Source organism: Pseudomonas sp. 5Vm1k, from assembly GCF_056161485.1.
Genome location: NZ_JBSPCZ010000002.1, coordinates 56,724 through 172,066, shown reverse-complemented (window position 1 = coordinate 172,066; position 115,343 = coordinate 56,724). Strand labels below are relative to the sequence as shown.

The 115,343-nt window shown below is 57.3% G+C and carries 93 protein-coding genes and 1 pseudogene (2 of these 94 cut by a window edge); 39 read left to right on the top strand and 55 right to left on the bottom strand.

The genetic code is table 11. The features are described from left to right. On the top strand, positions 1 to 6 hold the final stretch of the coding sequence (locus ACWIKB_RS04580) for a purine nucleoside phosphorylase YfiH/LACC1 family protein (protein WP_475265528.1). Its footprint begins 726 nt before the window's first position; only the last 6 of its 732 coding nucleotides appear in the window; its start codon lies off the left edge, out of view; it ends in the stop codon at positions 4 to 6. Between the two features lie 69 nt (positions 7 to 75). On the opposite strand, the gene ACWIKB_RS04575 is transcribed toward ACWIKB_RS04580, so the two are convergent. Genes ACWIKB_RS04575 through ACWIKB_RS04565 form a run of 3 tightly spaced genes read right to left on the bottom strand, consistent with a single transcriptional unit; the run spans position 76 to position 3,334 of the window. Then, positions 76 to 1,068, bottom strand: a complete 993-nt coding sequence (locus ACWIKB_RS04575) for an alpha/beta hydrolase (protein ID WP_475265527.1) — start codon at positions 1,066 to 1,068, stop codon at positions 76 to 78. A 21-nt stretch (positions 1,069 to 1,089) separates the two neighbouring features. Continuing rightward, positions 1,090 to 2,553, bottom strand: coding sequence for an MDR family MFS transporter (locus tag ACWIKB_RS04570; protein ID WP_475265526.1), 1,464 nt, complete (start codon positions 2,551 to 2,553; stop codon positions 1,090 to 1,092). A gap of 25 nt (positions 2,554 to 2,578) precedes the next feature. After that, positions 2,579 to 3,334: an SDR family NAD(P)-dependent oxidoreductase gene (locus tag ACWIKB_RS04565; protein ID WP_475265525.1), complete on the bottom strand. Its 756-nt coding sequence runs from the start codon at positions 3,332 to 3,334 to the stop codon at positions 2,579 to 2,581. Between the two features lie 65 nt (positions 3,335 to 3,399). Between ACWIKB_RS04565 and ACWIKB_RS04560 the strand changes: the two genes are divergently transcribed. Continuing rightward, on the top strand, positions 3,400 to 4,044 hold the full coding sequence (locus ACWIKB_RS04560; protein ID WP_475265524.1) for a TetR/AcrR family transcriptional regulator: 645 nt from the start codon (positions 3,400 to 3,402) through the stop codon (positions 4,042 to 4,044). A 433-nt stretch (positions 4,045 to 4,477) separates the two neighbouring features. Here ACWIKB_RS04560 and ACWIKB_RS04555 read toward each other — a convergent pair whose 3' ends face one another. Then, the gene (locus tag ACWIKB_RS04555) at positions 4,478 to 5,173 is read right to left on the bottom strand and encodes a glutathione S-transferase N-terminal domain-containing protein (protein ID WP_475265523.1); all 696 of its coding nucleotides are present in this window, start codon (positions 5,171 to 5,173) and stop codon (positions 4,478 to 4,480) included. A gap of 99 nt (positions 5,174 to 5,272) precedes the next feature. On the opposite strand from ACWIKB_RS04555, the gene ACWIKB_RS04550 reads away from it, so the two are divergent. The 6 genes from ACWIKB_RS04550 (at position 5,273) to ACWIKB_RS04525 (ending at position 12,724) form a co-directional block, all read left to right on the top strand. Continuing rightward, positions 5,273 to 6,133, top strand: coding sequence for a LysR family transcriptional regulator (locus tag ACWIKB_RS04550; protein ID WP_475265522.1), 861 nt, complete (start codon positions 5,273 to 5,275; stop codon positions 6,131 to 6,133). Between the two features lie 156 nt (positions 6,134 to 6,289). Further along, positions 6,290 to 6,532: a hypothetical protein gene (locus ACWIKB_RS04545; RefSeq protein WP_475265521.1), complete on the top strand. Its 243-nt coding sequence runs from the start codon at positions 6,290 to 6,292 to the stop codon at positions 6,530 to 6,532. 554 nt (positions 6,533 to 7,086) lie between these two features. Then, positions 7,087 to 9,333: a type VI secretion system Vgr family protein gene (locus ACWIKB_RS04540; RefSeq protein ID WP_475265520.1), complete on the top strand. Its 2,247-nt coding sequence runs from the start codon at positions 7,087 to 7,089 to the stop codon at positions 9,331 to 9,333. Positions 9,334 to 9,439: 106 nt separating this feature from the next. Beyond that, positions 9,440 to 10,627 (top strand): VRR-NUC domain-containing protein, encoded by a 1,188-nt coding sequence (locus ACWIKB_RS04535; RefSeq protein WP_475265519.1) that lies wholly within the window; start codon positions 9,440 to 9,442, stop codon positions 10,625 to 10,627. Positions 10,628 to 10,639: 12 nt separating this feature from the next. Further along, positions 10,640 to 11,764, top strand: coding sequence for a DUF3396 domain-containing protein (locus tag ACWIKB_RS04530; protein ID WP_475265518.1), 1,125 nt, complete (start codon positions 10,640 to 10,642; stop codon positions 11,762 to 11,764). A gap of 267 nt (positions 11,765 to 12,031) precedes the next feature. Further along, positions 12,032 to 12,724, top strand: a complete 693-nt coding sequence (locus tag ACWIKB_RS04525; protein WP_475265517.1) for a M24 family metallopeptidase — start codon at positions 12,032 to 12,034, stop codon at positions 12,722 to 12,724. Between the two features lie 275 nt (positions 12,725 to 12,999). On the opposite strand, the gene ACWIKB_RS04520 is transcribed toward ACWIKB_RS04525, so the two are convergent. From ACWIKB_RS04520 to ACWIKB_RS04480, 9 genes and pseudogenes are all read right to left on the bottom strand, one after another. Beyond that, positions 13,000 to 13,515 (bottom strand): signal peptidase II, encoded by a 516-nt coding sequence (locus ACWIKB_RS04520; protein ID WP_475265516.1) that lies wholly within the window; start codon positions 13,513 to 13,515, stop codon positions 13,000 to 13,002. A gap of 972 nt (positions 13,516 to 14,487) precedes the next feature. Continuing rightward, positions 14,488 to 16,614: a TonB-dependent siderophore receptor gene (locus ACWIKB_RS04515; RefSeq protein WP_475265515.1), complete on the bottom strand. Its 2,127-nt coding sequence runs from the start codon at positions 16,612 to 16,614 to the stop codon at positions 14,488 to 14,490. 200 nt (positions 16,615 to 16,814) lie between these two features. Further along, a pseudogene (locus tag ACWIKB_RS04510) lies at positions 16,815 to 17,369 on the bottom strand (LysR substrate-binding domain-containing protein). A gap of 125 nt (positions 17,370 to 17,494) precedes the next feature. Continuing rightward, on the bottom strand, positions 17,495 to 19,918 hold the full coding sequence (locus ACWIKB_RS04505) for an efflux RND transporter permease subunit (protein WP_475265514.1): 2,424 nt from the start codon (positions 19,916 to 19,918) through the stop codon (positions 17,495 to 17,497). A gap of 52 nt (positions 19,919 to 19,970) precedes the next feature. Beyond that, positions 19,971 to 21,074, bottom strand: coding sequence for a WD40/YVTN/BNR-like repeat-containing protein (locus ACWIKB_RS04500; RefSeq protein WP_475265513.1), 1,104 nt, complete (start codon positions 21,072 to 21,074; stop codon positions 19,971 to 19,973). A 69-nt stretch (positions 21,075 to 21,143) separates the two neighbouring features. After that, positions 21,144 to 22,505: a DUF1329 domain-containing protein gene (locus ACWIKB_RS04495; protein WP_475265512.1), complete on the bottom strand. Its 1,362-nt coding sequence runs from the start codon at positions 22,503 to 22,505 to the stop codon at positions 21,144 to 21,146. 15 nt (positions 22,506 to 22,520) lie between these two features. After that, positions 22,521 to 24,170 carry a DUF1302 domain-containing protein gene (locus tag ACWIKB_RS04490; protein WP_475265511.1) on the bottom strand — a complete coding sequence of 550 codons (1,650 nt, stop codon included), beginning with the start codon at positions 24,168 to 24,170 and terminating at the stop codon, positions 22,521 to 22,523. A 101-nt stretch (positions 24,171 to 24,271) separates the two neighbouring features. Then, positions 24,272 to 25,039, bottom strand: coding sequence for a coniferyl-alcohol dehydrogenase (locus tag ACWIKB_RS04485; protein ID WP_475265510.1), 768 nt, complete (start codon positions 25,037 to 25,039; stop codon positions 24,272 to 24,274). A gap of 68 nt (positions 25,040 to 25,107) precedes the next feature. Continuing rightward, entirely contained in the window at positions 25,108 to 26,583 is a 1,476-nt protein-coding gene (locus tag ACWIKB_RS04480) for a benzaldehyde dehydrogenase (protein WP_475265509.1), read from the bottom strand. A 293-nt stretch (positions 26,584 to 26,876) separates the two neighbouring features. On the opposite strand from ACWIKB_RS04480, the gene ACWIKB_RS04475 reads away from it, so the two are divergent. The 3 genes from ACWIKB_RS04475 to ACWIKB_RS04465 all read left to right on the top strand — a co-directional run bounded on the left by ACWIKB_RS04475 (position 26,877) and on the right by ACWIKB_RS04465 (position 31,005). Then, positions 26,877 to 28,661, top strand: coding sequence for a sigma 54-interacting transcriptional regulator (locus ACWIKB_RS04475; protein WP_475265508.1), 1,785 nt, complete (start codon positions 26,877 to 26,879; stop codon positions 28,659 to 28,661). 235 nt (positions 28,662 to 28,896) lie between these two features. Continuing rightward, complete coding sequence (locus ACWIKB_RS04470) at positions 28,897 to 29,955, top strand: Rieske 2Fe-2S domain-containing protein (protein ID WP_475265507.1); 1,059 nt, start codon at positions 28,897 to 28,899, stop codon at positions 29,953 to 29,955. Positions 29,956 to 30,054: 99 nt separating this feature from the next. Then, positions 30,055 to 31,005 carry a PDR/VanB family oxidoreductase gene (locus ACWIKB_RS04465; protein WP_475265506.1) on the top strand — a complete coding sequence of 317 codons (951 nt, stop codon included), beginning with the start codon at positions 30,055 to 30,057 and terminating at the stop codon, positions 31,003 to 31,005. A 13-nt stretch (positions 31,006 to 31,018) separates the two neighbouring features. On the opposite strand, the gene ACWIKB_RS04460 is transcribed toward ACWIKB_RS04465, so the two are convergent. The 5 genes from ACWIKB_RS04460 to ACWIKB_RS04440 all read right to left on the bottom strand — a co-directional run bounded on the left by ACWIKB_RS04460 (position 31,019) and on the right by ACWIKB_RS04440 (position 37,555). After that, a complete protein-coding gene (locus ACWIKB_RS04460; protein WP_475265505.1) occupies positions 31,019 to 31,732 on the bottom strand; it encodes a GntR family transcriptional regulator in 714 nt (237 codons plus the stop codon). A 138-nt stretch (positions 31,733 to 31,870) separates the two neighbouring features. Next, positions 31,871 to 33,112 carry a thiolase family protein gene (locus ACWIKB_RS04455; protein WP_475265504.1) on the bottom strand — a complete coding sequence of 414 codons (1,242 nt, stop codon included), beginning with the start codon at positions 33,110 to 33,112 and terminating at the stop codon, positions 31,871 to 31,873. Beyond that, entirely contained in the window at positions 33,109 to 34,992 is a 1,884-nt protein-coding gene (locus ACWIKB_RS04450; RefSeq protein WP_475265503.1) for a feruloyl-CoA synthase, read from the bottom strand. The genes ACWIKB_RS04455 and ACWIKB_RS04450 overlap by 4 nt, the downstream gene beginning before the upstream one ends. A gap of 154 nt (positions 34,993 to 35,146) precedes the next feature. Beyond that, positions 35,147 to 36,595, bottom strand: a complete 1,449-nt coding sequence (locus tag ACWIKB_RS04445) for an aldehyde dehydrogenase (protein ID WP_475265502.1) — start codon at positions 36,593 to 36,595, stop codon at positions 35,147 to 35,149. A gap of 129 nt (positions 36,596 to 36,724) precedes the next feature. Further along, positions 36,725 to 37,555, bottom strand: coding sequence for a p-hydroxycinnamoyl CoA hydratase/lyase (locus tag ACWIKB_RS04440; protein WP_280161165.1), 831 nt, complete (start codon positions 37,553 to 37,555; stop codon positions 36,725 to 36,727). A gap of 212 nt (positions 37,556 to 37,767) precedes the next feature. Here ACWIKB_RS04440 and ACWIKB_RS04435 point away from each other — a divergent pair, with 212 nt between their 5' ends. Further along, complete coding sequence (locus tag ACWIKB_RS04435) at positions 37,768 to 38,256, top strand: MarR family winged helix-turn-helix transcriptional regulator (protein WP_475265501.1); 489 nt, start codon at positions 37,768 to 37,770, stop codon at positions 38,254 to 38,256. A 57-nt stretch (positions 38,257 to 38,313) separates the two neighbouring features. Here ACWIKB_RS04435 and ACWIKB_RS04430 read toward each other — a convergent pair whose 3' ends face one another. Next, positions 38,314 to 39,624: an OprD family porin gene (locus ACWIKB_RS04430; RefSeq protein WP_475265500.1), complete on the bottom strand. Its 1,311-nt coding sequence runs from the start codon at positions 39,622 to 39,624 to the stop codon at positions 38,314 to 38,316. Between the two features lie 334 nt (positions 39,625 to 39,958). Between ACWIKB_RS04430 and mhpT the strand changes: the two genes are divergently transcribed. Further along, the gene (gene mhpT, locus ACWIKB_RS04425; protein WP_475265499.1) at positions 39,959 to 41,194 is read left to right on the top strand and encodes a 3-(3-hydroxy-phenyl)propionate transporter MhpT; all 1,236 of its coding nucleotides are present in this window, start codon (positions 39,959 to 39,961) and stop codon (positions 41,192 to 41,194) included. 65 nt (positions 41,195 to 41,259) lie between these two features. Here the strand turns inward: mhpT and ACWIKB_RS04420 are convergent, their stop codons facing one another. The 5 genes from ACWIKB_RS04420 to ACWIKB_RS04400 form a co-directional block, all read right to left on the bottom strand. Further along, positions 41,260 to 42,870, bottom strand: a complete 1,611-nt coding sequence (locus tag ACWIKB_RS04420; RefSeq protein ID WP_475265498.1) for a gamma-glutamyltransferase family protein — start codon at positions 42,868 to 42,870, stop codon at positions 41,260 to 41,262. Between the two features lie 83 nt (positions 42,871 to 42,953). Then, positions 42,954 to 43,733 (bottom strand): amino acid ABC transporter ATP-binding protein, encoded by a 780-nt coding sequence (locus ACWIKB_RS04415; RefSeq protein WP_475265497.1) that lies wholly within the window; start codon positions 43,731 to 43,733, stop codon positions 42,954 to 42,956. 2 nt (positions 43,734 to 43,735) lie between these two features. Beyond that, the gene (locus ACWIKB_RS04410) at positions 43,736 to 44,509 is read right to left on the bottom strand and encodes an amino acid ABC transporter permease (RefSeq protein WP_475265496.1); all 774 of its coding nucleotides are present in this window, start codon (positions 44,507 to 44,509) and stop codon (positions 43,736 to 43,738) included. 12 nt (positions 44,510 to 44,521) lie between these two features. Next, positions 44,522 to 45,328, bottom strand: coding sequence for an ABC transporter substrate-binding protein (locus tag ACWIKB_RS04405; protein ID WP_475265495.1), 807 nt, complete (start codon positions 45,326 to 45,328; stop codon positions 44,522 to 44,524). 72 nt (positions 45,329 to 45,400) lie between these two features. Further along, on the bottom strand, positions 45,401 to 46,069 hold the full coding sequence (locus ACWIKB_RS04400) for a GntR family transcriptional regulator (RefSeq protein WP_475265494.1): 669 nt from the start codon (positions 46,067 to 46,069) through the stop codon (positions 45,401 to 45,403). Between the two features lie 353 nt (positions 46,070 to 46,422). Between ACWIKB_RS04400 and ACWIKB_RS04395 the strand changes: the two genes are divergently transcribed. Continuing rightward, complete coding sequence (locus ACWIKB_RS04395; protein WP_475265493.1) at positions 46,423 to 47,034, top strand: TetR/AcrR family transcriptional regulator; 612 nt, start codon at positions 46,423 to 46,425, stop codon at positions 47,032 to 47,034. 89 nt (positions 47,035 to 47,123) lie between these two features. Beyond that, on the top strand, positions 47,124 to 48,077 hold the full coding sequence (locus tag ACWIKB_RS04390; protein ID WP_475265492.1) for an aldo/keto reductase: 954 nt from the start codon (positions 47,124 to 47,126) through the stop codon (positions 48,075 to 48,077). Positions 48,078 to 48,139: 62 nt separating this feature from the next. On the opposite strand, the gene ACWIKB_RS04385 is transcribed toward ACWIKB_RS04390, so the two are convergent. The 10 genes from ACWIKB_RS04385 to ACWIKB_RS04340 all read right to left on the bottom strand — a co-directional run bounded on the left by ACWIKB_RS04385 (position 48,140) and on the right by ACWIKB_RS04340 (position 58,489). After that, positions 48,140 to 48,727, bottom strand: a complete 588-nt coding sequence (locus ACWIKB_RS04385; protein ID WP_475265860.1) for a methyl-accepting chemotaxis protein — start codon at positions 48,725 to 48,727, stop codon at positions 48,140 to 48,142. A 17-nt stretch (positions 48,728 to 48,744) separates the two neighbouring features. Further along, on the bottom strand, positions 48,745 to 49,308 hold the full coding sequence (locus ACWIKB_RS04380; RefSeq protein ID WP_475265491.1) for a HAMP domain-containing protein: 564 nt from the start codon (positions 49,306 to 49,308) through the stop codon (positions 48,745 to 48,747). A gap of 135 nt (positions 49,309 to 49,443) precedes the next feature. Beyond that, the gene (locus tag ACWIKB_RS04375; RefSeq protein WP_475265490.1) at positions 49,444 to 49,932 is read right to left on the bottom strand and encodes a DUF3237 domain-containing protein; all 489 of its coding nucleotides are present in this window, start codon (positions 49,930 to 49,932) and stop codon (positions 49,444 to 49,446) included. Between the two features lie 48 nt (positions 49,933 to 49,980). After that, on the bottom strand, positions 49,981 to 51,084 hold the full coding sequence (locus ACWIKB_RS04370; protein WP_201180444.1) for a polyamine ABC transporter substrate-binding protein: 1,104 nt from the start codon (positions 51,082 to 51,084) through the stop codon (positions 49,981 to 49,983). A gap of 38 nt (positions 51,085 to 51,122) precedes the next feature. Next, on the bottom strand, positions 51,123 to 52,460 hold the full coding sequence (locus ACWIKB_RS04365; RefSeq protein ID WP_475265489.1) for an alginate export family protein: 1,338 nt from the start codon (positions 52,458 to 52,460) through the stop codon (positions 51,123 to 51,125). 118 nt (positions 52,461 to 52,578) lie between these two features. Next, on the bottom strand, positions 52,579 to 53,841 hold the full coding sequence (locus ACWIKB_RS04360; protein ID WP_475265488.1) for a serine hydrolase domain-containing protein: 1,263 nt from the start codon (positions 53,839 to 53,841) through the stop codon (positions 52,579 to 52,581). 277 nt (positions 53,842 to 54,118) lie between these two features. Continuing rightward, positions 54,119 to 54,361, bottom strand: a complete 243-nt coding sequence (locus tag ACWIKB_RS04355; RefSeq protein ID WP_475265859.1) for an amidase family protein — start codon at positions 54,359 to 54,361, stop codon at positions 54,119 to 54,121. A 227-nt stretch (positions 54,362 to 54,588) separates the two neighbouring features. Then, complete coding sequence (locus tag ACWIKB_RS04350) at positions 54,589 to 55,956, bottom strand: glutamine synthetase family protein (RefSeq protein WP_475265487.1); 1,368 nt, start codon at positions 55,954 to 55,956, stop codon at positions 54,589 to 54,591. Positions 55,957 to 56,027: 71 nt separating this feature from the next. After that, positions 56,028 to 57,428, bottom strand: a complete 1,401-nt coding sequence (locus ACWIKB_RS04345) for an aspartate aminotransferase family protein (RefSeq protein ID WP_475265486.1) — start codon at positions 57,426 to 57,428, stop codon at positions 56,028 to 56,030. A 275-nt stretch (positions 57,429 to 57,703) separates the two neighbouring features. After that, on the bottom strand, positions 57,704 to 58,489 hold the full coding sequence (locus tag ACWIKB_RS04340) for an SDR family NAD(P)-dependent oxidoreductase (protein ID WP_475265485.1): 786 nt from the start codon (positions 58,487 to 58,489) through the stop codon (positions 57,704 to 57,706). Between the two features lie 97 nt (positions 58,490 to 58,586). Here ACWIKB_RS04340 and ACWIKB_RS04335 point away from each other — a divergent pair, with 97 nt between their 5' ends. Next, positions 58,587 to 59,492, top strand: a complete 906-nt coding sequence (locus ACWIKB_RS04335) for a LysR family transcriptional regulator (protein ID WP_475265484.1) — start codon at positions 58,587 to 58,589, stop codon at positions 59,490 to 59,492. 11 nt (positions 59,493 to 59,503) lie between these two features. On the opposite strand, the gene ACWIKB_RS04330 is transcribed toward ACWIKB_RS04335, so the two are convergent. From ACWIKB_RS04330 to ACWIKB_RS04290, 9 genes are all read right to left on the bottom strand, one after another. After that, entirely contained in the window at positions 59,504 to 60,382 is an 879-nt protein-coding gene (locus tag ACWIKB_RS04330; RefSeq protein WP_475265483.1) for a phospholipase D-like domain-containing protein, read from the bottom strand. Then, positions 60,379 to 61,689, bottom strand: coding sequence for a hypothetical protein (locus ACWIKB_RS04325; protein WP_475265858.1), 1,311 nt, complete (start codon positions 61,687 to 61,689; stop codon positions 60,379 to 60,381). Before ACWIKB_RS04325 ends, ACWIKB_RS04330 begins: the two co-directional genes overlap by 4 nt. Before the next feature lie 186 nt (positions 61,690 to 61,875). Continuing rightward, positions 61,876 to 64,017, bottom strand: coding sequence for an Hsp70 family protein (locus tag ACWIKB_RS04320; protein ID WP_475265482.1), 2,142 nt, complete (start codon positions 64,015 to 64,017; stop codon positions 61,876 to 61,878). A gap of 304 nt (positions 64,018 to 64,321) precedes the next feature. Further along, a complete protein-coding gene (locus tag ACWIKB_RS04315) occupies positions 64,322 to 64,606 on the bottom strand; it encodes a hypothetical protein (protein WP_191948569.1) in 285 nt (94 codons plus the stop codon). Positions 64,607 to 64,682: 76 nt separating this feature from the next. Then, entirely contained in the window at positions 64,683 to 65,711 is a 1,029-nt protein-coding gene (locus tag ACWIKB_RS04310; protein WP_475265481.1) for a hypothetical protein, read from the bottom strand. A 95-nt stretch (positions 65,712 to 65,806) separates the two neighbouring features. Next, on the bottom strand, positions 65,807 to 66,367 hold the full coding sequence (locus ACWIKB_RS04305) for a 3'-5' exonuclease (protein WP_475265480.1): 561 nt from the start codon (positions 66,365 to 66,367) through the stop codon (positions 65,807 to 65,809). A gap of 62 nt (positions 66,368 to 66,429) precedes the next feature. Then, a complete protein-coding gene (locus tag ACWIKB_RS04300; protein WP_475265479.1) occupies positions 66,430 to 67,326 on the bottom strand; it encodes an ATP-binding protein in 897 nt (298 codons plus the stop codon). Then, on the bottom strand, positions 67,326 to 67,814 hold the full coding sequence (locus tag ACWIKB_RS04295) for an HORMA-1 domain-containing protein (protein ID WP_081360873.1): 489 nt from the start codon (positions 67,812 to 67,814) through the stop codon (positions 67,326 to 67,328). Before ACWIKB_RS04295 ends, ACWIKB_RS04300 begins: the two co-directional genes overlap by 1 nt. Further along, a complete protein-coding gene (locus ACWIKB_RS04290; protein WP_475265478.1) occupies positions 67,811 to 68,755 on the bottom strand; it encodes a CBASS oligonucleotide cyclase in 945 nt (314 codons plus the stop codon). The genes ACWIKB_RS04295 and ACWIKB_RS04290 overlap by 4 nt, the downstream gene beginning before the upstream one ends. 344 nt (positions 68,756 to 69,099) lie before the next feature. On the opposite strand from ACWIKB_RS04290, the gene ACWIKB_RS04285 reads away from it, so the two are divergent. The 3 genes from ACWIKB_RS04285 (at position 69,100) to ACWIKB_RS04275 (ending at position 72,680) form a co-directional block, all read left to right on the top strand. Further along, positions 69,100 to 69,918: a helix-turn-helix transcriptional regulator gene (locus ACWIKB_RS04285; RefSeq protein WP_475265477.1), complete on the top strand. Its 819-nt coding sequence runs from the start codon at positions 69,100 to 69,102 to the stop codon at positions 69,916 to 69,918. A 50-nt stretch (positions 69,919 to 69,968) separates the two neighbouring features. Next, positions 69,969 to 71,495 carry a phosphorylase family protein gene (locus ACWIKB_RS04280; protein WP_475265476.1) on the top strand — a complete coding sequence of 509 codons (1,527 nt, stop codon included), beginning with the start codon at positions 69,969 to 69,971 and terminating at the stop codon, positions 71,493 to 71,495. A 105-nt stretch (positions 71,496 to 71,600) separates the two neighbouring features. Then, a complete protein-coding gene (locus ACWIKB_RS04275; protein ID WP_475265475.1) occupies positions 71,601 to 72,680 on the top strand; it encodes a hypothetical protein in 1,080 nt (359 codons plus the stop codon). Between the two features lie 213 nt (positions 72,681 to 72,893). On the opposite strand, the gene ACWIKB_RS04270 is transcribed toward ACWIKB_RS04275, so the two are convergent. The 3 genes from ACWIKB_RS04270 to ACWIKB_RS04260 form a co-directional block, all read right to left on the bottom strand. Further along, on the bottom strand, positions 72,894 to 73,172 hold the full coding sequence (locus tag ACWIKB_RS04270; protein ID WP_475265474.1) for a hypothetical protein: 279 nt from the start codon (positions 73,170 to 73,172) through the stop codon (positions 72,894 to 72,896). A gap of 122 nt (positions 73,173 to 73,294) precedes the next feature. Further along, a complete protein-coding gene (locus ACWIKB_RS04265) occupies positions 73,295 to 74,251 on the bottom strand; it encodes a DUF2971 domain-containing protein (protein WP_475265473.1) in 957 nt (318 codons plus the stop codon). Between the two features lie 541 nt (positions 74,252 to 74,792). Next, positions 74,793 to 75,380, bottom strand: a complete 588-nt coding sequence (locus ACWIKB_RS04260; protein ID WP_475265857.1) for a TetR/AcrR family transcriptional regulator — start codon at positions 75,378 to 75,380, stop codon at positions 74,793 to 74,795. Between the two features lie 148 nt (positions 75,381 to 75,528). Here ACWIKB_RS04260 and ACWIKB_RS04255 point away from each other — a divergent pair, with 148 nt between their 5' ends. From ACWIKB_RS04255 to ACWIKB_RS04230, 6 genes are all read left to right on the top strand, one after another. After that, positions 75,529 to 76,635 (top strand): alkene reductase, encoded by a 1,107-nt coding sequence (locus ACWIKB_RS04255; RefSeq protein ID WP_475265472.1) that lies wholly within the window; start codon positions 75,529 to 75,531, stop codon positions 76,633 to 76,635. A gap of 65 nt (positions 76,636 to 76,700) precedes the next feature. Beyond that, on the top strand, positions 76,701 to 77,489 hold the full coding sequence (locus tag ACWIKB_RS04250) for an SDR family NAD(P)-dependent oxidoreductase (protein WP_475265471.1): 789 nt from the start codon (positions 76,701 to 76,703) through the stop codon (positions 77,487 to 77,489). Between the two features lie 82 nt (positions 77,490 to 77,571). Beyond that, positions 77,572 to 78,441 (top strand): alpha/beta fold hydrolase, encoded by an 870-nt coding sequence (locus ACWIKB_RS04245; protein ID WP_475265856.1) that lies wholly within the window; start codon positions 77,572 to 77,574, stop codon positions 78,439 to 78,441. Between the two features lie 76 nt (positions 78,442 to 78,517). Then, positions 78,518 to 79,516: an NADP-dependent oxidoreductase gene (locus tag ACWIKB_RS04240; protein ID WP_475265470.1), complete on the top strand. Its 999-nt coding sequence runs from the start codon at positions 78,518 to 78,520 to the stop codon at positions 79,514 to 79,516. 56 nt (positions 79,517 to 79,572) lie between these two features. Further along, positions 79,573 to 79,779 carry a hypothetical protein gene (locus tag ACWIKB_RS04235; RefSeq protein WP_475265469.1) on the top strand — a complete coding sequence of 69 codons (207 nt, stop codon included), beginning with the start codon at positions 79,573 to 79,575 and terminating at the stop codon, positions 79,777 to 79,779. A 20-nt stretch (positions 79,780 to 79,799) separates the two neighbouring features. Next, positions 79,800 to 80,699, top strand: a complete 900-nt coding sequence (locus ACWIKB_RS04230; protein ID WP_475265468.1) for an SDR family NAD(P)-dependent oxidoreductase — start codon at positions 79,800 to 79,802, stop codon at positions 80,697 to 80,699. A 248-nt stretch (positions 80,700 to 80,947) separates the two neighbouring features. Here ACWIKB_RS04230 and ACWIKB_RS04225 read toward each other — a convergent pair whose 3' ends face one another. After that, positions 80,948 to 81,811 (bottom strand): aldo/keto reductase family oxidoreductase, encoded by an 864-nt coding sequence (locus ACWIKB_RS04225; RefSeq protein WP_475265467.1) that lies wholly within the window; start codon positions 81,809 to 81,811, stop codon positions 80,948 to 80,950. Positions 81,812 to 81,910: 99 nt separating this feature from the next. Here ACWIKB_RS04225 and ACWIKB_RS04220 point away from each other — a divergent pair, with 99 nt between their 5' ends. From ACWIKB_RS04220 to ACWIKB_RS04205, 4 genes are all read left to right on the top strand, one after another. Continuing rightward, on the top strand, positions 81,911 to 82,819 hold the full coding sequence (locus ACWIKB_RS04220) for a LysR family transcriptional regulator (RefSeq protein ID WP_475265466.1): 909 nt from the start codon (positions 81,911 to 81,913) through the stop codon (positions 82,817 to 82,819). 303 nt (positions 82,820 to 83,122) lie between these two features. Next, positions 83,123 to 84,376 carry a multidrug efflux RND transporter periplasmic adaptor subunit MexE gene (mexE, locus tag ACWIKB_RS04215; protein ID WP_475265465.1) on the top strand — a complete coding sequence of 418 codons (1,254 nt, stop codon included), beginning with the start codon at positions 83,123 to 83,125 and terminating at the stop codon, positions 84,374 to 84,376. 15 nt (positions 84,377 to 84,391) lie between these two features. Next, positions 84,392 to 87,571 carry an efflux RND transporter permease subunit gene (locus tag ACWIKB_RS04210; protein WP_475265464.1) on the top strand — a complete coding sequence of 1,060 codons (3,180 nt, stop codon included), beginning with the start codon at positions 84,392 to 84,394 and terminating at the stop codon, positions 87,569 to 87,571. Then, positions 87,568 to 88,989, top strand: a complete 1,422-nt coding sequence (locus tag ACWIKB_RS04205) for an efflux transporter outer membrane subunit (protein ID WP_475265463.1) — start codon at positions 87,568 to 87,570, stop codon at positions 88,987 to 88,989. The genes ACWIKB_RS04210 and ACWIKB_RS04205 overlap by 4 nt, the downstream gene beginning before the upstream one ends. 281 nt (positions 88,990 to 89,270) lie before the next feature. Here the strand turns inward: ACWIKB_RS04205 and ACWIKB_RS04200 are convergent, their stop codons facing one another. The 3 genes from ACWIKB_RS04200 to ACWIKB_RS04190 are packed head-to-tail and all read right to left on the bottom strand — an operon-like array spanning position 89,271 to position 92,578. Then, positions 89,271 to 90,236: an efflux RND transporter periplasmic adaptor subunit gene (locus ACWIKB_RS04200; RefSeq protein WP_475265462.1), complete on the bottom strand. Its 966-nt coding sequence runs from the start codon at positions 90,234 to 90,236 to the stop codon at positions 89,271 to 89,273. 4 nt (positions 90,237 to 90,240) lie between these two features. Then, positions 90,241 to 90,441, bottom strand: coding sequence for a DUF1656 domain-containing protein (locus tag ACWIKB_RS04195; protein WP_054046186.1), 201 nt, complete (start codon positions 90,439 to 90,441; stop codon positions 90,241 to 90,243). Continuing rightward, positions 90,431 to 92,578, bottom strand: a complete 2,148-nt coding sequence (locus ACWIKB_RS04190; RefSeq protein ID WP_475265461.1) for an FUSC family protein — start codon at positions 92,576 to 92,578, stop codon at positions 90,431 to 90,433. Before ACWIKB_RS04190 ends, ACWIKB_RS04195 begins: the two co-directional genes overlap by 11 nt. A gap of 205 nt (positions 92,579 to 92,783) precedes the next feature. On the opposite strand from ACWIKB_RS04190, the gene ACWIKB_RS04185 reads away from it, so the two are divergent. The 4 genes from ACWIKB_RS04185 (at position 92,784) to ACWIKB_RS04170 (ending at position 98,222) form a co-directional block, all read left to right on the top strand. Next, positions 92,784 to 93,683: a bestrophin family protein gene (locus ACWIKB_RS04185; protein WP_475265460.1), complete on the top strand. Its 900-nt coding sequence runs from the start codon at positions 92,784 to 92,786 to the stop codon at positions 93,681 to 93,683. A 76-nt stretch (positions 93,684 to 93,759) separates the two neighbouring features. Next, complete coding sequence (locus ACWIKB_RS04180) at positions 93,760 to 94,815, top strand: tetratricopeptide repeat protein (RefSeq protein WP_475265459.1); 1,056 nt, start codon at positions 93,760 to 93,762, stop codon at positions 94,813 to 94,815. A gap of 237 nt (positions 94,816 to 95,052) precedes the next feature. After that, positions 95,053 to 96,555 (top strand): ATPase domain-containing protein, encoded by a 1,503-nt coding sequence (locus tag ACWIKB_RS04175; RefSeq protein ID WP_475265458.1) that lies wholly within the window; start codon positions 95,053 to 95,055, stop codon positions 96,553 to 96,555. Continuing rightward, positions 96,552 to 98,222: an ATP-binding protein gene (locus tag ACWIKB_RS04170; protein WP_475265457.1), complete on the top strand. Its 1,671-nt coding sequence runs from the start codon at positions 96,552 to 96,554 to the stop codon at positions 98,220 to 98,222. Before ACWIKB_RS04175 ends, ACWIKB_RS04170 begins: the two co-directional genes overlap by 4 nt. A 104-nt stretch (positions 98,223 to 98,326) precedes the next feature. Here ACWIKB_RS04170 and ACWIKB_RS04165 read toward each other — a convergent pair whose 3' ends face one another. From ACWIKB_RS04165 to ACWIKB_RS04145, 5 genes are all read right to left on the bottom strand, one after another. Further along, positions 98,327 to 98,704 carry a response regulator gene (locus tag ACWIKB_RS04165; RefSeq protein ID WP_054046198.1) on the bottom strand — a complete coding sequence of 126 codons (378 nt, stop codon included), beginning with the start codon at positions 98,702 to 98,704 and terminating at the stop codon, positions 98,327 to 98,329. Between the two features lie 77 nt (positions 98,705 to 98,781). Then, positions 98,782 to 99,963: a hybrid sensor histidine kinase/response regulator gene (locus tag ACWIKB_RS04160; RefSeq protein ID WP_475265456.1), complete on the bottom strand. Its 1,182-nt coding sequence runs from the start codon at positions 99,961 to 99,963 to the stop codon at positions 98,782 to 98,784. After that, positions 99,957 to 100,550 (bottom strand): chemotaxis protein CheB, encoded by a 594-nt coding sequence (locus ACWIKB_RS04155; RefSeq protein WP_475265455.1) that lies wholly within the window; start codon positions 100,548 to 100,550, stop codon positions 99,957 to 99,959. Before ACWIKB_RS04155 ends, ACWIKB_RS04160 begins: the two co-directional genes overlap by 7 nt. Beyond that, the gene (locus tag ACWIKB_RS04150) at positions 100,547 to 101,362 is read right to left on the bottom strand and encodes a CheR family methyltransferase (RefSeq protein WP_475265454.1); all 816 of its coding nucleotides are present in this window, start codon (positions 101,360 to 101,362) and stop codon (positions 100,547 to 100,549) included. Before ACWIKB_RS04150 ends, ACWIKB_RS04155 begins: the two co-directional genes overlap by 4 nt. Positions 101,363 to 101,375: 13 nt before the next feature. Beyond that, entirely contained in the window at positions 101,376 to 104,867 is a 3,492-nt protein-coding gene (locus tag ACWIKB_RS04145) for a response regulator (RefSeq protein ID WP_475265453.1), read from the bottom strand. Between the two features lie 264 nt (positions 104,868 to 105,131). On the opposite strand from ACWIKB_RS04145, the gene ACWIKB_RS04140 reads away from it, so the two are divergent. The 6 genes from ACWIKB_RS04140 to ACWIKB_RS04115 all read left to right on the top strand — a co-directional run. After that, positions 105,132 to 105,491, top strand: coding sequence for a response regulator (locus ACWIKB_RS04140; protein WP_054046207.1), 360 nt, complete (start codon positions 105,132 to 105,134; stop codon positions 105,489 to 105,491). 289 nt (positions 105,492 to 105,780) lie between these two features. Further along, positions 105,781 to 108,741 (top strand): hypothetical protein, encoded by a 2,961-nt coding sequence (locus ACWIKB_RS04135; RefSeq protein WP_475265452.1) that lies wholly within the window; start codon positions 105,781 to 105,783, stop codon positions 108,739 to 108,741. A gap of 191 nt (positions 108,742 to 108,932) precedes the next feature. Next, the gene (locus tag ACWIKB_RS04130; protein WP_475265451.1) at positions 108,933 to 112,805 is read left to right on the top strand and encodes a hypothetical protein; all 3,873 of its coding nucleotides are present in this window, start codon (positions 108,933 to 108,935) and stop codon (positions 112,803 to 112,805) included. Between the two features lie 114 nt (positions 112,806 to 112,919). Further along, positions 112,920 to 114,236, top strand: coding sequence for a glycosyltransferase (locus ACWIKB_RS04125; RefSeq protein ID WP_475265450.1), 1,317 nt, complete (start codon positions 112,920 to 112,922; stop codon positions 114,234 to 114,236). 161 nt (positions 114,237 to 114,397) lie between these two features. Beyond that, the gene (locus ACWIKB_RS04120; protein ID WP_475265449.1) at positions 114,398 to 115,264 is read left to right on the top strand and encodes a phosphatidylinositol-specific phospholipase C domain-containing protein; all 867 of its coding nucleotides are present in this window, start codon (positions 114,398 to 114,400) and stop codon (positions 115,262 to 115,264) included. A gap of 69 nt (positions 115,265 to 115,333) precedes the next feature. Next, positions 115,334 to 115,343: the start of an AraC family transcriptional regulator gene (locus ACWIKB_RS04115; RefSeq protein ID WP_475265448.1), read on the top strand. 896 nt of this gene lie beyond the right edge of the window; the window shows 10 of its 906 coding nt (coding positions 1–10); it begins with the start codon at positions 115,334 to 115,336; its stop codon lies beyond the right edge, outside the window.

Sequence of the window (115,343 nt, the reverse complement as noted above, 5' to 3'; positions counted from 1 at the left end):
TGCTGAATGGCGATTTCAGCCGATCGCGACAGGCAGAAATCGGCCAAAAGCTGCCATTGTACGACTGCATATTCGTTACGCAATACGGATCGCATCGGTCATGATATCGAGTGCTTCAACGGCCGATTGCCTGGGTCCGGAATGCGTAAATCCATGATCGCAATTGGCGAAATCCAAATGACGCACGTCTACCCCGGCGGCCGCAAGACGCATTGCATAATATTGCCCGCCCGACCTAACCAAGTCGTTCTGAGCTGTCAGAATAAGCGTTGGCGAAAGACCATTAAAGCTATCGGCTAATACCGGGGATGCCAGCGGTAGCACGCGGTCCGCCAGCTTTGGCAAGTACAGGCTTTGAAAAAAGTTCATCATTGAAGGCGTTAGCACTGATGCATTCCCGACCGGTACCAGGGGCTCATTGGTGTCCCACGAAAAATCCAGTCCTGGATAAATCAACACTTGTAGGCGAGGTGCAAGATCCTTGCGATCTTTCAACTGTTGAGTCACGGCCGCGACAATGGTACCTCCAGCGCTAAACCCACTGAGTGTGGGGGTGTCTGCAAGAAGCCTATACTCGTGCGATGAAGTCATCATTCGCTCAATGACATCGCAGGCTTGCATGATTGCAATTGGAAAAGGCGCCTCAGGTGCTAACGCATAGTGCACATTAATCACCGCGCGGCAGGCTTTGACAGCAATATGTCGACAGATCAAATCGTCCTGCCGAGCAAAGCCGACCACGAAACCACCACCATGGAAATTGAAATGCGCCGGCAGTGCGTCCTCCACTCCCTGCGGTCGATACTCAGTAATAGTCACCGTGCCGTGGTGGGTTTCTATCCGCTTCCTTACCACATGAGCGGATAGTTTCCTGATGCCTAGTGTGCCGCCTACGCCTACGAAAAAAGGAGCAGCGCAACGCAGTAATAGCACCCTCGCCCATCCGATCACCGTGATGTGTTCGACACCCTCACGTGCAACAACGGTATTACCCTTTATTAGTAACAATACCGTTCCTGACAATGTGATGGTCGCTGCACACATCCATGCCAAAAGCTCAGAGGTCACTGCCCGCGCTCCGTTGTGAGTTCAATATTCAGGAACATCGACGCGCCCCTCTGCTACGGCGACCATTTCTGGTGATAGTGGTTTTTCTCTGAGCAGCAAAGCCAATACCAACGCAAGCACCATTAAAATCATCGCGCCTTGGAATACGCTGTGAAAAGCCGCCAACATCGCTTCGGCAGTTACCGCGTGGGCCATGCGGGGGGCGAGCACGGCACCAAATATGGCCGCGCCAGTGGCTCCACCAAGGGTTTTGAAGAAGTTCAGAGCGCCAGTTGCGACACCCAGATCGTCGTAGGCAACCGCGTTCTGCCCTGCCACAACCACAACTTGTATAAAGAACCCAAGGCCGATGCCCAGTACCGCGAGGAAAAGCACGATGAGCCATAGCGCCGTGCCCACATGCAATCGCTCCAGCAGGTAAAGCCCAAGCCCCGCAAGCAGTGCGCCCAGGATGGGGAAAATTTTGTAACGACCGGTTCGAGAAATGATCGTACCGGTCAACATGGTTGCACCGATCAGACCTGATAAAAGGGCAATGATGCTGCTGCCGGCGCCCAGAGCCGACAGTCCGAACACGTTTTGCAGCATGAGCGGGACGAAGAGCAATCCAACAAAAAGTGTTGCCGTAGACAGGAAGAACAAAGCCGATGAAACCGAAAAAATGTCATTGGCAAACAGTCTAAGCGGCGTGATTGGCTCCGCAGCGAAGCGCTGTACCTGCACGTACGCCGATAGGGCGATCACACTTATAGCCGTCAGCCCCAGTGCTTGCCATGAGCCCCATCCAAACGCGTGTCCTCCTTGCACCATCAGCAGTAGAAATGAACCCGTGAAGAGGGTCGCGAGGAGTGCACCACCTACATCCAACTGGTGTGCTATTGAACGAGCAGGCAAGTGCAAGCGAACGGCGATCAAATAGAAGGCTAGCCCTCCGATCGGGACGTTGATCAGAAAAATCCAGGGCCAGCTCCATTGATCCACCATGAACCCACCCAACAGCGGGCCGACGATAATCGCCAATGCAGGGACTATCCCGAGAATGGCCTGATAGCGCCCTCGGTCCCGTGCCGAAACCAGGTCGCCGACGATCGCCATGACCAGGGAGCTGAGCCCTCCTGCGCCGATGCCTTGGAAAGCACGAAAAACGATCAACCAAAGCATTGTTGGGGCAAGCGCGCACAGCACCGAACCCAAAACAAATAATGCGATAGCCACCTGGAGCACTTTTTTACGGCCCTTCATGTCACCCAGCTTGCCTAAAATCAGCGTGCTTATTGCGCTCGTGAGCAAGAAAGCTGTGGCGACCCATGATGCGTGGATACTGTCGTGCAGATCCTCACCCATGCGGGCGAGCGCGGTGGCAATAATGGTTTGGTCGAGTGTCGAAATAAACAAGACCAGCATCAGCGGCCATAGCATCGCTGAAAGCGCTACTGCCTTCTCAGGCTGTGCAGCGTCGGAAAATGGGAAGTTGTTATTTAGCATTGGCGTATTCTCTGATGTAGGTCATTCAGACTTGTGCCATGCCGCCATCGATGGCCAGAACACTTCCCGTCATGTAGGACGAATCGGAGCAAGCGAGGAACAACGCTGCGCGGGCAATTTCCTCTGCCGCCCCCCAGCGTTTCAACGGCACGGCGGCGCAGACATAGGCGTCCACGTCAGGCTGCTCATAGGCCAATTGCGTCAGCGGGGTCTTGACTGCACCCGGGCTCAGCACGTTAAACCGCACTTGCCGGAGAGCCATTGCCTCATCGTTGGCGAATGTACGAGCCAGGCTTCGCACAGCAGCTTTGGACGCCGCATACAAAGGGTCACCCCAGCGCCCTAGGTCTGCAGCCGCTGAACCTGTCAGGATCACCGACGCCTCTACCGCCAGTAACGGCAATGCACGCTGGACGGTGAAAAAAGCACCTTTGAAATTGAGGCCTATCATGGTGTCGAATGCTGATTCGTCTACTTCCCTCAACGGTGGACTGTGTGAAGTCCCAGCATTGACCAACAGAACGTCGATGCGGCCGTAACGCGCGGATACAACGCTCATCACGCGGTCAATATCCTCCAGTTTGCTGATATCGGCCGCCACCGCCGATGCTTGTAACCCTATGAGCTTGACGGCCTCGCTCAGCTTTTTGGCGTCGCGCCCAACGATAACCACTTGAGCACCGTGCTCATGCATCAGCTGCGCCGAAGCCAAGCCAATTCCGCTGGAGCCACCCGTTATCAGAGCGACCTTGCCCGATAATTTAAGAACTATTTCAGCCATAAAATCATCCCACGCAGTATTTTGTCATCAAGTGATGACTTAGATACTCCGCGATGGATTTGTGTATGTCAACAGTTGATGACAAGATGTCGCCACGACAGCAGTTAACGGTCCTCGCCTCAATCATGCTTACTCCAAAAGCCGCTTCTCCCTCACGTAATGCGTTGCAAACCCGACAACGCATTTTCGACGCCGCACGGCGATGCTTTTCATCCAAGAGCTACGAAAACGTTGGCATACGCGAGATTGCGAGAGAGTCTGGGGTAGACGCTGCGCTGGTGAGTCGCTATTTCGGCAGCAAGGAACAATTGTTCGAACACGTCATTCAAAATGCATTCAATGTCGACGAGCACCTGCCTGCAAACCTGGAGGACATTGGTGCTTTCCTCGTAGGGCAGGTGTTAAATGACAAATCTGAGGCTGACAATAATGGCTTCAACCCGCTGCGCATGCTGTTACTGGCGGCAGCTAGCCCAGAGACTTCGTCGGTCGTATCAAGCCGCTTTAAACAAGAGTTCGTGCAGCCGCTAGCGCTCCGAATAGGCGGTAGAAATGCTAGTGCTCGCGCTGCGTTGATAGCGTCCTACGTAATCGGAATCGCCACTATGCGGCATTTACTTGATTCACCCGATCTCAATCTGTCTTTACAGGACGAGCCTGTAAGCTTGGTCGTCGCTGCGATCCAGTCTTGTGTTACCCAACCAGGCTGAAAATTCGGTGGCAACCTCTTTGCAAGACAGATCTACCGAGTGCATAAGCCTAAAACTCTTCAAACGAGCCAAAGACGAACGGCGGCTAAAGGGCGGAAACCACCACTTGCGATTGGCCGCTTTTGGCCGATTGCCTATCGCCGCCATCAGCAGCAATGTGTAGTTCTCCGACGAATATCGTTACGAAGCATGATCGTCAAATCCAATGCAATCGGTGGTCAGATGCAACGTAAATGAATGGTCAGATCGAATGCAAACGAGTGGACAAGTCTGCGCAACACCCCTACACCGGTCAGCAGTTAGCCGACCGAAAGGGCAGCCGCCTGCGCGACCTATCTTCGCGACCTGTGGCGATGATCCGCATTGATGCGATTTGGCTCGCCACCGACCCCATGGATATGCGCGCAGACACCGAAACCGCGCTGGCGCGGGTCTACCCACGCAATGTGTGTTGGCGGCCGGAGGCTATGTGGAACTCATCTCCAGCAGGTCGCAACGAATGGGGCGGCCCCTCTATTCTTATCGTTTTTTGCACCGAATCCATCGATGTCACCCTCGTCGCGAATACTTCGAGGTTTGGCCATGGTGCAAGATCAAGTCCGATGCGACGCGCCCAACTCAGCATTACGAATAGATAAGCGTCCGGCGCTGTAAAAGTCTCACCCATCAGGAAGCAACGGCCTTCTAGGCAGCGGTCAACATAGGCGAGGCGCGGTGATACGTGAACTTGGGTCACAGCTTGCCCCTCGACCGTCTTCGACAGAAAGTTGGCGGCTACGCCGCCGTGACGCTCAGGCGTGATGAAATTCTTGTGCAGCTCGGTTGCGATAAAACTGAGCCATTCCATTTCATGGTAACGCCGGACATCGTCTGGTGGCGCAAGCAATGTTTTTGCGGGGGCAAGGTCAGCAATATAGGTGAGAATGACTAGGCATTCCGTCAGCATGTCACCGTCCTCTAGGCGCAGGGCTGGGACGTAAGATTTCGGATTGATCAGGTTGTAATCGCCGTCAGTCCACGTTTTGGCTGCCAGATCGACCCGTTCGGCTCGAAACGGCACGCCAGCCTCATGAAGCAGGATATGCGGCGCCATGGAACTCGCGCCAGCAGCATAGAATAAGGTCAACATCGTAGATCGCTCCTCAGTAATGACGATGTCATCTTCTCAAGCATCAAGAGCCGATAAAATGCGTGAAATCACAGGCGAAGCGTGCGGAAACACACCTATATGCTGAATTGGCAGGATCTCCAGTATTTTTTGGCTGTGGCGCGTCACGGCTCTCTGTCCGGTGCGGCGAATGAGTTGCGGGTTGACCATACGACAGTAAGCCGTCGCGTCTCGCATCTTGAAACTGCTACAGGACTCAAGCTTATTGATAGATTGCCTCGGACAACGCGATTGACCGAACAAGGTCGGTCGCTTGCTGACGTTGCGGCCTCAATGGAGGGTACTGCTCAGGATGTTCAACGCCATGTGCGTGGGCAAAGCTCGGACGTTTCGGGAACGGTTGTCATCAGTGCCTTGCCGGTTCTTACTTCATTCGTCATCGCGCCTAGCCTGGCAAGCCTACGTTCGAATTACCCAGAACTGCATGTCGTCCTGAGTGCGACATCAGCAGTTATGTCACTCGAACGTGGTGAGGCGGATATATCGTTAGGCTTTGTGCGACCAGATACGCAAAGTCGTATCGTCCGAAAAGTGGGGATGCTGCCGCTGGCCCTTTATGCCCATGCTGCAACTGAAAATACGTTGCCCGACACTTGGTCTTTCATCTGTTTTGAAACCAGCCTCGACCACATCCCCCAGCAGCGCTGGCTTCAGGACTTCGCTGGCGTGCGTCCTTTTGTGCTGCGGACGAACGACGTGCTGACGCAATATCAGGCTGCGAGATCGGGCCTCGGCCTTAGCCTGCTACCTTGCCTGCTCGGCGACGCGGATGCGGAACTGGTCAAAGTATCCGTGGATGTCCCCCCTTCACCACGTCCCCTATGGATGTCGGTGCACGCCGACATTCGCAAGTCTCCAGCGGTGCGGGTGGTGATGGATCACCTGGTTGCTACGTTTGCCAAGTTGCTGTCTGCCAGATAAGTGGACACCCGCGCAATTATGCAAGGTGCGACGGACGCTTCCTCCAGGTCGCACGCTACAACGCGTTCGGGGTAAGCAATGGTTACGGCGCAAGCCTGCACCTGCAACCCTAACCGGGCTTCTATGCTTCACCCCCCACCCTTGAGATAGTAGGTCATGGATGAAGGTCTTCAAGCACGCTACAAAGGCATGACCTCAAGAGAGCTGGGTAGCGACGTCAGCGCCGCCGATGAGGTCATGCAGCAAGCCATCGATACCTTGCGCCGATACCACGAAGCGCTTTCCTGCGCATCGTTAGGAGAACTCGAACGGCTGAAGGCAGATGCTGAGGCAAAATTCGCCAGTGTCAGCTTGTACCAACAGCGCATTCTGTCCGGGCTCACCAAGCGGCTGCATTGAGTCAATGACCCTTTCTGGTTTAACGATAACTATGACTGCTTCGAAGGCGAAGGCGCCGGCTTCGCTTTTCGCCTCAATCCGTCCTTGACGGCAGCGAACCCATCGGCAACGACTAATGGCTTGATCGCGGGATGTCATCCAAAGTAATTAAGTCGTGGCGGGAAATATGCCGTCGAGTTTGCCTTGCGAGCCACGCTGAACAAGGTGCTGTTTCGGGAACCTAATTTTCACCGGCTGCTTCTGGCCGAACTCTGCCGTATCTGACCGGCAGCTATGGGTCGACTTCAGTCAGTTGTGACAGGCTGAAATCGGCCATGAGCGACGTGGAGCGAGGCGCTCGCCAGTTGGATATCATCCAGATTCACGACCTATGTAACGTGCTTGGATGTGATCTTGTTGAGCTGATTCAAGATTTCGTAAACCGGACGTCGAACGACAACAACACTGGTCCTGTAGGAAAAGTCTGATTTTTCGATTCTTCACTATGCAAGCATTGAAGCCAGCTATGCATTCCTGCACCATCAGAAGCCGATATTCATGGATTGGATCAAGGCATGCTGGACGCGAATGCAACGCACATTTCCCTGACCCTTGAAGGTGGATCCACTGACCTTCAAGTTCTGAGTTTCGTCGGTCGCGAAGCCCTCAATCAGCCGTACAGTTTTGACATTGAATTGGTCAGCCCCCGACCCGACCTCAAGCTCGAAGAACTACTGCACAAAACGGCGTACCTGACCTTTGGGGCCACAGGAAAGGGCATGGTCCACGGGGTGGTATACCGTGTAGCCCAAGGTGACTCAGGCAAGCGTCTGACGCGCTACAGCATCACTTTGACGCCGCAACTGAGTTACCTGCTTCACACCTGCGACCAACGAATTTTCCAACACCTTAGCGTACCGAAAATCATCGCCCAGGTATTAGAAGCACGCGGAATTCTTTCCGATGCCTACAGCTTTCAACTCGGCGCAATCTATCCCGAACGTATCTACTGCACCCAGTACAACGAATCTGATCTGCATTTCATCCAGCGTCTGTGTGAAGAAGAAGGCATCCACTTCCACTTCCAGCACAGCTCCCAAGGGCACAAGCTGGTGTTTGGTGATGACCAGACGGTGTTTCGCAAACTGGCGCCCGTGGCCTACCTGCAAGACTCTGGGATGGCCGCAGAGAAGCCGGTAATTAACCGCTTCAACCTGCGACTGGAAACCCGTACCACTCGGGTCAGTCGCCGCGACTATGACTTTGAAAAGCCACGTCTGCTACCCGAAGGCACCGCCAAAAGCGACTTCCTGCCAGACCTGGAAGACTATGACTACCCTGGTCGCTTCACCCATCGCGAACGTGGTAAGCAATTGGCGACCCGTGCACTTGAACGGCACCGCAGCGATTACCAACTGGCCGAAGGTAAAGGTGATGAGTCTTCGCTGATCACCGGACACTTTTTACCACTCAGTGATCACCCCCGCGATGAATGGAACGACCTCTGGCTACTGCTGGAAGTGATCCATGAAGGCAAGCAGCCACAGGTACTCGGCGAGTCGATCACCAGCGATGTTACTGACAACAAGGACGACTTCCACCAGGGCTACCGCAACCGCTTTCTGGCGACGCCGTGGACTGCCAATTATCGACCGCCGCTTGACCATCCAAAACCCAAGGTCCTGGGCAGTCAGACCGCCGTGGTCACCGGCCCCAAGGGTGAAGATATCCACTGTGATCAATACGGTCGAATCAAGGTGCAATTTCGCTGGGACCGTTTAGGTCAAGCTGATGACAACACCAGCTGTTGGCTACGAGTGGCCAGCGGCTGGGCGGGTGCCTCGTTTGGCGGCATTGCGATCCCTCGCATCGGTATGGAAGTACTGGTGACATTCCTTGAAGGAGACCCCGACCAGCCACTCGTCACAGGCTGCCTGTTTCACAAAGAGAACATCATCCCCTACGATCTGGCGGCCAACAAAACCCGCACCGTGTTCAAAACACTCAGCTCACCGGGCGGCAAGGGTTTCAATGAACTACGCATAGAAGACAAAAAAGGTCAGGAGCAAATATTCCTGCATGCCCAGCGGGATTGGGATGAAAACATTGAGCACGATCAGAAGATTCGAGTAGGCAACGAACGTCACGATACGGTTGAAGCCAACACTCTTAGCGAATTCAAGTCTGAAGAACATCGCATCACCCACGCCGACCGAAAATCCGAAGCTCGTGCTGACGATCATCTGACCGTCGGCCAGACACAACATGTCAAAGTCGGCGCGGGGCTATTCATCGAAGCAGGTCAAGAAATTCACTACCACGCTGGCGAAAATGTCGTAGTGGAAGGCGGCATGGAATTGACCGCCAAAGCAGGGGGCAGCTTTGTAAAGGTTGATGCAGGTGGAGTGACGATCAGCGGACCAAACGTTAAGGTCAATTCGGGAGGCGGACCAGGTTCTGGCACAGGAATCAAGATATTGGGTCCGTTGCTACCGGGGGCTGCCGACAAGGATAAGCCCGGTCAACTGCTACAAGGAGCTCCCCGTAGTCACAAGGCTCGCTATGTCTTGCTGGATGACAAAACTGGCGAGCCCTTGATAGGCATGCCCTACACCCTCAAGCGTGCCGATGGGACCAGCCTGAGAGGCTATACGAACGACGAAGGCAAGACTTTCTTGGTGCATAGCAGCGATCCAGCTGAAGTCGACCTTATGATACCTGTCCGTAAGCCTGAGCCATTGGAACCATTGATCAGGGCTGGTGAGAGTGCGCCCAGAGAAATGAGTCTGGACTATCGAAACGCCAACTCGGAGGGCGAATAACATGGCTACTGTCCAACCACAGGCACCACAGGGGTGCACCACGACGAGTATTGAGGGCACGGAGACAAGAGCTAAATTACCGAGTCCCACCAACAAACCTTACTTGATGGAAAAAGCTAATTACGCTGCTCGTTTTCCACGGCTGTCGATCAAGCTACTCCCCAATGGGGAAATTACGGAAGTAAAGTTGAAACAGCTGGTCATGAGCGGTTTGATCCGCGCTGACGAGTATCGTTGGGATTTTCGCTGGGATTACAAAGCCGAGGTCAGTTTCGACATGACCCCGATACCACCGAACCCACCGAACCCACCGAAACCGTTTCTCAGTACCTCGCTCTCGCTCCCTGGGCAAGTACCTGATCCGGATCGACGTCATACGTTAACCTCCTTTCCGGTGGGCAATACCAAGGGACTATTGCGTCGACCAGACGTCATGATTGTGAAAAGTCGTGCGCTTCGCTGGCCTGGACGGGCTGGTCCTGACCACGAAGGAGTCATGCATCCAGATAATTTGGAACGGTTGGTCGAGGTCAAATTCCCCAACGACGAGCTTTCGCAGGAACAGGAACGAGCCTACCTGCGTATAGCTGGTGGTAGTGACCGGTTCTCTGTACTGGAGATTAGCGACTGCCGGGACAAAGATGATCGCGAGCGCGACAAGGAGTACAACAAAGAGCACAAACCGACCGGCTACTTCAATCCATTGCAATGGCCCTCATTGGTACCGCCAAGACCTGCTCCAGTGCCCGTTCCTGTATACGGCCCAGAACCAACGCCAGCGCCAGCGCTTGTTGAAAACTGGACCCAGCAAGTGCAATCAGCGGTAGACAGCCTTTTAGAAGAAGGTGCTAAAGGCATCCGGCAACTATCGCAAGAATTTCAGCAGCATTTGCAAGACGCCCAAACGTGGTTAAGCACTAAAGGTGAATGGGTACGTCGAGAATCACAAAAAGCTTGGGAGTGGGTCAGCGAAACCGGTGGGAAAATATTACGCTGGACCGATGATCAACTCCGCGCCATTTGGCAGGAGGTTCAGCGTTACACTGATTTGACGCTAGAGGCTCTGCGTGAAGTTAATTGGGTGCAACTACTAATGAATATTGGCAAAATAGTTGCTACGGCGGTAGTGATCATTGTCATTGGTGAGTTGATAGTCGCCGCTGCGATACCAGCAGCTCTTCTAACAGGATTGTTAGCGATAATTGAAATAGCCGCGCAATCCTGGGTTGTTCTGGCAGCAATACTAGCAAAACTTGCTACGAGTCCAGTTCCGCGCCAAGCACTGAATTTTTGATTGAGAACCAATGTGAATAAATCATTAAAAAACCTAGAAGACCGCGCTGCTGACTTGTCTTTTGAATTGCCCGATGGTACGCCAGTGGTAAGACTGGGATTAATCATCACATTATATTTTAAGAAAGGATACACGCGGGAAACGAAGAGCAAAATAGATGAGTGCTTTGCACGATTTTACGAAGAGTTTCAACCGCTCTTGAAAGGAATGTTTTATCGTAAACGAAAAAAGCTGACCGATGCCAGTTTCAACAAGGTTCGCGAGCAAATCTCAAAAACCGATTCAAATGACGAATTTAGTTGGCTTTTGGGTAGTGCTGCCGAGTCCACTCAGGCTGATGAGTATAGATTATCTATGCTCAACTCTTTTGAAATTCACGGAGATCAGATCCGCTCCCACATTAAACTGGTATTCCCGTGGTCGCTACTCAAGCAGCCTGGTGGGGCTGCCAGATATCAAGAGTGGCTTTGTTATCTCAGCGAGAAGCTTGAAGTGGAACACGGGTACGGCGGCCTTTCAAGCATTTTACCCTATGACTATCACAGCTACGCGCCCACTGAGTATGAATTAGCGCAGCAGTATTCCGGACTCGAAGTAGACTCGATGCCTCACGCATCTTCGTTAGAGTTGCTGGAGCACATAAAAGGTGTCAACTGGTACACGGTCCTTGGAAGCACCTTTGTAGAGCGACTTGGTGGTGAATCCACCATACGCCACTCGTTAAGTGGGCGTGGTGACATCGAAATACTCACGTATAACAATGGATTGATCATTCGCGCTGGTGAATACCCTGAGCTTGGAGCTTTGGAAGATGGGCTGCCAGCCGCTTACGTCGCTGTTAATAAGGTTGTTAAACCTGTACGCATACCCAATCCTGATCAACTTCATAGCTATTCGCCTTATGGCAATTGCTTCGAAAAAGACAGTACTGACCGCTGGTACGCACGTTTTGACCAAGAAGAAACTGGCTCGACCTCTCCTTCTCGCATTGAAGCAGGCCAACCTTGTAGCAAGGCTGGTTACTGGTTCAGCCCGGCGCAGGCGAACTCTCGTAGGCATTTCAAACAGGGTGAGATCATGCCTAGTTTTAGCGGTTCAGCGTGGGGGGCAACATTATGGTATTGGTCCAAGGAGTAGTACGGTAACTCCAATGTAGGGGGGCGAACATCCCCCTGTGCGGGCGACAGCTCCTGGCCGATTTCTGCCTGTCGCGACTGGCTGAAATCGCCATTCAGCAAACCGGATCCCGATAACGTCTTATCCAGGAATACTGGAAGGATTTAGGCTCGGCTTGATGGCTCCGCCGCCGATAGCTGCCCAGATCAGCGCTGTGGCAAAAGCTGACGTTCAATTTTGCTCAAGCGCCTGCTCCATCAACCAAGGACGACGATAGAGGCTTCACTCATGCCAGCACCACGCAATCTACTTGTACAGACCGCAGCGAAATCCGTCCTGTCGCAGCTCGTTGACCATATAAAACCAGACTTGACCGAGTCTTCAATCGCGAAAATTGCAGCTGATATGCTGAGGCAATCAGGGTTTCCTGATACTTTGTATTACGATTGTCCGGCATTCGTACTACTCGGATCGCGCAGTTCGATTTCTGTGTCAGGTCGAGACTATCAGCCGAGCAGCGAAAAGGTGGGTCTGAATAATCTTGTGACCGTCGATCTCAGTCCCCGATCAGGGAGTGATTGGGGCGATTGCGCACGCTCATTCTATGTCGAGGAAGGTGTGTGTCGTTCGGTGTCGCTAAGTGATGAGTTCACTCAAGGGTATGAAGCTGAACGTAGTCTGCATGCTCTCATGCTAAGTACTGTCAGCCCTGAAACCACTTTCAATGAACTGTACGAATTGGCGAATGAGTCAATAATCGATATCGGTTTCGAGAATCTCGATTTTCTTGGCAACGTTGGTCACAGCATCTGCGAGCAGCGCGATCAAAGGCTTTACATTGAATCGGGCAATAAACGGGAGTTGGGCGAGGTGGCGTGCTTCACATTCGAGCCACATATCCGGATCAGAGACGGTAAGTGGGGTTACAAGCATGAAAACATTTACTACTTCGACGACGATGGCGTCGCTTGTGAGTTGTAAACGACCCCACTACTGTCGTTCCACAAATGAGGCTGTTTTGTGAGGCTGTAGGTCGGTAGTTACACGTCACGAATGTCCGCTTCTGGTCGTTGTGGCGAATGACCGCATATTGTGCCGATAGCTGTCCTTCGCGACAGGCAGCTATCGACCCAAAGCTGCCGGTGGCGACAGGCAGAAATCGGCCAATAGCGGACGTTGACTCAGGCTCGCTTTGCGCAAATGGCGGCCCCTTGCCACCAACCGCTATCGATGATGATTCAACAGGAGCATTCCTATCATTTACGCTTCACGGTCTTTTCGTATTCAACCCATAGCAACATGCCGGCCCCTACCATGATGGCAACATCGGCGATATTGAAAACGCCAGTGTGCACAGCCCCCAAGTTGAGCACCATGTAGTCGACCACGTGCCCCTCACGAAACACTCGATCAATCAGGTTGGAAGCGCCACCCAAAGCGAGGAGGTAGACCGCCGCCGACCTCCCCGGAGAGCTTATCCAGCGTGTCAGGGACCACCAAGTGGCCCAGCACACTACGGCTGCCACGCCTACTATAAAAATCAGTTGTTTTACACTTGGCGCCAACTCTGCGCCCAAGCTCAGGAATGCGCCAGCGTTCAAGCTCAACGCAATATCCAGCCAAGCGAAACTACCACCTAATTTGAAACTGTCCGATTGCAGCGACATTAACGCCTGCACCTTGACCCACTGATCTAAAACGATAAATCCCAAGCCAATCAGCACCGCAAAAAACCGACTTCTCATCATGAGTTCCATCATCATTCCTTTCATTTATCTATACCGAGCACTTAGGGATGGCTTACCTTTGGCAGCGGCGAGAAGATATCGCGGCCTCGACGTAGGGTCTGCTGATAGCAGACTCAAAAGCAGACGTAGCATTACGTCCGCAAATGGCCGTTTTCTGCCCGTCACGACTGAGCTAGGCTGGCTCCAGAAGCTACTTCAGATGAGGCCGCTTTCGACCAACCGCAGTCTCTCAGTCGTAGCTACGAAATTTAGGGCGATCATAAGTCCACCCAAAAGCCAAAAAAACCGGCCATATTCGTTTCCGCAAATTAACTTCCACCCCTTGATTTTAGAGGCTTCCAGAGCATTAACGAATGCTGCCTTGTGGAAGAGAATCCACATTAAGATATTGAAATATAAGGATTAATTGTCGGACTTGAAAACCGTCGACTGTAACAGGTCCATGAGTTAGAATCCCATCGCCTCCGCCATCTTATATACGACAGAGCCCTGATTTTTCAGGGCTTTGTCGTTTCTGGCTTTTAGAAAAAACCTGCCAGCCCACACTTCAGCCCACACCCTGAATCCTGGATTCCTGATTATGCGGCTCAATGGCTGGCCCATCGGTTTCCCCTGTCAACGCTTCACCCTGCACCTCACGGTGCAACATGCATGACTCGGGGTCTGGTTGATTCGCCATTTCTTACCAGTATCGAACTTTCATCGACTTTCCGCCGCCAGCTTTAACTGGCGCACTAAAGCGATCAGTTATTTCGGCCTGGGGCACGAACACCCAGCTCCAGGGAGACTACGACCACACGGCGACAAATTTATGCGCAACCGTACGGGACTCGTCTTAAATCCGTATAACCTGCTCACTATATGTTTAAGTCTGATTTCGACATACTGATCGCTCGACAGGGCCAGATCCAGACACCTGGACCGGAATACCAATGAAGATAGAGAGCGGCGTATCCGACCTTATCGAGCAAGCACAGCGTGCGCCAGCAAGGCGCGTTACAAGGTGTAGGAAATACCGACTTGCACGGTTCGCGGCGCACCCGGATAGGCGTATACGTTGCCGAACGCGCCTTCTTCGTAATCGCGATCAAACAGGTTTTTCACGTCAAGATTGAGCCGCACCTTGTCATTGATCTTGTAGAAGCTGAGCAAGTCGACGACGATGTAGCTGCCCATCGAAAACGCTGTGTTGGCGGTTTGCCCAACGCGCTCGTCGACGTACTTGAGTCCGGTGCCCAGGCCAAGTCCCTTGAGGGTGCCGTCCTGGAACTCATACATATTGAGCAGGCTGAAGCTGTTTTTCGGGATGTTCAGCAGGCGCGTGCCAGAGCGCAGCACGTTGTCTTTGGTCACCGCGGCATCAACATAGGCGTAGCCGCCGATCACGCGCCATTCGGGGGTGAGGTTACCGGCGACGTTGACGTCGAAACCGCGGCTTCGCACTTCACCGGCAGCAACGCTGAAGGTCGAATCAACGGGATCGGTGGTCAAAACGTTACGCTTCTCGATCTGGTAGATCGCCGCATCAACACTCAACTGCTCATCCAGTGCTTCCCACTTGATACCCATTTCGTAAGACTTGCCCTTCTCCGGCGCAAACCCACCGCCGAGACGGCTTGCGCCGATGTTGGGCTTGAACGATCGCGCGGTGTCGGCGTAGACCGCTAATGTCTCGGTCAAATCGTAGGTCACGCCAATGCGCGGGGTCACCTCGTTGTCGCTGGCCTGCCAACTCTTGCCGCCCGGCACGTAGGTTTCGTAGTCATGTTCGAAACGTTCGAAACGCGCCCCTGCCAGCACTTTCAGTTTGTCGGTCAGTGCCACCTGATCCTGCACGAACGCGGCATACGTCTTGAGGTTTTCCTTGTCATGAGTCGGCGTGCGAGTCAGCGCCGGACGCGGCTGGCCGTACACAGGATCGAAGATGTCGATCGGGTACGCGCCGACAGCACCGCTGGAGCGTTGAATGATCGACTTGTAGTCGTAATCTTCGTACTCGATACCGGTGAGCAAAGTGTGCTGCAAACCAGCGGTATCGAAATGGCCGGTCAAATTGAGTTGGGTGTCCTTATCGGTCCACTCCAGCTTGCGATAGTTGAAGTTGCGCCCCAAGGTGCGGCCGTCATCGGCAATACCGTTGGCCTCGACCGCGTTGCCCTTGAGCGAACCATCAAGCCACTGGAAGCCGCCGCCCAGCGTCCAGTCGCCATTGAGCATGTGCTCGAAACGCAATTGCGCCATGCTGTTGTCGTTGTGCAATTTGCCAACGTCTTTTTCGCCGAAAAAGCTGTCGCGGGAGGCGGTGCCAATCTGTTTGGCGTAACGCGTAACGCCTCGATCCAGAGGCGCGTTGTTGCGCATGAAATCGCCTTCGAAAATGAGCTTGGTCGCATCGGTTGCCTGCCACGTCAGCACAGGAGTGATTCCGTAGCGCTCGGTTTCGACGTGATCGCGGAAGGTGTCGCCGCCCTCGCCCACTACGTTCAGTCGATAAGCCAGGCGGCCTTCTTCGTCGAGTGGGCCGGAAGCGTCCAGCGTGCCGCGCTTCATGCCCTGATCGTTCAATTGACTACCCAAGGTAACGGTGCGCTCGGGCAGCGGCTGCTTGGAAACCACGTTGAACGTCCCGCCAGGATCACCCCGACCGTAGAGCATGGTTGCCGGGCCGCGCAGCACTTCGAGTCGCTCGATAGAGTTGGCATCCGGCATGTTCGGGTAGCCGCGGTTGATCGGAAAACCGTTGCGGTAAAACTCGCCAGTGGTGAAGCCACGAACTGTAAACGTGGTCAGGCCCTGCCCACCGAAATTGTTCGCCCGCCCTACGCCCCCGGCGTAGTCCAGTGCTTCCTGCAAACGGGTCGCTCCGAGATCCTCGACCGCATCCTTCGAGACCACACTGATCGATTGCGGGGTTTCATGGATCGACGTGTCGGTACGCGTGGCGCTGGCCGAGCGCGTTGCCCGATAACCCTGAACCGGCCCGTCCGCCCTTTCGTAATTCGCGGTACCGACAACATCGGTTGCGTCCAGCTCAAGCGTTGAGGGGGCTACATCCGTTTGTTCAGCCCATGAGGAAGACGACAACGCTTGCAGTACACAAATGGAAAACAGGGTTCGACGCATGGAGAGGAAAACCTTTACGAATAGGCCAATGCACAGGGTAAAAACGCCAATAAAGACCCGTGCATGCTATACAAAACCATTCGCAATTAAAACTTATTCCCATTAACACGCATGGACAACTCATCACGTCGTTCGGAGAATGGGCGAAACGAGCGGTGCGCCATCCACTGAATTTTCGCTGCAATGCTTACGTGATGCTCTCACGCCCCCTCTCTACCAAGCCAAAGAGAGGCCTCCTTCCAGGCTCCAACCGTCACAAGTTCTTCTAAAGTTTCCAACAGAGTTTTTTCCCAACTCAACGCCAGACGACTGTTTCTGCGCTCCCGGAGCGTAGTGAGCGAAACGGTAGACCGGATGCCGGGTCTCTCAATGGCATGCCCCACCAGAATGCCATTGGCGATATCCTCCTGGACTGCGGCGTGGGCAAGAATCGAATAGCCCATGCCTTCGGCAACCATGCGTTTGGTGAAATTGACGCTGCCCACGTCGAATACGACATTCAACTGGAATCCGTTTTGCGCCGCTACCTGTTCGATCAGGCGTCGGTTGCTATGGGGTAAACCAGGAAGGATCAGCGGAAAATCCGCCAAGCCCATGATACGCACCGATTTTGGCTACTCCCCTGGTGGTCCGACCAATACCATCCGCTCGCTGAAAATCGGTCGCACATCGAAAGCCTCAGGCAGCGGCTGGTTGTACACCACCGCCACCTGGATCCGGCCATCCAGCAACCACTCCTGCAGCGAAGTACTCAAGCGAAGTTCTCATACTCGCCAGCCGTTGGCGTCTGGGTCGCGGCAGTTCTCTCTGCGGCACCGACCGCGACAACGCTGCGGATTTACCCGGGGCATTGTCGCGGTGTACCTCCTTGCCGAGCCCTTCAGCTCTCCTTGACTAACTGCGCAAGCAGCCTCGCTTCAGGCTTTTTTGCGAAGACCCTCTGCGGCAGCAACAGCCAGGCCAGTGCCGGCAGCAGGATCAACGCGCCGAGCATGTTCACCAGGAACATGAAGGCCAGCAGGATGCCCATGTCCGCCTGGAACTTGATCGGTGATAAAGCCCAGGTCGACACCGCGACCGCCAGTGTCATGCCGGTCAGCAAGACCACTTTGCCGGTGAACAGCAGCGACTGGTAATACGCTTGGGCCAAGGTATCGCCGACGCGCATTCGAGCCAGGATCACGCTCAACACATAGAGCGCGTAGTCAACGCCGATGCCCACGCCGAGTGCGATCACCGGCAGTGTCGCGACTTTCACGCCCATGCCCAGACTCACCATCAGCGCCTCGCAAAGAATCGAGGTGAGCATCAGCGGCAGCATTGCGCAGAGGGTGGCGCGCCAACTGCGGAAGGTCAGCAGGCATAACAGGCTGACCGCACCGTAAACCCAGAACAGCATCTCGTTCATGGATTTTTTCACCACGATGTTGGTCGCGGCTTCGATCCCGGCACTGCCGGCGGCCAACATGAATTTCACCTCTGGCACCTGATGCTCAGCGATAAATTTCTCGCTGGCCTCCACTACCCGGCTCAGGGTATCGGCCTTGTGATCGGCCAGGTAAACGTACAGCGACAGCATCGAGCAACCTTGATTGAACAACTCCCGCGGCGCTCGGGTCTGCACCGCACCCAACGCGCCGTCATTGGGAATCAGCTCGTACCATTTGAAGTTACCTTCGTTGTAACCCACCGTGGCAATCTTGCTCAGCGCCGCCATGGAAGTGGTCGACTCCACTCCCGGTAATTGCTCCAGCCGCGAGGCCAGCGCATCGACTGCGGACAGGCTGGCGTAGCGCGTGCACTGATCCTCCGGGGTTTTGATCATGACCACGAAAATATCCGAGCTGGCCGCATAGTTACGGGTCATGAACAGCGCATCGCGGTTGTAGCGCGAGTCGGCGCGCAGTTCCGGAGCGCCGGGATCAAGATCGCCAATTTTCAGGTGCAGGCTCACGGCAAAACCGAACGCTGCCAGAAGCAGGCCGCCCAGCATGGCGCCAATGGCCCAGCGGCGCTGGGTGAACAGATCGAGAAAACGCCACAACGGATGTTTGATCTGCGCCTGCAGCTCGGCGGTTTCCGAACTCAGGCTGCGTTGTGCCGCTGCCGGGCTGACACCGATATAGCTGAGCAGGATCGGCAGCAGAATCAGGTTGGTGAAGATCAGCACCGCCACGCCGAGGCTGGCAGTGATCGCCAGGTCCTGAATCACCCGAATATTGATCAGCAGCAGCACCGCAAAGCCCACTGCATCACAAAGCAACGCGGTCATGCCGGCGGCGAACAGCCGGCGGAAGGTATAACGCGCGGCCACCACCCGATGGGTGCCGCGGCCGACGTCCTGCATGATGCCGTTCATCTTCTGCGCACCATGGCTCATGCCGATGGCAAATACCAGAAACGGCACCAGCGCCGAATAAGGGTCCAGCTCATAACCGAGGGTCGCGAGCAGACCGAGCTGCCAGACCACTGCCACCAGCGAGCACGTCACAACCACCAGGGTGCTGCGCGCGCAACGGGTGTAGCCATAGAGCACCACCACGGTCACCAGTACTGCCACCACGAAAAACAGCAGTACCTGGGTTAACCCCTCGATCAGATCGCCGACAATCTTGGTAAATCCGGTGATGTGGATCTGCACATCATCGGTCTGGTACTTGCCCCGCAGGGTTTCCAGTTGTCGAGAAAACTCACCGTAGTCCAGGGGCTTGCCGGTCTGCGGGCTGATTTCCAGCAGGGGCACGAAGATCACGCTGGACTTGAAGTTGCCGGCCACCAATTGACCGACCTCGCCGGAGCGGGCGACGTTGATTCGCACCTGTTCGATACTGGCGGCAGAACCATCGTAGTCGTCGGGGATCACCGTACCGCCATCGAGGCCCTCCTCCGTCACGGCGGTCCAGCGCGTGGTCGGGGTCCATAACGACTTCATGTAAGGCCGATCGACGCCCGGCAGCAGATAGAGCTCATCGTTGAGCCTGGCCAGGGTGTCGAGGTAGTCCTTGGTGAAGATGCTGCCCTGCTTGACCTCCACGGCGATCCGCAACGAGTTGCCCAGGCCGCTGAGCTCGCTGCGATTTTCCAGGAAGTTGGCGACATAGGGGTGGCCGGTAGGGATGGTCTTCTCATAACTGGCGTTGATGCCGATGCGCGTGGCTTGCCAGCCAAGCAGCAGGGTCACCAGCAGACACAGCAGGATTACCAGCGGTCGATGGTTGAAGATCGCCCGCTCGGCGAAGTTGCCTGAAGCCTGGTCAAAGTCTTCCAGGCGGCCGATCACGGTTTGGGTTTTGTCGTCTTTCAAGTCTGACTCCTACTGCACGGGCTTCGGCCCGATAGCGCTACACCGTGAAGTTTCAAGGTTTGCCGGATGCCCGCGGATCCTGGTCAGCGGCCACGCCGCTCAAACCGACGCTGGCCAGACTGCCGTCGGCCGCCTGCTGCAGGGCCGCGACCGTCGCGCCGCTGCGGCTCTGACGTTTGTCGAAGCTGCGGCCCTGGTCATGACTGAACAAGAGTTCACCGCTCTGGCTGACCATCAGCAGGCTGCCGTCACGCAGTTCGATGGCGCTCGCCAGCGTTGAGTCGACGCCGGTGTCGAGGCGCCGCCAACGGTTGCCACGGTCATCGGACCACCAGGCGTTGCCGCGCAATCCATAGGCAATCAAGGCACCGCCACGGGTGCCGAGCAGACCGAAAAAGCTGCCTTCATAAGGTGATTTCAAGGCCTGGAACGATTGCCCGGCATCGCTCGAACGCAACAGCAAACCGCGCTCCCCCACCAGCAGCAGGTCGTTACACAATGCACGAATACCGTACAGATTCAGGCCCTGCGGATTGTCCACATGCTGCATCCACGGTCGCCAGTTTTGCCCGCCATCGTCAGTGCGGTAGATCTGGTTGTAGGCACCCACGATGTAGCCATGTAGCCGGTCACTGAAGTTCAGGTCGAGAAACGGTTTGTCCGGTCCGTCGCTCAGTAAATGCCGCGCCTGCTCCAGGTTGCTGGCACCGCCCGGTTGATCGGCATTGCGCTGCGCATCCTGCACCGCCAGCCTGGCGGCACTTTCACCGTCTAGCTGTTTGTGCCAGGTTTCACCGCCGTCCTCGCTGTGCAGTACGACACCTAGATGACCCACTGCCCAACCCTGCTCCGCGTCGACGAATTGCACCGCTGTCAGGCTGACGCTGACCGGCACGCTGGCCTGGCGCCAGGTATTTCCCGAATCGTCCGAGAGCAGCACGATGCCCCGCTCTCCGACCGCCACCAAGCGCTCCCCGGCCTGGGCCAACCCGAGCAATACCGCGCGCTGGGCCTTGGCGGTCAGCAACGCCGGCTGCTGCAGCACCGCGAACGTCGCGGCCTGCGCAGCCATGGACGTGCTCGCCAACAGACACAACGCCAGGGCGCAGACACGCCATTGCAGGCGAAAACTCGCAAAGATTTTTTCAACGCTCATGTCTTTATCCCGCTTGGAAAATCGCTCGCGACTGCGACGAGCTTTTCGCCCGCCACAGCCACCCAGGGTTCAACGCATGTTTTCGTTGGCCATGGCATCCGGCGTGAAGTAAGAGGCCGAAGGCTTCGCGACTTTCTGATACTGAACCGCCAGATCATTGCTCGAGGAGTTGAGAAAGTAGGCGCCGGTGTCGAGGTTGTAGCTGCCCCACATGACCTGTGCGGTGAGCGCCGGCAGGTCCGGTGCCAGCAGCGTCAGCGAATACATCTGGCGTCCCAGTTTGCCCTGCGCGTCATACCCGTCGGCCATCAGGATCTGCCAGGAATCCTCGTCGACGTAGTAGGTCCGACGCGGCACCACATGGCGTTTGCCGGATTTAAGCGTGGCCTCGACCACCCAGACCCGATGCTTCTCCCAGCGCACCAGATCGGGATTGAGGAAGTTCTGTTTGACCAAATCGTCGCTCTTGGCCAGACCGGCGCGGTTGTTGTTGTAGGCGACGATCAGTTCTTTCTTGCCCATCAGCTTGAGGTCGTAGCGATCGGTCGGCCCGAACAGCATGAACGCTTCGTCGAACAGACCGACCCCGGAGGTGACGAAGTCCGGGGTGTCGTAGGCGATGTTCGGCGCCCGGCGCACACGGCGTTGGCCGACCAGGTACTGCCAGGCCGCACGGTTGGCCGGGTCCAGGTCCCAATGGGTCATCAGGCCTTCACCTGCCTTGGACGACGGCAGTTCGGTCAACAGTTTGCCAATCAGGTATTTGCCGGAAAAATTTTCCAGGCTGCCGTTTTCGACGTAGTAGGGAAACTGGTAGGTGTACTGGGCACGGGTCGCCTGGACTTTCTTGCCGCCCGCCGTCATCAGCCAGGTGTCGAAAGGCGAGCTGATGGTATCGCCGCCCTGCCAGGACAGCCGGTAGTTCCACAGGACTTGCGCACCGTTGTCCGGAATCGGGAACGGGATGCCGCCGTAGGCGCTGGCGACTTTCTCGGTCTCAACGTCCAGCGTGGCGCGGAGGGCATTCTTGGCGGTGTTGTCATAGACCCATTGCGGGGCTGCTGCCGAGCGATGGGTCGGGTAAACGTCCAGCCGGTAGTCCGGGTATTTCTTCAACAGAACCTTGGTACCTTCGGCCAGCTCGCTGGCGTACTGCTCCATGTTCGAGGCCTTGATCGAGTACAACGGTTTCTCGCCGGCGAATGGATCGGGACGTTTATCACCCGCCTTGTAGCCCGGCGCGACCTTGGTGTAGCCGCCATCCCAGGCCGGGATGCTGCCATCGGCGTTGCCGGCGCGCTCGCCGCCAAGGGGTGTCAGTTCGGACTTCAAACGGGCCGCCTGTTCGGGCGACACCGCTGCCTGTGTCAGGCTCATGCCGGCAAGGGCCAGGATGAGGACGCACGTCTTGAGAAATGCTTTGTTCTGCATGGCGAATCCACCTTATTAGAATGAGGTTTTCACGTAGAGCGAGACGAAGTCGCGGTCGGCCAGCGACTGCCCGTAGCTGAAATTCCCGTCCTCGCGCAGCCCGGCTTTTGGCGCACCGAAGAAGTTCACGTAGTTGAGGCCAACATCCCAGCGCTGCAGATAAGTGGCCTTGAGCCCGACACTCCAGTCGCCGGAATGGGTATTGCCGAAGCCCGATTTGTTAACGGCCGAAGAGCGCCCATCGAGCACCACGCCCATGCCGATCGGCACGGTCAGGTCGATCCCGTCGACAATCTGGAAGTACGCCGGCTCCACCAACACGCGTAATGCCGTCGCATCGCGCGTGGTGTTGGAATCCAGAGCCGCGGCGTTCTCGTTGACGCTCAGGGTTCGGTTCCAGGCCAGTTCGGCCAGTGCCGAGCCGCCGTCCCAGAAAGCCGTCGGTGATAACAGGTAAATCGCCGACAGGTTGGCGTGCGCGGTTTTGCCCCGAGCAAACAGCGAGTTGTCGCCGCCATCTGCATCCGTGCCCGGTGTCACCACTTGCAGATTGCTCACCAGCGGCGCATTCCAGCGCACAGAGGTTTCACCGGCGAAGTTGAACGGGCCATAGGCGGTGGAGAAGCTGACGCCAGCAGTCTTGATATCTTCGGCGTAGACCTGACGATAAGAACTCAGGATCGGCAACCCGGTGGCCGCCCCCGCTGCGCCGTCGAGGTAGGCGTACAGCCCAATCGGGGTTTTGTCGTGATACTGCGCAGCGTAAAAACCCAGTTCCAGCTCAGTCCCGGTCGGCTTGAAGCGAATCTGCATACCACCCTGCCCCGAATTCCTCGGTTTCAGATCGCCGCCATTTACGGTGTCGTTGCCAAACACCTCGCGCAGCGAACCGCTGCCGTCACCGATGGCATCGGCATCGCTCAGATAGCTGCCGGCGCCGGGCAGGTTGGAACGCTCCCACTCGAACTGGTAGTAGGCGCCCACCGACAGCTGCGGGTTGATCTGCAACTGCCCGGAGACCTGATTGACCGGACGCAGGATCTCCTTGAACTGGGTCCCCGGCACGCTGAGCAACTTGACCACGTCGGTCGGGCCCTGGGCATTGGCAATCCCGTTGCCGCCGTAGAACAGGCTTTCACCGTAGATCAGGCTGTGCCGGCCCAGCCGCACCACACCCTGGGAGTCTTCACCGAGGTCACCGCGCAGGAACACAAAGGCGTCGAGGATTTCGCCGTCGCGGCCATGGAGCTTACGGGTCTCACTGAGGAAATGCGTTTGCTCGCTGCTGTCGGTGTCCTTGTTGTAGATATCGTCGTACCAGGCCGCGCCACTCACACGCAGCCCGTAGTTTTGCCGACTGAGGTCCATTTCGGAAAACAGGTCCAGACGGTTGGAGACCAGACCGCTACTGAAGTTTTTATCGCCCTGGCTCTGGATCGAGGGATACAGGCCGTTGGCGGTCGGCGCGTTGACCAAACGGCTGTCCTGCCCCTGTAGACGCCAGGCCTGGCTGTATTTGATGGTGTTGTCCCAACGCAGTTTCCAGTCGGAGTCACCGAGGTCCATTTGCATGGCCTCGACCCTTTCGACCATCACGCCTGCGCTGCATAACGCCAGAAACAGGGCGCAATGCTTGAAACGAAAGCAACGTTTAACGTTGTTCATGGACGCTCCTCATTATTTTTATTTTTGGCATGGCTTTGCACGCATGGCGCCAGCCATCACGCTCGGGTCGCGGCTTGCGCCGCTGTCTACGGGTGTGCGTTTCAGATGTAGGTGGAGGCCAATCCGCCATCGACTGCCAGGTTGACGCCGTTGATCCAGCGCGATTCGTCGGCACACAGGAATGCGATCACCGCCGCCACCTCATCGGCATAACCAGGACGCTTCATTCGATGGGCATCAGCCTGGGTCCGGGCCTCACCGAGCATGCTTACGAAGTCGCCGAGGATCGGCGTGAAAACCGGGCCTGGCGCCACGCTGTTCATGCGCACCGAATGCTCGATAAACCAGGGCTGGGCCTGCACGTAGTTCCAGACGATCAAGGCTTCCTTGAAATACTGGTAACAGGTCTCGTCCGGTACCGGGTGTTCGGCCAGCCAGGCTTGCGCGGCGGCAAAATCTTCGATGCTCGCCAGCGCCTTGTGCAGGTCCAGGCGTTGCGGCCATTCGGCACCGAGGATCGAGGCGATATTGACGATGCTGCCGCCAGCGCTGATGCGCGGTAGCAACGCGCTACTCAGGTGACGCAGCCCCAGGTAGTTGACCTGCGCCAGCAGTTGCGGGTTTGCAGTGCCCGGGACCCCGGCGATATTGCACAGGCTGTCGATCCGTGCCGGTAACTGCGGTAACAGCCGGTCGATGCTCTCGGCACTGCTCAGATCGCCCTGAACAAAGCCGTCCAGGGTCATGTGCGGGGCCTTCAGATCCACGCCAATCACCTGGGCGCCGTGGCCGCGCAACAGGCTTGCAGTGGCTGCACCGATACCTGAGGAGACCCCGGTCACCAGCACAATCTTGTTGTCGAGTTTCATGTTGAGTCCTCTTATTGTTTTTGTGTACTCGCCCGGTGGGCCGACCACCCTCATCGGCCCTGTCCCCATCAGAATGGGTAGCGCGGCGCCTTATCCTTGACCGTCACCCACTGCCATTGGGTGTACTCGTCCCAGTCGGCCGGACCGCCAACGCTGCCGGCATTTCCTGAACTGCCGCGCCCGCCGAATGGATTGACGCATTCATCAGCCACCGTCTGATCGTTGATGTGCAGCAGACCGCAGTTAAGCTGCTCACCCATCGCCATGGCACGCCCGACCGAAGGCGAGATGATCCCCGCGGACAAGCCATACTCGGTGCTATTGGCCAATTCGATGGCCTCCTCGTCACTGGCAAAACTCACCACCGTGGCCACCGGACCGAAGATCTCCTCATCGAACGCACGCATACCCGGGCGCACACCTGAAAGAACCGTAGGTTGATAGAAGAGCTGTTCAAACTCGCCGCCGGCTTCCAGAATTGCCCCGGCCCCTACACTCTCCGTGACGATTTCATGCACACGTTGCAACTGTCGTTTGTTGATCAAAGGCCCCAGCATCGCCTCGCCACGAGCGGCATCGCCGACGGTGACCGCCCGTGCTTTCTCGGCCAGTCGGCGGACCAGCTCTTCAGCGATCGACTCATGGACCAGGATGCGTCCGGTGGCCATGCAGATTTGCCCCTGATGCAACCAGGCCCCCCAGGCGGCGTTACTGGCCGCCAGGTCGAGATCAGCGTCTTCGAGCACGATCAGCGAGTTTTTGCCGCCCAGCTCCAGAGCCACTTTCTTCAGATGACGCCCAGCCACTTCCGCGACTTTTCGTCCCGCTGCGGTGGAGCCAGTGAACGCAATCATCCGCACATGCGGGTCGCGGCACAGCGCCTCACCGGCCACCGCTTCGCCCGGCAAAACCTGAAGCAGCCCCTTGGGCAAACCGGCTGCCTCAAACAACCGGGCAATGATGAAGCCACCACTGACCGGGGTCTGCGGATCAGGTTTGAGCACTACGGCGTTGCCGGCCGCTAGCGCGGGTGCCACCGAGCGCAGGGAAAGCACCAGAGGAAAGTTGAACGGCGAAATCACCCCGACCACGCCATGGGGTAACCGGCGTGCATAGGACAAACGCCCCGCCTCGCTCGGAAGAACCAGGCCATGAGGTTGCGACAGCAGACCGGCCGCCTGATGCAGCAAGACGATCCCCTCACGGACCTCATGCTCACCCTTGAACAGACTGCCGCCGCTTTCCCGAGCGATGTACAGCGCCAGCTCGGCAAAGTGTTGCTGGGCCAGTGCTGCGGCTTTGCGAAAGATCTCCGCCCGCTCGCGCGGACCCAATGCCGCCCAGGCCGGCTGGACACGGGCAGCGTTGAGACTGGCAAACGCAATGTCCGCAGCATCGGCCAGGCCGGTGACAGTCAGCACCTTGCCGGTGGCTGGCTCGCGTACGCTATTGCTGCCGCCCAACGGACGTATCCAGTCGCCATTGAAAACGCGTTCACACCACACCTCGTCCCGCAGAAAATCAGAGGGTTCACTTACCGACATTTCGGCCTCCCGGCTCTTGTGTTTGTCATCGCCCGACGACGCCTTGCTGAAGCGGTGAAGTCGTCTGCGTCGTGATAGCACTAGAGCAAGGGCTGTGCCGATTTCCTGCGTGCCACCATTATTTAGATGGCGAAGGCTCTGGCCTGTGGGCTCAAGATGAGTACTCAAAGATCGGGAGAGGGTCTCGACGCTCCACCAGCACCGGGTCACTTGTTCAAATGATAAAGTTATGTTTAATAACTATTATTGAAAGTTACTCATTTCGATCAATCATTGCGCTCAGGGGAATAACAATGAATAACCCCCACATGCTGTTTCCCGGTCTCGCGATACGGGAGGAGCATTTCTCGCCCCGCGGGGACAGTACCCAGCTGACCGAGGGCAACTCACCGACCCTGGCCGAGTTGACCGAATGCCTGTTCTTTTCCCCTGTCGACGGACGCATCTGGCTCAACGATCAGCGGATGCTGCTGTTGCACAGTTCGTCCTTCGGCGCACTACGGCGCGAGATCATCGATCGCCAGGGTCTGGAACAGACCCGTGGTCTGTTTACCCGCACCGGCTACCTGTCAGGCGCACGCGATGCACGGCTGATCCGCGAGCGTTGGCCAGACGCCGATGCCGCAGCGATCTTCTCCGCAGGCACTCGCCTGCACACCCTCGAGGGCATGACCAAGGTCGAACCCCTGCACTTCAAGTTTGACGCCGACTCCGGCTTTTACGAAGGCGAGTTCCTCTGGCATCACTCCTGCGAGGCCGACGAACATATCGCTGCCTACGGGATCGGCCAGGACCCGGTGTGCTGGACAGAACTGGGCTATGCCATCGGTTATGTCAGCGGGCTGTTCGGCCGCTTGGTGATCTTCCGTGAAACCGAATGCCGGGGCATGGGCCACGAGACCTGCCGAGTGGTCGGCAAGACCGCTGAACAATGGGGCGATGTCGAACAGGACCTGAGTTATCTCACCGCCTCGCCATCAGGCGTCGCTCCGAGGCAGCGTCCAGCACCAGAACCCGCCCCCGATGACGAAAACGAAATGCCGGGCGGGCCAAAACCTATCGGAGCCAGCGCCGCCTTCAATGCCGCCACCCTCGCCTTGCAACGCGTGGCTCCAACGCCGGCGACGGTGCTGTTCGGAGGCGAGTCAGGGGTCGGCAAGGAGCTGTTTGCCCGCCAGTTACATCAGTGCAGTCCACGCCATCTGGCACCGTTCGTGGCGCTCAACTGTGCCGCGATTCCGGACAATCTGATCGAGGCGGAGTTGTTCGGTGTCGAGCGCGGCGCCTATACCGGTGCCACCCATTCGCGCCCGGGGCGCTTCGAACGGGCTCACGGCGGCACCCTGTTTCTCGATGAGATCGCCAGCCTCAGCCTGCCCGGACAAGGCAAGCTACTGCGGGCCTTACAGGAACGTGAGATAGAGCGAGTCGGTGGTGGTCAGCCCATCAAGGTCGATGTACGGGTGGTGGCGGCAACCAACGTCGACTTGCGCAAAGCGGTAGCGGCTGGGGACTTTCGCGAGGACCTGTTCTACCGCTTGAACGTCTTCCCCATCACCCTGCCGCCCCTGCGTGAACGACGCGACGACATCCCGTTACTGGTCAATGCGTTCCTGCGGCGCTTCTGCCAGGACTACGCGCGCAAACCCGCCGGGCTGACCATGCGCGCACTCAAAGCATTGCTACGCTACGACTTCCCCGGCAACGTGCGGGAACTGCAGAACCTGGTAGAGCGCGGTCTGATCGCCAGCGAGGATGGTCAAGCCATCGACCTGGTCCACCTGTTTCGCAACGAGCCCATACCACAGGAGCTGTACTCTCTGGACGACAAGGGCAGCCTCGCGGCCATCGATCAGCGTCCCGCCGGCGCACCGCCTCGCCCGGCCTTGCTGGAAACCTTGACCCGGCTGGAACAAGGCTTCTCCATTGAAGGACTGGAGTCGCGCTTGATCGACGAAGCGCTGCAACAGAGCGAAGGCAATCTGGCTGCGGCTGCACGACTGCTGGGGTTGAGTCGTGCGCAATTTGCCTATCGGTTGAAGAAGTACCAACAGGCGTCGACAGAACGGCCATCCTGAAGCGCAAAGCCATTCACGTTTATCCCCCCAAAACCGCCACTGGCGGTTTTTTTGCACATCAATATTCTTCAATGGATCCATTAAACACACTTAAAGCATACGCATCATGAATAAAACATGCTTTACACGCCTGTTTATAAGCACATAAGGCGTCAGGCAAGGTTGACTTGCGGTATCCGCTTATCGCTTAATGGATCCATAAAATCAAAAACAAGTGCTGACCTGGAGAATATTCATGTACCCAAAAAACACGTGGTACGTCGCCTGCACCCCCGATGAAATTGCACAAGGCCCCCTCGGGCGGCAGATATGCGGCGAAAAAATCGTTTTCTATCGCGGCCAGGAAAACCAGGTTGCCGCGGTCGAGGACTTTTGCCCGCACCGTGGCGCGCCGCTGTCATTGGGCTACGTCGAAAACGGCAACCTTGTGTGCGGCTATCACGGCTTGGTCATGGGTTGCGACGGAAAAACTGTCGAAATGCCAGGGCAACGGGTACGCGGCTTCCCTTGCAACAAGACGTTCGCGGTGGTCGAACGTTACGGTTTTATCTGGGTCTGGCCTGGAGAACAGGACAAAGCCGACCCGACGCTGATCCACCACCTGGAATGGGCCGTGAGCGATCAATGGGCGTACGGCGGCGGTCTGTTCCACATCGGCTGCGACTATCGCCTGATGATCGACAACCTCATGGATCTGACGCACGAGACCTACGTGCATGCATCCAGTATCGGCCAGAAAGAAATCGATGAGGTCGCCCCGACCACGACGGTCGAGGGCGATGAAGTGGTCACCGCACGGCACATGGAAAACATCATGGCGCCGCCGTTCTGGCGCATGGCCTTGCGCGGCAATAATCTGGCCGACGATGTGCCGGTGGACCGCTGGCAAATCTGCCGCTTCTCGCCTCCCAGCCACGTACTGATCGAAGTGGGTGTCGCCCATGCCGGCAAAGGCGGCTACCACGCCGACGCCGAGTTCAAAGCTTCAAGCATCGTGGTCGACTTCATCACCCCGGAAACCGACACCTCCATCTGGTACTTCTGGGGCATGGCGCGCAACTTCAATCCTCAGGATGAAGCACTCACCGCGACCATTCGCGAAGGTCAGGGAAAGATTTTCAGCGAAGACCTGGAGATGCTCGAACGCCAGCAGCAAAACCTGCTGGACCACCCTCAGCGCAATGTTCTCAAGCTCAATATCGATGCGGGCGGCGTGCAGTCGCGCCGAGTCCTGGAACGAATCATCGCCAGCGAGCGAGCCCCCGAGCCGCCATTGATCGCCACCGCTCAATAGCCTGGCCAGGGCACGCCATGCCGTGCCCGCCCCTTGCGCAGCACACGTTCAAAATAACCAGAAGTGACCACTGTGGTGGCAACGCTCCGAGGATGAAGCATGATCGATGTAGTGGTGGTATCGCGCAAAAACGAAGCTCAGGACATCTGCAGCTATGAATTGGCCTGCGTCGATGACAGCGCACTGCCCGGCTTCAGTGCCGGCGCGCACATTGACGTGCACCTGCCCGGCGGACTCATCCGTCAATACTCCCTGTGCAATCACCCCGAAGAGCGCCACCGTTACCTGATCGGCGTGCTCAAGGATCCAGCCTCGCGCGGCGGCTCGCAATGCCTGCACGAACAGATCAACACCGGGGATCGCCTGCGCATCAGCGAGCCACGCAATCTGTTCCCGCTGGCACACCAGGCCAGGCGCAGCCTGTTGTTTGCCGGCGGCATCGGTGTCACGCCGATTCTGTGCATGGCTGAACGTCTTGCCCACAGCGACGCGGACTTCGAAATGCATTACTGCGCACGCTCGAGCGAGCGTGCAGCCTTTGTCGAACGAATCAAGAACTCGTCTTTCGCCGACCGGGTATTTCTGCATTTTGATGAGCAACCCGAGACAGCGCTGAACGCCGCCAGGGTATTGGCCCAGCCAGGAGAAAACGTTCATCTGTATGTTTGCGGGCCGGGCGGTTTTATGCAGCACGTGCTGGACAGCGCCAGGGCTCAAGGCTGGCAGGAAGACTCGCTGCACCGCGAATACTTTGCCGCCACGCCAGCCGATACCAGCAACGATGGGAGCTTTTCGGTCAAGGTTGGCAGCACCGGCCAGGTCTTCGAAATCCCGGCCGACAAGACTGTGGTTCAAGTGCTGGAAAGCCATGGCATCGATATCGCCATGTCCTGTGAACAAGGCATTTGCGGCACGTGCCTGACCAGGGTACTGGAGGGCGTGCCGGATCACCGCGACCTGTTCCTCACCGAAAATGAGCAGGCACTTAATGATCAGTTCACGCCGTGCTGCTCGCGCTCGAAATCACCGCTACTGGTGCTGGACCTCTGAAAAGGCCGAACCCTCACTCAGAGCGGTGAATGACCTTCATCCGCTCATTGGCTGTCGCAGAACCAAATACCTCGGCATAGCGCAGGGTAGCGTTGGCGTGTTCGCGCATGATCGCTTCGGCGCGGGCGCCCTGGCGATTGATCAAGGCATCGAAGACGGAATGATGTTGCATGTGGGCGAAGTTGAAGCGCCGATACTCGCGGACCATGTCGTTACGATCCACCGCCAGCGCGGTCACCGAAGCAAACGGCAGGTGGTCGTTGCGCGCCAGCGCATCGGCGATGGCCGGGTTGTGGCTGCCGTCGACGATCACCTGATGGAAACGCATGTTGAGGTCATGGTAGACCTCCAGATCGTCTTCTGTGACATAGCCCTTGTCGAACAACTCGTCGCCTTGCAGCAGGCATAGTTCCAGGATCGCGCGCCCCTCTGCCGAGAGTCCGCGCTCGGCGGTCTGACGCGCCGCCAGGCCTTCGAGCACTCCACGTACTTCAACGGCACCGGCAATGTCATTAGCACTGACCGAGCGCACCTGAAACCCTCGACCGCCGAACCGCACCAGCAACCCTTCCTGTTCGAGGGTTCGAAACGCCATACGCACCGGCATCCTGGACACCCCGAACAGCTCCGCCGTGGGGATTTCCATCAGTCGTTCGCCAGCAGCCAGCTCGCCCGAGGCGATCATCTTGCGCAGCGCTACCAGCACCAATTGACCGGGCTTACTCATCCAGACGACTTCCAGAAAACGTGGGCGGCCATAGTAACGCAAGCCTTGCACAAGCTGGAGATCAACGCGCACAGCAGCAAATACGCAAAAAAGAAGCTCGCGGTTTCCAGTTTGCCAGCGCGCAAGAGGCTATAGGGCTCAGTCGCGGTACTGCGGGTTCTCGATCAGCACCGCCATGCCCTGCCCGCCACCGACACAGGCAGCGGCGATTCCGTAGCGCAGATTCTGCTCGCGCAGCTGTCTGGCCAGGGTCATCACCAGACGCAGGCCGGTGGCGGCCAATGGATGGCCGAGGGCGATGGAACCGCCTCGGCGGTTGAGCTTATTGATGTCCATCTCCAGCGCCTGGGCCACTGCCAGCACCTGCGCGCCCTGCGCCTCGTTGATTTCAAACAGGGCAATATCGTCCTGCACCAACCCGCTGCGTTGCAGCAGCAGTTGGATCGCCGGAACCGGGCCGATCCCCATGAACTCCGGGGCCACGCCAACCACCGCCGTCGCCAGCAGGTTTGCCAGTGCCTGTCGCGCACCCGCCGATGCGCGACCGACCAGCACCGCCGCCGCGCCATCCACCACTGCACAGCTGTTGCCGGCGGTTTGCACGCCCCCCGCATGAATCGCCCGCAACTTCGCCAACGCGAGTAAATCAGTGGGCCGAATGTGGCTGTCGAGGGTGATTGCATCTACCCGACGCGGCAGCGTAATGCCCCTTGGCTGATAGCCGTCCAGCACGAACGACTCGTTGCGCACTGCGACAATTTCATCGGCGAACCAGCCCGAGGCCTGCGCTTGCAATGCTTGCTCATGGCTGTTGAGGGCATAGGCATCCACCGCTTCGCGACTCAGGCCATGACGCTTGGCAAGGTTTTCCGCCGTGGCGATCATGTCCAGTCCCGGTGCCGGGTCGTACAGCGCCTCCCAGAGGAAATCCTTGAAATCCACCGACGCACCGAGACGAAATCCGCCTCGATGGGTGTAGGCAGCAATCGGATTGCGCGACATGGACTCGGCGCCCACACACAGCGCCAGTTCTGCGCCGTCGCGAAGTTGCTCACCGGCCTGGCGCAGCAGCTCGAAGCCGGTGGCGCAGATGCGCTGCACCGCCAGCGCCGGCACCTGTTGCGGCACACCGCTGTAAAGACCGATGTGGCGTGGCAGCAAGTAGGCATCGAAGCTGGCCTGAGCCATGGAGCCCGTCAGCACAGTGTCGACTGTCCTTGGATCGAGCTCGGCACGGGCCAGCACTTCACGACCGACCTTGATGCCCAGATCGATGGGCGATACCTGGGCCAGCGCACCGCCAATGTCAATCCAGGGCGTGCGCACGGCCTCAAGAATCGCCACATCGGTGAAGGCCGAATACTGCCCTGCGTAACTCAAGACCGTGGACCGGCGCGCAGAATCGAGAGGTCTTCGCCGCGATACAGCGCCTCGACCTTGGCTGCACGCCATTGCAAGACCGCCCGCTGGTTGATCGAGCCTTTGTCGGTGATTTCACCGCGATCGATAGACGCGGCCTCGTCGAGCACCGCGATCCACTCCAGTCGACTGGCATTGCCGGTGGCGTCGCGGTTGAGCCGTTGCAGCCAATCACCGAACCACTGACGCACCGGCACGCTGGCCAGGACCTCGGCATCGCTGGCGTCCGGACTCAAACCGGCCAGACGTCGGCATTCGTACAGCCGAGGAAAGACCAGCGCACCCAGGCATTCGCGGTCGGGCGCGGCCACCACCATATCCTGAACATAGGGCGAACCTTCGAGCACCGCGCGATTGCGCAACGGGCCGACGCTGACAAACACGCCGGAGCTGAGTTTGAAGTCCTCGGCAATGCGCCCGTCGAACATCAGCCCCAGTTGTGGATCACGGGCATCGGCCAGTTTCAGCGCGTCGCCGGAACAGTAGAAACCTTGTTCGTCGAACACCTCGGCGGTCTGCTGCGGCGCACGCCAATAACCGGGCATGATGTGTGGCCCGCGAAAACGCCCCTCCAGCTTGCCGTCCACCGGCACCAGCCGCACTTCACAACCGGGAGCCGGCAGGCCGATATAACCGGCCATGGACAGTGGTCCGGTGGTGAACGTGCAGGACGGTGCCGCCTCGGTCATGCCGAGCCCGGCCATCATGCGAATGCGTTCGCCACAATGCTGTTCGGCGACCCGATCCAGGCGATCCCAAACCCTTTGGGACAAGCCGGCAGCGGCGAAAAAGAACAGCTTCATGCGCGAGAAGAAACGTTCGCGCAACTCGCCGTCCTGTTCCAGGGCGTTGACCAGTTCTTCCCAGCCCTTGGGCACGGTCAGGTAGGCGGTGGGCGATACCTCTTTGAGGTTGCGCAGTGTTTCGGCAAAGCCCTGGGCGGTCGGCTTGCCATCGTCCAGGTAAAAGGTGCCGCCGTTGTACAGCACGATGCCAACGTTGTGGCTGCCGCCGAAGGTGTGATTCCACGGCAACCAATCCACCAGCACCGGTGGTTCTTCGCCGAATACCGGGAAGGTCTGCAACAGCATCTGTTGGTTGGCGCAGAGCATGCGCTGGGTGGTGACCACCGCCTTGGGCAGTTTGGTGGAGCCGGAGGTAAACAGAAACTTGGCGATGCTGTCCGGCCCGGTCGCCGTGAAGGCGCAATCGGCTTCGGCACCGCCGGGCTGTTCCAGCAGGCTGGCAAAGCTCGCCTGATGCCGACCCGGTATTTGGCCACGCACAGTGATCAGCGGCGTGTCAGCCGGCAGCACCGCATCGATTGCCCGCTGATAGGTCGAGGCGTCGCTGACAAACACCAGGCCCGGTTGCAGCAGGTCGCAGACATGCCGCAACTTGGCGAAATCCTGAGACAACAACGAATAGGCCGGTGAGATCGGGCTATAGGGAATGCCGGCGTACATGGCGCCCAGAGCAATTTGCAGATGCTCGATGTCGTTGCCCGAGAGGATCGCCAGCGGTCGCTCGGCCGAAAGACCGTAACTCAGCAGGCGTTGGGCAATGGCGCGGACGCTGGTCAGCATCTCGGCGTAACTCACCCGGTGCCAGTCGCCGCCGTCCTGGCGAGCAGCGATAAAGGTCTGTTGCGGGCGCACCTGGGCCCAATGCACCAAGCGATCCAGCAAGCGTGCGGGCAACTCAGCCAAAGGCTCCAGGGAGCGCATGTGCAGGATGCCCTGCTCTTCGCTGACCTCGACCGCAGGACGGCCAATGGATACGTGGCGATAGCGCGTCGCACTGGCTTCGTTCTGGGGTGGCGATCTGAATTCGGAACTCACGTGGTTGTTCTCCATCAAGGCACACCACGGCTCGCAGAAATGCGTTCACCGGGGCATGGCAGCCTGCGACTGCAGCCTCGTTATTGTTATGTCTGGCCTGCACGCGGGCGACGATCGCTCTCAAGCGTTCGTCGCCCAACGGTGCGACGACTGCTCAGATCGGGTAGTGCCGCGGTCCGTTCTGCAAGGTCACCCAACGTAACTGAGTGAAGTGCTCGATGGACGCCTTGCCGCCAAAACTGCCATAGCCGCTGGATTTGACCCCGCCGAAGGGCATCTGCGCCTCGTCGTGCACGGTCGGGCCGTTGATATGGCAGATACCCGATTCGACCCGCTGAGCCAAGGCCAGAGCACGGCTGGTGTCGCGACTGAAGATTGCCGCCGACAAGCCGAATTCGGAATCGTTGGCCAAGCGCAACAGCTCTTCATCGCCCTCGCCTCGTAGCACCACCGCCACCGGGCCAAAGGATTCTTCGCGGTACAGACGCATGGCATCGGTGACGCCGTCGAGCAAGGTCGGCTGCAGAATGCTGCCCTCCAGCTGTCCACCCGCAACCAGGGTTGCACCCTTATCGAGGGCATCGTCGATCAACAGTTTGATGCGTTCACCAGCATTGCTGTCCACCAGAGAACCGAGGACCGAACCTTCGGCATTGGGATTGCCCGCGGGCAAGGCGGCGATCCTAGCCGCCAGCCTGGCGACAAAGTCATCGGCCACGTTGGCATCGACGATCAGGCGCTCGGTGGACATGCAAATCTGCCCCTGATTAAAGAAGGCACCAAAGGCCGCCGCCTCCACCGCGGCATCCAGGTCGGCATCCTCCAGCACCAGGAACGGCGCCTTGCCTCCCAGCTCCAGTAACGCCGGTTTGAGATGACGCGCCGACAGTTCGCCGACGATGCGCCCGACATGGGTCGAACCGGTGAAGTTGACCCGACGCACCGCCGGGTTGGCGATCAGCCGCTCGACAATCGCCGCGGCATCCTGGGGCGCGTTGCTGATGACGTTGACCACGCCATCACCGAGGCCGGCGTCTTGCAACACCTGACCGATCAGCCGGTGCACCGCCGGGCTCAGTTCCGACGCCTTGAGCACCACGGTGTTGCCGCAGGCCAACGGCATGGCGATGGCGCGAGTGGCGAGGATCACCGGCGCGTTCCAGGGCGCGATGCCCAGCACCACGCCGCAGGGTTGACGCAGGGCCATCGCGAAGCTGCCGGGCACATCCGAAGGAATGATTTCGCCGTTGATCTGGGTGGTCATGCACGCGGCTTCGCGCAGCATGTTGGACGCCAGGTGCACATTGAAACCGTACCAGTTGGCCATGGCACCGGTCTCGCCGGCCGCCGCGATGAATTCCGCGCTGCGGGCCTGCAACTGCTCAGCTGCGCGCAGCAACCGGGTACGTCGCTCGTTGGGGGCCAGGGCCGCCCAGGCGGGGAATGCGGCTTTGGCCGCGGCGACCGCAGCATCGGCATCTTCCAGGGTGGCGGCGGCAACGCGCGACACAACTTCACCGGTCACCGGATTACGCCGTTCGAAAGTTCGACCGTCTCGGGCGGGGCACGACTGGCCGCCAATCAGCAGGGGCACGTCCAGCATGGTGATTCCTCTTTATTGTCTTTATCGGGAATACGTTCGAGGGGTTCACAGTAGCGCCGAGGCGCCGGGGCGAACAGCTGGCGGACGCTCGATCGCCCGGCCAGCTCGCCTTGATTTCAACGCCGCAATTCAGCGCTTGTAAGTCTGCAAACCGGGTTTGATGCTCTTGTCGTCGAGGAACTGCTTCATGCCCTGCTCGCGGCCACCTTCGGTGTCCAACAGGCGCGACTGATCGAGCTTGGCGTACAGGTAATCTTCGTTCTGCTCCCAGGTGAGTTCGCGGCAACGCTTGAAGCCATGCTTGGCCGCGCGCAGCACCACCGGGTTCTTCTCCAACAGATTACGCGCCAGTTCGATTGTCACGTCACGCAGTTGCGCCAGGGGCACGCTCTCGTTGACCAGGCCCATCTCGGCGGCTTTCTGTCCGCCAAAGGTCTTGCCGGTCATGATGTAGTACAGCGACTGGCGATGGCCCACGGTGTCTGCCATGGCCTTGCTCACCAGATTGCCCGGCGGAATGCCCCAGTTGATTTCCGACAGGCCGAAGGTCGCTTCATCGGCGCAGATCGCCAGGTCACAGGCCACCAGTGGGCTGAAACCACCACCGAAGCACCAGCCGTTGACCATGGCGATGGTCGGCTTGGCGTACATGCGCAGCAGTTTCCATTGCCATTGAGAGGCTTCGCGGCGGATTTTTTCCTGAAGGATTTCCGGGCCGGCGTCCACTTCACGGAAGTATTCCTTGAGGTCCATGCCGGCGGTCCAGGCTTCGCCCGCACCGGTCAGCACCAGTACGCCCGCGTCCGGATCCTGCTCCAGGGTTTCCAGAACGTCGATCATCTCGCGGTTCAGGGTCGGGCTCATGGCGTTGCGTTTTTCCGGGCGGTTGAGGATGACCCAGGCGATGCCTTCCTCGATTTCCACTTTGACCGTTGTCCAGCGACCTTCGTAATTGCTCATGGCGATGCTCTCTTGTTCTTGGCTTGACGATGGGTAAAAACTAAACCGACAATTTAGTTATGTCAATTAACTATTAATTGAATTAACCAAATATTTTTCGCCATCGAGCTCCATGGAAAGGCGACGTGTTAGGTCCCTGGCGTAGCTATTCCTGTCCAACCTCGTCAAACTAGATACCTTTATTAACCTGAAACTCGAGGGATTTTCCCGCAATGGCCAAGTCGTCCAAAAATGTCGCTGCCCCAGAAGCCCTGGCCGACAACGCTGAAATTCAGGCGCCGATGGACTCCGCATTGGACGAACTGATCGGTTACGCCATGCGCCGGGCCCAGTTGAAACTGTTCCAGAATCTGATCAGCCGACTTGCGGCCCACGACTTGCGGCCCGCGCAGTTCTCGGCACTGGCGATCATCGAGCAGAACCCCGGGCTGATGCAGTCCGACCTGGCCAAAGCCTTGACCATCGAACCGCCCCAAGTGGTGCCGCTGCTTAACAAACTCGAAGAGCGCGCGCTCGCGGTACGGGTACGCTGTAAACCGGACAAACGCTCCTATGGGATATTCCTGAGCAAGACCGGCGAGACGCTACTCAAGGAGTTGAAGCTGATTGCCGCCGAGAGCGACATGGATGCCACGTCCGCTCTCGACAGCCAGGAACGCGAAGAACTGCTCAGGTTGCTAAAAAAGGTCTATCAAGCCTGAAACGCGAACGCCGGCGCGCTCCTGGGGAGCGGCCGGATTCATTACAAGTGAAACGGCTTACCAGATCGGCACGGTGTAGAGCACCAGAAAGCGCGTCTGGTTTTCATCGCGAAACGCCGCGCCGGCGGGGAAGTCGTTGCGATAGATCGACTTGCGCGCCATCAGCCCGACATTCTTCAGCGGACCACTCTGGATCACATACCCCAGCTCCATCTGGAACTCCCGCTCATTGCGGTCGTCGGCATTCAATGCCGCCAGTTCGATATGGTCACCGCGCACATAACGCAGGCGGCTCTTCAGGCCGGGCACCCCGGCGGCAGCGAAGTCATAGTCGTACATTGCCTGCCAGGTTCGCTCCTTGGCATTGAGAAAATCCGAACTCATGGTCAGCTCGCTCATGCCCATCAACTCGGTGCCTGACACATAGGGTGTCGCCGTGTCGCCACTGGCGTGCATATAGCCGAGGCTCAAACGATGGCCGCCAAAACGATAGCCGAACAGCGCCGAGAGGTTGCGATTGTCCACTTTGCCGGCCTTGGCGCTGCCGTCTTCATCGCTGAAAAAACTGCGCAGGTCGCTGGTCAGCGTGCCCTCGCCCACCTGCAGCGTATACAGCAACGCCAGGGTGTTCTGCTGATACAGGTCCGCCACTTCGGCGTGATACACGCGCAGGCTGAGGTCCTTGTTCACCTGATAATCGCCGCCGACATAGGCCATGTACGATGAGGTGGCCGCACCGTTGAAACGCCGGTTTGGCGAAGCGATGCTCATTGGCTGGTAGTCGGTGGAATCACGCTTGTTAATGCGGTCGATGTAGCCGGTGTTGACGGTCAGTCCGTCGATGTCCTTTGAGCTGAGCGTGGTGCCGCGAAAAGTCTGCGGCAGCAGCCGCGACGGGCTGGCGAAAGCGAATGGCAGGAAGATCGACACGTCGCCGGTTTTCACCGTGGTCTGGGCAACACGCATCTTGGCGGTCATGGCCAGGCGCGAATACTCGTCCGCCGCGCGCTTGTCGCTGCTGGACACCGGCAGCAACTCGGTGCCGCTGCGGTCCGGCGACGAATCCAGCTTGACCCCCATCAACCCACGGGCGTCCAGGCCGAAGCCGACGGCCCCCGGGGTAAAGCCCGACTCCACATTCATGATGAAACCCTGAGCCCATTCCCGGGCCGCGGTTTTCGCTCCGTCGTCCTTGTAATCCCGATCCAGGTAGTAATTACGCAAGGTCAAGGTGCCGTGACTGTCATTGATGAAGCCATCAGCCAGCGCCGATGGCGCAATCAAACTCAGGCTCAGCAAGGCCAGGTGGCGTGCGCGAACAGGTAAGGTTGAATCCGCCGCAAAGACGTCCCAAGGAAGGTTTGGCATGTTCGATGTCCACTTATTGTTGTTGTTTTTTGAACGGGATCGTTGGGGTTATCCCGGAGATCTGCGGCCAGAGAATGGAAATAGCCCGGCTTGGCGTCAACCGTAAGTAACCGATAAACGAACATTAATATTGTTATCTATTTTCTAGATACACCTCTGTTTGAATGTCATCCGATTGATTTAAATAAGTTAAATGATGGATTTCAGCCAATAATCTCAGGCATTCATTTTTTAGTTATCTTTGTTAATCTTATTTCAGACCTGTCATCGCCTCGTGAGAACAGGCTCGCGCTCAACCGTCAGCACACCAACAAAAACAATAATGAGGTTCGCCATGGACACCCCATCACGTCGCACGACGCTGACCATTGCCCTGTGTTTTATCGTTGCATTGATCGAAGGTTTCGACCTTCAAGCTGCCGGTACCGCGGCCTCGGGCCTGCGTCAGACCTTTGCCCTGGACCCGAAATCGATGGGCTGGGTGTTCAGTGCCGGAATCATCGGCTTGCTGCCGGGCGCCTTTTTCGGCGGTTGGATTGCCGATCGTATCGGCCGCAAGAAAATCCTCATCGCAGCGGTGCTGCTGTTCGGTGTGTTCTCCCTCAGCACCGCCTACGTCAGCAGTTTCTCTGGCCTGCTACTGGCTCGCTTCATGACTGGCCTGGGCCTGGGCGCCGCCCTGCCCAATCTGATCGCTTTGTGTGCCGAGGCCGTGGGTGAGCAACGTCGCGGCACCGCGATCAGCATCATGTATGCCGGCGTGCCGTTGGGCGGCGCATTGGCGGCGTTGGTCGCCATGCTCTTCACCGAGCATTGGCAGACGACCTTCATCATCGGCGGGCTCGCGCCGTTGCTGGTGGTGCCGCTGATGATCCTGTTGTTGCCCGAGTCCAGCGCCTTTCGCCAGCAACAAGGCACCGCCACCATGGCCCGCATTTCAACCGGCCAGGCGTTATTCGGCGAAGACCGGGGCCGCGTCACCTTGGCGTTATGGCTTAGCTACTTCTTCACCCTGACCGTGATGTACATGTTGCTCAACTGGCTGCCATCACTGCTGCTGGAACAAGGTTTTAGCAAAGCCGAGGCTGGCCTGGTGCAGATGCTGTTCAACATCGGCGGCGCCCTCGGCTCGCTACTTGGCGGGGTACTGCTGGATCGCTGCAACGGCGTCAAGGTGGTGCTGTTCGTATACGCCGCATTGCTGGCAGCGCTGGCCGGGGTCGGCTTGTCGGTGGGCATCGTCCCCATGGCCATAGCCGGGTTTTGCGCGGGTTTGTTTGTGATGGCCGCGCAACTGGTGCTTTACGCCCTGGCACCACCGTCGTACCCGACCTCGGTACGTGCCACCGGCGTCGGCGCCGCGGTAGCCATCGGTCGTCTGGGGTCAGTGGCCGGGCCTTTGGCCGCAGGGCAGATACTGGCGGCCGGTGCCGGCACCACTGGGGTATTACTGGCGACTTCACCTGGGCTGGTGATTGCAGCACTGACCATCATCAGCGTGATTACCCGATCGGCCCCGCAGACTGTGCCCGAACTGAGGACGGCGAACCCGGTCGCGGACAAACCCTGACTGCGCCCTCTGCCACAGAAACAAGAAAAGAGACCGAGGTCTCTTTTCTTGTTTTCAGCGGCCGGTTACCACACGGCAATATGCGAATCGGCTCGCGGCTCGGTGCCGCCGCACAGCACACCGGTGTCCGGGTCACGGACAATGATCTGCCCTCGGCCGTAATTGATCAGGTCGCAATCAACCTGAATCTGGTGTCCACGCCGTGCCAGCGAAGCGGCCAAGTCCCGAGACGCCCCGTGTTCGATGCCGACTTTCATATCCCCCAACCACTGCCACCGCGGAGCGTCCAGCGCGGCTTGGGGGTTGAGACCAAAATCCACCAGATTCATGACCATCTGCACATGGCCTTGGGGCTGCATGTAGCCGCCCATGACGCCGAACGGCCCCACCGGTGCGCCACCTTTACTGATAAAGCCGGGAATGATGGTGTGAAAGGTTTTTTTGCCCGGCGCCAGGCAGTTGGCGTGGTCAGGGTCGAGACTGAATTCCTGTCCGCGGTTCTGCAAGGCGATGCCGCTGTCTGGCAGTACCACACCGGAGCCAAAACCGTGGTAGTTGCTCTGGATGAAGGACACCATATTGCCCTCCGCATCCGCCGTGGCCAGGTACACCGTGCCGCTAGCGTGGGGATCGCCGGGATTAGGTTCTCGTGCCCGATCAGTGATCTGCTCACGACGTTGCCGGCTATAGGCATCGCTGAGAAGGTCAGCCACCGCCACACGCATGTGCAGCGGATCGGTGATGTAATGCAGGCCGTCGCTGTAGGCCAGCTTCATGGCTTCCAACTGACGATGCCAGGTCTGCTGGCTGTCTCGGTGATCGAAGTCGAAGCCCTGAAGGATTTTCAGGGTCATCAGCGCCACCAGCCCTTGACCGCTGGGGGGAATTTCCCACACATCGTAGCCGCGGTAATTGATGCTGATCGGATCCACCCATTGGGCCCGATAGTCTTGCAGGTCGCTGGCTCGCAGGTAGCCGCCGGTGGCGCGGGAATGGGCATCCAGACGCTGAGCCAGGTCGCCGCGATAGAGGCTTTCGCAAGCGCTGTCCGCCAGTTCTTCAAGCGTTCGGGCCTGCGCCGGGTTGCGGAATAATTCACCGGCCTTTGGCGCACGGCCATCAATCAGGAACGTGTCGAACCAGGTGTCGAGCACTGAGTCTCGATGGGGACTGAATTCATCCAGAGAAGTCTGCCATTGCTGGGCGACCACCGGGGACAGCGGAAAGCCATCCCTGGCCAGACTGATGGCGGGCTGCAGCAACTCGGCAAAGGGCAGCTTGCCGAACCGTTTGGACAACTCCGCCCAGGCCGAAGGGCAACCCGGCACCGTTACCGGCGTCCAGCCATAAAGCGGCATCTGCTCGTGACCACTCGCTTTGACGGCATCGATAGTCAGCGCTGCCGGCGCGTGGCCGTTGCCGTTGAGTCCATGCAATTGGCCTTTGCTCCAGACCAGGGCAAAGGCGTCGCCACCCAAGCCGCAGCCAGTAGGTTCAACCACAGTAAGCGCTGCTGCCGTGGCAATCGCGGCATCAATGGCATTGCCGCCGTTGCGCATGATTTCGATGCCGGCTTCGGCGGCTAGCGGCTGGGAAGCCGCGACCATGCCACGGCGGGCAAACACACTCTGACGTTGCGACGCATAAGGATATTCGTGGGCAGAAAATTTCAACATGGCAAAAGCTCTTCCAAACAAGGATTCATTGGCCGCAGGTGTCCGGCTTCATTACCGGGTAAAAAAAGACCTGACTGAAAAGATCACAGCACGCGACTGAGAAAGGCCTGGGTCCGCGGGTGAGTTGGTCGACTGAAGATCTGCTCCGGCGGACCCTGCTCGATCAGTTCGCCCTGATCGAGGACCACCACGCGGTCAGCGACTTCTCGGGCAAAACCCATTTCATGGGTGACCACCACCATGGTCATGCCGTCGTCGGCCAGTTGCTTCATCACCTGCAGCACCTCGCCGACGGTTTCCGGATCCAGGGCGCTGGTGGGCTCGTCGAACAGCATGGCTTGAGGTTTCATCGCCAGTGCCCGGGCGATGGCCACGCGCTGCTGCTGTCCACCGGACAACATCGAGGGGTAATGCATCGCCTTGTCCGCCAGACCGACTCGGGCGAGCAACGCCCGGGCCTGCTCCAAAGCTTCGGCGCGTGACACGCCGAGCACCTGGATCGGTGCCTCCATGATGTTTTCCAGCGCGGTCATGTGGGGGAACAGATTGAAGCGCTGGAAGACCATGCCGATGTCCCGACGCTGGCGAGCGATGTTGCGCTCGGAGTCGCGCACCAGGCTGCCGTCAGCCCGCTCGCGGTAACCCATCGCTCGGCCGTTGACGCGAATTCGCCCGCTCTGAATGTCTTCCAGCAGATTGATGCAGCGAATAAAGGTGGTCTTGCCCGAGCCCGAAGCGCCGATCAACACCACCACTTCACCGCGTCGCACCTGCAAGGAAATCCCCTTGAGAATCTCCAGATCGCCGAAAGACTTATGAATGTCCAAAGCCTCGATGATCAGTTCTTCACTTTTGTGCGCCATGCTTAACGCCCTCTCAGCAATTTGAGCGTGCCGCGGCCGAACATGCGACTACCAGCCGCAGGCGGTGCGGGTCGATCGGACTGTCCGAATCGCGCTTCCAGCCAACGCTGGAAGAAGCCCCAGAGAGTGGTCAGCAGCAGGAAATAAATCGCCACCACCAGGTACAGCTCAAATACCCGGAAGGTCGCCGACGTGACCATTTGCGTGCTCAGCAGCAACTCCTGCACGCCAATCACACTGACCAGCGTCGTATTCTTGAGCATCACGTTGAATTCATTGCCCAATGGCGGAACGATGACCCGGAACGCCTGAGGCAGAACAATGCGCCGCATCAGTTTGGCGAAGGTCATGCCCAGCGAACGCCCAGCCTCGTACTGCCCTTTGTCCACGGCGCCAATCCCCGCACGGATGATCTCGGCCATGTAAGCGCCTTCGTTCAGACCCAGGGCGATAATCGCTGCCTGGATGTTGCCCGGCACTACTAAACCGAACAGTTGCACGTCCTCGAAACGGAAGATCCCGCCGGCCGCCAATGCGGTGTAAAGAAAGACGATCTGCACCAACAGTGGCGTGCCGCGCATCAACCACACGTAAAACCGTACCGGCAGATTGAGTAACGGATTGCGCGACAGACGCAACAGCGCTGCCCCCAGCCCCAACACACAACCCAATGCCATTGCCAGCACACTGATCAGGCACGTCAGCCAGAGTCCGGTGAGGTAAACATCGCTGGGCTGCAGAAGGTACTGCCAGAACACATCCCAATTGAAATTCATCGAGTGTTCGCCTCAGTCGAGTGTGTCGCTGGAAACATGCCACTTGCTCAGTAACTGCACGTAGCTGCCATCATTGCGCATGTCACTGATGATCTGTTGTACAGCGGCAGTGAGCTGCGGATCATCCTTGCGAACTCCCAAGCCGGTGAGAATCCGGCTGAAGGCCGGAACGCCCTCCTCAAAAAGATCAGGCGCCATTGCGGCGTAGTACCCGGCGGTTTCTACGGTGGTGCCGTAAGCATCTACCTGACTGATACGCAGCGCCTGAAAAGCGTCAGTGTCAGTGTTGTAAACCACCAGTTTCATCGGCGTCTTGCCAGCTTTGGTCAGCTTTTCGTTCTCGGTATCCAGCAAGGTTTTGATCGTGGAGCCATTGAGCACTGCCACCTTGTGCCCAGACAGTCCATCCAGGGTTTTAATGCCCTTGGGATTGCCTTTTGGAACAACCACTGACTGGCTGGAATACATGTAATTGACGATGTCGATCACCTCCCTGCGTTCGGGCTTGTCGAACAGCTGATCGACGATCATGTCGCACTGCTGGGCGAGCAATGCTGGCAGCAACCCGGAGAAAGGAATGACCCGCCATTGCACCGGTTTGTCTCCCAGGCGCTTGGCGATTTCCAACCCCAGATCGACCGTCAGGCCCTTGGGTTTCTGCGCCTCATCGAAAGACACCAAGGGCGGTGAATCCATGCCCGAGCAATACGTGAGTTTTTCAGCCTTTTGCAGTCGCTCCGGCACCTGGGGCGCGGCAACCGCCCACTGTGCACAGAGCCCGAGGGATACAGCCGCAAGTAACATATGGCGTTTATGCATGACGAGACACTCCAGTTGTTTAGTAACGGGGCAGTACTCAAAGTCAAAACACTGTCGGGTTTAAGCCCGATTCTATTTTTCCGATTGCAGAAACTGGATCAGCGCCGGCACCGTACCCTCGATGTGCTCGCGCACTATTGCCTCCGCCCGGTCGACATCACCTGAGCGAATGGCGTCAAGGATCACCGCGTGTTCCTGGCGAGCGCTCAAGGGTTTTTCACTGTGTTGCAGCCACAGGCGCATCGGCGCCTCGATCAGCGAATACAGCGCCGAGATCTGCTTCATCAGCCGAGGACGGCCGCTGAGGCTGCACAGGTATTCATGGAAAGCACGATGGAGCCTGACCCACTCGGCGCTTTCGTCGCGGTAGTCATCCATCTCGTCCAGCATGCGTTCCAGAGCCGCCAGTTGACGTTCACCGATCTTGGCCACGGCCACGCGGATGGCCAGGCCCTCGAGGGCACTGCGCATCTCGAAGACTTCGTGCAATTCGTCGAAATCCAGGCCACTGACTATGGCCCCGCGGTTAGGCCGCAGGGTGACCAGGCCTTGAGCATCGAGACGGCGAAAGGCTTCGCGCACCGGCATCCGGCTCATGCCGATTTCGCCGGCAATGTCCTCCGCGATCAGACGGTCGCCTTTGCGGTAACGACCGCCACAGATCGCTTCCAGCAGAAAGTTGTAAGCCTCCTCCTCGGCGGTCAGGGGCTGACGTTCAACGTAGGTGGGAGCGAATTGCATAAAGTCACCTTTTGCAGTTTTGTATCCAATTATCCATAGATTCAAAAAAGCAGAAACCGTGCCAGCCTGCTTAGAACTAACTCAAGCTATTAATTGGAAAGGAGTTTCAACCCAAAACTGGTGATCTTTAGATCGGCGTGACACTCGCCGTGTGCTACGAAATGGCCCAGCGCGCCCCAAAATGGGTGAATACCGGTATCCAGGTAACAGTTCAATTCACCTTCGAAGGCTTTCTTTTTCGCGAAAGAGCGCACTACAGAAATTAGCGCTTTAAAAGTTTTACTCGATTAAGTATTTTGCATGGATGATTGGGCGACATCCGCCCCCCTTTTTCATAGCGACAGGAACCTCCCGTGAGCGGACTACGTGAACGTCAGAAAGTCGAACGACGCCAAGCCATCAGCAAGGCAGCGATCGAACTGTTTGAGCGCCAGGGTTTCCAGAACACCACCATCGAACAGATCGCCAACCAGGCTGGGGTGTCGGCGCCCACCGTGTTCAAGTACTTCGGTAACAAGCAGGAAATCATCCTGGAAATCCTGCGCGACGCCGACCAGCGAGCACTCAAGGACGCCCGCAGCCAGATGCCTGACATTAAGGATCCGGTCGATGCCATGTGTTACCTGGAGCGGCGGCTGACCGGTTACGCACTGGAGGTCATGCACCCCAGCCTCTGGCGTGAACTGCTGCCACTGATCCTGTTTGGCGGCGACAACGGATTGCCCGAAGGCTATCGCGCCATGAACGATGCGCTCCGGGCTGAAATCAGTGGATTGCTCAGAGAGCTGCAACAGGCTGGCAAGCTACGCGCTGACCTCAACGTCGATCTGGCCGCTTTCCTGTTGAACGACTATTCACACCTGCAGTTGTTCAGGCTAGTCAACCAGGAACCGCCGGATGTCGAGTCCCACTCCGCTCAGGTAAGGCATATCACCGAGCTGCTCTTTTACGGAATGCGGGCCTGAGAAAACACACAGATGCAACCACCTCGCAAGGTGTTTGGCTGAACGCCAAACAACAGAGGGCCGATTATTAAATCGAACGGCGGACCGGTATGAAAAAAGATAATTCGGGCAGCTCAACGATGGAGAGTTCACGCCTGGTGCTGGGCGGCAATGTCTTTGGCTGGACTGTCAGCGAACAAGATTCGCTGAAGCTACTCGACGCAGCGTTTGAACTCGGCATCAACACCTTTGATACCGCAGACGCCTATTCCATCTGGGCCAGTGGCAATAGCGGCGGCGAGTCGGAAGCCATCATTGGCAAATGGCTGAGTCAGAACGGCCACCGACGCGGTGAAGTGAAGATTATCACCAAGGTCGGGGCCGAACTCTCGCCCGATCAGCACGGGCTCTCGAAAGGCAGAATCCTGCAAGCCGTGGATGACTCGCTGCGTCGACTGCGAACCGATTACGTCGATTTGTACTTCTCCCACTACCCGGATGCCTCGACAGCACACGAGGAAACCCTGGAGACTTACAGCACGTTGATCGCCTGCGGCAAGGTGCGCTCGATCGGCGCATCCAACTACACCCTCGAAGATCTACAGGCCGCTAAATCCTCTGCCGATCGCCACGCCCTGCCCCATTACGCCTGCCTTCAGGTGGAGTACAACCTCTGTGATCGCCATGACTTCGAACAGCAGTTGCGTGCTTTTGCCCTGGCCGAGGGCTGCGAGGTCCTGACTTACTTCAGCCTCGCGTCGGGTTTCCTCAGTGGCAAATACAAAGGCCTGAATGACCTGACGCATAGTGCTCGCCGCGAAGACCTGGAAAAGTACTTCGATGAGCGCGGCATGCGCATTTTGCACGTACTGCATCAGGTGGCGAAGGAACAGCAGGTCCCACCTGCGGAAATCGCCTTGGCCTGGGTCATGCACCAACCCGGTGTAACTTCTGCCATTGCGAGTGCCACCAACCTGGAGCAACTGAATAGTCTGGCGCGTTCGACGCAACTGGGGCTGGATCCTCAAACCCTTGAACGACTGGACCTCGCCAGTCTCCTTTGAGACTGGCTGTACGCGATAGCCCAGGCACCTGGCCGGCGAGACCGGCCACAGTGCCCCTCACCTCAGGTCTTGAAACGCTCCAGCAAACGTCCTTGCTCTGTGGCCTGTCCACTGACATCGGCGATCTCCTGCGCCGACCCACGTGCGCTGACCGTCAGATCCTCGCTGAGCTGCCGGATGCGACCGACCGAACTGTTGATCTGCTCCGACACCGCGCTCTGTTCTTCGGCAGCGCTGGCAATCTGAACATTCATTTGAGCCACCCGACCTATGCCTTCACCGACGCCGTACAGCGAGTCGACTAACGCACCAAACAGCGCCGCCAGTTCCTGGCCGAGACTCTGATTCAGAGTCATCGAATGCACGACGACAGTATCCTGCTGCAGGTCTTCGATGATCGAGCGTGTTTCCTGGATCGAGTCCTGAATGCGGCTGGACAGGTTGCGTACCTCATCAGCCACCACGGCGAACCCTCTTCCATATTCGCCAGCCCTTGCAGCCTCGATCGCTGCGTTGAGCGCCAGCAGGTTGGTCTGTTCGGCGATGTCTCGGATGATGTCGAGGACGCTACCGATCTTTTCACTCTTGACGGACAGTTGGTTGACCTGGCGGTTGGCGTTGGCCAGATCTTCGCCCTGACGGGCAACTATCCGGGTGGTTCTTTCGATCAGCCCCCGGTGCCGTCGTCGATAGTCTGCAAAATAGTCCCCGTCGCTTCCGATGCCAATGCAGTATTGCGAGCAATCTCCTGCGCCGAAAGGTTCATCTGGTACATCGCCGTTGCGACCTGATCGATGTCCTGGCGCTGGTGCTCCATGGTTTGCAAGTTGGCGGTGCTGCCTTGGGCAGATCTGGCCGCCGCTGCCCGCAACTCGATCATCGAGCCCTTGAGACGGGTGACGATAGGTTGCAACACATCAAGAAAAGCGTTTAGCCCGCTGGCCACCCCGCCCAGTTCGTCGGCACGGGCGTAGTCCAGGCGCTTGACCAGATCGCCTTCGCCACGGGCCAGATCGTCGGCCATCCGCGACATTGCCTGCAGTGGTCGTACGATGCTCCGGGACGCGAACCAGATCACCACCAGTCCAAAAACCGTCAGCGCCAAGCCTATCAGCACTTCCTTTTGCACGGCCGCGAGCAGGCGCTCATACATCGCTTCGTGCAACTTAAGCAGCGGTGCGAACATCTGCTTAGAGGGTATCTTGACCACTACACAAAAAAATGGCGACATGCCTGTCGCCGATCAGAAAAGAGCCCGTCACACCTCCCTGCACTGCCGGTCATCCACACGCGTCCAACCGGCGATGCACGCGAGTAACAAGGGTTAACAGAGGCCGTATTCAACAGCAGAGGTGAATCTCGGGCATCAATAGAAGCGGTAGCAGCGAATCACTACCTGACGTGCAGTGGGGTAATGCACCTGGCCGATAAAGCTTGCACGGGTGAGCCAGTCCAGGCGCCCCTTAGGCACTTGAAACACCGGCGTGCAGGTACAGTGGTACTCCGTTTCGGGAATCGGCCACTGGCCTTGTCGCTCCAGCTGGCGACCGTATTCGGTCATGTTCAGCTGGCCGATGTTACGGATGTTGATCAACTCCCCCTGGTCGGTACGTAAGCTGTAGCGTGCGTCCAGTTGACCGACGCCGTCAGGGCGCAGCAGGAAGATATCCTCGCCCCCGGCCAACACCTGACCTTTGAAGTCCAGCCCTTCGAAATCCCCCCCGACAATAGGATAGTTGCAACGCACTCCCTCGACGCTCTCCCCCAACATCAGCCCAGGGCCGATATCGACGCACAGGGTCAGCACCCGCTGCAGATTGGGTGCAACGCCCATCAACTCCAATGGTTCAGCCATGGCAAACACTCCTGTGTGGCCCGGCACAAAAGCACCGGGCCACAATGATCAGAGATTGGTCTTGATGCTGGTCCAGGTGCGAGTGCGAATCCGCTCCATGGCTGGCGGCATGGGCTGTAAAGCGAACAGGGTTTTGCGCGCTTCGTCCGGCACATACATGTTGGGGTTGTTGCGGATGTCGGCGTTCACCAGCGCGGTGGCATCCTTGTTCGGGTTGGGGTAACCGATCTTGTTGCTGATCCGGGCGATCACATCGGGACGAAGGATGTAGTTGATGAACTCGTAGGCCTCCTTGGTGTGGGGCGCGTTAACCGGCACCATCATCACGTCTGACCACATCGGCGCACCTTCCTTGGGTAATGCCATTTCCACCCTCACACCCTTGCCCGCAGCATCGGCCAGGCTTTTGGCCAGCGCCACGCCGCCCGACCAGCCAACGGCGACGCAGATGTCACCGTTGGCGAGGTCCATGCCATAGCGCGACGAGTTGAAGTAGGTGACGTAAGGGCGAATCTTCATCATTGCCGCCTGAGCCTGCGGGTAGTCCTCGCGTTTCTGGCTGTTGGGATCGAGGCCCTTGTAGTGCAAGGCGATGGGCAAGATCTCGTTGGCTGCATCGAGAAAACCGACGCCACAACTGGCCAGCTTGCTGAGGTTCTCTTCCTTGAAGATCATGTCCCAGGTGTTCATCTGCACATTGGCGCCCAGAATCTGCTGAACCTTGTCGACGTTGTAGCCGATCAGCGTGGTGCCCCACAGGTAGGGCGCAGCGTAGCGGTTGCCCGTGTCACCCACCGCCTCCAGGGTTTTCATGAACTCCGGGTCCAGATGCTGCCAGTTCGGCAACTGGCTGCGATCCAGAGGCTGGACAGCACCCGCCGCGATCAAGTGACTCAGGTTGGCACTGCCGGGGTAGACAACATCATAGCCAGAGTTGCCGGTGAGCAGCTTGGACTCCAGGGTCTCGACGCTGTCGAACACGTCATAGATCGGACGGATCCCGGTTTCCTCCTGAAAACTCTTGAGGATCTCCGGTGGCAAGTATTCGATCCAGTTATAGATGCGCACCGTGCGCTCTTCAGCCAGGGAAACGCCCGCCGTCAGCAACGACAGCGCAACGGACAACAGGGTGTTACGTACATGCTTGTTCATAATGAAAAACTCCTACGCGGCCGCGGGGCTCGCGACACTTAATAGCGGTAGGTGAAGTACAGTTCCAGCGCGCTGAATTTCTGATCATCGCCGAATACTTGCTTGGCAGCGGCCAGCGGCTTGACCCAGTTATAAGACAGTGACGTATAGAACGACGGAGTCGGCGTCCAGTCGAGGAAAACCACGCTCTCATCGGCAAAGCGCCGATCGCTGACGGGGGCGCCCATGTAGTTTTTCTCGTCCAGCCAGAACTGATAGTGAATCGCACCGAGGGTCAGCGTTGGGTTCAGGTGAGTTTTGAGTGAGAACTGCTGAACATTTTCGTTGCTGTTGAACAACAAATAGTTACCGACGACATCCCCCACCAGCCAGGTGCTCCAGTCGACGAAGCCTTTGCTCAGAGGGTCCCAAGCTTTCTGGCGATTGTCGGTGGGTTTGTCATCGCCGGAAAAACTGGCGTAGCGATAGCCGATGACCGGCGTCAGAGGCAAGCTATTGAACGCGTAGTCAGCCTGGCCATACCAAGCGTTGGCATCGTAATCGACGCCCTCGCCACTGCCTTTCTCCAGCGCATATTCGGCGTTGAGCGTCAGGGCGGACACGCCCGGCAACTTGGCGTTGAGCGCCCTTACGTTGTACACCAGCATCCCGTCCCGGAATCGAGGGGCGGTACTGCCCTTGGGGCCCAGCGCATGAACCTTCATCACCATGGCACCCAGTGTCACCTGGTCGTCGAGGTTGTAGTCCAGGTTCGCGCCCGTCATGCGGAAGTCACCCAGATCATCGTCGGTTCGCAAGGTGAAGGCCTGGCTCTTCAAGGCCCCATGATCCCAGGCCAGGATGGCCGAATCCTTGAAGGCGGTTCGGGGGCCAAGCCAGTAAGCGCCGTCCTTGAGCTGATCAAGGTTACCGTCCATGACGATGAAGCCAGTACCAATCATGTAGTTCTGGCGTCCGGCAGTCAGCGTCCATTCCCCGGTGCGGAAACCACCGTAGAGTTCTTCGGCGGCCACATCACCGTCAGAGCCGCGCGTAAAGCCGCCGGCATCGCCATCGCCCAAGGTCGTCGCCGCCACGAGCGAGCCGCCGGCCAGCAGGCTGAAGTCAGGCTGCAGCGAGTAGTCCAGCTTGATACCCGGCTTGACGTAGAACTCCTGCCAGTCGATTTCCGTGCCGCCATTTTTGCCGCTGCGCACATCGACGCGGCCACTGCCAAAGTTGACGTTGCGAGTGGAAATAGTCGCCCCCCCGGCGCTGAGATTGACCTCACCCTTGAGGTTGCCGTCCTCGAAGGTGTAGCCAGCCAACGCAACGTGGGTGGTCAGGGGTAAGCCGAACGCTAAGAGCGCTCGAGAGAAACGCGTCATCGAAACCATATGAAGCTCCTGCGTGATTATTATTGTTACAGGGCAGTGAAATGGTGGCGCAGTACGCCGCCAACACCTGGCCGAGCCAGGCGAATAGGACGCAAATTTCTTGTATTTATGGGGCGTTTCAGTCGCTAAGGTGCGCAGCAATGGCACGCAGCATGCGCACACTGTCAGCATCGAATTGGCTGACGGCGTCGGTCAGCGATGACTGCTTGACGATCACCACACCGGATGGCTTGTCGACAAACAGGTATTGGCCGTGAATACCACCCGCCATAATCGCCTGGCTGTGGTCGTTGAAGGCGTACCACTGGCTGCGGTAGGACGCTCCGGGGGTCCAGCTGGAGAAGTCGGACTCTTTGGCGTAGATTGCTGGATCGGCACCAGCGAAGAGCCGTGCGACCGTCTCGGTCGACAGCAGTTGCAGTCCATCCTGGCGACCATCGTTGGCCAGCAGGCGACCGAAACGCGCCATGTCACGCAAAGTGGCGCTGAAACCAGCCCCGGCGACGCTGCGCCCCCACGGGTCGGCCATAAAGTAGCCGTCACGCTCACACCCCAATTGACTCCAGATTTCTTGCAGTAACTGATCGCAGGCCCTGCCTGAAGCGCGCTCCATGACCCAGGCCAAGGCTTCGGTAGTGGCGGTCACGTAATGAAAAAAGCCACCATGGGTGCCGCGTTTTTTTAGAGACGGCAGGTATTGGTACAACGACTCGAACTGGGCGTATTGCGCCGGTGCAGGCTGAAAACCGCAGGCATAGCCGTATTGCGAACTCTCCGAGTTGGGGTCGTCATAGACTTCGCTGTACTCAATGCCCACGGCCATGTCGAACAGCTGGCGTACGGTTGCATCACCAAACGCGCTGCCCACCAACTCAGGCACGTAATACGCAGCGGGCAACGTTGGGTTGAGTAAACCGTCACAGACCAGTTGCTCACCGAGAGTGCCGATCAGTGACTTGGTCACCGAGAACATGATGTGCCGGTCTCGAGGCCGCTGACCGTTGAAGTAGCGCTCGAACAGCACGGTGTCGCCCTGCATCACCAAAAAGGCATCGGTCTGACTGGCCACCAGGTGATCGATGACGCTGATTCCCAGACCACACTCACTGTCGAAGTGCAGCTCATCCAACGCTTGTGGAAATTCTTGCAACGTACTGACCGGTCCCGAACCTGCCTGCACATCAATGGAGGGACGCAGGCGCGCCAGGTTACGGAACCCCCACTGGCTGAACGGCGGGCGCATCCAATTGTTCCAGGTGACGCGGCGTTGCGGCTCCGCCGGGAAGCCCTGCATAAGCAAAGGCGCCTGGCGCGCGTTGAAAGACGATCCATTAGTCTCGATGTAAAGACTGGCCAGTGAAGGCACGGTGTTCTGACTCATCGGGTTGACCCTGAAAATGACTCTGCGTGTGAGCAGATGCAGGGAAATAATTACCCGATATTATTTTTTAGTCAATAAAACATTTTTCTCGATTAAAATTACTTTGAGCGCTCAGCGAGCGACCTACCCTCCTCTGGTGTCGCGTGTCACCGCCCGGTAAGTGCTCAACTCCTGAAAGCGGCCTCAAATCCCGCCCTCGCCAGCAAGCCATTGAGTAGCATTCGTCCAGGTTGGTCGGGCACTTCGCGCCTAAATGATTAGTGCAATCATAAATTTTTTAGAGACGGGGCCTTACCGCGGCCCAAGATGCAACTTGCTCTAAGACTTCTGCCGCGCTCAGGACAGCATCGTCGCGCCCGTGCGGCGCAGCGATTTGCATTCCGACCGGCAAGCCGTTGGAAGTGATACCGGCCGGAACGGAAATAGCAGGATATCCCGCGTGACTTACCGCCTCCGTGAACCCCTGGTTGGTTGACGCCGATGCCGAATTGAACCGCCTGCCGACGCTAGACTGACCCACCTCCAATCAGCGTAAACCCTGGACAGGCAACGGATTGTGGGGAGCCAGACTGGGTCAGTGACATCTCGGCAACTGGGTAAATTCGATGTCAGCGCCAACCGCCATCCTCAATGCACCAACGATAACCCAGCGAAAATAGGGGTTATGCACCGGGCGGTATCACTGTTAAACCGCCTGAGTCGTTGCCGTCAGCGATCCATTATGAAGTCACGCTGGCGGACCAATACTCATGCATGAGTGAGGTACCAACGCCAGTCCTGCTCCCCGACCTCAGCATTGAATTTACGGAACTCGCGCCACTTGATCGCCAGAAACACTTTTAGGAACTCAGCTCCCAACGCCTCGCGTGCCCACGTTGAACGTTCCAGTGCCTTCAACGCGGTAAGCCAGTCGGTGGGTAGAAAATCGGTCGCCTGTTCGTAGCCATTGCCTTCAATCGCCGCGCCAGGATCGGTTCGATGAGTGATGCCGTGGTGAATGCCCGCAAGTACCGCGGCGGCGGCGAGATAGGGGTTGGCATCGGCACCGCAAATGCGGTGTTCGATGTGCCGGCTTATCGCTGGGCCGCCGGGCACGCGGAACGACACAGTACGATTGTTGACTCCCCAACTTTTGGCCAGTGGCGCGTAACTGCCGGTCTGGAACCGGCGATATGAGTTGGCATGAGGGCAAAATATCGCAAGCGAGTCAAACAAGGTCGCCATCATCCCGCCAATGGAATGACGCAACAGTGGCGTGCCCTGTGGGTCTTCGCTCGCATACAGGTTGTGACCCTGCTCGTCGGCCAGACTGACGTGCAAATGCATACCGCTACCTGCCTGATCGCTGAACGGCTTGGCCATGAAGCACGCTTGCAGCCCATGTTTGTTAGCCACGCCTTTGACCAAGCGTTTGTAACGTACGCCTTCATCAATGGCCTGGAGTGCGTCAAACCGATGCTCCAACGTCAACTCGACCTGGCCTGGAGCGTACTCGGAGATGGCCGTCCGCACTGGCAGCCCCTGTAGATCGCACGCAGCGTAGAGGTCATCAAGAAACGGTTGAAGCTGCTCCAGCTCGTATACGCCATAAACCTGTGGAGCAACAGGGCGTACCCCATTGGTCTGTAACGCCGGCTGCGGTCGACCGTTGACATCGCGTTGCTTGTCCAGCAGGTAAAACTCTAATTCAACGGCCATTACCGGATGGAATCCATCGGCTTTCAGCCGCTCGATGGTGTTCACCAGTACATGACGCGGGTCGGCGGGGGCGGCGGGAATACCTTGGGTCGGGTGCATGCTGACCTGCACTTGACCGGTGGGATTGGTGCGCCAAGGCTGCAAGGTCAGGCTTCCCGGTAAAGGGTAGGTCCAGCAGTCGGCGTCAGCGACATCCCAGACCAAGCCCGTTTCGTCGACGTCTTCACCCTGCACGGTCAAGGCGAGAATGGAACTCGGGAGCGGTCGACCATTTTCGTAGATCGCCAGTAGCTCGTTGCGATGCAACAGTTTGCCCCGAGGAACGCCGCTAGCATCGATAAGGAACAACTCGATGCTCAGCACTTCAGGGTGGGCGGCCAGATAATCTTCGGCCTCTTTTTTATCAGCAAATTGCATGTCAAACCTCTTAGCGCTCATTCAAGCGAGTTGGCAGTATTTGAGAAAACCGGTGGGCGTCAAACGTCCAGTTATGAAGCGATGACCCGAGCTCCAGGTATGGCAAGAAGAGTGGTCAGCGCGCTATCCAGCTCAACGAGCAGCCTGTCGATATCCGACGAACTTGTCTGTGGACAGCAAAGGGTCATGTTGTGAAAAGGCGTGATCAGGATTCCGCGATTGATCAGATAGAGATGCAGCGCCATCTGTAGGCTGTCATGAAAAGCCGCCTCGGCTTGCGCGCCTGTTCTTGGCGGGGTAGCGCAGAATTGAAACTCACACCGCGCGCCCAACTCTGTTACCGACCAATTTAGTTGGTGCTGCTTAAACAAGTATCGAAATCCCTTCGCCAATCCTGAGGCGAAATGCAACATGTTCTCGTAGGCAGACTCTGTCATGACCTCTTCGAGATTCGCTCGCATGCAACGCATCGCCAGCGCGTTGGCGGACAGCGTCGTTCCCATACCACTATGGCCATGCCCGCCGCTCTCTTCGCTAACGGTCTTCTGCGCATCGTGCATGGCCAACGCAACTTGCTCGGTAACGCCAAAGACAGCGCAAGGCACGCCACCTGCGATGGGCTTACCCACCACAAAAAAATCGGGCTTCAAATCCCATTGGCGAGTACATCCACCGATGCCGGTAGAGATAGTGTGGGTCTCATCAATGACCAGCAGGCTGCCATATTTAATGGTCAACTCTCGACACTTTTGCATGAATCCCGGATCGGGCATGACCATGCCGATGTTCGTCATCGCAGGCTCGCACATCAGTGCACACACATCGCCCTGGGCTAAAGCAGCCTCCAGCGCGGCGACATCGTTGAAGGGGATGGATCGGCTGTATTGGGTCAAGTCGTAGGCTTGGCCCACAAGACCTGAACGGTGCACTGTTTTGCCCTCGCGGCACCGTACCATCACGTCATCCACCGTACCGTGATAACAGCCGTCGAACACCAGCAAGACATTGCGTTTGGTGATAGCTCGCGCCCAGCGCAGCACATAACGATTGGCATCAGTCGCATTGGCGGTGACTTGCCAATAAGGCAGCCCAAATCGCTGAGCCAGCAACTCTCCGCAGACCACCGCGTCTTCGCCAGGAAGCATCGTCGTTAAACCGTTATTCGCCTGCTCTGCGATGGCGCGGGCAATAGGATCCGGCGAATGGCCAAACATAGTGCCTGTGTCGCCCAGGCAAAAATCAACGTACTCATGATCGTCAACATCTGTAAAGCGTGCACCTTTGGCACGTTGGACGAAGAGCGGTGAAGGCATCGACCAATCGCTCATCCAGTGCATGGGAACACCATTGAACAAATTAGCCTTAGCACGCTTGGCCAACGCCATTGACGTTGGGTTGTTTTCTATAAAACGGGCACGCTCGGAGGCGGTAAATGCAGCAATCGCTGATTCACTAATTCCACTTTTCGACATGATCAAAATCCTGTGTTAGTTATTACATTAATTAAAACTCGCCACCACCCAGATAAAAAAATCCATCGCCACACTCACTCTCCTCTCAGATCGTGAACGAATGAAAACACCGCACCAACAACTTACGACTTGAGTGTTCGCCATCAACACTTGCAGCGTGGGTTAAACATATACCTGGGTATATTGTGGTGAGCGCAGAAAATTCTTATTTGTGATTATTGATTTATCCCGCTGAACAACTTGAGATTCAGGGGATAAACCGACGTAACTTGAAATCAGGCGTGAGGGGCTTTGTTCTCGACCAGACAGTTCCCGCCATCCACCACGATGACTTCACCCGTGATGTAGCTGGCGTCAGGCGACGCCAGAAATGCAACCGCAGCAGCCACTTCGCTGGGACTGCCCGCACGCCCTATTGGGGTGAAGCGCCCTGCCTCGGCTTCAACGGGTGAGGTTGATCCTGTTGTGATCCAGCCGGGAGCAACGCTGTTTACGGTGACCCCCTGCTTAGCAACTTCAAGTGCTAGCCCCATGCTCATGCCAACCATCGCGGCCTTAGCGGCGCTATAAGCTGCTTCGCCCGGATTGCTGCAGCGGGTGCCCGTGGTGGAGCTTATATTGACAATGCGCCCGTAATTTCGCGCTTTCATACCGGGCAGAACTGCTCGGGTTAGAAGAAAAGCTGTCGTTAAATTTCTTGCCAGTGAAAGATTCCACTCATGCAACTCCATAGCTGCCAATTCCGAGAAAAGCTCAGGGCTTCCTTGCATAGCCATTCCGGCATTATTCACCAGAATATCGACACGCCCCCATATCGACTCTGCCCATATGCTGAATTCACGCACCTGACTTTCATCGGTGAGGTCAGTTGGCCGGCCTTCAACTTCAAACCCTTCGAGGCGTAGCTCTTTAACCCGATCCGCGATGCGGTTGCTGCTGGCAGTGACGATTAACTTCGCCCCAGATGCACCTAGCCTGCGAGCGATCGCCATGCCAATCCCAGTTTCACTTCCGGCACCACTGACAAGCGCCACGTGCCCCCGCAATTCAGTGTTAAACATGGTGGTCCCCACGTACTTAATTTGTAATAAGAGTGGAAATTAGACTAATAAATCTGATAAACAAAGACGATCATTATCAGAAAATTTGACAACCATAATGGCGTTTACCAGCGAGTCCCTCAAAATTTTCCTCTCGGTCGTGGACAGCGGCTCCTTTTCCGCCGCCGCACGAAAATTAGGCCGGGTTCCCTCCGCTATCAACATGGCTGTGTCACAGCTTGAAGCAGAGTTGGATCTCATGCTTTTTGACCGATCAACCCGCAAAGCCATTCCTACAGCAGCTGCCAAAGCACTTGAGCCCCAAGCAAGACAAGTCGCAAGCCAGTTAAACCTGCTGGACGCGCATGCCCTCCAGCTCCATCAGGGGCTGGAGGGGCGCTTGACCCTTGCGATGGCGCCGGAGTTGCAAACCGGCGTATGGAATCGCCCGCTGTCAATTATCGCCAGAGAGTTTCCTACGCTTGAAATCGAGATTCGTTCCGCTTCCCATCCGGAGGCAATGCGCATGCTCCATGAAGGGCATGTGCAATTGGCACTTGGTTTTGAACGACCAGGGCTTGACGAGCGGGAGACGTTTCTTGAAGCGGGAAGCCAGTTGTTAGTAGCAGTTGCATCTCCAGATCATCCTGCGGCCGCCGGCAAGAAAAGCCCTTTAAGTGAAGAGCAACTGGTGAACATTCGACAGATCATAGTAGCTACTGGAGGACCTACAGACTCTGACCCACGTGTTGTGCTGTCGCGGCGGATTTGGCTCAGCGACAGTTATATGGCAACGCTGGATCTGGTGCAGCAAGGATTGGGCTGGGCTTATCTTCCACAACCACTGGTACAACCTCTAATTACTTCGGGCGCATTGACGGAGGTGGTGTTTGACAACATGCCGAGTCAGATGCGGTTATGGGTCGATATCATCTGGGTAAAGAACCGACCTCTGGGGCTGGGAGCGAGTCGTTACCTGAGTCTGATGCGCGAAATTGTCGAGGACGAGCCTCGTCGTGTTTGAGGAGTCAAAAATTACGGGCCATTCTTAGTGGCCGCCAACTGCTCTGGCGTGACGCGCCCCATCGCGAAGATCAAGCGCAACTCATCGTTGGCGAGAAGATCTCCAAGCGCCTCGGTCCAACCGGTGCGCAGGAACTGCCCATCGAACCGATCAGGCACCAGACTGACCTTCATGCGCGGCTGCTCGTAGCTGCGCTTAAGGTGGCTGACAAACTGTGCCAGATCCTTGGGTAGATAAGGGGACCAGACGGCCAGGTGATGGCAAGCACGCTCGCCCAGCAATTGCGCCAGAAACGGTTGCCTCTGAAAACTGTGACAGAACTGCACGGATGACTCAGCGCTGGCGAACGAGCTACTGCGCCTGTTCTCCAAGGGGCACGGTGTACCCACATTGTTAAACAGAGCCTGGAAGAACACTTTGACGGATTGATAAAGCGAAAACGCGTCGATCGGCTGGAAGTGGAATACCTCCTGATTGCGCGCCCACCCGCTGAGCGTGAGGTTGGCACTGCCCGCGCCGAGCACACGCCCCTGGTCACCTTCCAGGTAGATCACCTTTGCATGCAACAGGCTGTCTGCGTCAACGCCTGGGTAGCTCCACTCCGTTTTTTGCGCAGTACAGACACCGTGCACCTGGAGCGCCGTGCGCTTGTTCTGGTCGGCACCGATGAAACGTCGATCACAAAAGACCCTCAGATCGATTTCCTGCTCAGTCAGGGCCAACTGAAGCGCCTCGTACTCTATGCGCGTGCGGGGAATCTCGGCGCCCAGCACAGTTGGCAACACATAGGTTTCGATAAATTCGATATCGATGTTGAAACTGGTGAGCCATACCCTGCGCAACTGGCCGCAGGCCTTCACTTGCTCGGCGAATGCTGAATGCAGTTTCATGCCAGGCCTCCCCGATAACCGGTCACCAGATTGTTGAATTGGTGGATGTAGTAGGTGTTCACCCAGCGATACATGGGCGTATTTTGCGCCTCTGGCAACGCCTTGGTGCGTGCATTGAGCTTGACCTTTTCGGCCTGCTCGATTTGCACCCAGGGCAACTGGCCACGCTCGCGCATCACCGCCGCGTGGTAGCCCATCAGGTCGCGGAGCTGGTCGCTGAAGCGCTCTTGACGCGCCAAGCGCATGAGCCGCTCCAGCCGCCGGCGGCCGGTGTGCGAAGGAATGTCGAGCAGTTCTGGATGCGCGTCGATACGCGCGGCGGCAGCCGGCAAGGTACCGGCGTCGCGCCCCAGCCCCCGCCAGTGCGCCTCGATTTCGTCGAGGCTCTGGTGCCGGCCATGGCAGGCCAGCGTAAACAGCAGATCGGCCTGCGCAAGCAGTGGTTCAACCTGCTGCACGTGCACAAGCTTTCGCCGCTCGGGCGCTTCGCTGCAGTTTTTTTCGGCCACGGAGAACAACTGCTGGATCGGCATGTCGCTGCCTGGATAGTTTTGTGCCTGATCATCCAGTACCTGCAGCAGAGCGCCCGCAGCGCCAGTGTCGAGGCCGGTCAAGGCCAACCAGAAATCGCGCGTGTCAGCGCCTACTTGCGCCGAGTTTGGCAATGCCCTTCGGTAGGCCTCAATGAGGCTGTCAGGTACTTGCTTGAGCGCACTGCCGCCACCTGCCTTGAAGCCCCGGAAAAGCCCCTGCAAATGCATGCGTGCTTCTTGGAACAACACGCTGAACGGCGCGTGAGTTTGAATCATCGCCTTAACTTTCAACCACAACTGCGCTGCTTCTTGACTGTAATGGTAGTTATAGCGGTCGTTGAAGAAGCCTATTTGCATGAACGGCGTCTTGTAGCGCCCACTCACACCCAAGCCTAACTGACGTACCAACAGGTGCCCGGCTGTTTTATGGGTGAAGCGCAGAAACGGGTTGCTGTCGACCTCAAGGCGCGCACGGGCTTTGCTGGCACCCAGCACGCCTTGACTGTCAACGCCCGAGTCGGACGCCGCAGTCACCACGGCATACGTGAAAATGTTTTCCAGATAGACCAGGCAAGCCTGGCGCAGCGCCAGGCCATGGCGCCCACCAGACTGCTCGTCCAACGCTTTGCTCAGGCTGGTATCAACATCGTCCAACAAGTCCTTGATAACGGCATGATGCAACAGATTGAGCGTGTAGTTCCGTACATCGTTCGAAACCGAGTTGACCCGGTTGCGAAAAATCTGCTGGCCAAAGGCAGACCAGATGATCAGCACGCCCAACGGATCGATCTGGCTGTCGCCACTGAGGTCTTCATCATATTCAGTCAGGTATTGGCTTAACCGCATGGGATTACTCAAAACGAAGGATATCGACAGCACGACCAGGCAGCACAGGCTTTGCTGTACCAGTGGCACTACATAGGTTACGCGCTGGGACTATCAAGAATCCCGCAGCTCTTACTACAAGGTGGGGTCGAAGTCATCGGTGCGGTAGTTGGCCATTTGCAGCAAATCAAGGCCTGCCTTCTGGCAGCGCTGCCAACCTTCATACAGATTATCGAACAGTTTAAGCGCCAGGTCGGCATGACGTTTCTTCGCTACTACTTCGTCGGGCCAGGACCCGAGCTCATCGAAGAAATCGTCGAAGCCCGGTTGGTCTTCCATGATTTCCCGCGACTCGGTCACCCAGCCGTAGACATTCCGACATTCCTGCCGGAGTTCATCGGCATAAGATCGGAAAGAGTCCTCGTCGCAATCCTCGAACTCATGGCGCAAGAACCCAGGCACATTGGCCAACGACGTGTAGCGCCGGGCGCCACGGTCCTGGCGAACGAGCGCTTCGAAATACTCGAGCTCAGTGAACTTGTCGCCGTGCGGCAGCCAGCCTGCCAGCTGGTTGGCCTCATAGGTACTGCTCACCTGCTCTTCGAGAAGGTCCAGGTATTTGGCAATTTTGGTGCCGGCAAAAATGTTCCTCTGCACCTGCAGTTGACGCTCGAAGTCATCCACTTTGTTCTGGTAGAGGGCTGCCGACTCGTCAGCGTGCGCCACGGCCCGCGCATACCGCTCGCTCAACTGGGTCATGCGTTTTTCTTCTTGCACCGGGTCTGCAGCTACGAAAGGCTGGGCAAACTGCGCAAGCCCGGTCACGACACCAAACGACGCATCGCCCAGGACGATCCGCGACCGGTCGAAGTACTTGCGCACGCAGTCCTGCACATAAGGCGCCCTGGACATACCTCCGGTCATGAAGATGACAGGGTTGGCCTCTGGGAGGTCGTTACGCACCTGTTCGAGCAGTTGCCCAAGTTTGTCCAGGAGACCCTGCGCGCTTGTGGTCAGCGCAACGTCTTCAACATGCACCGCCAAACCCTGTTCAATGAAGTCGAGCGAGAGACCAGCAGTACGGTCGTCACTCAATTCGATCTTGAGCTGTTCGACATCCCGGTTAAGCCTGACGGTCGCGCCCTTTTCACCCAGAATTTCCAGGCGTGTCTTGAAGGGCTCGACCACCCGCTTGATGCAATACTTGAGAAACGCCTGCTGGCGGCTCAAATCGGCAACCTTTGCGGCACTGCGGTAGGCATACAACGGCAACCCATGCTCATTCCCGTGGCCGAACAAAGGCATAGCCACGCGCATGGACAGTTCGACATCCACGTCCGTCCCACCAAACCCTTTGCCCCAGACACGATGGATAACTGGCTTGGCAGCATTGCCACCGACTGTTGCGTAAGCGACATCGGTAGTACCGCCACCCATATCGATGATGAGCGCCTCGTGTGCGGCAGGCTCGCCGACGTGATAAGCCAAGGCAGCAGCGCAGGGTTCCTCGAGAAACTCAACCTGGGTAAAGCCTGCGTCCCTGGCTGCTTGCTCCAGCAGACGCTGCGGGGCCTGGTGATCGACGCTAGCCCCCGAGCCCCGAAACTCGACAGGTCGCCCGAGTACCACCGATCGAACTTCAGTACCCAGCTGCTGTTCGGCGGCGCGGCGGATATGCGCCAGGATTTGCGCCACCACACTGGTCACAATGTCCAGATAAGGCTGCTCCAGCTTGAAGCCCAGCATGGATTTGGGCGACTGGAATATTCTGCCAAGTTCGCTGTTGTACAGCGCATCGATGGCATCCTCACCGAACACACCTGTCGCCTGCCTGACGTGCAGACCTTCCTGGGCGATGCTTTCGCGTTGCTGATCGCGCCAGCGCCGGCGGATAGCATTGAACTCTGCCTGGCGCATCTCTTCGTCGGCGAAACGTCGAGGCTTGATCAGTGTCGAACGCCGCGCTTCTTTCTCCTGGGGCGAATATGGGTCGCCCTCGCGCGCCATTTTGCGCTCCTCGCTGACCACCGCTGCAAGACGCATCTCATATTCGGACAGCTGTTGTGAATAGCGGCTTTTACGGGCCCTGATCGCGTTGTCGATCTCGCGTTCGTACTCGACAGTGAGGCTGAACAGCGATTCATCTACGTGCCGATCCGGGAAAAACACCGCGGTGCGAAACTGCTGATCCTGGCCAAACGTGATGTACTGAACCTTGCCATTTATACAAACCGCAGCGCTGGAAAAGCTCGTACCGAAATCAACACCGATTTTCACGCTCTACTCCTGTAATCCGACGCTCGCTCGCGCTGCCCTGGGTGTGGCCATGCTGGAGCCAGGACTTTTCTCACAAAGAGAGAGTGATGTCAAAACGCCTTGGGCGCCAGGAGAGTCAAATCTTGCCCCCTTAAATTTGCCCCTGCTGTCCAAGCCCTGCATGGCAGCATCGACTGCTTGAACCGTGACTTTTAGGTTGGCCAGCCAAGCTTTTTCAGGGCACCTTGCACATCCTTGGCACTTAATTCCAAGTAGCGTTAGCCAGCTACTAGCTGATCTACCTACGTGTCTCTTTGGCAGGCCATTATAGGCGCGCCTGAATCCAGTCCCATGTTCCTTTATCCAGCCAACCGTAGTATTCATCTCGGTTCATTTTGGTCACAACCAGACGGTCGTTACTATCAATTTTAGTCGATAAATCATCGGAGACTTGCTTTGCAGTGCCTGCCGATCTTACCCACCTGACAGAATCAAGACCTATGTCTCTAATACTCTCATAGCGATCCAGGTGCTGAACAAACAAACGTCGAGCCTCACTATAATTCGGCCCCTCTTTGTTAAGATTCCACGTCACCATAAATACAGACATTATCGTACTCCCCGTTTTACCATCATAAGAACAAGGAAAAAATCAAAAGCCATGATTGCTAAACACACCACCACAACTACGTTTTCATCACAGAAGGCTCAGTATCGCTAGACTGCATGAACGGGCTTTGTGCTTCGCCAGTTTTTACCTGGCAACCATCCAACGTAAGAGAGAAACAGTGACGGTGCTCACTCTGCACTTGACTGGAGAAGAGCGTCCAATATTCCGTCGAGGTTTCTGCTTCCATGTGAAAATTAATAGAGGCGATCTTATAATTTTCCTTCAGCCTGCTCATACCCTCTCGCAGCCTGCCATATTCCTGCTCTCTACTCTTCTCTTGGCTTTTCGCTCCAAAATAATGGATAAGGCCATGTTCAAGCAGAAGGCCTTCCTCTTGTTTCTGCACCTCATCAATTATCGAGTTACCTAACATAAAATGAAGCGCATACGGGCTCTCCTTGGTAACGGAAAGGGCCTTGAAAAGATTATAATAAACAAATATGTCTTTTTCGGCGGTGGAGATGCCATACAGTGAGTCACTATAGCCGCGGTGATCTCGTTTCAATGGGCGGCGCGCAGGATCATCTGTGGAACCGACGTATAAGACCTCTGTGTCGATTCCAAGATTTATGCTATGCATCATCAAAAACTCATGCACAGTGAACCCTGTTGCATAGGGCTGACCAGGGCCCCAAAGCCCGATGAAACGACCTTCATCAAAAATGACTGGAAGCTGAACACCTATCAGCTCGGGCAAAGCTGGAAGTCTGACTTTCTTGGGCTTTCTTTTCGAACCTACCTCTAGGTGAATAATTACTTCTTTCTTAGTCCAGCTATACTCAGGGGCCTTTTTGGTACTAAACCGCACTTTATCTCTAGACGTGATGAAGTAGACAAAGCGCTTGTCATTACATTCCTCGACTTCTTTTCGGTAGGCACGTAGCTGGTCTGAAATGCGTTTCTGGTAGTCGACACCTGCGGGTGGATTCACTAGCAGATCAAACCAAAAAACTGTGTAGTCTGTCAGCTCAACATGCCAGTCCTTTTCAGCATTTTTGTAAACTGGATTATCTTTAATAAAACTCAAGTAGCCACGAGATCCCATTTCCCTTCCTTACACTCGTTGGAGGAGGCACGCTCCACTCTCCCCGCCAGAGCAAAGTTAAGCTGTTACAGTTAATAAAACCAGGATAAACAAGATTACGAAGGAGATTTATTCCATAATTTTTTACGGATCAGAGAAAACAATTCTGCCTGGTAAATAGCGTCATGCAAGGCATCGTGGTCGCCGGCACTCGCAGGATTAACCACCTTTGCGATTTCGCTAGATCGCGTCATTTTCCATGCGCAGTCTGATGCACCAAAATACATCGACTTGATGTCCAGCGCGGCTATACCGAATGGATTTTCACCGAGAAATTGGTGAAAGTAATAATTCACGAAACCCCAGTCAAAGGATGCATTAAATCCCACGAACACTACGGTTTCGCTATCGGAAGCCAATGTGTCGATCCAGGTCTTGAAGCGAGACATTGCCTCTTTCGGCTCCAGACCTTCTGCACGAAGCTTCTCTAGCGAGAGACCTGTAACCTCCATTGCCTCCGGGACGAAGTCATCGGAAATGGGCTTGATATAGCAGGAAAACTGAGCGTCGACGTCTGAGACGACGCATGCCCCTATAGAAAGCATGCTGTATTTGCCAGGAATTGGGCCTGAAGCCTCAACGTCGACCGACACGAATATCTCTTTACCTGCCTTCATACATGCTCGCTTGCATTGGAATGTTCACGCGTAGGTATCACCGCTACCATGGACAGCATGCGTCAGTTGTCTTCCATGACGGGAGACGGACGCATCGATAAAAGGGACTCAGTCAGATCCTTGAAGCTCAAGGCTCGATCTGGAAAAGCCTTAGCCATTGCTGATGGGTATAACCGAGTGCGAATATCGGAGTATGTCCAGGCGGGTTGATTTTCCCGCTCTCCCGTCGCAGCAGCCAACTCATCAAGTTGTTTATCCGAAAGCCCCATCCCCGCCAGATCCATGCTGAAGAGCGCTTTTCTCTCAGCAACGTCAGGCCGAGTGAACTCCTCAACGATGGCAGCACGTCGGCGTAGAGCAGCGTCAAGCACCGACAACCGATTAGTGCAGAGAATCACCACAACACGACCACCGTATTTCCGTAGGTCATCGACACCTTGAATTAGCGTGTTCACTGCGACTTTGTCTTCGTGGTGACTCTGACTTTGAGACCTGGAAGCAGCGATCGAATCCCCCTCGTCGATGATCAAGATTGCACGGCGGTTCTTGCCCGCGGCCTCTACCACTTCTGCCCAGGCTTGAGTCAACAGCGTTCCCATTTCACCGACCTTGCCGGAACCGCGCACCCGATTGCTCAGTTTGAACAATACGGAGTCTTCAGTGCGCGACTCACGGACGATTCGGTTCGCAATGCACTCTGCTGTTGCTGTCTTGCCTGTCCCCACGTCACCGTGAAAGATCACAAGTGGATATTGGTCAGCTATCAGATTGCAGATGGGCAATACGCTTTTGTGATGAGTATTGCTCCACTCCTGCAATTGGCCTTGGTTGAGCAACAGGCGAAGCTGGTTGTGGATACGCTCATAGCGACTATCAAATCCAAGCAGCACGCCCTCACGCTCGGTTAGTTGCCGCTGCGGCAAGTCGATTGCAGCATCGAATACGCTGTTCTTAGTCATCAGGTGTAGTCCTTGCGTTGCATGCCGTAGCCATTGCTGGAGTATTCACGCCCACCGCTCTGTGTCAGCCGCGAGTGACTGATATCGTCGTTGCTCGTCGTCCAGGAGATCTTCATTCTCCCGGCCAATTTTTCTTGTGCTTGTTGATCGTAAGTGCTGTGGTGAGACAGTACGATTCGCAGATGGGGCCCAGCAACTTTCGGCCAGCGGGCATCGCCAGGACGATCGTTAGCTAGCGTCCCCGACTCATTGACGTAAAAACGAGTTGCCTTCTGTTCGACCCCGTGACTGAGGAGCGTGAGATCGACGTAATTTAGATAGCCGTTCTTGGCCAGCAGTTCGATGTCATTCCCCCATTCGCGAGCACGCTCTTCAGTGACAGCGCCACTGCTGGAAGCGATCATTACTAGGTCAGCGGTGATACGCCGAACCACCGCTTCGACATCCGTGGTGGTGAATGTTGTAGTCTGAGTGGAGCTCTGGGTCATGCTGCATCCTCCACCTTAAACGATCGACCGAACAACTCTTTCCAGATTTCGAAATCCCCTTCGACGGACGCAAAATTCGCTGTTTCCCAAGACGCATCAGCGATCCGAACAATTTCTTCGCGTTCAGCGTCAGTAATCCGGCTGGCCACGTTATTCGTGTCACATACGGGATCAAGAATCACGACTGGGTCGGTAAACTCGGAGATTGTTCGGTTCTCGGGAAATTTGATGACGTCCTGGAGGCCCGACTCGACGATGTAGAGGAGAAAATCTCGAAAGCGCTTTTCCAGAGAACCCTCTTTCCCGTTCACCTCCAGCACGTGAGCCATGATGAGCTCAATGTGAAAGGACTTAAGTGGGCACTCGGCCTTCGTACGCCAGCGCTTGGCCAAGCGCACAAGGGTGCGGAAGTCAGGGTCTTGATCCTTGCGATCCTTCACGAATTTCACCTGGCACGGGGCGCAAGTCTCGGTCTTCGAGCCATCAACACGGTCAAACTGCCAGCCGTAACCCTCCTTGTTCGGGTTTTCAATGACTGGAACTATGTCGACGTCCAGCCCGGTACCAACGAACGTAACGGTCGCGGCCTTGCGCTGGATCTCAAAGTCCTCAACGGCTTTGTTCGGATACAGCTTGATCAGCGCCTCATAGATTTTTTGGCTCAGGCTTGAGAACGTTTCCTCATCTACCTTTTCGCCGCTGATGTAAAACACCACATCCACATCGATGGCGTCCTCGGAGGTCTTCCGAAGGATGGTGTGCTTAGCGAACGAGCCGGCCTTCACCACGCGCTTAATGGAGATCTTGTCCTGTTTCTTTAGGCTGTCGCGCAACGCGGCGATGAGCCGATCGACCTGGGCGTTATAGGTTTCACGCTTATCCTTCGGCAAGCGCAACACGTTACTGTCGTAATACCTGACCTGCGTATTGGTAAGTGGCATCGGCCGCTCCCTCCTAGAAATGGTTGAGATAGTTGCAACAGCCTTCCTACCAACAGCTACACCACATGCCGACGGATGGATTGGCGGAACGACGCCTGCTTCATGCACGCACCATTCAAACGGCTCGCTGTCAGTCGCCACTTCCCTACAAACACCGAAGCGGTGGCTGGCAGGGAGAAATTGCACCTAACAGGTTGCTAGCGTATGATTACTATACGCATAGTTTTTAGATGCGGTCTAGTTTTTATACGCTATCGAGGTTCGACATGACAAACGATTCCAATCCCACGGACGAACAACCCACTAAGGGTCGGCAAGGAGCGCGTTGGGGCCAGGAGCGTCGCTTGGAATTCATCGACTATCGGTTGCGGTGGGATGGGCAAATCAATCGAAGCAATCTCACTGACTTCTTCGGCATCTCCGTGCCACAAGCTTCGCTGGATATAACCGAGTACACGAAACTGGCCTCCAACAACATGGAGTACGACACGCGAGCGCGTGTTTACCGAGCGACGGAGGCATTCCAGCCGGTTTTCCAGTCCAGTGCTGTTGAGCGCTACCTCGAAGATCTGTTGCGCGTGGCTGTTCAACCAGATGTGCCTTACGGGAGCTTTTTGGGGTGGCGATCCCCCGTCGCAGGCGTTCCCAAGCTGGGACGTCGTCTGAACGCCGAGATCGTCGGTGAGATTCTGCGAGCCATTCGTGAGAATGGTTCAGTGGAGGTCACGTATCAGTCCATGACTGATCCCGAAGGCAGCGAACGCAAGCTGACCCCTCATGCGTTAGTGCATGACGGAAATCGCTGGCATGCACGAGCGTACTGCCATAAACGTAATGACTTCCGAGATTTCTCGCTGACACGTATTAAGCGTGCCCAATATGCAGGCCCGGATCATGAGCGGGCATCGATGGATACAGCTTGGAACAAAATGGTCGACGTTGTTCTCACGGCTCATCCCAAGCTCAGCCCTGCTAAGCGTCGGCTGATCGAAAGTGACTATTCAATGGAAAAGGGAGAAATGCATCTGGAGTGCCGCCAAGCATTGCTGCTCTACCTGCTTTTTCAGCTCAACCTCACGGAGGATCAAGCTGTACAACGTCCCGAAGTCATTCAACTGGCACTCAAAAATAGGGATGAGATTTATGCCCTGCTACACCCATAACGATTAGAAGCCAGCCAACACTCACCACATCAGCTACTGGAATTGTCACGATGGCAAATCTTGAAAATGAATTCATTCTGATTGCAGGCAGCATCTCCAAGAAGACAGAGAAGGCCTCGATCGACCTCGCGCATGACTTCACTCGCGCGGTTACTAAGAGCGTCCTGGCTGCACAGGGTGGCTTGGTCGTCTACCTGGCAGGCTGCCCCACCAATGAAGGTGGTGATGCGCTGACCTTCGATTGGACGGTGGCCTACGAGGCGGAAAAGCTGTTGGCTGGCTACACCCCCGCCCGCCAGTTGAAAATCGTGACCTCTAAGTTGGCGATGCAGGAAAAAATGACTCCAGAGCAGCGAATGCTCATCCGCCGGCTCTCGGCTGAAAATTTCGCGGAGATCATCTACCTCGAAGACGACGTGATCACCGGCGGAAACATTGGTGATGAACAAGTGGAAGTTGCCACGGCGATGATTGCGCTGGGTGGCGGTAAAGGTGTTTCAGACCGAGCCAGCAAGATGCGCAAACGAAAGCTGCCCGTGCTGCCATTTGATTTGAACCTTGGTGGGTTCAGCGAGGACGGCCAAGGAGCGCTCGGCCTTCACGCAAACTTCTTCAAGGAGCCCCTAACGTTGTTTCCGTTCACGGGCGACCAGGTGAAAGGCCGACTGGACAGCATGTCTCTGCAGGAGCCGCTCCACAGCCTGGACAAGCTGGCAGATCTTTCCGCTGGAATGTTCCAAGATGAGATCGTGGCCAGGGAAGCGGCACGCTTTCCAGACCTTCTGGTCATCACGGCCATCGCTATTGAGCTGGCAGCTGCAAAGAAAATGTTCGGTGTTGGCGAAGATGTTCCAACGCGCTTCACCGCACATGGCGTCCACTATTGGCCCGTGACGATTCAACGACCTGACGGCCCACTTTCTTGCGTCATCGCTTCTCTCGGCAATGCTGGCAACGTCAATGCAACCGCCATCACAACGCTCCTGCTATCGGAGCTGAAACCCAAAAAAGTTCTGATGATGGGGATCGCAGCGGGCCGGCGTAAAAAACTGAGCCTCGGTGAAGTCATCTTGTCCGAACGCGTCGTGTACTACGAAGGGGCAGCGGCGCTTGCCGGTGGTGAGCTTGCAGCGCGACCGGAAATGTCTCGACCAGGGCTCTCTACCCAGCAAGATCTCAATGCTTACTTCGCAACCGCGTCCTTGCCCAATCGCCTGCAAGATCATGCGAACAAGCTTGGCTTCACGATGCCGGTAGCGTCCATAGCGGGTGAGGTTGCTGCCCAGCTAAAAGTATCCCCTGCAACCATTGCTTCCGGCGAACTGCTAATTCGAGACCCGAAGCTTTTCGAGAGTTTCCAAGGCATTCACGACAAAGCTGTGGTAGCTGAAATGGAGGCCTACGGGGTGTTCGACGCCTGCGACAAGCAGAACGTGCCTGTGATAGTCGTTCGCGGCATCAGCGATTACGGTGACAAGACCAAGGACAACACTTTCCACAAGGTGGCTTCCGAGGCGGCTGCCATCGTGACCCTGGATTACGCAACCCACGGATGGAGCCGCAGACCGGCTCTCTGAGCCATCGTCTCTTGTTAAGTTGAGCGCCCTTCGGCCAGGGGCGCTTTTACCATAAAGAGCAACCTGCTCCGGCGCAAGGGCCGGACTATGCAAGGAGACGTGAACTTGACTGATGACGTCCGATCCGAAGACCAGCCACTTCCGCCCTGCTCCATCCCTGCATCATGCCAAATATCATTTCGGGGCATACCTGAAGGCGTTGAGTGGCAGGAAAAATTCATCGCCATTGTTCGAAAGGTGGTTGAAGCGTCTGGTCGATACATGAACCTGTCCAATTTGGACGGCATCACGGTTGGATTCGACTACGACGACGCGCTTGCCTCTGTCGAGCTGGGTTACGACTCAACGATTGCGAAGCAGTACACCAACCAGGATGGACTTGTGGGTGTTGGTAAGGCCCTCAGGGTTCGCCGGGATGGCGAGTTCAAAATGCACGTTGTGCTGAAAGGAAGCGTTTTGCTCGATCTTGTTGAGCATGGACTCGAGACCGATGAGTTCTGGGCTGCAGCCAATTTCGTTGCCCACGAACTTGGCCACGTGCAGACAGCAGGCTGGTTTGAAGCACACTCCCCGGGAATCATGCTGGAACCGCATCAAGGAGACTGGGCAACAATCACACTGCCGGAAACAGCCCTCATCATCTGGGAGGAATACGCAGCCTGCCGGCTTAGCGCGCTGGTCAGTCAGGGAACGCTTGTGACCGACAGTTACGTTCAGGGCCTAGAAACGTCTCTTGACGGTGCTGTAGACCGAGCACGTGCCTCGATCAAAGAGTTTAGGACTCACGGCGACGTTGCTCGACTGTTGGTAGAAACCGGACGCGAGACTGCGATGCCACTCAAGATGGCGGCCTATCTCATGGGCCATCTTGACGGTATCGACGAGGCTGTCGACTTCGAGGAACGCTGCGAAATGACCAGCGATCTGACGCAGCACTTCGACGCGCTGTTAGGAGCACTGCGCGATGCTTGGGAATCAAGAGTTTCTTGGAATGGCCTTGCCAGCATTGACCCAATTGTAGAGATCATTGTGGATGCACTTCGGACGGTGGGAATCGAGGTTACCTTGACTGAGGTGCCGCCAGGCTCACGTGTAGACGTCCCGTATCGAGCGGAGACGCTGCCCAGCGGTGAGGCGGATATGGCGATCATCCGAATGAGGCAAGCGCTCGGACTCGAACCGTGAATCCCGATCGAGTTTCACAAGCCGTGTGGTGTAGCGGCTCGTGAAGCTCTTGCTATCCCTCCCCTTTAAACCCGCAGCAATCCCGGCTCGCCGCCCATGTAATTGGCTTTTGGCGGTCGTTCTTGGGAACACTCATGATGGGTTTACTTGACCGAATCTAGGACTTGGCTTCCCCAGACAACAGGTCGGAGGCCAGGACTCAGTCCGCCATCATCATTTTCGGTAAAAAATGAATGACGGATAGGTGTATGCGTCTGCGTGCTCATTGTCCCGACCTTCCCACAACCATTCCCCCACAAACGCCTGTGGGCCCGCGACGATAAGGGCATTTTCAGGATTTTTCACAACTTCGCCCACCGGGCGCATTCCTCCCAGCATAAAGCCTATTAGGTTAGCGTCCGGCGTGTTCTCCACAAACAGCTTCCCTTCTTCTGTCAGGTAGCCCCGAAGGGTGCCTAGTCCTGTGTTTACAACCAACGGTTCCCACTTCACGTCTATGCAAGTCTCCTGATTGTGATTTTCTGTGAATTGATGCGTAAGGGTCTCGCAGAGACCCCTTCAAAATTTAGAGACTAGGGACGATGGTGTCTACCAGGTACGTTGGCACCTTTCCTTCAACGATAGGAACACCAATCGTCCAGGCTAGTAAGCTCCGAGATCATCCGGTACTCGTTAGGCGCAAGCCTGACCTTGTAGACCGGGATGTCGATTTCACTGCAGATCCTTAAGATCTCAAGCGCATGAGAATCCGAGATTCTAGTCCCAAGATGAACGGCCTTCAGGGGCGCAGCAACATTGAAGCCTTTGCCCTCACTATCGTTGTCTGGAACCACTAAACGCCACTCTTGCTCGTACTGCCAATCGACAGCTTTGCACAACGAGGCGGCAATTCCATAAAGCTCGTTGTAGTTTTTTTCCCGGCGTTGGGCTCTGAGAATGTGCGTGACGTCGAACAGTTGATTTGTGTATGCGACGGGCCATAACGTGAGGGTCGGAAGCCGATTCCGATGAAGCCCTGTGAAGTCGTATTCCATGGCAAAGCCAGTGTGGTTGTAGCCATAGTGGCTCCACATCAACACCGAATCCACACGCTCGCTCAGGCTGCAGATTTTGTAGCTGCTTTTGAGCTGGTCAATTAGCCATGGGAGCTGCCCGGCCTGGTGATTTGGCGCTAAGACTCCGACCTCATGGAGCCAGTGAGCAACGTTCATGATTTGGGGCTCTTGAGCCGAAGCCAGTGCTACTACAGCTGCGATGGGATCCTCGGATTCAAGCGCAGTGGCGACTTGATCATCGCTAAAGCGAAGTTCATCGAGTTTTTCCCAAGCAGCGAGCTTCCGGTAGTCAACCCAGAATGCCGTGTCGTAGGGATCGTTGAATCCATTGGCTACGCTCAGATATAGGGTTTTCTCAGCCAGGTTCTTCAGCGCGAACTCGCCGCAGGCTCTGATTTTGAACAGTCGATTGGGCGTGTTCAGGTGCTTGTCGTGAATTAGCTTCGGGATGTCCATGTCACCAATCGTGGCCGAAGAAAAATTCTCGATCAGATCTTTTACCCAATCCCTATCCACACGAACTCCTTTGTCTACGCGGCTTGCTGAGGCACGAGACGTTATCACATCTGGGTTACGCTCACTTATCCCACCGGTATAGTGAGCAGGCCGTTTTGTAGCCTTGGGAATCAGGGGGGCCCAGCTCATCGCAAGCGCGTAGCCGCCACTCCCCCTCATAGTGGGTGGACACACTGAAGGCCAGCAAGTGCAGCATTAGTAGCTTTCATAAATCGCCATTCGCAGTCGCTCTGCACACTCGACGCGATTGGGGGCAAAAATGGGGGCACAACGCACTTTTTTTGTTGTGAAACTACCGTCCTAGAGCCCAGTCAAAATGTTTTTTGGGGATCCGGACAGTCTCTGAGGAGGCTTGCGCAATCCCCCTGAAATGAGAGACCTTCAACCAAGTGTTGTCGGTTCAACTGAATGCCGCCTACCGATTGATCAGAGTCCTACGCCATGGCGGTTACCTGAGCACCACTGTCTGAAATCAACATCCCCTCACAGACGCGCCTCCATGGGAAGCAGGTGCGTCTCAAGATCTGCCGCCTCTCCCACCCTACGGCTCACTAGCTGGCAATACCGGCAAAGAAGCAGTCATCCGAGCGTGGCAAACCTCGAGTATTTCATCGGCAAGAGGCGAGTCATCCGGACAGGCACGCGACAACATGACCGCGCCAACAGCATGAGCAAGTATGTCGATCATCTTCGCCCTCGCCTCGCCCGGTGCAGCACCTTCGACCGTCGGATACTTTTCTCCCAGTGCGTTCAGTGTGCTCTCTATGCCATCGGCAAATGCTCTCCTCAACTCGTCCGACTGACGCGCCGCGTCTCCACATAGGGCCGCCATGGTGCAACCATCGCCACGCCCGTCCCGGTGATCCCTCGAAAAATACAAATCGATAAACCCCTGTACATCGAGCGGTTCGGCACTGGACAGCGATCGGGCGAGACTGTTGGCCGAAGCTTCAGCCATCAACTCAGCCTTCGAGCCGAAATGTTTGTAGAAACCTCCATGGGTGAATCCGGCAGCCGCCATTAGATCCACCAAACCTACGCCGTCAAACCCTCGTTCACGAAACAACACAGAGGCCGTCTCGACGATGTGCTCGCGATTTGCCTGCGCCTGGGCTTTGGTCACTCTCACCTGCAATACCTCGGGTTCGCTCAAGAATCGTTCACCCATAGTACATAGATGTTGAGTGCAATCAAATTCGTTGACAGTTTAGATTATGATCACCATCATACCGGCAAGCCAAATCCATTTTCAGCGACGGCCGCGGAAGAAACTTCACATGACCGATAAGAATCTGTTCACACCCTACACGCTTGGCTCCCTTTCGCTATCGAATCGAATCGTCCTCGCGCCGCTGACGCGCAACCGCGCAGGCGACGGCTTCGTACCAAGCGAATTCGCTGCGACCTATTACAGTCAGCGCGCGTCCGCAGGCCTGCTAATTTCCGAAGCCTCACAGATCTCTCGACAGGGCCAGGGCTATCAGGACACTCCGGGGATTTACACACAGGCGCAGATAGATGGCTGGCGCAATGTGACCGATGCTGTGCACGCAAAAGGCGGGAAAATTTTCCTGCAGCTGTGGCATGTCGGCCGCGTATCTCATGTTGACCTGCAAGAGAATGGCGCTGCTCCGGTAGCCCCCTCTGCACTGCGTCCGGCGACCAAAGTGTTCGTCAACAACAGCTTTGAGGACGTTTCCGCGCCGCGCGCGCTGGACATCAGCGAGTTGCCAGGGATCGTCAACGATTTCCGTCAAGCAGCCGCGAACGCTATTGCAGCAGGTTTCGATGGCGTGGAGATTCACGGTGCGAACGGCTATTTGCTGGATCAATTCATTAAGGATGGGGCTAACGAACGCACCGATTCCTACGGAGGCACAATCGAAAATCGTGCGCGCTTATTGCTGGAAGTGACGGCCGCGGTCGTCGCCGAGATTGGTGCGGATCGCACGGGTATTCGTCTCTCGCCCGTGTCGCCAGCCAACGGCGTTTCGAGCAGCGATCCGCAGGCGCAGTTCGATTACATCGTCGACCAACTTGATGACCTTGGCATTGTTTATCTGCACGTGGTCGAAGGCGCCACTGGCGGGCCACGTAATGTGGCGCCGTTCAATTTTAGCGCCTTGCGCCAACGCTTCAAAAATACCTACATCGCCAACAACGGCTATGACTTGGAGCTGGCGACTTCGCGAATCGACGAAGACAAGGCCGACTTGATCGCCTTCGGTCGTCCCTTCATTGGCAATCCCGATCTGGTGGAGCGACTGAAGACCGGTGCGCCGTTATCCGCCTTCAATCCAGCCACTCTTTATGGCGGTGGCGCGACGGGTTACATCGACTACCCGACGATTGCCGAATCGAGCGCAGCTGCGAACCGAGCATAACTCGACTAATCCGCTGATTTTTTGCGTATCAACCCAATCGATACCCTTTTAAAAGAGATGACCCCATGAACGCACGCCCTACCGTTCTCATCACTGGCGCCTCCACAGGCATAGGCGCAGTTTACGCCGAGCGCTTCGCCCAACGCGGACACGATCTGGTCCTGGTTGCCCGGGACCAGGTGCGCCTGGAAACACTTGCAGCGAAGTTGCGCAGCGAACACAGCATCGCTATTGATGTGCTTCAGGCAGACCTGACCCAACTCAGCGACCTGACGACCGTCGAAGCGCGACTGCGTGATGACGCCAGGATTGGCATCCTCGTCAATAATGCCGGAGCTGCGCAGTCCGGCAACTTCATTGACCAGAGCACCGACAGTATCGCGAACCTGGTCGCTCTAAACACCACGGCGCTGGTGCGGCTCGCCAGCGCCATCGCGCCACGCCTGGCCAAAGCAGGCGACGGCGCGATTATCAACATCGGCTCGGTGGTGGGTCTGGCTCCGGAATTCGGCATGTCGGTCTATGGGGCAACCAAGGCGTTCGTGCTGTTTCTTTCCCAGGGACTGAGCCTGGAACTTTCGCCTCTGGGCGTCTATGTACAAGCCGTGCTGCCTGCCGCTACCCGCACGGAAATCTGGGACCGCGCCGGCATCGACATCAACACTTTGAACGAAGTCATGGAAGCGGGCGATCTAGTCGATGCCGCGCTGATCGGCTTCGATCGCCGCGAGCCAGTGACCATCCCGCCGCTGCATGAAGGCGAGCGCTGGGATGTCCTGCAAACGGCACGTCAGGGTCTGATCTCGCAGATCAGGCAGTCCGCTGTTGCGCAACGTTATCAAACCCAGTCGTGATGTTTCTGTAATCGGCGCCAGCCCGCTTGATGCAGGAACCAAAGTACCTGCACCGAGCGCTCGCAATTTGTACGGAGTCACCATGCCCCTCTTGGACACACGCCCACACGCAGGACCACAGGTGCCATTCGCCATGGCCGCGAACCAATCGATCATGGTTGGCGACACAACGTTTGCCTACCGGGATATGGGCCCCATGACTGAAGTACCGCTCGTTCTGTTCAACCACTGGGGGGCGGTGCTGGACAACTTCGATCCTCGAATTATTGATGGGCTGGCAAAGACGCGGCGTGTCATTGCCTCTGACTACCGAGGCATTGGCGGATCGAGCGGATCGGCCCCACTGACCGTCGGCGAAATGGCTGACGATGCAATCATTCTGATCCGTACATTAGGTTTTGAGAAGGTCGACCTATTAGGTTTTTCACTTGGTGGATTCGTCACTCAGGATATCGCCCTGAAGGCTCCCGAGTTGGTACGCAGGTTAATTCTCACAGGTACTGGACCTGCCGGTGGCACCGGCATCGAAAACGTCGGCTCGGTAACGTGGCCGTTGATGATCAAGGGCTTTGTGCAATTGCGAGATCCCAAGTTCTACCTGTTCTTCACCCAGACGAAAAACGGACGCCAAGCCGCGTCGGACTTTTTGAAACGCCTGAAGGAACGCAAAAAGGATCGCGTCAAAGGCCCGACGCCGAGTGCGTTCATGCGGCAACTGAAAGCCATCAAAACATGGGGCAAACAGGCGCCCCAGGACCTCGGTGGCTTGCGGATCCCGACACTGGTCGCCAATGGCGATAACGACATCATGGTACCCAGCGTGAACTCGATCGCGCTGGCGAACCGAATTCCGAACGCACAATTGATCATTTATGAAGACGCAGGACATGGCGCCATTTTCCAGCACCATGCTGATTTTGTGACAAAAGCGTTGGAGTTCCTCGACGGCTAACAGCGTCGAGACTGATCGCAGCAACAGTGTGAGCGCCCTGCCAACCCTAACTCCAACCTACAAGAGCCGCGCCATCATGAAGGCATTTTTAATTGACCGTTATGGCAAGAACGCAGGGCGTATCGGCGAGATATCCGAGCCCTCGATGGGCGTTCATGACGTCCTGATTCAAGTACATGCCAGCAGCGTGAACATGTTGGATTCAAAGATCAGAACAGGCGAGTTCAAACTGCTCCTTGCGTATTCACTTCCACTGACACTGGGCAATGACCTGGCCGGGGTCGTGGTCCGGGTAGGTTCAGGGGTCAAACGATTCAAGCCGGGCGATGAAGTTTATGCACGCCCGCCTGAGGAGCGAATCGGGACTTTCGCCGAAATGATTGTAGTGAACGAAAACGCGCTCGCATTGAAACCGGCCAATATAAGCATGGCTGAAGCCGCATCCATTCCCTTGGTCGCCCTGACAGCCTGGCAAGTTCTGGTTGAAACCGCACATTTGAAGAAGGGTCAGAAAGTGTTGATTCACGCTGGCGCCGGGGGCGTCGGCACTCTTGCCATCCAGCTCGCCAAACACCTCGGGGCCTTCGTCGCAACCACCACCAGCACCCCGAATGTCGAGTGGGTGAAAGCGCTTGGGGCGGACGTGGTTATCGACTACAAACAGCAGAACTTCGAAAGCGTCTTGCACGATTACGACGTGGTATTGAACAGTTTGGGTGCAGATATTTTAGAAAAATCGCTCAAGGTTCTGAAACCCGGCGGCCAGCTCATCTCCATTTCAGGACCACCCACGGCGCAGTTCGCACAAGAGCGAGGGACGCCGTGGGCAATCAAGCAAGTCATGCGCCTGTTGAGCTTTGGCATTCGACGCAAGGCGCGCAAGCATGGCATCAGCTATGCGTTCGTATTCATGCAGGCACATGGCGCGCAACTGCAAGAAATCACCAAGCTGGTCGAGTCCGGCGTTCTACGGCCAGTCATTGACCGCACTTACGCACTTGAGTCAACGGCAGAGGCACTGCGCTACATCGAACAGGGCCGATCAAAAGGCAAAGTAGTCATCCAGGTCATCTAGCTGCCCAACTGAACCGGAAACAAGGGCAAGGCACAAGCGCGCAAAAGGCTGGCTAGATGGAATTGGATAATGATAAGTGCGGCATCAATGAATGCATTGAATCAGTCGCAGCCGAAAGACACGAGACAGAACATGCCGGCGAACATCAGGATCAAATGCCACGACTTAACGAAGCGATACCTGCGCGTTCACCAACAAGTAAAGTGCCTGACGACCCTGCTCAACCTGTAATCGTCTGGCGCGGATTGATGCTGCAGCAGTAAAACTACGAAGGATGCAGCCAGTGAGCAACCGCCAGTTGATGCGGGCGATCATGTGGGACAGCGTTCAAATTGCTCTACACGATAAGGAGACCGATTTGAGTACATCTTCAGCCGTCACCATGGGCAAGCGCGCGCTGGTGACAGGCGCATCCAGCGGCATTGGCGCGGCAATCGCACGTGAGCTCGCGACGCTTGGCGTTGATCTCGTGCTCACAGCACGGCGCCGCGACGCACTAGACGCAGTCGCCGCCACTTGCAAAGGCGTGAACGTAGAGATTGTCATCGCAGATCTTGGCCAGCCCGATGCCGCGCGGGCACTTTGGGAGGCCGCAATCGCCAGCGGTCCGATCGATATCCTCGTCAACAACGCCGGATTCGGCTACTTCCGCCGGTTCGACGCGGTCGACTGGGCGCGCGACGCCGAGCTCATCCAAGTCAACATTACCTCGCTCGTCGAGCTTGCGCGGTGCTTCGTCGACGCGCGCAAGGCCAGCACCGGCCCCGCGCACATGGTGAACATCGCGTCGACTGGCGCATACCAGTCAGTGCCAAACATGGCGCTGTACGCGGCCTCGAAAGCGTTCGTGCGCAACTTCAGCGAAGGCCTCCATGACGAGCACCGCGGGACGCCGCTGTCGGTGACCTGCATCTGCCCCGGCGGCACCGAAACCGCGTTCCACGCCACGTCCGGCGGGGGCGACTATTCAAAGATCGCGAATGCGTCGATGAAAAGCGCAGAGTTCGTGGCGCACGCCGCTATCCGCGCGATGCTGCGCGGTAAGCGCACAGTTATCCCAGGCCTGTTCAATAAACTGTCGTGCTTGGGCGTACGCTTCGTTACTCGGCGATTCGCATCGCAGCTGGCGACTCTAGTACTCGGCACACCGCGATTCGTACTTCCGACCCGAGAAGGGACTTGAGAAGCGAGCAACTATCACGTGAACTGAATGTGAGTTCATTCTGGATCGCATGGCGCAAGCCACCGAACCATTGCTGAATAGCTATGGAGCCGCCGGAGGAGTTCGCCGCACTGCTCGTTTGCTCGAAGGTGAGCACCTCCCCTCCAGCCTGAATCGACGCCGCGGTTTCCTCACTCATGGCGGATGTCTGTTCGCAGATCTCACGCACATCACGCCTGCACAATGCCAAGAAGCAGCGCTGAAAAAACCTACGCCATTTCCTCCAGCTCTGCCAAAAGGTCAGGTGGAATGACCAAATGACTCGCCTTTAGATTTTCCTCCAGGTGCTCAACCGAGGATGTGCCGGGAATCAGCAAGATGTTGGGAGCACGCTGTAGCAACCACGCCAATGCTACCTGAATGGGTGAAGTGCCCAAACGCGTCGCAACAGTGGTCAGTGTTTGCGACTGCAGCGGTGTGAAGCCGCCCAGCGGGAAGAACGGCACATAGGCTATTCCTTGAGCGCCAAGCTCGCTAATCAGCAACTCGTCATTGCGGTGGGACAAGTTGTAATGATTCTGCACGCAGACAATATCGGCAATCCCTTGCGCCTGCCTGACTTGCGTGGCGGTGACATTGCTGACGCCGAGGTGGCGGATGAGGCCCTGACGCTGGAGTTCTGCCAGGGCAGTGAACTGCTCTTCGATGGACTCCTCGCCAGGCGAGTGCAAATTGCCCCAGGCCCGGTAATTCACCACTTCCATGACATCGAGCCCCAGATTACGCAGGTTGTCATGCACTGCCTGGACCAGTTCAGCCGGGGTTTGCGCCGGGTTCCAGGAACCATCGGTTCCCCGCTGTGCGCCCACTTTGGTCACGATCACCAAGTCTTCTGCGTAGGGATGCAAGGCTTCCCGAATCAGTTTGTTGGTGACGTGCGGGCCATAGAAGTCAGAGGTATCAATGTGGTTCACCCCCGCCGCCATCGCTGCGCGTAAAACGGAAATCGCCGCCTCGGGGTCTTTGGGAGGTCCGAACACGCCTGGACCGGCTAATTGCATGGCGCCGTAGCCCATACGGTTTACGATCCGGTCGCCCAGTAAAAAAGTATCGGCCTGGCTTGAATGGCTCATTTCGTGTGCGTCCTTCAATGTGTGTTGGGTCACTATAGGCATTGACGACTGCACTGATAATCAGCTGCAATCTGCACGGGCCGTACGGGTGAGCGAACAATGGCGACTGATATTCAGGACTTGTTGGCCTTCGTGGCCGTGGTGAAGGCTGGTGGATTTCGCGAGGGTTCACGGTCAAGCGGCCGATCGGCTTCAAGCCTCAGCGATGCTGTGCGGCGCATTGAAGCTCGCTTGGGTGTACGTCTGCTTAACAGGACGACCCGCAGCGTAGTGCCGACCGAGGCCGGAGCACGCTTGATGGAGCGTATTGTTCCTGCACTTGGCGAAGTCGAGTCGGCACTGGATGTGGTCAACGATTTCCGCGACCGTCCCTCAGGCACACTGAGGCTCAACGTTCCCATCAGCGCGGCACGCTTGGTGTTGCCGAAGATCATTACGCCTTTTTTACAAACCTATCCTGATATCTGTCTCGAGGTCGTTGCCGAAGAGAGCTTCGTCGACATGCTCGCGGCCGGGTGTGACGCAGGCATTCGCTACGACGACCGCCTGGAGCAGGACATGATTGCCGTCCCTATCGGCCCACGATTTCAGCGCTTCGCCACTGCGGCATCACCGTCCTACCTGAACGCCAGAGGGCGCCCCGAGCACCCGCGAGACCTGCTCGATCATGCCTGCCTGCGCGGCAAGTTCCCCAGTGGTGCCATGCCGCTCTGGGAGTATGAGCGTGATGGCGAACTTGTCCGCATCGACCCGACGGGCCCATTGATCGTCAGGATTGGAGGTGCGGTAGATCTCGCCGTACAGGCCGCTATCGATGGCTTGGGGATTGTTTATCTGTTCGAGGACTGGTTACAACCTCACCTGGAAAGCGGTGCGCTTGAACGGGTGCTCGAGCCCTGGTGGCAGCGCTTTACCGGACCGTTTCTTTATTATCCAGGACGCCGATACCTGCCCTCTCCGCTCAGGGCATTTGTGGACTTTATTCATTCAGAACCTTGGGCTGACTGAAGCGATTAGAACAACAACCCCAACGCCGCCAGCATGCACTAGACGCTTATCGAGACGGCCGCCATGGACGTCTCTTTGTTTGTGCTGTTGACATGTCGTCCAATCGGACCGACCTTTGCACTCCCCGCAACACAGATTTGTCATCACGCCGATTGATAGCCCCCTAACGAAAGGTGCATGCTAGAGGGCTCGCCCGGCGCTTATATCATTCCGAATGATAGTTACCTTTGCCTCATTCGATTCGTGCGATACAGCCCTGCCGAGCATCATCCGTCCATTCTCAATACATTGGCGGATGCATCCATGGAACAGTCACTCAAACATTTGCGCTTCCCGTTGGCCTTGTTGGCCGTGCTGGTGATGAGCGCTTGCGGCAAGGCTCCTGAGACCGCCGCCACCATGCCCGCGGCCAAGGTCAGCGTGGCCAAGGTGCTGGAGCAACCTGTCAACGAGTGGGACGAATTCACCGGGCGCCTTGAAGCGCCAGAAACCGTAGAAATTCGTCCACGAGTCTCCGGCCAGATCGATGAAGTCGCTTTCACTGAAGGCGCACTGGTCAAGAAAGGCGACTTGCTGTTCCAGATCGACCCCCGCCCATTCCAGGCTGAAGTCCGCCGCCTCGAAGCGCTGGTCGCCCAATCCCGTGCCAACGCCACTCGCAGCGAAAATGAAGCTCAGCGCGGTGAACGTCTGCGCACCAGCAACGCGATCTCCGCCGAATTGGCCGACTCGCGCACCAGCGCTTCCCAGGAAGCTCGCGCAGGAGTTGGCGCCCTCCAGGCTCAACTGGATCTGGCCAAACTGAACCTGAGCTTCACCCGCGTAACGTCGCCAATCAGCGGTCGCGTCAGCCGTGCGGAAATCACCGCCGGCAACCTGGTGACCGCCGATACCACCGCGCTCACCAGCGTAGTGTCCACCGACAAGGTCTACGCCTACTTCGACGCTGACGAGCGTGTATTCCTCAAATACACCCAACTCGCTCGTCAAGGTAAACGCGGCGCGACCACTCCGGTTTACCTCGGTCTGTCCAACGAAGACGGCAACCCACACCAGGGCGTGATGAACTTCGTCGACAACCAGGTCAACCCGAAGACCGGCACCATCCGCGGTCGTGCAGTGTTCGATAACAGTGACGGCGCCTACACCCCGGGCCTTTATGCGCGCCTGAAACTGGTCGGCAGCGGCACCTACTCCGCCGTGCTGATCAATGACGAAGCCGTTGGCACCGACCTTGGTAAAAAGTTTGTACTGGTCATCGATGGCGACAACAAGACCGCCTACCGCTCGGTTGAACTGGGTCCGAAGATCGAAGGCTTGCGCATTGTGCGCAGCGGCCTGAACAAGGACGACACCGTCATCGTCAAGGGCCTGCAACGGGTTCGCCCTGGTTCGCCAGTCACTCCTGAAGTGATCCCGATGGCGACCAAGGAAACCCTCGCCGCTCTGGCTCAACAACGACAAGCGCTGGAAGCCAGCAACCTGCCTCAAGTCGCGCCTGCCAAGGTCGCGCCAGGTACGGTTGTGAAACTGGCTGCTGCGACTCCACGCGGTTAAGGGACGACAACTCCGATGAATTTTTCCCAATTCTTCATTTCACGGCCGATCTTTGCAGCGGTACTGTCGCTGCTGATCCTGATCGCCGGCGCCATCTCGCTGTTCCAGTTGCCGATCAGCGAATACCCGGAAGTGGTTCCGCCGACTGTTGTAGTCCGTGCCAACTTCCCGGGTGCCAACCCTAAAGTCATCGGTGAAACCGTGGCCGCTCCACTGGAGCAAGCCATCACCGGCGTCGAGAACATGCTGTACATGTCCTCGCAGTCCACCGCCGACGGCAAGATCACCCTGACCATCACCTTCGCCCTGGGCACTGACCTGGACAACGCGCAGGTACAGGTTCAGAACCGTGTGACCCGGACCGAGCCGAAGCTTCCAGAAGAAGTGACGCGCATTGGTATCACCGTGGACAAGGCCTCTCCGGACCTGACCATGGTGGTCCACTTGACCTCGCCGGACAAACGCTACGACATGCTCTACCTGTCCAACTACGCCTTGCTCAACATCAAGGATGAGCTGGCGCGTCTGGGCGGTGTCGGTGATGTACAGCTGTTCGGTATGGGCGACTACTCCCTGCGGGTATGGCTCGATCCAAACAAGACCGCTTCGCGCAACCTGACTGCCACCGATGTGGTCAACGCCATTCGCGAGCAGAACCGTCAGGTCGCGGCCGGTGCCTTGGGCGCGCCTCCTGCGCCGAATGCCACGAGCTTCCAGTTGTCGGTCAACACTCAAGGGCGCCTGGTTTCCGAGGAAGAGTTCGAGAACATCATCATTCGCTCCGGCGACAACGGTGAAATCACTCGCCTCAAAGACATCGCTCGCGTTGAACTGGGTTCCAGCCAATACGCCTTGCGTTCCTTGCTGAACAACCAGCCTGCGGTAGCGATCCCGATCTTCCAGCGCCCAGGCTCCAACGCAATCCAGATCTCTAACGAAGTTCGCGACAAGATGGCCGAACTGAAGAAGAGCTTCCCGGAAGGCATGGACTTCAGCATCGTCTATGACCCAACGATCTTCGTGCGCGGTTCCATCGAGGCGGTGGTTCACACCCTGTTCGAAGCACTGATCCTCGTTGTTCTGGTAGTAATCCTGTTCCTGCAAACCTGGCGCGCCTCGATCATTCCATTGGTGGCGGTGCCGGTTTCGTTGATCGGTACGTTTGCGGTGATGCACCTGTTCGGCTTCTCGCTGAACGCCCTCTCACTGTTCGGCCTGGTATTGGCCATCGGTATCGTGGTGGACGACGCCATCGTGGTGGTGGAGAACGTTGAGCGAAACATCGAGCTTGGGCTAACGCCTGTCGAAGCCACCAAACGCGCCATGCGTGAAGTGACCGGCCCGATCATCGCCACGGCACTGGTGTTGTGTGCGGTGTTTATCCCGGCTGCGTTTATCTCCGGGTTGACCGGGCAGTTCTACAAGCAGTTCGCCCTGACCATCGCGATTTCGACCGTGATCTCGGCCTTCAACTCGCTGACCCTGTCGCCAGCATTGGCTGCGGTGTTGCTCAAGAGCCACGACGCGCCGAAAGACCGCTTCTCCAAGGTGCTCGACAAGATCTTCGGTGGCTGGTTGTTCCGTCCGTTCAACCGCTTCTTTGAAAAGGCCAGTCATGGCTACGTCGGCACGGTCGGCCGGGTTATCCGCAGCAGCGGTATCGCCCTGCTCTTGTACGCTGGCCTGATGGTGCTGACCTTCTTCGGTTTCGCCAATACCCCGACCGGTTTCGTACCTGGCCAGGACAAGCAATACCTGGTGGCCTTCGCACAATTGCCGGATGCCTCGAGCCTGGACCGTACCGAAGACGTGATCAAACGCATGTCCGACCTAGCCTTGAAACAGCCCGGCGTGGAAAGTGCGGTGGCCTTCCCTGGTCTGTCGATCAACGGCTTCACCAACAGCCCGAACGCCGGCATCGTGTTCGTGACCCTGAAACCGTTCGACGAGCGTAAAGACCCAAGCATGTCCGCCGGTGCAATTGCCGGTGCATTGAACGGCAAGTTCGCCGGGATCGAAGAAGCCTACATGGCGATCTTCCCGCCGCCGCCGGTACAAGGCCTGGGCACTATCGGTGGTTTCCGCCTGCAGATCGAAGACCGGGGCAACCTGGGCTACGACGAGCTGTACAAAGAAACCATGAACATCATTACCAAGAGCCACAACGTGCCGGAACTGGCCGCCCTGTTCACCAGCTACACCGTGAACGTGCCGCAGGTCGATGCCGCTATCGACCGTGAGAAAGCCAAGACCCACGGCGTGGCCGTCAGCGACATCTTCGACACCCTGCAGATCTACCTGGGTTCGCTGTATGCCAACGACTTCAACCGCTTCGGCCGTACCTACCAGGTCAACGTTCAGGCCGAGCAACAGTTCCGCCTTGAGCCAGACCAGATCGGTCAGCTGAAAGTGCGTAACAACAAAGGCGAGATGATCCCGCTGGCGACCTTCATCAAGGTCAGCGACACCTCGGGCCCGGACCGCGTGATGCACTACAACGGCTTCATCACCGCTGAAATCAACGGTGCGGCAGCTCCAGGCTACAGCTCCGGCCAGGCTCAGAAAGCCATCGAGAAACTGCTCAAGGATGAACTTCCGAACGGCATGACCTACGAATGGACCGACCTGACCTACCAGCAGATTCTGTCCGGCAACACCGCGCTGTTCGTGTTCCCGCTCTGCGTACTGCTGGCGTTCCTGGTGCTCGCGGCTCAATACGAAAGCTGGAGCCTGCCACTGGCGGTGATCCTGATCGTACCGATGACGCTGCTGTCGGCCATTACTGGTGTGATTGCTTCGGGAGGCGACAACAACATCTTCACCCAGATCGGCTTGATCGTACTGGTGGGGCTTGCCTGTAAGAACGCGATTCTGATCGTCGAGTTTGCCAAGGATAAACAGCAGGAAGGCCTCGGCCCACTGGCTGCGGTACTGGAAGCTTGCCGTCTGCGTCTGCGGCCGATCCTGATGACCTCCTTCGCGTTCATCATGGGTGTTGTGCCACTGGTGTTCTCCAGCGGTGCCGGTGCCGAAATGCGTCATGCCATGGGTGTGGCGGTGTTCTCCGGGATGCTCGGGGTGACCTTCTTCGGTCTGTTGCTGACGCCAGTGTTCTACGTATTGATTCGTAACTTTGTGGAGCGCGGTGAAGCGCGTAAAGCGGCCAAGGCCCTGAAACTGGAGTCGCAACAATGAGCCTGAAAGCCTTCCTGCCGAGTTTGCTGGTACTGGCCCTGAGCGCCTGTGCCGTTGGCCCGGACTACAAAACCCCAGCCGCGGAGCCGGCCAACATCACGGCCGTCACCGATGGCGCCAGCGGTCAGAAGAACTATGACCGCTCGCGTTTCGAAGGCATCTGGTGGCAACAGTTTGAAGACCCGACCCTCAACCAGTTGGTGATGCAATCGTTGCAAGGCAACCGCGATCTGCGGGTCGCTTTCGCCCGCTGGAAAGCCGCGCGAGCGATTCGCGATGACGCCAGCAACGATGCGATGCCGACCATCACCAGCCGCGCCAGCAGTGACCTGGCCAAGGGACAAATCCCTGGCCAGACCACCAAACGGGTCAATAGCGAACGCTATGACCTGGGCCTGGACATGGCATGGGAAATCGACCTGTTCGGCCGCATCCAGCGCAACCTGGAATCGGCCGACGCCGAGCAGCAGGCCGCCGAAGCGGATCTGTACCAACTGCAAGTCACCATGATTGCCGAACTGGTAGACGCCTACGGTCAACTGCGCGGCGCGCAACTGCGGGAAAAGATTGCGCTGGCCAACCTGAAGAACCAGCAGGAATCGAGCAAGATCACCGTCAGCCTGCGTGATGCCGGCGTCGGCGATCAGCTCGATGTGGTCCGCGCCGATGCGCGCCTGGCGTCTGTCGAAGCCAGCGTGCCGCAACTGCAGGCCGAACAGGCTCGGCAGAAAAACCGTATCGCCACCCTGCTGGGTGAACGTCCGGACAAACTGACCGTCGACTTGAGCCCGAAAGATCTGCCAGCCATCGCCAAGGCCCTGCCGATTGGTGATCCGGGTGAACTGCTGCAACGTCGTCCGGACATCCTCAGCGCTGAGCGCAAGCTGGCTTCCGCCACCGCCCGTATCGGCGTGGCCAAGGCTGATTTGTTCCCGCGGGTCAGCCTCAGCGGCTTCCTCGGCTTTACCGCCGGGCGTGGTTCGCAGATCGGTTCCTCGGCAGCCAATGCCTGGGCGCTGGGCCCAAGCATCACCTGGGCTGCATTTGATCTGGGCAGCGTTCGGGCCCGTTTGCGCGGTGCCGACGCCGATGCCGAAGGCGCCCTGGCGACCTATGAGCAACAAGTGCTGCTGGCCCTGGAAGAATCGGAAAACGCCTTCAGCGATTACGGCAAGCGTCAACAACGGTTGATTTCGTTGATTCGTCAGAGCGAATCCAGCCGCGCGGCTGCCGACCTGGCGGAAATTCGCTACCGCGAAGGCACGGCGGACTTCCTTGTCCTGCTTGATGCCCAGCGTGAACGTCTGGCGGCCGAAGATACTCAGGCCCAGGCCGAAGTGGATCTGTATCGCGGCATCGTCGCGATCTACAAGGCCCTCGGTGGCGGTTGGCAACCGGAGACGGTGGCCAGCAAGTAAGCAACAGTTTTAAAGAGCTCCTTTGGTTGGCCGCAACCAACCAAATTTTTTAGCCCCGCGTCTCATTCGGTCGCGGGGCTTTTTTTTGCCTGCTGAAAACACCTGTCTCCTGTAGGAGCGAAGCTTGTGTGGCGAGGGGGCTTGCCCCCGTTGGGGCGCGAAGCGGCCCTAAAACCTGCAACTGCGATCTCTCAGGTACACCGACTGAAAGGTTTTACGACTGCTTTGCAGTCGAACGGGGGCAAGCCCCCTCGCCACACAAGCTTCGCTCCTACAAGGGTTTAGCGGTGTTCTTCGGATTTGTGGTTTTCCATCACGGTTACCGTAGCGGTGGTACCCGCGCGCAACCGGTTCTTGGCGGCATAGTCCGCATCAATCTGTATTCGCACCGGAACCCGTTGCGCCAATTTGACCCACGTATAACTGGGGTTGATGCTGGCCAGCAGACGGCTGCCGGGGGCGTTCTCCCGGTCAGCGATGGCGAAGGCAATGCTTTGCACCGTGCCGCCGAAGGTTTCGCCGCTCATTAATTCAATTCGGACCCGATCGCCCTCCTCGATTCGCGGCAATTTGGTTTCTTCAAAGTAACCGCTGACATAGAACGAGTCGCTGTCCACCAGCGCCAGCAACGCGCCGCCGGCCGTGGCGTAATCACCCTGACGGGTCAAAAGGTTGGTGACGTAGCCACTGACCGGCGCCTCAACCCGGGTGCGCTGCAAGTCGAGTTCGGCTTGGGTCAACGCGGCGATCGCCAATTGCACATTGGCCTGGGCCAGCCTGAGGTTGGCCTGGTTGCGCAATAACTCGGCCTGGGCCACTGCGACTTCGGTGCTGGATTTTTCCCATTCCTCGCCAGAGACGGCGAAGCGTTGTTTAAGCGTGCGCCGCCGCTGCTCCTCGCTCTGACGCTGCTTGAGCAAGGCTTCGCTGGAAACAATCGATGCCTGGGATTGACCGAGGGTCGCTTTCGACACTTCCACAGAACGTTTGGCCCTCTCCACCGCCAGGCTGTAGCGCGCCGGATCGATCTCCAGCAATAGCTGGCCTTTCTCCACATGCTGGTTGTCCTGCACGTTCAAAGTGACGATGCGCCCCGCGACGTCGGCAGACAACGTCACCACATCCGCACGCACCCGGGCATCACGAGTCCAGGGCGCGCGGGTGTAATGCTCCCAGGCAAACCAGCCGAGGATGAAAGCCAGCAACACCACCGCGACAGTCGCGAGTCGGGCAAGGATCTTCTTCAAGGCATCAGGCTCCCATGACCAGAATCAGCGTGGCGCAAACGCAGGCATACAACGCCCCCTCGAACAGCGCTTCATGCCAGACGAAACGCAACACGCCCAAGCGCCGCAGAAGCCAGTCCAGCAGCAGGAAAATCGGCAAGGCCAGTAACAAGGCCTGGGCAATCGGCGGCAGATAGACCCCGCCTACTTCCAGATCAATGGGCAAGGGCCGGTACTCCTTCTGCGTCTGCGGGTTGAAAGTAGTCGCGGTAACGTTGCAGGAACGACACCACAATCAGCAACGCGACGCGCATCCGGAATACTGACCACAGGTGCTCATGAACATCCACATGCAGGTCATCCATTTCATCCCCCAGAGTGCGCAGGTTGGCGAGCAATCGTTGAAGGTCAATTCCGGGTCGCCCGGCAATCAACCTCCCCGTTTCACGAACGGCACCTAATAGACGGTTTTGTTGATCGGTAGTGAGCAAGGTGTTGTTTTGCCCTTGTTGCCTGAGCTGGTTCAAGGCAACCCCCAGCGCCATGCAGCCGAGGCTGACTTCAAACAACTCGCTGGAACGCCGGTCATTAATCGCAGGCAGCAAGCCGAGCATCATGGTCAAGCGATCGACCATGCGGCTTTCAAAGGCAAACTGTTGCTCATCGGTGGCCGGCGTCTTCATCAAGGCGTAGACCTGCTCGCAGTTCTCATTGAACAACCGACGCATCCGCAGCACGGGCCTGAACGGGAAGATCAGCGCGTAGACACTCAACGCGAGAACGGTGGCGCAGGTATAAGCGGCGGCAAACTCGAACCACTGGATCGCACTGTTCTGGCCAATCCCGATGTTTTGCGGCCCCAACAGTAGAAATGTAGAGAGTCCAAGGCCAATGGCGGTGCCGGTGGTGGGCGGCGTGGTCAGACCGACTGCCACGGCGTACAGCAACGGCGCCAACAGCAACGCGAGCAATTCGAAGTTACTGATCATTGGGAATAGCAGAAACAGATAGAGCGCCGAAGCCAGTAACGCCAGCACCAGCCCTCTCGCATAAGCCTGGGCAGCAAGCAGCGGTCGCGGGAACGTCGCCATCAAGGAGCAAAGAATGCCCACCAGCACCATCCCACCGCGGGCGCCGTCCCAACCGGTTTCGACCCAGATCAGGCCAGCGACTACCAAAGCAGTAAATGCGCGGATGGCATTCATCGCCGCCAGGGTGAAATCCAGGTGCAGCGGGTTTTCCTGTCCGCGAAACACGCAGCTCGCTTCGCGTCCCTCCTGTATCGCGTCGCTCAGTTCCAGAATCTGTTCCAGTTGTTGTAGCAACCGGGCCTGCTCCCAACGCAATGCCCAGGCGAGCGAGCGCAAGGTAGCGGTCATGGTCTCGGTGAGTTGTTCGGCTTTGTAGGCCTGGTTATCAAATTGCTGTTGCAACGCGACGAAACGCTGGCGAGCCTCGGGTGACAATGAGCGCCCCCGCACAGCCAGTTCGTCGAGGAAGGCCAGCTCTTCGGCGCGCAAAAGCTGTATGTCTTCGGGCAACGCACCTTGCCAGCGTTCGGCCAACAACTCTCGTTGGTGACGCAAAGCGGTCAGCCGCGAAGTCAGCAGCACCAGTTGATTGCCCAGCAACTGCACCAGGCTGTTGGAACTGCGCAGTCGTGGCGCGTCGAAATACAAATGACGACGCAACCCTTCCAGCGCACTGATCTCACCTAACAATTGCATCTGTCGACGGTGGAAATCGGCTTCGCTTTCTTCGGTGCGAATCACTGCGGCGGCGTGGGTCGCGAGCAGCTTGATCACTTGATCGACCTTGGCAAAATAGTTGCGGGCCACCGTCTCCGGCCGTGCGGTCAATAAGCTGACCACGCACACACAGGCGACCGCCAACAAGGTTTCGGTCACACGGGTGACGGCCAGCAAGAACGTGCCGTCCTGATCCGGCACCGACAGCAGCGCGACGACCACTGCGGTGTAACCGCTGAGCACAAATGCCTGGGAGCTGGTGTAGCGCAACAAGGTGCCCCCGGCGGTACACAGCGCCAACCACAAGGCCAGGGTGATGATGAACGGCAACGGTGCCTGGGGGAAAATCGCCATGATCAGCACCGCAACCGCCGCTCCCAGAGTGGTGCCGATAACCTGACCGAAGCTGCGGGCCAGGGCCATACCGCCCAGTGGCTGGCTAACAATGACCACCGCCATGATCGACCACTTGGGCTGGTCGAGGTCGAACAGGAACGCCAGATAAAGCGTCAACAACCCGGCCGCGATGGTTCTCAAGGCAAACAGCAACACCCCAAAGCCTGGGTTGAGCAACATCCTGAAGTATTGAAGCAGCGGTTGCATGGGCACACTCATCGAGTCATCTCCAGCAAGCGTAGTCACTGCTTCAGGACCTCGACAGGTTTCAAAGTCGACAGCGGTAGTAGGCAAATTCACTGATGACTCGGTCGCTACCGATAGATGTGATCGATGACTCCGTCAGCCACAGCGATTGGACAGACACACACCTTCCCCCTAGGCTTGAATCGCTGCGAAAGCGTCACTCGATAAAAGCCTCCCGATGATCGTACGTTCCAAGCCGAACCTGATCGGCATCCTGTTTTCCTTGAAAGGCTCGATTGCCAAGCGCATTGCCTTGCGCAGCCTGTTGGTGACGCTGCTCGCGTCGGTGATCGTGCTGGTGGAAACCTGGCACCCGGCTTATTTCTCCAAGGTCAACGCCACGCCGTTCACCCTGTTGGGGTTGTCGCTGTCGATCTTCATGAGCTTTCGTAACAACGCGTGTTATGACCGTTGGTGGGAAGGCCGAAAGCAATTGGGCCAGTTGATCATCGAGGTGCGCTCGCTGATCCGCCAGACCCAAGGCCTGATGGACGCCGACGAGCGCGAACTGCTGTTGTGCGAACTCTGCGGTTTCGCCCATGGCCTGATCGCTCGCCTGCGCCTTGAAAGTGAGCAGCACGCCATCGCGCCCTGGACCCTTGATCCCATCGACCCTCAGCATCCGAATATCCCCGACGCCTTGTTGCAACGCATCGGCGCTCGCTGTTCGGAGCTTGCCGAGCTTGGGCGGATCAGTGAATGGCGCTACACCCAACTGGAGACCCGACTGGTCAGCCTGAGTCAGGTCCAGGCCAGTTGCGAACGAATCAAAAGCACGCCACTGCCCTTCCCTTACACCTTATTGCTACACCGCACCATTTACCTGTTTTGCATCTTGTTGCCGTTTGCCATGGCCGAACCGCTGGGTTGGCTGACGCCGGTGTTCACCGCCATCGTCAGTTACACCTTTTTTGGTCTCGACGAGATCGGCGACGACCTGGAAGACCCGTTTGGCTTCGACGAGAACGATTTGCCGTGTAACGCGATATTGCGCACCCTGGAGCGCGAAGTGCTGGCCGCATTGGGCCAAACCGATTTGCCGCCGCTCCTGGAACCCATCGAGTACGTTTTGAACTGAGCCAGGGTTTGACTCAACGCCGCGCCTGACCGAAGCTGGCGTCTTTGCAAAAGCTCGCCAGCTCCCGGATTCCTGCATGCCTCAGTCCCGCCGCTACCTGCTTATCAGCCTCTGCGTCCTGTTTTTCATTGCTCTCGCCTGGTTTTTCCTGCGCAGCACCACGCCCGTGGTGCCGGAGGCGATCAAACATGGCTACAGCGAAGCGCTGGCTCAGGCGCGCGCCGGTCAACCGGGCGCGGCGCGGGTTCTGTATCAGCAATTGGCTCGTCCCGACTTATCGGCCAGACGTCGCATCTGGCTACTCACCGAACTGCCAAACTACCCCAGCCCACAAGCCTTGAAACTGGCCGGCACCGATTTGCAAAACCCTTCGGTGGATGTCCGCGTGGCAGCGATCAAAAGCGTTGTCGGTCTGGTTCCCAGCGGGCAGCGCAGCCTGTTGCTCGGCCCTTTGCTGGATGACAGTGATCAGACCGTGCGCTTTGCCGCCGTCAACGCGCTGTTGGGCCTGTCGCCGGATGATCTGGGCTTGTATTTCGGGCCATTGCAGCAGGCCATCGATGCCTGGGAGCTGGTCCTCAAGTCCGAACCTGAAAGCGCCAACACTCATTACCAACTGGCGCGGCTGCACTTGCACAATGCTGAGTTGAAAGAAGCGCAACTGGCGCTGGAGCGCACCTTGCAGCTCGAACCCGGCAACCTGCCGGCGCTGGTCATGCAGATCGAAGTGCTGGACAAGCAAGGACAGAGCGATGCAGCCCGTCAGTTGCTGGCCAAGCAGTTACAGACCCAGCCAGATTCGGCCTATCTGCAACATGCCCTGGGCCTCTGGTTGTTGCACCACGGGCAAAGTGAATTCGCCGTGCTCGGCCTCTCGAAAGCGGTTGAGCTGGAGCCGGACAACAAGGATTACCGCTACGACCTGGCCACCACGCTGCACAGTGAAGAAGAGCTGGAAGCGGCGCAGAAGCAGCTGCAGGAAATCGTCCAGCGCCATCCTGCCGACCGTAAGGCGCGGGTATTGCTGATCAATTACTGGACCGAAAGCGGGCAGTTGCAAAATGTGCAGATTCTGCTCGCGCAGTTGGAACAAATGAACCCGGATGATCCGGCGTTGCAGCAAGGGCTTTAAAAGATCGCAGGCTTCGCCAGCTCCTACACCGATCGCGTCGCGTTAGGGTATCGCGGTAGAACCCAGCCCCTGTAGGAGCCGCCGAAGGTTGCCTTCTTTTGCTTTTTTTGCACAAGAACATCACACAAACATAAAAGGTTGAACCGTCGTCTCGGCCAAGGGTCAAGAGAAACAGGCAGTCAATTCAGGCACTTCAGGCCTGCTGCCTCGTTTCCCCTAGTCATGAGAGGGCTTTTTTTGTCTACATCTAACGAGTTGTTCAGTGCAAAAGCCGCCACCGGTATCGAAGGTCTGGATGACATCCTGGCCGGTGGATTGTCCCGCGGACATGTGTTTCTGCTGGAGGGTGAGCCGGGAACCGGTAAAACCACCGTTGCGTTGCATTTTCTCCTTGCCGGTGCCCGAGCCGGCGAGCGCTCGTTGTACATCACCCTGTCAGAAACCGAACGGGAGCTGCGCCAGGGAGCGCTGTCCCACGGTTGGGAGCTGGATGAAAACATCCATATCTTCGAGCTGACACCTCCGGAAAGTCTGCTCAACGCCGAGCACCAGCAAAGCTTGCTGTACTCCTCGGACCTGGAACTGGGCGAGGCGACCAAGCAGATTTTCGAAGTGGTCGAACGGGTCAAGCCGACCCGCGTAGTCCTCGACAGCCTCTCGGAAATCCGCCTGCTGGCCCAAAGCTCCCTGCGTTATCGCCGACAAATCCTGGCGATCAAACACTACTTCGTGCGCTACGACGCCACGGTCGTGTTGCTCGACGACTTGACCACCGAATCCCTCGACAAGACTGTCCACAGCGTCGCGCACGGGGTGATTCGCCTTGAAGAGTTAACCCCCAATTACGGCGCTGAACGCCGGCGCATTCGCGTGGTGAAGTACCGCGGGCAGAAATACCGCGGCGGCTTCCATGACTTCACCATCATGGGCGACGGCATCCATGTGTTTCCGCGCCTGGTGGCGGCCGAGCACCGTGGCGGTTACGTTCGCCAGCAATTGACCAGCGGCATCAAGGAAATGGACGCCCTGCTCGGCGGCGGCATCGAGACCGGTTCCAGTACGTTGATCCTGGGTCCGGCCGGTACCGGCAAATCGCTGATCTCGATGATCTTCGCCGCTGCGGCCGTCGCCCGGGGCGAGAAAGCAGCACTGTTTATCTTCGACGAAGAACTGGGCTTGCTGTTCGAACGCATGAAAAACATGGGCATCGACCTCAAGGCACTGCAAGACACCGGCAACCTGTTGATCGAACAAGTGGATGCGGCCGAACTGTCCCCCGGCGAGTTTTCCCATCGGGTGCGTCGCTGCGTCGACGAGCGCAACATAAAGACCGTAGTCATCGACAGCATCAACGGCTACCAGGCAGCGATGCCCGAGGAAAACGCGCTGGTGCTGCACATGCATGAATTGCTGCTGTATCTCAATCGCCGAGGCGCCGCGACGTTCATGACCGTTGCCCAACATGGCCTGGTCGGTGACATGCAGGCGCCGGTGGACATCACCTATCTGGCCGACACGGTGATTCTGCTGCGCTACTTCGAAGCCCTCGGCAAAGTTCGCCGGGCCATCTCTATTATCAAGAAACGCACCGGCAGCCATGAATCGACTATCCGCGAATACCGCATCAGCGGCCAGGGCATGACCATCGGCGAACCACTGGATGCGTTCCAGGGTGTCTTGCGCGGCGTGCCGACCTACCTCGGCGCGAGCAACCCGCTGCTCAAGGACGACAGCCAATGACTTCGCTGGCGGCGACCTCCGAGCGCGCGATCATTCTCGCGCCGCTGGGGCGCGACAGCCAGATTGCGTTGATGATGCTCAACGAGGCCGGCTATGACGGTGTGATCAGCCGCGACTTGCCGGGCTTGTGCAGCGAACTTGAGCAAGGCGCCGGTTTGCTCCTGATCTCTTCCGAAGCGTTGCTCGGTGGCGACCTGGAGCCGCTGCTGGGCATGATCGAACAACAACCGACCTGGTCGGACTTGCCGATTGTGCTGCTGACTTACCACGGCGGCCCGGAACAGAACCCGGCATCGCGTTACGGCCCGCAACTGGGCAACGTGACCTTTCTTGAGCGCCCTTTCCATCCGGTGACGCTGATCAGTCTGGTGACCACTGCATTGCGCGGGCGTCGACGACAGTACGAAGCCAGGGACCGGCTGATCGATCTGAGCCAAAGCGAACTGCGGTTGCAAAACACTCTGGAAACCCTCGAACAGCAGGTTGAGGAGCGCACTGCCGAGCTACGCAATAACGAAGAAGCGCTGCGCCAGTCACAGAAAATGGAAGCCGTCGGCCAGTTGACCGGCGGCATCGCCCACGACTTCAATAACATGCTGACCGGGATCATCGGCAGCCTGGAACTGCTGCGCCGGCGTCTGGCCCGTGGGCGTACCGAAGATCTGGACAGCCTGATCGACCTGGGCGTGACCTCGGCCAACCGTGCGGCGGGTCTGACTCACCGGTTGCTGGCGTTCTCCCGCCGACAGTCGCTGGACTCCAAGCCTGTGGTGATGAACACCCTGGTGACGTCAATGGGAGAACTGCTGGAACGCAGCATCAACGAGAGTATTCAGTTGGACATGCAGTTGAGCGAGCAACTGTGGGTGGCCGAGGCCGACCCCAACCAACTGGAAAGTGCCCTGCTCAACCTGGTACTGAATGCCCGCGACGCCATGCCCGACGGCGGCAAACTGGTGGTGAAAACCTTCAACCAGCACCTGGACACCGGTTTTACCGAAGCCCACGGCAACCTCCAGTCAGGGGATTACGTGGTACTCAGCGTGACCGATACAGGCTGTGGCATGCCGCAGAGCACCATCAGCCGGGCGTTTGATCCGTTCTTCACCACCAAGCCCATCGGCCAGGGCACCGGGCTCGGGTTGTCGATGATTTACGGGTTCAGTAAACAGTCCCGAGGCCATGTCACCATCAACAGTGAGGTCGACCAAGGCACCACCGTCAACCTGTACCTGCCGCGTTATAGCGGTAATCTGGCACAAGATCCTTTGGTGGATATCCAGCAAACGCCTTACGCCCAGAAAGGCGAAACGGTACTGATCGTCGAGGACGATCCAGCGGTTCGGGTGTTGGTCAGTGCGGTGTTGAGCGAGTTGGGTTATGCGTTTGTCGAGGCTGGGGATGCCGACAGTGCGGTGCCGATCCTGGATTCTGCCCAGCGCATCGACTTGCTGATCAGCGACGTCGGGTTGCCAGGGATGAACGGCCGGCAATTGGCAGAAATAGGCCGTCAGTATCGGCCAGACCTCAAGGTGTTGTTCATAACTGGGTATGCCGAACATGCCGCCGTACGCGGTGGCTTCCTCGACCCGGGCATGCAGATGATCACCAAACCGTTCACCTTCGATCTGTTGACGGCGAAGGTCAGAGAAATGATCCGAATCTAAAGAACGCGCGCCTTGTAGGAGCTGCCGAAGGCTGCGATCTTTTGATCTTGAAAGCAAAGTCAAAAGATCGCGGCCTTCGGCAGCTCCTACGAAGGCAAGAGCGTTTAGGACAACATCTGTTGCATCAATTCCTGCAACACATCCAGATCAAACGGCTTGCCAAGAATCGGCGCCTTGCGGGTGATCGGGCTGTCGGTCTCGCGAATTTCCTGCGGATAACCACTGATGAAAATAACCTTGAGTTCCGGTCGAAGCTTGACGGCGGGCTCGGCAATCTGCACACCAGAAATCCCGCCAGGCAGGCGGAAGTCAGTAATCATCATGTCCAGGTGCGGTTTGCTCGCCAGGATTTCGAACGCCTGCTCGCCGTTTTCGGCCTGCAACACTCGATAGCCCTCGCCCGACAGATAGGCAGACAACACCATCAAAATCGAGGGGTCGTCCTCGACAATGAGTACTACATCTTGCGCATCTTCACTCATGGGAAGCCTTTGTTCGGTCAATAGCTGCTGATACGACCGTGGGGTCGTTCAGAGGTTGCGTTTATCTGGCTGCTTTCCTACAACGGCAGACAAACGCGAAATAAGGCGCCTTCGTTGATTCTGCTCTCGACGACGATGGATCCGCCATGGGCGGCAACGATTTGCTCGGAAATAAACAGCCCCAGGCCCAGTCCCGCCACTACGGTCTTGGCGGAAACCCGTTCGAACTGTTGAAAAATACGTTTCTGGTTTTCTTCACTGATGCCAATGCCGCGGTCCTGAACCTCGACCCGGGCCTGGCCCTCGTGATTGTACACGCGCACGTCGATCGGGCCTTTGCCGCCATAACGCAAGGCGTTGGTCAGCAAGTTGGAGATCACCTGCTCGATACGGAACTCGTCCCACCGCCCTTCCACCGGACCGTCAGCGGTAAACGTTACCGTTGATTCGGCGGCATCAAATTGCGGCGCAAAGTTTTGCAGCAGATTACCCACCAACTTCACCAGGTCGAACCGGTTAGGTCGGATCGACAGCTTGCCGGTGCGAATGCGCGACACATCGAGCATGTCTTCAATCAGACGGATCAGGCTTTTGATTTGACGTTCGTCGCGATCGACCATGGCGTGCATTTTGTCCAGGGTGAACGCCGCCGCGTTGTCCCGGGCCAGGTGCATCTTGCGCAGCTGGGTTTCGAGGATCAGGCCATTGAGCGGCGTGCGCACCTCATGCGCCACGATGGACATGAAGTCATCGCGCATGCGCACGGCCTGCTCAAGTTCGTTCTGGGTGTTTTGCAACTTCTTCAGCAGTGCTTCCTGTTCCCGACGGCTCTGCTCCAAGGCTTCGACCTGTTGCTTCATGGCCTTGCTCTGGCGATACAGGTCGACGAATACATTGACCTTGCTCTTGACCGCATGGATATCCAGCGGCTTGTGCAAGAAGTCCACGGCGCCGCTTTCGTAGCCTTTGAACGCGTAGTTCAGTTCCCGGCCGGCGGCACTGACAAAGACAATCGGGATGTTCTTGGTCTTTTCCGTGCCGCGCATCAATTCGGCCAGTTCGAAGCCGTTCATGCCCGGCATCTGCACGTCGAGAATCGCCATGGCAAATTCGTGTTGCAGCAACAGCGACAATGCTTCATCGGCCGACAGCGCTTTATAGACCATGCGATCTTCACGCTTGATCAGCGCTTCTAGAGCCAGCAGGTTTTCTGGCAGATCGTCGACGATCAGCAGTTTGGCTTGGATGTTACTCAGCATGCTATTCGTTCCAGCTCGACAAGCAGACGGCCGATGCCGCGTATAGGGAGAATGTGGTCAGGTTGATGCAAGTCCAGCGCCGCCTGGGGCATGGTCGCGACTTGGGCTTCGTTCGGGTCTTGCACCACAGTCAGGCCACCACGGTGCTTGACCTGGGCCAGGCCGTTGGCGCCATCGCGGTTGGCGCCGGTCAGCAGCACAGCGGCCAGCGCCGGCCCGTAGGCGTCAGCGGCAGATTCGAAGAGGAAATCGATGGCCGGCCGCGAATAGTGCACGCGGTCTTCCAGGCTCAACGAGAAACTGCGGTCCTGCTCCACCGAGAGGTGATAACCCGGCGCTGCAAAATACAGGGTTCCGGCTTCGACCAGCGTCTTGTCGACAGCCTCCAAAACCGGCAGCGCAACTCGCCGGGCAAACACCTCGGCCAGTTGGCTGCGGCGTTCGTCAGGCAAATGCAGCACCACGATGATAGGCAGCACAAAGCCTTCGCGCAGCGGGCTGAGGATGTTCAGCAGCGCCTCGACTCCACCGGCCGAAGCGCCAATCACGATAGCCTCTACAGTCGGCAAACCGGCGTCGTTGTTCATGATTTACGGTAGATCCGTTCTTGTTTGACCAAAGGCTCGAATTGTTTGCCAAATGCCGAAAAGTCCGGGGTTTCCTTGCTGCCCAACACCAGGAAACCACGATGGCACAGCGACTCATGAAACAAACCAAACGCACGATCCTGAAGCTTTTTATTGAAGTAAATCAGTACATTACGGCACGAAATTAATTGAGTCTCTGAAAACACACTGTCGGTCGCCAGGCTGTGATCGGCAAAGGTCACGTTCTCGCACAGGGTCTTGTCGAAAATTGCGTAACCGTACGCCGCCGTGTAGTAATCGGCGAACGAACGCTGGCCACCGGCCTGCTGGTAGTTAGAAGTGTAGGCGCGGACGTTCTCCATGGAGAAAATCCCTTGCTTGGCTTTCTCCAGCGAACGCGGATTGATGTCTGTGGCGTAGATGATCGTGCGATCGAGCAACCCCTCTTCACGCAACAGGATCGCCATCGAGTAGACCTCCTCACCGGTGCTGCACCCGGCGATCCAGATCTTGATCGACGGATAGGTCTTGAGCAGCGGCACCACTTCCTGCCGGATCGCCAGGAAATGCGACGGGTCACGAAACATCTCGCTGACCGGAATCGTCAGCAATTGCAGCAACTGCATGAAAGCGGTCGAATCGTGCAGGACCTTTTCCTGCAACGCCGAGATGGTCGCGCACTCGAATTGAGCCAACGCATGTGCGACCCGGCGCTTGATGGACGCGCCGGAGTAGTCACGAAAGTCATAGCTGTACTTGAGGTAGATCGCCTCAATCAGCAGCCGCAATTCGATTTCGGTATTCTTTTCCACTAAAGGCGTTCCACTAAATACGTTCCATCTTCGGTAACCACACGCGAATCAGCGAGAACAGGCGATCCAGGTCGATTGGCTTGGCCAGGTAATCGTTGGAACCTGCCGCCAGGCAGCGCTCCTGATCGTCCTTCATGGCCTTGGCCGTCACCGCGATGATCGGCAGCTTGCGCCAGCGCGGGTCCTGGCGGATCAAGGTCGTGGCCTCGAAACCGTCCATCTCCGGCATCATCACATCCATCAGCACCAGGTCGATGTCCTCGACTTCATTCAGTTTTTCAATCGCTTCACGACCGTTACGGCCGATCACCACGACTGCCCCTTTTTGCTCCAGCGCACTGGTCAGGGCGAAGATGTTGCGCACATCGTCGTCCACCAGCAGCACCTTGCGACCCTCGAAGACCTTGTCGCGACTGCGCGCGGTCTTGAGCATCTTCTGCCGCTCATGGGACAACTGGGATTCGACTTTGTGCAAAAAGAGTGTCACCTCATCCAGCAGACGCTCTGGCGAGCGGGCGCCCTTGATGATGATCGAGCGTGAATACTTGCGCAGCTCGGCTTCTTCGTCCCGGGTCAGGTTGCGCCCGGTGTAGACAATCACCGGCGGGAACGAGCAGATGTCTTCGGTGGACATGCGCTTGAGCAAATCGTTGCCGAGCATGTCCGGCAACTTCAGATCGATGATCATGCAATCGAAAATCGTCTCGCGCAGTCGGTCCAGGGCTTCCTGGGCGAAACCGACGGCGGTGATCTCGATGTCTTCGTCGCCGATCAGGCGGGCGATGCTGTCGCGCTGCAAGTCATCGTCTTCCACCAGCAGGACCTTTTTGACCTTCTGGGTCAGCTTGGCCTCGAGGCGGGCGAACACGTCCTTGAGCTCTTCGCGGGTGGTCGGCTTGACCGCATAACCGATGGCGCCCATGTGCATCGCGGCTTCGACCCGGTCTTCGACCGAGATCACGTGAACCGGGATGTGGCGAGTTTCGGCGTGTTCCTTCAGGCGCTGCAACACCGTTAGCCCGGAATGATCCGGCAGGCGCATGTCCAGCAGAATGGCGTCGGGGATGAACTCCTTGGCCAGGTCGTAACCTTCGTCGGCGCCGTGGGCCACCAGGCACTGATAACCCAGTTCGTGGGCGAGGTCGTAGAGGATGTGCGCGAAATTCACCTCATCTTCCACCACCAGAATGCAGCGCGTGGCAAACGGCGCCTTGGCGCGGTCGTCATTGAAGCGCGGGATGTCGACCTCGGCAATCAACGGCACCGGAGCGGCCACCGGGGCGCTTGGCACGTAGGCCACCGGCGTCGCGCGCATCGGTTCGATCGGCTCATCGCCGGGTTCGACGTACTGCTGCGGCAATACCAGGGTGAACGCACTGCCCTGCCCCGGTTCGCTGGTGACGCTGATCGAGCCACCCAGCAAATTCGCCAGGTCGCGGGAAATCGACAAGCCCAACCCCGTGCCGCCATATCGGCGATTGGTGGTGCCGTCGGCCTGACGGAACGCTTCGAAGATGCTTTCCTGCTGATCAGGGGAGATGCCGATCCCGGAATCGCGCACGATGAACGCAATGCCTTCGCCCAGCTGGCTGGCAACGGTCAGGCTGACGCTGCCTTTTTCAGTGAACTTCACCGCGTTGGACAGCAGGTTCTTGATCACCTGCTCCAGGCGCTGGCGGTCGGTGTAGATCATCATCGGCGCGCCGGGTTGCAACTCGATCTGGAAGTCCAGTTTCTTATCCGCGGCCATTGGCTGGAACATCCCGCGCAAGCCGTCCACCAGGCGGGCGACACTGGTGTTTTCCGGGCGCATTTCCAGCTTGCCGGCTTCGACTTTGGAAATGTCGAGAATGTCGTTGATCAGGTTGAGCAAGTCATTGCCGGCCGAATAGATCGACTCGGCGAACTTGACCTGTTCGGCACTGAGGTTTTCCTGAGGGTTTTCCGCCAACAGCTTGGCCAGGATCAACGAGCTGTTCAGCGGCGTGCGCAGCTCGTGGGACATGTTGGCGAGGAATTCGGACTTGTACTTGCTGGAGCGCTGCAATTCTTCGGCGCGGTCTTCCAGCTGAATTTGCACCTGATTGAGCTCGGTGTTCTTCTGGTCCATGGCGTCGCGCTGATCAGCGAGGATCTGCGCCTGTTCGGCGAGTTGCTCGTTGGTCTGCTCCAACTCCACTTGCTGGGTTTCCAGATGCGCCTGGGATTCCTTGAGAATTCGCGACTGCTCTTCCAGTTCTTCGTTGGCGGTCTTGAGTTCTTCCTGCTGAACCTGGAGTTCTTCGTTGAGCTGCTGGGTTTCGGCCAGCACTTCCTGCAGGCGCTGACGATAGCGCGCGGCCTCGATCGAGGTGCCGATGTTGCCGGCAATCAGCTCCAGCAGTTCGATGTCGCGCTCGTCCAGTGGGCGCAGGAAACCCAGTTCGATGACGCCATTGACCCGGTCATCGTCGCTGGTCGGCACCACCAGCACGCTGTGCGGCAAGCCTTCACCCAAACCAGAGCTGACCTTGAGGTAATCGGCAGGCACATTATCCAGGCGAATCAGCCGAGCCTGTTTAACGGCTTGGCCAACAATCCCTTCACCGTCGTAGATCGACTGATCCTGCGCTTCCTGTTCCCGGGGTAAACCGTAGGAAGCCACGCGCTTGAGGCCGCCATGTTCTTCACGCACATAAATGGCCGCCACGGCAGTGCCCATGTACTGCGCGCAGAATTGCAGAATATTGCGCCCCAGCAAGTTCAGGGTCAGTTGCCCCAGTACTTGCTCGGCCAGTTCGGTCTGGCCGCTGCGCAGCCAAGCTTGCTTCTCCAGGCGATCGGCACTGGCCTGTTGTGCGCTCAGGGTGGCGCCGTAATTCTGGGAAAGATTGAGCAAGTCACGTCGGCCAATGTAGGCAAGCAAGCCGCTGATGCCTGCCACAAACAGCAGATACAGAGTGATGCTCCAGATGGTGGTGCGGCGCACGTCTTCGTTGCGCGTGGTGCGCAACTGCTGCTCCATGTCGATCACGTCATCGAATTGTTTGCGGATCTCATCGGTCAGGCGCTTGCCGCGTCCAGCCTTGACCGCGGCGCGGTAATCGCCGCTGGCCCGCTGCAAATCGATCATCGATTGCGCGTAAGTGGCCCACTCGGTTTGCAGGGCCTGGAGCCGGCGCAAACGGTCGGTCTGCACCGGGTTGTCGGCGGTCAGTTCGAGCAAGGTATTGAGAGCGACCGCGATTCTCGGCCTGGCCGTTTCGTACGGGTCGAGGAAGTGCTCGTCACCGCTGAGCAAGAAGCCGCGCATCCCGGTTTCCAGGTCGACCGTCAGCTTCACCGCTTCATTGGCGTTATTGATCACCCGGTCGGTATGTTCGACCCATTGGATGACAGACAGCAGGTAAGTGATCAACGCCACGAAGAAAACCGCGCTGATCACACCCACGCCAAGCGGCAAACTGACGTTGCGGCTCAGGAGTTTACGGAATCGTTGCTCATCAACCGAAGACACAGAGGTCATGGGGAAGGCCTTGTCGAACTGTTGAAAACCAAGGAGTTTGCCCCAAAACCGTCACGTTGATCTAATTTTCTGACAGCTTTGGTAGCAAATTCCTGCAATTAACTGCTCTTGGTCAATGCCGCGCGTTATCCTTGCCGATTGTTGTACCGCTATTGTTTTTTGCATTGTGTCGGGAACTTGTCGGGGTCCGGCATTTACTCAAGCAAGAGACCGGCGATTTCGATCGACCGCCGACCCGAAAACCTACCATTGAGAGCCCCAATTATGTCCTCCAACGCGTCCATCATTCTTGTCGTCGAAGACGACGCCATCGTGCGCATGCTGATCGTCGATGTGCTGGAGGAGCTTGAATTCAAGGTCCTGGAAGCGGATGGCAGCGAGCAGGCCCTGGAGTTTCTCAATGACGAAGACCAGTACATCGACCTGATGATGACGGACGTTGGCCTGCCGGTGATGGATGGCCGTGAACTGGCCACCCAGGCGCGGATGCTGCGCCCGGAACTGCCGATACTGTTTGCCAGCGGCTACGCCGAAAGCATCGATGTGCCGGCGGGCATGCAGGTAATTGGCAAACCGTTCTCGATCGATCAGTTGCGCGACAAGGTCAAGGGCATGCTGGCTTGAGTCAGGCGCCATGCCAGGTCAATAAGTCATGCAACGACGATCCCAAAACTTAACGTTTTGGGATTGTCATATCACCCTTTAATTCAACCCGCCCACCAAGTTTCAACTTTCGCCACACAGCCATTCGCACACCACTGCAAATAACATACTTCAATCCGGACACAATCCGTCAAAGTTACCTGCTGGCTACAACCTTCTAAAAACAATAACTTCCTCAGCCGCAGAACATGACTGCGCAACAACATCACAATCATCATTCATAACAACCCACTTAGTTCAAGGATAGAACATGAACACGCCTGCCTCTTCGACTGAAATAAAAGTCACAGAAGAAAAAACTGCCGTTATCAAAAAGACGACAGCACTGGAAAATCTTTATATTGCGAAGGTGACGATAAATGACCTGATCGTCCCTGGCACGCCGGGCACGGCGCTGGATATCGCACACCAGAAAGCGCAAAGCGCTCTGTTGAAAATGCTGGAACGCCCTGAGGCAAAGGACATACTTCGTTTGCTTGGCACTCCTGAAGACGCTGTCATTTATTGCGATGCAAACAGAAATCTTTATGCAAGAACAGAAACCCAGCGCAAAAATCTGACGCCACTGATTGATAACAACACTTATCTGAGCCTTCAGCTTGATGCCCTTGCAGAAGCCGCAACGAGTTGTGGAAACTGCATTTACGCAAGTTCGATTATCAGCATTGAGCAGTGGCACAACTTTTATGGAATCACATTCCCCGAACACCTGAAACACCACTTGGCAGCGGTAAAACCCCAAGGTTTCCCTCGGGCCAAAAGCATTGCGATCGGCAACTACATGGCGTTACTAAACCAGGGTGAACCGACCCATCTAACGTTAACCAACGAACAGCGATCCCGACTCCAGCCACCCAAGACACTTAATGAAACGATGCTCTATCGTTTGCTGGATCGCTCGCGGACCGCAGCGAGTATTCGTTTCGATGCACGCTCGGTACTGGAATTGTGCTTGAAAAACTCCAAGGCAAAAGGTCACGCGCGGGACGTGCTCAATAGTGTTGATTGGTACGGCTCAGGCTCGGGTCAGGTGGCGTCGGCTGAAGACCTGGACCTGCTGCTCATGGCGCGCATCCTGCTCGATATCAACCCGTCAATCGGCCAAGAGGACGAAGTGCATCGGCTGTTCGAATTCGAGCTTTATCATCCGCGCCACGTCGAGCTGAACCGGGCTCAAGTGCTGATGAAGTTTGAGGAACACCTGATTTCCCGCGACAAGGCCGATGCACTGGCGGCGCCCGTGGTCGCCCATCTTTTACTCGCCACCTGCGCGCCCGAGTTTGTAGTCAAGAGCGTTCCCGACTCGTTGCTCCTGGGCTCCACCGGCTGGGCAACCTTTGCCAACGCGGCAGCCTACGCAGAAATCATTTCGCCGGGTGCCTGCTGCGTCATGACCTATAACGACGTGATGGGCTTTGCCGACAGCTATTTAACCGGTGCCCGGCAAGACACCCTGTATTGCAGCCTGATGGTCAAGCCTATGTTGAATTGGGCCGCGATGAACAATCTGATCCCCTACAGCGCAGAGGGCGACTACAACGCACAACACCTGATCGACGTCAGCGCCGCCCATGACCGCTACATCGATCAACTGACAGCCGCGACCCAGGCGCTGAGCACGCCCCTGCCGACACGAGAGTCCGTGGCCCGCGAAGAACTTGAACGGGTGATCCCGAATGCGGCCCGCGACATCGACAAGAAGATCATCCGCGAGCACATCCTGCCGGACCACGCCCAACAAAATGCCAAGCGTCCTTTTCAATACTCGGTGCTGGACCTGTACCAGTCCGACGACCTTTTACAGAAGAATGGCAGCGGCAGGTTTTCCTCGGACTTCTACCACGACCGCACCATCAACTGGCTGGACGATGCGCCGCTACTCAAACGCCTGGGCACCGTCGCAACGCTGTTTCCAGCCGCATTCGAGCGCTACCACGAAGCCCTGCAAAAAGCGCTGAATACCAACCTGCGGATGACGCTGTCGCGACTTCCCATGAACGAACGAGTCGCCTTTGAATACGGAACCATTCATCTGTGCCTGGTCCGAAAACGGGATAACCAGCCGCGAATCGACGAAACACTCGAGACGCGAGAAAGAGCCCGGGCCCGTTATGGCGTCGTTATCAATGCCACCTATAAGGGCCACACGAGCTGTTACGAGTTGTTCAGCATTCGCGCCCATATCCAGAAGCAACCGGCGCTGGAGAGCCTGTTCAACAACCCGGCCAATCGATATCAACGACGCCTATCGGAAAAAGAGGCCCGCCGAGTCGCTTATATGGGCGGGTCGGGGACGACTTACGACAAGGATGAGCTCTGGAACGGCGCCCGGTCGCCGGACAAGGATGTCTTTTTCGGTGGTCACGTCCCGCTGGACGACGCCGCCTATTTCACCGGTTCCCTGCCTCGAACCACGGTCAGCGCCTGGTTGCTGCTGGAAAAGGATTGGCGCTCGCTGCAATCCGAGATCAGCGGGCCAAACAAGCGCAGCCCCATGGAAACCTTCAACTCGTCACGGGTCGAAGCGTTGATCAAGTCGATACTTGAGCACAGCCCGGTCGCGACCCGGGAAGAGCTGTACGAAACGGCAAAGGGCGTTTCCATTCTGGAGTCGCAACGACAACAGTCTTCGGACAGGCTCCATCAAGTATTGAACCTGATCATCCCGTTCAAAGGCTGCATTGAGGACGTTACCTCCGGCGATCCTGAGCGCGAGGCGGCGGGTGCGCTCAGTTGCGTATTCGACAGCATGTCGGTGATGGGCGCCGTACTGGGCGCTGCGCCAAAGGTGTTATCGGTTGCCGCGCGGACCGGGTCCGCATCGTCTAAAGCATTCAGTTTCGCCAAGGCCGGCTCGGCCTTCCTGACTTCGCTGATCAACCCGTTGGACGGCATGCCGGATCTGGTCAACAAAGGCAGCAAGCTGTTGCACAAAGGCAACGTCTTGCTTTCAAAGCGAGGCCGGCGCGCTGTCAGCGATGCGGTGGACAATCTGAAACAGGGCAGCTCTTTTGATGAGTCCGCACAGGTTCTCAAGGCCCTTACGTTTGCGGATATAAAAAAGGTGAAATGGATCGGATACGATGATGCCGTCAACTTGTTCAATCTGTTGATTATAAAAAGGGGCAATGACTGGTATTCGCTGGACTTGAATACGCTGCAACCTCGCGGCCCAAAGTTATCGCAAGCTCAGTTACAGTTTTTACCCTAGCGATTAGCAATATCTCTTCACACAACCTGACTTGCTGACTATTCAGCAATGGGAAAACTCTCCGCCCATCATTACCACAGCGCATGAACAATTAATCACTTCTGGCACTTCCAGAGGCAGGCTAATGTGCGCTGCAACTTCACCAACATCCAAACAAACAGAATTACTCAACAGTAATGAAAGGACTCATTATGAAGAATCAGGCACGCCCCACAGAAAGATGCCTCCAGCACTTCCCTACCCCGAATAAAACCCTCGCCGGTACGTTCGAACAACAGCAGGCCGACCTTGCGGAAAAAGCCTTGATCATCGAGGCGCTCCAGACCCACCAGGCGTTTGGAGTGTACGGATTGAAATGCGACATCGCTTATATCCAGGGTTCTCGTTTCGGCGAGGCTTATCAATCAGCCAACGCGATGTTCCAGGAAATATTAGAAAAACACACTTTTATCGGCGTGCGCCGTGACCGCAACATAGATACCGCAGATGTTATCTGCGTATACGCGGACGGACGCGTTAGCGCACTGTCTTCAACGTGGAAGGCCCGGTACAACTTTGAGCAAGCCGAGATTGATCTGACAATGGAGATCGAACGCTTCCCGGAACTCAAGAGTGATGTACAGGCACTGGCTGAACTGGTTGCTTTGACAGGGGGTGCGGTCTATTCAGATGACCGTATAAAAGTTGAATGCTGGCTGCGATTCCACCATTACTTCATACCGACCAACCCGGCGGAGTACAGCAATTTACTGAGTTTTCTGAACCACCGTCCTCAGCCAGCCCCTCCCCTCGGAACCTTTTGGGAACTGCTGGCGGCGGCCGAACACCCCCCCTTTTTCCTGACCCCGGAAAACAAGGCGAGCATTTGCCAAACCACCCTCGACTTGCTCGGCGCACCCAACTTGCTGCTTGAGTCGCTCGGCCGAAGAACACTGCGGGGCAAAACACCCGAGTACATCAGGAACAATGTCGATGCCCTGCTCAGCCAAATATTATCGAGCGAAACGGCGCTCGAATGGGCACTCGAATACCTGGAGGTATTGGGTTGGTATGGGGTGCATCAAGATGAAAGCGTCGACAAGGAGCATCTGCAGCAACTTCTGGTGACCGCCATTCTGCTTGATCAACAACCTGGCAGCGAAGGTTCCGGGCCTGAAAACCAAGTGGCCGGTTACAACCTCTATTCGCCCGACAACGTGGAAAAGTCGCTTTCAGTGGTACGCCTGGCGTTCGAGAACCACCTGATCGCACAACACAAACTCACCGACACCCTCGCCCCGTTATTCGCTCATCTGCTTCTGGCCGGTGACGCTCCCGAGTTTCTGGTCAAGGAAGTGCCGGAAACGCTGCTGCTGGGCACCCTGGAGTGGGTCGCCTTCCGTCAAGGTGTCGCCCTGGCCGAAATGAACGCGGCCGGCTCCTCGCGGCTGATGACTTACTCGCAAATAAAACAGCTCGCTGACATTGAGCCGGTGACCGAATTGCTGCAATCGATCCATGGCTTGATCGCCCGGGATGTGATTTTGGATTGGGCACAGTTACACAGTGTGATTGATGAAAAGGACTTGAACGATCCGGAGAAGAAATCTGCCGAGATTGCGCTGAATGCATTTAGAAGAGACGCCGGGCTGCTGACCGCGGCGGCCGAAACATTGTCCACGCCTCTGCCTACGCGACGGGCTCTGACACTGTGGATGCTGCAACACAGCGTGCCCGACGCGGAGTTCCTGCAAAAAGAGGTGCTCTATTTTAAAGACTGGGAAGTTGAAGATCTGATTCGCGAGCCGCTCGCCATGTCCATGGTCGATTTGCAAATGTCAGACGATCTCGAGACTCAGAAATGGGATGTCAGAAGCGGAACCAGTGTTTATAAAAGATACCCGAAGCTTCTTCCGCAACTACTCTCACCCAAAGAGTACTTCGATATCTGGTTCAATCGTGCGCACACTCTCCAAAAAGACGCGGTAGAAACCACATTAAAACTGGCCATGTGTTCTTTGCCCGCCCGAGATCGATTCAGGCTCCAGCAGGGCGAAATTACCCTGTTCACTGTCCGCCCTTGCGTCGTGAAACAGGACAAAAGGCCAAACCTGCCCGTTCATCCATTGTTGGCGATATTCCATCCTGACTTATCGATACTGCCGAGACATCCTGACCCTGTAGAAAACCAGCGTGACAAGGACGCCGCCACCGGTCGATATGGCGTGGTGGTGTGTTCACGCATTGAGGGGCGGCTGTATTGCTATGAGTTGTTCACCCTGTACGGGGAATGTCGGGAGAACCCGGAACTGGCGAAACTGATCGACAGCAAGGACTTGCTGAATACCCCATCGCGTCTGGAATTCACCGGCAACATCACCACCTACACAACGCCCACTCCGGTTTATGACCTGCCACTCAACATCGAAAACTACACCCATGGTGTGCAACCGGCGGGCAGCACGACCACTAAAGCCGTCATAGAAAAACTCGGGGTCGTGCCGGCGCCTTCCAAGGCAGAAAAATACAACAGTGCTTACCAGAGTTTTTACTCCGGACAATTCCAGGCCATTGCCCGGTTCGTTGTAAACCATCGCCCCGTCGCCACTTACAACGAGTTGCGAAACGAAGCCTGGGGACAGACAAAGCTGGAACAGGCCATCGCCAAAAGAGACAAAACCATTGAGACGATCATCAATATCGTCGTCCCTTTTAAGGCCTGTATCGAGGACCTCAACTCAGGCGATGCTGACCGCAAACTGGATGCAACGACCAGTTGTTCATTCGAGGTGGTAGGAACGCTGCTGATGGTCTTCGGCGCCGCCGCGAAAATCGTCGGTGTCGCCGCTACTTCGGCATCCGCGGCAGCAAAAGCCGCCAGGTTCGCCAGGGTTACCTCCGCCCTCATCGTCTCGGCCTTGAACCCGTTGGATGGCGTACCCGCGCTGCTCAAAGGTGGCACCAAACTGCTGGGCAAAGGTATCTGGCGACTGAGCAAGCCTGGCCGGCAATTGCTCTCGGTAGCCGTTGAGCAAATGCACAGACTGACGCACAGCACTGCCTATGATTTGGCCACTGTCACTCGCCGTTTGAAGTCAGCCCAAGACCCTTTGCAGGCCATGGGCGACGCTGGCGAAGCAGTCCTGTACTGGGCGACGCTCAAAAATGACAACTGGTACGCCTTAAACCTGAGAACCGGGACGCCATGGGGCCCGCCACTGACCCATTTGCAACTGGCAAAATCGGTTGTGGCGCGAGGCTGGCGGCGGTTGCTGCCCGTCAGTTATGCCCATGCTTATGTCAAAAGGAGTTTGCCGCTGGCCCAGGGCAAGATCGATACCGCGCTGCAACAACTTCTTTCGGCGGGCTCTGCGCCCGAGGTTAAATCGGTCCTCAAATGTGTGTTTGGCAATGACTCCGCCGAGGCCATCGAACACTTGACCGAAGCGTTCCGCAAGATGAAAAAGGACGCTGAACACATCACGCTGAAAAACATAATCTTTGATACCGTCGCTGACGGTGATGCATTGGCATCGGTCTATCCGGGGCGCGCTGTGGTCTGGAAAAACGGCGGTTATGCGGCGGATGCGCATAACAGCAAGTTCCTGACGATCTACACCGGGGAAATGAACCAGTATTTTGAAGCGACGAGGTTTGATAAAGGCCGAGTGGCTGACGGCATCGTTCACGAAGTTTCCCATGCGTCGGAAGGTACCCTGGACATGATGTACTCCGACTTGTCGCCGAAAAACGGACGGCCCGGCGAAATTGGTGTCACCGGTTTGATGAACCTGGCAAAGAAGCCCCGGAACATCGTGCCAGAGACGATACCGCAGGCGGATGCCGACGGACTTCAGGAGTTCATCAGCATCAAACCCGCCTTGTCCCCGTTGCTGGCCAACTCACCGGCGCTGTTGAACGCCGAGTCTTATATGCTGGCCATTGCGCTGCTTAATCAAAGGGCGCGCAATCACCAGCGTTTCCTCAGCAACCTGGTCGAGATGGAGAGCAAGATTTTCGCCTCCCGTGGAGAGCACATCAAAGACGCGGTGGTCGTGAATCTGTCTTCCTTCGACATGGCCTAGTTTGCCGCGACAGCCGTATGAGCAAAAGGACGCGACCTCGCAGCCACCTGATCCTGTGGTTTAATTGCGCCCTTTTGCTACGCCCCCTATCGCCCGCCGCAAAGGAACACGTTCATGAGTCAGCCCACAACCAAAGTCCTGGTCATTGGTTACGTCTGGCCCGAACCCCGCTCTTCGGCGGCCAGTGGGCATGTGATGCAGATTCTGGAGACGTTTTTGCAGGAAGGCTGGGACATCACGTTCAGCAGCCCGGCGGGTGTCGGCGAACACAAGGCCGACCTCGCCGCGCTGGGCATTCGTGAATGCGCTATCGAGCTGAATAACGGCAGTTTCGACGTCTTCATCAGCGAATTGGCCCCGGATATCGTGCTGTTCGATCAGTTCATGATGGAAGAACAATTCGGCTGGCGCGTAGAGAAACACTGCCCCGATGCGTTGCGCGTGCTTGAGACGACCGACCTGCAAAGCCTGCGGCACGCCCGGCACCAGCGTCTCAAGGACCGGTTGAAGGTCAGCGCCGACGAAAACGACTTCAGCGAACTGTTTGCCCCGGCGCTGCGTGAGGAATTCGAATTGATGGCCGGCACCGACCTGGCCAAGCGCGAGATCGCCGCGCTGTACCGCTGCGATTTGAGCCTGATGATTTCGCCGGTGGAAATCGAGTTGCTGGTCGACCAGTTCAAGCTGCCGCGAGACTTGCTGCACTGGTGCCCGTTGATGCCCGACCTGCCGACAACGGCCCACACGCCATTTGAGGATCGAGCGCATTTTCTCAGCATCGGCAACTTCCGCCACGCACCGAACTGGGACGCGGTGCTCTGGATGAAAACCGCGGTGTGGCCGTTGATCCGTCAACAATTACCCGGTGCGCAACTGCATCTTTACGGCGCTTACACGCCGCCCAAAGCCACGGCGTTGCACAATCCGGCGCAGGGTTTTCACATCATGAACTGGGCAGAAGATGCGTTGCAGGTGATGTCCGCCGCAAGAATCTGCCTGGCTCCGTTGCGATTTGGCGCGGGGATCAAAGGCAAAATCGTCGATGCCATGCTGTGCGGCACGCCCACGGTGACCACGCCGATCGGAGCCGAGGGCATGAGCGACGGTCAGCCATGGCCGGGCGTAGTCGGGGAATCCGCCGAAGCATTGGCCGCCGCTGCCGTAGCGCTTTATCAGGACAAGGCGCTGTGGACCCAGGCGCAGCAGCATGGCGACCTTTTGCTCGCGGCCCAATACAGCCAGTCGCAACACGGCCCGGCCCTGATCGAGCGGCTGCAAGCCTGTCGCCGTGACTTGGCACAGCGGCGTCGGGACAACTTCACCGGCGCCATGCTGCGCCATCACGCGCATAAAAGTACGCAGTACATGGCCCAATGGATCGAGGCGAAAAATCGACACAGCGAGTCATCCGTTTCTGATTCTCGCGGGTGATTGTTGACGTGAAATAGCTGGCTTAAGGCTATGTTTGTATGGATGTTTCCATGCGTTGGAAAATCCGTGATCGGCCTCTAGGCTGTGGTCGTTGATTGATTTTTCCACGAGATCTCGCCCCCACGGATGGGGCGCCGAGTCACAGGCAGGAGCCTTGCAACATGCCTAATAGCCCCACGTCCAATGTCGACAAACAATGCTGGATGAGCAAAGTCCCCGACATTGACCGCTTGAAACTCACCGACCTCATCTGGCCCGGTACGCACAACTCGGGCATGGACAAGAAAGCCCGTAACTATGAGGTGGTCCTCGGCAACTGGACCACCTGCCAGAACGATTCGTTTGCCTGGCAACTGGCCAACGGTGCCCGCGCCTTCGATCTTCGTCTGGGTTACCTCGCAGGCTCCCCTCAGGGTACGTTTTACTTCCATCACAACGGCTACCAATCCCTGCGCGTGCTGGGTGAACTGATCGACGCGGTGAATGACTTTCTGGACCGCAACCCGGACGAGTTCATCATTCTCGACTTTCATCAGTTGCGCGACGGTAACCAGCACTTCAATTTCGGCCAGTTCAACGACTTGCTGACGCAACAACTCGGGGCACGGGCGATCTCCCCCGAGGATGAAGACAAGACCATCGGCGAACTCAAGGCTGCCAGCAGCAAGAAGCGCTTGATCATGGCCGCCAGCGGTTCCGTGGAACTGGACATGAACGTGTTCTGGATACGCATCCCTCATCACTGGAGCGGTTCGCGGTTGACCGATGTCAGCGACCTGCGTCGGCACATCGTTCGAACCCTGGAAACACCCCGCCGTGACGATTACTTCTGGTCACTGACCGCCACCAGCTACTCGTTCCTCGGTGGGCCCGTGGACATCAAGCAGCACATCAATGAATGGTTTCATTCATCGCTGGATTGGGTGACCCGCTGCAGCATCATCAGTACCGACTTTTTCGATGAGTCAGAGATCGTCGGATATTGCTGGGTTGCCAACAGCATGAGGGCGGCGCCCAGGGTGTCTTGAGTCGGGGTGCTGGCGCTGTCGGCTGTGAAAGAGGCATCATCAGGGTGCAAATAATAAAAGTGCCCTGCCATGAGCCGAT

What these genes read in the sequence shown, in the direction of transcription:
- ACWIKB_RS04495 (WP_475265512.1), bottom strand. Translation starts at nt 22,505, where the DNA reads ATGCAGAACAAAGCATTTCTCAAGACGTGCGTCCTCATCCTGGCCCTT.
- ACWIKB_RS04460 (WP_475265505.1), bottom strand. Translation starts at nt 31,732, where the DNA reads ATGAGTAAGCCCGGTCAATTGGTGCTGGTAGCGCTGCGCAAGATGATC.
- ACWIKB_RS04225 (WP_475265467.1), bottom strand. Translation starts at nt 81,811, where the DNA reads ATGAGCCATTCAAGCCAGGCCGATACTTTTTTACTGGGCGACCGGATC.
- ACWIKB_RS04485 (WP_475265510.1), bottom strand. Translation starts at nt 25,039, where the DNA reads ATGAAACTCGACAACAAGATTGTGCTGGTGACCGGGGTCTCCTCAGGT.
- ACWIKB_RS04545 (WP_475265521.1), top strand. Translation starts at nt 6,290, where the DNA reads ATGGATGAAGGTCTTCAAGCACGCTACAAAGGCATGACCTCAAGAGAG.
- ACWIKB_RS04415 (WP_475265497.1), bottom strand. Translation starts at nt 43,733, where the DNA reads ATGGCGCACAAAAGTGAAGAACTGATCATCGAGGCTTTGGACATTCAT.
- ACWIKB_RS04525 (WP_475265517.1), top strand. Translation starts at nt 12,032, where the DNA reads ATGCCAGCACCACGCAATCTACTTGTACAGACCGCAGCGAAATCCGTC.
- ACWIKB_RS04180 (WP_475265459.1), top strand. Translation starts at nt 93,760, where the DNA reads ATGCCTCAGTCCCGCCGCTACCTGCTTATCAGCCTCTGCGTCCTGTTT.
- ACWIKB_RS04250 (WP_475265471.1), top strand. Translation starts at nt 76,701, where the DNA reads ATGAACGCACGCCCTACCGTTCTCATCACTGGCGCCTCCACAGGCATA.
- ACWIKB_RS04290 (WP_475265478.1), bottom strand. Translation starts at nt 68,755, where the DNA reads ATGCCACTTACCAATACGCAGGTCAGGTATTACGACAGTAACGTGTTG.
- ACWIKB_RS04240 (WP_475265470.1), top strand. Translation starts at nt 78,518, where the DNA reads ATGAAGGCATTTTTAATTGACCGTTATGGCAAGAACGCAGGGCGTATC.
- ACWIKB_RS04500 (WP_475265513.1), bottom strand. Translation starts at nt 21,074, where the DNA reads ATGAGCGTTGAAAAAATCTTTGCGAGTTTTCGCCTGCAATGGCGTGTC.
- ACWIKB_RS04550 (WP_475265522.1), top strand. Translation starts at nt 5,273, where the DNA reads ATGCTGAATTGGCAGGATCTCCAGTATTTTTTGGCTGTGGCGCGTCAC.
- ACWIKB_RS04565 (WP_475265525.1), bottom strand. Translation starts at nt 3,334, where the DNA reads ATGGCTGAAATAGTTCTTAAATTATCGGGCAAGGTCGCTCTGATAACG.
- ACWIKB_RS04135 (WP_475265452.1), top strand. Translation starts at nt 105,781, where the DNA reads ATGAACACGCCTGCCTCTTCGACTGAAATAAAAGTCACAGAAGAAAAA.
- ACWIKB_RS04245 (WP_475265856.1), top strand. Translation starts at nt 77,572, where the DNA reads ATGCCCCTCTTGGACACACGCCCACACGCAGGACCACAGGTGCCATTC.
- ACWIKB_RS04185 (WP_475265460.1), top strand. Translation starts at nt 92,784, where the DNA reads ATGATCGTACGTTCCAAGCCGAACCTGATCGGCATCCTGTTTTCCTTG.
- ACWIKB_RS04310 (WP_475265481.1), bottom strand. Translation starts at nt 65,711, where the DNA reads ATGGGATCTCGTGGCTACTTGAGTTTTATTAAAGATAATCCAGTTTAC.
- ACWIKB_RS04220 (WP_475265466.1), top strand. Translation starts at nt 81,911, where the DNA reads ATGGCGACTGATATTCAGGACTTGTTGGCCTTCGTGGCCGTGGTGAAG.
- ACWIKB_RS04295 (WP_081360873.1), bottom strand. Translation starts at nt 67,814, where the DNA reads ATGACCCAGAGCTCCACTCAGACTACAACATTCACCACCACGGATGTC.
- ACWIKB_RS04255 (WP_475265472.1), top strand. Translation starts at nt 75,529, where the DNA reads ATGACCGATAAGAATCTGTTCACACCCTACACGCTTGGCTCCCTTTCG.
- mhpT (WP_475265499.1), top strand. Translation starts at nt 39,959, where the DNA reads ATGGACACCCCATCACGTCGCACGACGCTGACCATTGCCCTGTGTTTT.
- ACWIKB_RS04305 (WP_475265480.1), bottom strand. Translation starts at nt 66,367, where the DNA reads ATGAAGGCAGGTAAAGAGATATTCGTGTCGGTCGACGTTGAGGCTTCA.
- ACWIKB_RS04125 (WP_475265450.1), top strand. Translation starts at nt 112,920, where the DNA reads ATGAGTCAGCCCACAACCAAAGTCCTGGTCATTGGTTACGTCTGGCCC.
- ACWIKB_RS04555 (WP_475265523.1), bottom strand. Translation starts at nt 5,173, where the DNA reads ATGTTGACCTTATTCTATGCTGCTGGCGCGAGTTCCATGGCGCCGCAT.
- ACWIKB_RS04370 (WP_201180444.1), bottom strand. Translation starts at nt 51,084, where the DNA reads ATGAACAAGCATGTACGTAACACCCTGTTGTCCGTTGCGCTGTCGTTG.
- ACWIKB_RS04390 (WP_475265492.1), top strand. Translation starts at nt 47,124, where the DNA reads ATGAAAAAAGATAATTCGGGCAGCTCAACGATGGAGAGTTCACGCCTG.
- ACWIKB_RS04140 (WP_054046207.1), top strand. Translation starts at nt 105,132, where the DNA reads ATGTCCTCCAACGCGTCCATCATTCTTGTCGTCGAAGACGACGCCATC.
- ACWIKB_RS04560 (WP_475265524.1), top strand. Translation starts at nt 3,400, where the DNA reads ATGTCAACAGTTGATGACAAGATGTCGCCACGACAGCAGTTAACGGTC.
- ACWIKB_RS04300 (WP_475265479.1), bottom strand. Translation starts at nt 67,326, where the DNA reads ATGACTAAGAACAGCGTATTCGATGCTGCAATCGACTTGCCGCAGCGG.
- ACWIKB_RS04465 (WP_475265506.1), top strand. Translation starts at nt 30,055, where the DNA reads ATGATCGATGTAGTGGTGGTATCGCGCAAAAACGAAGCTCAGGACATC.
- ACWIKB_RS04365 (WP_475265489.1), bottom strand. Translation starts at nt 52,460, where the DNA reads ATGGTTTCGATGACGCGTTTCTCTCGAGCGCTCTTAGCGTTCGGCTTA.
- ACWIKB_RS04145 (WP_475265453.1), bottom strand. Translation starts at nt 104,867, where the DNA reads ATGACCTCTGTGTCTTCGGTTGATGAGCAACGATTCCGTAAACTCCTG.
- ACWIKB_RS04440 (WP_280161165.1), bottom strand. Translation starts at nt 37,555, where the DNA reads ATGAGCAATTACGAAGGTCGCTGGACAACGGTCAAAGTGGAAATCGAG.
- ACWIKB_RS04345 (WP_475265486.1), bottom strand. Translation starts at nt 57,428, where the DNA reads ATGTCGAAAAGTGGAATTAGTGAATCAGCGATTGCTGCATTTACCGCC.
- ACWIKB_RS04280 (WP_475265476.1), top strand. Translation starts at nt 69,969, where the DNA reads ATGGCAAATCTTGAAAATGAATTCATTCTGATTGCAGGCAGCATCTCC.
- ACWIKB_RS04430 (WP_475265500.1), bottom strand. Translation starts at nt 39,624, where the DNA reads ATGCCAAACCTTCCTTGGGACGTCTTTGCGGCGGATTCAACCTTACCT.
- ACWIKB_RS04160 (WP_475265456.1), bottom strand. Translation starts at nt 99,963, where the DNA reads ATGCTGAGTAACATCCAAGCCAAACTGCTGATCGTCGACGATCTGCCA.
- mexE (WP_475265465.1), top strand. Translation starts at nt 83,123, where the DNA reads ATGGAACAGTCACTCAAACATTTGCGCTTCCCGTTGGCCTTGTTGGCC.
- ACWIKB_RS04380 (WP_475265491.1), bottom strand. Translation starts at nt 49,308, where the DNA reads ATGTCGCCATTTTTTTGTGTAGTGGTCAAGATACCCTCTAAGCAGATG.
- ACWIKB_RS04335 (WP_475265484.1), top strand. Translation starts at nt 58,587, where the DNA reads ATGGCGTTTACCAGCGAGTCCCTCAAAATTTTCCTCTCGGTCGTGGAC.
- ACWIKB_RS04480 (WP_475265509.1), bottom strand. Translation starts at nt 26,583, where the DNA reads ATGTCGGTAAGTGAACCCTCTGATTTTCTGCGGGACGAGGTGTGGTGT.
- ACWIKB_RS04190 (WP_475265461.1), bottom strand. Translation starts at nt 92,578, where the DNA reads ATGAGTGTGCCCATGCAACCGCTGCTTCAATACTTCAGGATGTTGCTC.
- ACWIKB_RS04350 (WP_475265487.1), bottom strand. Translation starts at nt 55,956, where the DNA reads ATGCAATTTGCTGATAAAAAAGAGGCCGAAGATTATCTGGCCGCCCAC.
- ACWIKB_RS04165 (WP_054046198.1), bottom strand. Translation starts at nt 98,704, where the DNA reads ATGAGTGAAGATGCGCAAGATGTAGTACTCATTGTCGAGGACGACCCC.
- ACWIKB_RS04170 (WP_475265457.1), top strand. Translation starts at nt 96,552, where the DNA reads ATGACTTCGCTGGCGGCGACCTCCGAGCGCGCGATCATTCTCGCGCCG.
- ACWIKB_RS04470 (WP_475265507.1), top strand. Translation starts at nt 28,897, where the DNA reads ATGTACCCAAAAAACACGTGGTACGTCGCCTGCACCCCCGATGAAATT.
- ACWIKB_RS04540 (WP_475265520.1), top strand. Translation starts at nt 7,087, where the DNA reads ATGCTGGACGCGAATGCAACGCACATTTCCCTGACCCTTGAAGGTGGA.
- ACWIKB_RS04420 (WP_475265498.1), bottom strand. Translation starts at nt 42,870, where the DNA reads ATGTTGAAATTTTCTGCCCACGAATATCCTTATGCGTCGCAACGTCAG.
- ACWIKB_RS04520 (WP_475265516.1), bottom strand. Translation starts at nt 13,515, where the DNA reads ATGAAAGGAATGATGATGGAACTCATGATGAGAAGTCGGTTTTTTGCG.
- ACWIKB_RS04235 (WP_475265469.1), top strand. Translation starts at nt 79,573, where the DNA reads ATGGAATTGGATAATGATAAGTGCGGCATCAATGAATGCATTGAATCA.
- ACWIKB_RS04130 (WP_475265451.1), top strand. Translation starts at nt 108,933, where the DNA reads ATGAAGAATCAGGCACGCCCCACAGAAAGATGCCTCCAGCACTTCCCT.
- ACWIKB_RS04410 (WP_475265496.1), bottom strand. Translation starts at nt 44,509, where the DNA reads ATGAATTTCAATTGGGATGTGTTCTGGCAGTACCTTCTGCAGCCCAGC.
- ACWIKB_RS04205 (WP_475265463.1), top strand. Translation starts at nt 87,568, where the DNA reads ATGAGCCTGAAAGCCTTCCTGCCGAGTTTGCTGGTACTGGCCCTGAGC.
- ACWIKB_RS04535 (WP_475265519.1), top strand. Translation starts at nt 9,440, where the DNA reads ATGGAAAAAGCTAATTACGCTGCTCGTTTTCCACGGCTGTCGATCAAG.
- ACWIKB_RS04515 (WP_475265515.1), bottom strand. Translation starts at nt 16,614, where the DNA reads ATGCGTCGAACCCTGTTTTCCATTTGTGTACTGCAAGCGTTGTCGTCT.
- ACWIKB_RS04155 (WP_475265455.1), bottom strand. Translation starts at nt 100,550, where the DNA reads ATGAACAACGACGCCGGTTTGCCGACTGTAGAGGCTATCGTGATTGGC.
- ACWIKB_RS04570 (WP_475265526.1), bottom strand. Translation starts at nt 2,553, where the DNA reads ATGCTAAATAACAACTTCCCATTTTCCGACGCTGCACAGCCTGAGAAG.
- ACWIKB_RS04120 (WP_475265449.1), top strand. Translation starts at nt 114,398, where the DNA reads ATGCCTAATAGCCCCACGTCCAATGTCGACAAACAATGCTGGATGAGC.
- ACWIKB_RS04360 (WP_475265488.1), bottom strand. Translation starts at nt 53,841, where the DNA reads ATGAGTCAGAACACCGTGCCTTCACTGGCCAGTCTTTACATCGAGACT.
- ACWIKB_RS04435 (WP_475265501.1), top strand. Translation starts at nt 37,768, where the DNA reads ATGGCCAAGTCGTCCAAAAATGTCGCTGCCCCAGAAGCCCTGGCCGAC.
- ACWIKB_RS04475 (WP_475265508.1), top strand. Translation starts at nt 26,877, where the DNA reads ATGAATAACCCCCACATGCTGTTTCCCGGTCTCGCGATACGGGAGGAG.
- ACWIKB_RS04210 (WP_475265464.1), top strand. Translation starts at nt 84,392, where the DNA reads ATGAATTTTTCCCAATTCTTCATTTCACGGCCGATCTTTGCAGCGGTA.
- ACWIKB_RS04340 (WP_475265485.1), bottom strand. Translation starts at nt 58,489, where the DNA reads ATGTTTAACACTGAATTGCGGGGGCACGTGGCGCTTGTCAGTGGTGCC.
- ACWIKB_RS04400 (WP_475265494.1), bottom strand. Translation starts at nt 46,069, where the DNA reads ATGCAATTCGCTCCCACCTACGTTGAACGTCAGCCCCTGACCGCCGAG.
- ACWIKB_RS04330 (WP_475265483.1), bottom strand. Translation starts at nt 60,382, where the DNA reads ATGAAACTGCATTCAGCATTCGCCGAGCAAGTGAAGGCCTGCGGCCAG.
- ACWIKB_RS04375 (WP_475265490.1), bottom strand. Translation starts at nt 49,932, where the DNA reads ATGGCTGAACCATTGGAGTTGATGGGCGTTGCACCCAATCTGCAGCGG.
- ACWIKB_RS04490 (WP_475265511.1), bottom strand. Translation starts at nt 24,170, where the DNA reads ATGAACAACGTTAAACGTTGCTTTCGTTTCAAGCATTGCGCCCTGTTT.
- ACWIKB_RS04405 (WP_475265495.1), bottom strand. Translation starts at nt 45,328, where the DNA reads ATGCATAAACGCCATATGTTACTTGCGGCTGTATCCCTCGGGCTCTGT.
- ACWIKB_RS04315 (WP_191948569.1), bottom strand. Translation starts at nt 64,606, where the DNA reads ATGTCTGTATTTATGGTGACGTGGAATCTTAACAAAGAGGGGCCGAAT.
- ACWIKB_RS04445 (WP_475265502.1), bottom strand. Translation starts at nt 36,595, where the DNA reads ATGCTGGACGTGCCCCTGCTGATTGGCGGCCAGTCGTGCCCCGCCCGA.